The 112,415-nt window shown below is 71.4% G+C and carries 113 protein-coding genes and 1 tRNA gene (2 of these 114 cut by a window edge); 64 read left to right on the top strand and 50 right to left on the bottom strand.

What is annotated here, in order from left to right:
• A protein-coding gene (locus VFW71_14535) for a TIGR03557 family F420-dependent LLM class oxidoreductase (protein ID HEU5003976.1) crosses the window boundary here: on the bottom strand, nt 1-603 show its 5' portion. The gene continues 360 nt to the left of window position 1, outside the view; the window shows 603 of its 963 coding nt (coding positions 1-603); its start codon is at nt 601-603; its stop codon lies off the left edge, out of view.
• A gap of 320 nt (nt 604-923) precedes the next feature.
• On the opposite strand from VFW71_14535, the gene VFW71_14530 reads away from it, so the two are divergent.
• Genes VFW71_14530 through VFW71_14515 form a run of 4 tightly spaced genes read left to right on the top strand, consistent with a single transcriptional unit; the run spans nt 924 to nt 3,408 of the window.
• Nucleotides 924-1,259 carry an STAS domain-containing protein gene (locus VFW71_14530; GenBank protein ID HEU5003975.1) on the top strand — a complete coding sequence of 112 codons (336 nt, stop codon included), beginning with the start codon at nt 924-926 and terminating at the stop codon, nt 1,257-1,259.
• Nucleotides 1,256-1,717: a helix-turn-helix transcriptional regulator gene (locus tag VFW71_14525; GenBank protein HEU5003974.1), complete on the top strand. Its 462-nt coding sequence runs from the start codon at nt 1,256-1,258 to the stop codon at nt 1,715-1,717. Before VFW71_14530 ends, VFW71_14525 begins: the two co-directional genes overlap by 4 nt.
• Nucleotides 1,718-1,777: 60 nt before the next feature.
• On the top strand, nt 1,778-2,788 hold the full coding sequence (locus VFW71_14520; protein ID HEU5003973.1) for an inorganic phosphate transporter: 1,011 nt from the start codon (nt 1,778-1,780) through the stop codon (nt 2,786-2,788).
• Nucleotides 2,785-3,408: a DUF47 family protein gene (locus VFW71_14515; protein HEU5003972.1), complete on the top strand. Its 624-nt coding sequence runs from the start codon at nt 2,785-2,787 to the stop codon at nt 3,406-3,408. Before VFW71_14520 ends, VFW71_14515 begins: the two co-directional genes overlap by 4 nt.
• A gap of 99 nt (nt 3,409-3,507) precedes the next feature.
• On the opposite strand, the gene VFW71_14510 is transcribed toward VFW71_14515, so the two are convergent.
• Entirely contained in the window at nt 3,508-5,541 is a 2,034-nt protein-coding gene (locus VFW71_14510; GenBank protein ID HEU5003971.1) for an ATP-dependent helicase, read from the bottom strand.
• A 193-nt stretch (nt 5,542-5,734) separates the two neighbouring features.
• On the opposite strand from VFW71_14510, the gene VFW71_14505 reads away from it, so the two are divergent.
• The 4 genes from VFW71_14505 (at nt 5,735) to VFW71_14490 (ending at nt 11,921) form a co-directional block, all read left to right on the top strand.
• Nucleotides 5,735-6,319: a phosphatase PAP2 family protein gene (locus VFW71_14505; protein ID HEU5003970.1), complete on the top strand. Its 585-nt coding sequence runs from the start codon at nt 5,735-5,737 to the stop codon at nt 6,317-6,319.
• 2 nt (nt 6,320-6,321) lie between these two features.
• Nucleotides 6,322-6,855, top strand: a complete 534-nt coding sequence (locus VFW71_14500; protein HEU5003969.1) for a Chromate resistance protein ChrB — start codon at nt 6,322-6,324, stop codon at nt 6,853-6,855.
• Nucleotides 6,800-8,020 carry a VTT domain-containing protein gene (locus VFW71_14495; protein ID HEU5003968.1) on the top strand — a complete coding sequence of 407 codons (1,221 nt, stop codon included), beginning with the start codon at nt 6,800-6,802 and terminating at the stop codon, nt 8,018-8,020. Before VFW71_14500 ends, VFW71_14495 begins: the two co-directional genes overlap by 56 nt.
• A gap of 553 nt (nt 8,021-8,573) precedes the next feature.
• Nucleotides 8,574-11,921 carry a SpoIIE family protein phosphatase gene (locus VFW71_14490; GenBank protein HEU5003967.1) on the top strand — a complete coding sequence of 1,116 codons (3,348 nt, stop codon included), beginning with the start codon at nt 8,574-8,576 and terminating at the stop codon, nt 11,919-11,921.
• Between the two features lie 351 nt (nt 11,922-12,272).
• On the opposite strand, the gene VFW71_14485 is transcribed toward VFW71_14490, so the two are convergent.
• The 7 genes from VFW71_14485 to VFW71_14455 all read right to left on the bottom strand — a co-directional run bounded on the left by VFW71_14485 (nt 12,273) and on the right by VFW71_14455 (nt 20,734).
• Nucleotides 12,273-13,157: a methyltransferase domain-containing protein gene (locus VFW71_14485; protein ID HEU5003966.1), complete on the bottom strand. Its 885-nt coding sequence runs from the start codon at nt 13,155-13,157 to the stop codon at nt 12,273-12,275.
• 47 nt (nt 13,158-13,204) lie between these two features.
• Nucleotides 13,205-14,359, bottom strand: a complete 1,155-nt coding sequence (locus VFW71_14480; protein HEU5003965.1) for an alkaline phosphatase family protein — start codon at nt 14,357-14,359, stop codon at nt 13,205-13,207.
• Nucleotides 14,360-14,507: 148 nt separating this feature from the next.
• The gene (locus tag VFW71_14475) at nt 14,508-16,136 is read right to left on the bottom strand and encodes an ATP-binding protein (GenBank protein ID HEU5003964.1); all 1,629 of its coding nucleotides are present in this window, start codon (nt 16,134-16,136) and stop codon (nt 14,508-14,510) included.
• A gap of 13 nt (nt 16,137-16,149) precedes the next feature.
• Entirely contained in the window at nt 16,150-16,836 is a 687-nt protein-coding gene (locus VFW71_14470; protein HEU5003963.1) for a response regulator transcription factor, read from the bottom strand.
• A gap of 91 nt (nt 16,837-16,927) precedes the next feature.
• On the bottom strand, nt 16,928-18,082 hold the full coding sequence (locus VFW71_14465; protein ID HEU5003962.1) for a trypsin-like peptidase domain-containing protein: 1,155 nt from the start codon (nt 18,080-18,082) through the stop codon (nt 16,928-16,930).
• A gap of 240 nt (nt 18,083-18,322) precedes the next feature.
• Nucleotides 18,323-19,156: a zinc metalloprotease HtpX gene (locus tag VFW71_14460; GenBank protein ID HEU5003961.1), complete on the bottom strand. Its 834-nt coding sequence runs from the start codon at nt 19,154-19,156 to the stop codon at nt 18,323-18,325.
• Nucleotides 19,157-19,240: 84 nt separating this feature from the next.
• Nucleotides 19,241-20,734 (bottom strand): glycosyltransferase 87 family protein, encoded by a 1,494-nt coding sequence (locus tag VFW71_14455; GenBank protein HEU5003960.1) that lies wholly within the window; start codon nt 20,732-20,734, stop codon nt 19,241-19,243.
• 339 nt (nt 20,735-21,073) lie between these two features.
• On the opposite strand from VFW71_14455, the gene VFW71_14450 reads away from it, so the two are divergent.
• On the top strand, nt 21,074-23,020 hold the full coding sequence (locus tag VFW71_14450) for a hypothetical protein (GenBank protein ID HEU5003959.1): 1,947 nt from the start codon (nt 21,074-21,076) through the stop codon (nt 23,018-23,020).
• Here VFW71_14450 and VFW71_14445 read toward each other — a convergent pair.
• Genes VFW71_14445 through VFW71_14435 form a run of 3 tightly spaced genes read right to left on the bottom strand, consistent with a single transcriptional unit; the run spans nt 22,947 to nt 25,701 of the window.
• Nucleotides 22,947-23,777: an FAD:protein FMN transferase gene (locus VFW71_14445; GenBank protein ID HEU5003958.1), complete on the bottom strand. Its 831-nt coding sequence runs from the start codon at nt 23,775-23,777 to the stop codon at nt 22,947-22,949. The two genes, VFW71_14450 and VFW71_14445, sit on opposite strands and share 74 nt — an antisense overlap.
• Nucleotides 23,778-23,824: 47 nt before the next feature.
• The gene (locus tag VFW71_14440; GenBank protein ID HEU5003957.1) at nt 23,825-24,319 is read right to left on the bottom strand and encodes an FMN-binding protein; all 495 of its coding nucleotides are present in this window, start codon (nt 24,317-24,319) and stop codon (nt 23,825-23,827) included.
• Nucleotides 24,316-25,701, bottom strand: a complete 1,386-nt coding sequence (locus VFW71_14435; GenBank protein HEU5003956.1) for a ferredoxin reductase family protein — start codon at nt 25,699-25,701, stop codon at nt 24,316-24,318. Before VFW71_14435 ends, VFW71_14440 begins: the two co-directional genes overlap by 4 nt.
• A 99-nt stretch (nt 25,702-25,800) precedes the next feature.
• Between VFW71_14435 and VFW71_14430 the strand changes: the two genes are divergently transcribed.
• The 4 genes from VFW71_14430 (at nt 25,801) to VFW71_14415 (ending at nt 28,662) form a co-directional block, all read left to right on the top strand.
• Nucleotides 25,801-26,268 (top strand): hypothetical protein, encoded by a 468-nt coding sequence (locus VFW71_14430; GenBank protein ID HEU5003955.1) that lies wholly within the window; start codon nt 25,801-25,803, stop codon nt 26,266-26,268.
• Nucleotides 26,269-26,278: 10 nt separating this feature from the next.
• Entirely contained in the window at nt 26,279-27,829 is a 1,551-nt protein-coding gene (locus tag VFW71_14425; protein HEU5003954.1) for a hypothetical protein, read from the top strand.
• Nucleotides 27,826-28,500, top strand: a complete 675-nt coding sequence (locus VFW71_14420; GenBank protein HEU5003953.1) for an ABC transporter ATP-binding protein — start codon at nt 27,826-27,828, stop codon at nt 28,498-28,500. The genes VFW71_14425 and VFW71_14420 overlap by 4 nt, the downstream gene beginning before the upstream one ends.
• A gap of 88 nt (nt 28,501-28,588) precedes the next feature.
• Nucleotides 28,589-28,662: transfer RNA gene (locus tag VFW71_14415), tRNA-Ile, on the top strand.
• Between the two features lie 69 nt (nt 28,663-28,731).
• Here VFW71_14415 and VFW71_14410 read toward each other — a convergent pair.
• Complete coding sequence (locus VFW71_14410; GenBank protein ID HEU5003952.1) at nt 28,732-29,010, bottom strand: hypothetical protein; 279 nt, start codon at nt 29,008-29,010, stop codon at nt 28,732-28,734.
• A gap of 104 nt (nt 29,011-29,114) precedes the next feature.
• Between VFW71_14410 and VFW71_14405 the strand changes: the two genes are divergently transcribed.
• The 4 genes from VFW71_14405 (at nt 29,115) to VFW71_14390 (ending at nt 32,637) form a co-directional block, all read left to right on the top strand.
• Nucleotides 29,115-29,810: an ArsR family transcriptional regulator gene (locus tag VFW71_14405; GenBank protein ID HEU5003951.1), complete on the top strand. Its 696-nt coding sequence runs from the start codon at nt 29,115-29,117 to the stop codon at nt 29,808-29,810.
• Nucleotides 29,811-29,861: 51 nt separating this feature from the next.
• The gene (locus VFW71_14400; GenBank protein ID HEU5003950.1) at nt 29,862-30,161 is read left to right on the top strand and encodes a ferredoxin family protein; all 300 of its coding nucleotides are present in this window, start codon (nt 29,862-29,864) and stop codon (nt 30,159-30,161) included.
• Between the two features lie 114 nt (nt 30,162-30,275).
• A complete protein-coding gene (locus tag VFW71_14395; protein ID HEU5003949.1) occupies nt 30,276-30,743 on the top strand; it encodes a cupredoxin domain-containing protein in 468 nt (155 codons plus the stop codon).
• Nucleotides 30,744-30,855: 112 nt separating this feature from the next.
• Nucleotides 30,856-32,637, top strand: coding sequence for a molybdopterin-dependent oxidoreductase (locus tag VFW71_14390; GenBank protein ID HEU5003948.1), 1,782 nt, complete (start codon nt 30,856-30,858; stop codon nt 32,635-32,637).
• 112 nt (nt 32,638-32,749) lie between these two features.
• Here the strand turns inward: VFW71_14390 and VFW71_14385 are convergent, their stop codons facing one another.
• Complete coding sequence (locus tag VFW71_14385; protein HEU5003947.1) at nt 32,750-33,514, bottom strand: aldo/keto reductase; 765 nt, start codon at nt 33,512-33,514, stop codon at nt 32,750-32,752.
• A gap of 372 nt (nt 33,515-33,886) precedes the next feature.
• On the opposite strand from VFW71_14385, the gene VFW71_14380 reads away from it, so the two are divergent.
• Complete coding sequence (locus VFW71_14380) at nt 33,887-34,816, top strand: tyrosinase family protein (protein HEU5003946.1); 930 nt, start codon at nt 33,887-33,889, stop codon at nt 34,814-34,816.
• On the top strand, nt 34,813-35,265 hold the full coding sequence (locus tag VFW71_14375; GenBank protein ID HEU5003945.1) for a hypothetical protein: 453 nt from the start codon (nt 34,813-34,815) through the stop codon (nt 35,263-35,265). The genes VFW71_14380 and VFW71_14375 overlap by 4 nt, the downstream gene beginning before the upstream one ends.
• Before the next feature lie 34 nt (nt 35,266-35,299).
• On the opposite strand, the gene VFW71_14370 is transcribed toward VFW71_14375, so the two are convergent.
• From VFW71_14370 to galE, 5 genes are all read right to left on the bottom strand, one after another.
• Entirely contained in the window at nt 35,300-36,040 is a 741-nt protein-coding gene (locus tag VFW71_14370; protein HEU5003944.1) for an IPT/TIG domain-containing protein, read from the bottom strand.
• Nucleotides 36,037-37,107, bottom strand: coding sequence for a sigma factor-like helix-turn-helix DNA-binding protein (locus tag VFW71_14365; GenBank protein HEU5003943.1), 1,071 nt, complete (start codon nt 37,105-37,107; stop codon nt 36,037-36,039). The genes VFW71_14370 and VFW71_14365 overlap by 4 nt, the downstream gene beginning before the upstream one ends.
• Nucleotides 37,108-37,191: 84 nt before the next feature.
• Nucleotides 37,192-37,674 carry a DinB family protein gene (locus tag VFW71_14360; protein ID HEU5003942.1) on the bottom strand — a complete coding sequence of 161 codons (483 nt, stop codon included), beginning with the start codon at nt 37,672-37,674 and terminating at the stop codon, nt 37,192-37,194.
• Nucleotides 37,675-37,685: 11 nt separating this feature from the next.
• A complete protein-coding gene (locus tag VFW71_14355; protein HEU5003941.1) occupies nt 37,686-38,441 on the bottom strand; it encodes a MerR family transcriptional regulator in 756 nt (251 codons plus the stop codon).
• A gap of 125 nt (nt 38,442-38,566) precedes the next feature.
• Nucleotides 38,567-39,535, bottom strand: a complete 969-nt coding sequence (galE, locus tag VFW71_14350) for a UDP-glucose 4-epimerase GalE (GenBank protein HEU5003940.1) — start codon at nt 39,533-39,535, stop codon at nt 38,567-38,569.
• A gap of 619 nt (nt 39,536-40,154) precedes the next feature.
• On the opposite strand from galE, the gene VFW71_14345 reads away from it, so the two are divergent.
• From VFW71_14345 to VFW71_14335, 3 genes are all read left to right on the top strand, one after another.
• Complete coding sequence (locus VFW71_14345) at nt 40,155-41,690, top strand: choice-of-anchor D domain-containing protein (protein ID HEU5003939.1); 1,536 nt, start codon at nt 40,155-40,157, stop codon at nt 41,688-41,690.
• Nucleotides 41,691-41,745: 55 nt separating this feature from the next.
• Nucleotides 41,746-44,424, top strand: coding sequence for a glucosidase (locus tag VFW71_14340; protein ID HEU5003938.1), 2,679 nt, complete (start codon nt 41,746-41,748; stop codon nt 44,422-44,424).
• A gap of 74 nt (nt 44,425-44,498) precedes the next feature.
• On the top strand, nt 44,499-45,386 hold the full coding sequence (locus VFW71_14335; GenBank protein ID HEU5003937.1) for an ROK family protein: 888 nt from the start codon (nt 44,499-44,501) through the stop codon (nt 45,384-45,386).
• Between the two features lie 38 nt (nt 45,387-45,424).
• Here the strand turns inward: VFW71_14335 and VFW71_14330 are convergent, their stop codons facing one another.
• Nucleotides 45,425-46,339 carry a DUF6159 family protein gene (locus VFW71_14330; protein ID HEU5003936.1) on the bottom strand — a complete coding sequence of 305 codons (915 nt, stop codon included), beginning with the start codon at nt 46,337-46,339 and terminating at the stop codon, nt 45,425-45,427.
• 136 nt (nt 46,340-46,475) lie between these two features.
• Here VFW71_14330 and VFW71_14325 point away from each other — a divergent pair, with 136 nt between their 5' ends.
• On the top strand, nt 46,476-46,670 hold the full coding sequence (locus tag VFW71_14325) for a hypothetical protein (protein HEU5003935.1): 195 nt from the start codon (nt 46,476-46,478) through the stop codon (nt 46,668-46,670).
• Nucleotides 46,671-46,677: 7 nt separating this feature from the next.
• On the opposite strand, the gene VFW71_14320 is transcribed toward VFW71_14325, so the two are convergent.
• Nucleotides 46,678-47,871 (bottom strand): acyl-CoA dehydrogenase family protein, encoded by a 1,194-nt coding sequence (locus VFW71_14320; protein HEU5003934.1) that lies wholly within the window; start codon nt 47,869-47,871, stop codon nt 46,678-46,680.
• A 117-nt stretch (nt 47,872-47,988) separates the two neighbouring features.
• Here VFW71_14320 and VFW71_14315 point away from each other — a divergent pair, with 117 nt between their 5' ends.
• The gene (locus VFW71_14315; protein ID HEU5003933.1) at nt 47,989-48,687 is read left to right on the top strand and encodes a uracil-DNA glycosylase; all 699 of its coding nucleotides are present in this window, start codon (nt 47,989-47,991) and stop codon (nt 48,685-48,687) included.
• Here VFW71_14315 and VFW71_14310 read toward each other — a convergent pair.
• The 3 genes from VFW71_14310 to VFW71_14300 form a co-directional block, all read right to left on the bottom strand.
• Nucleotides 48,635-49,054 carry a hypothetical protein gene (locus VFW71_14310; GenBank protein HEU5003932.1) on the bottom strand — a complete coding sequence of 140 codons (420 nt, stop codon included), beginning with the start codon at nt 49,052-49,054 and terminating at the stop codon, nt 48,635-48,637. The genes VFW71_14315 and VFW71_14310 overlap by 53 nt on opposite strands.
• A gap of 94 nt (nt 49,055-49,148) precedes the next feature.
• Entirely contained in the window at nt 49,149-50,498 is a 1,350-nt protein-coding gene (locus VFW71_14305) for an FGGY family carbohydrate kinase (protein HEU5003931.1), read from the bottom strand.
• Nucleotides 50,495-51,313, bottom strand: a complete 819-nt coding sequence (locus tag VFW71_14300) for a GNAT family N-acetyltransferase (protein ID HEU5003930.1) — start codon at nt 51,311-51,313, stop codon at nt 50,495-50,497. Before VFW71_14300 ends, VFW71_14305 begins: the two co-directional genes overlap by 4 nt.
• Nucleotides 51,314-51,351: 38 nt before the next feature.
• Between VFW71_14300 and VFW71_14295 the strand changes: the two genes are divergently transcribed.
• Nucleotides 51,352-53,007 carry a bis-aminopropyl spermidine synthase family protein gene (locus tag VFW71_14295; protein HEU5003929.1) on the top strand — a complete coding sequence of 552 codons (1,656 nt, stop codon included), beginning with the start codon at nt 51,352-51,354 and terminating at the stop codon, nt 53,005-53,007.
• A gap of 62 nt (nt 53,008-53,069) precedes the next feature.
• On the opposite strand, the gene VFW71_14290 is transcribed toward VFW71_14295, so the two are convergent.
• Nucleotides 53,070-53,963: a S1C family serine protease gene (locus VFW71_14290; protein ID HEU5003928.1), complete on the bottom strand. Its 894-nt coding sequence runs from the start codon at nt 53,961-53,963 to the stop codon at nt 53,070-53,072.
• 104 nt (nt 53,964-54,067) lie between these two features.
• On the opposite strand from VFW71_14290, the gene VFW71_14285 reads away from it, so the two are divergent.
• The 4 genes from VFW71_14285 (at nt 54,068) to VFW71_14270 (ending at nt 55,831) form a co-directional block, all read left to right on the top strand.
• Nucleotides 54,068-54,352 carry a YciI family protein gene (locus tag VFW71_14285; protein HEU5003927.1) on the top strand — a complete coding sequence of 95 codons (285 nt, stop codon included), beginning with the start codon at nt 54,068-54,070 and terminating at the stop codon, nt 54,350-54,352.
• Entirely contained in the window at nt 54,349-54,753 is a 405-nt protein-coding gene (locus tag VFW71_14280) for a helix-turn-helix domain-containing protein (GenBank protein HEU5003926.1), read from the top strand. Before VFW71_14285 ends, VFW71_14280 begins: the two co-directional genes overlap by 4 nt.
• A gap of 188 nt (nt 54,754-54,941) precedes the next feature.
• Entirely contained in the window at nt 54,942-55,427 is a 486-nt protein-coding gene (locus VFW71_14275; GenBank protein ID HEU5003925.1) for a hypothetical protein, read from the top strand.
• Nucleotides 55,428-55,450: 23 nt separating this feature from the next.
• Nucleotides 55,451-55,831, top strand: a complete 381-nt coding sequence (locus tag VFW71_14270) for a rhodanese-like domain-containing protein (protein ID HEU5003924.1) — start codon at nt 55,451-55,453, stop codon at nt 55,829-55,831.
• Here VFW71_14270 and VFW71_14265 read toward each other — a convergent pair.
• Nucleotides 55,828-56,430 (bottom strand): histidine phosphatase family protein, encoded by a 603-nt coding sequence (locus VFW71_14265; protein ID HEU5003923.1) that lies wholly within the window; start codon nt 56,428-56,430, stop codon nt 55,828-55,830. The two genes, VFW71_14270 and VFW71_14265, sit on opposite strands and share 4 nt — an antisense overlap.
• Between VFW71_14265 and VFW71_14260 the strand changes: the two genes are divergently transcribed.
• The 9 genes from VFW71_14260 to VFW71_14220 all read left to right on the top strand — a co-directional run bounded on the left by VFW71_14260 (nt 56,429) and on the right by VFW71_14220 (nt 67,362).
• Entirely contained in the window at nt 56,429-57,154 is a 726-nt protein-coding gene (locus VFW71_14260; protein HEU5003922.1) for a Type 1 glutamine amidotransferase-like domain-containing protein, read from the top strand. The two genes, VFW71_14265 and VFW71_14260, sit on opposite strands and share 2 nt — an antisense overlap.
• Nucleotides 57,151-57,957 carry an SDR family oxidoreductase gene (locus VFW71_14255; protein HEU5003921.1) on the top strand — a complete coding sequence of 269 codons (807 nt, stop codon included), beginning with the start codon at nt 57,151-57,153 and terminating at the stop codon, nt 57,955-57,957. The genes VFW71_14260 and VFW71_14255 overlap by 4 nt, the downstream gene beginning before the upstream one ends.
• Before the next feature lie 52 nt (nt 57,958-58,009).
• Nucleotides 58,010-60,175 carry an intein-containing Rv2578c family radical SAM protein gene (locus tag VFW71_14250; GenBank protein ID HEU5003920.1) on the top strand — a complete coding sequence of 722 codons (2,166 nt, stop codon included), beginning with the start codon at nt 58,010-58,012 and terminating at the stop codon, nt 60,173-60,175.
• A gap of 32 nt (nt 60,176-60,207) precedes the next feature.
• Entirely contained in the window at nt 60,208-61,503 is a 1,296-nt protein-coding gene (locus VFW71_14245) for a metallophosphoesterase (protein ID HEU5003919.1), read from the top strand.
• Nucleotides 61,504-61,736: 233 nt separating this feature from the next.
• On the top strand, nt 61,737-62,453 hold the full coding sequence (locus VFW71_14240; GenBank protein ID HEU5003918.1) for a hypothetical protein: 717 nt from the start codon (nt 61,737-61,739) through the stop codon (nt 62,451-62,453).
• The gene (locus VFW71_14235; GenBank protein HEU5003917.1) at nt 62,444-63,070 is read left to right on the top strand and encodes a hypothetical protein; all 627 of its coding nucleotides are present in this window, start codon (nt 62,444-62,446) and stop codon (nt 63,068-63,070) included. The genes VFW71_14240 and VFW71_14235 overlap by 10 nt, the downstream gene beginning before the upstream one ends.
• A gap of 31 nt (nt 63,071-63,101) precedes the next feature.
• Nucleotides 63,102-64,271 carry an alpha-xenorhabdolysin family binary toxin subunit A gene (locus VFW71_14230; GenBank protein HEU5003916.1) on the top strand — a complete coding sequence of 390 codons (1,170 nt, stop codon included), beginning with the start codon at nt 63,102-63,104 and terminating at the stop codon, nt 64,269-64,271.
• 11 nt (nt 64,272-64,282) lie between these two features.
• The gene (locus tag VFW71_14225) at nt 64,283-66,742 is read left to right on the top strand and encodes a hypothetical protein (GenBank protein HEU5003915.1); all 2,460 of its coding nucleotides are present in this window, start codon (nt 64,283-64,285) and stop codon (nt 66,740-66,742) included.
• Nucleotides 66,739-67,362 carry a hypothetical protein gene (locus VFW71_14220; GenBank protein ID HEU5003914.1) on the top strand — a complete coding sequence of 208 codons (624 nt, stop codon included), beginning with the start codon at nt 66,739-66,741 and terminating at the stop codon, nt 67,360-67,362. Before VFW71_14225 ends, VFW71_14220 begins: the two co-directional genes overlap by 4 nt.
• Before the next feature lie 41 nt (nt 67,363-67,403).
• On the opposite strand, the gene VFW71_14215 is transcribed toward VFW71_14220, so the two are convergent.
• Both VFW71_14215 and VFW71_14210 read right to left on the bottom strand, forming a co-directional pair.
• Nucleotides 67,404-67,772 carry a nuclear transport factor 2 family protein gene (locus VFW71_14215; protein HEU5003913.1) on the bottom strand — a complete coding sequence of 123 codons (369 nt, stop codon included), beginning with the start codon at nt 67,770-67,772 and terminating at the stop codon, nt 67,404-67,406.
• Nucleotides 67,773-67,851: 79 nt separating this feature from the next.
• Nucleotides 67,852-68,508 (bottom strand): ScbR family autoregulator-binding transcription factor, encoded by a 657-nt coding sequence (locus VFW71_14210; GenBank protein HEU5003912.1) that lies wholly within the window; start codon nt 68,506-68,508, stop codon nt 67,852-67,854.
• A 79-nt stretch (nt 68,509-68,587) separates the two neighbouring features.
• Between VFW71_14210 and VFW71_14205 the strand changes: the two genes are divergently transcribed.
• Nucleotides 68,588-69,604: a ScbA/BarX family gamma-butyrolactone biosynthesis protein gene (locus tag VFW71_14205; protein HEU5003911.1), complete on the top strand. Its 1,017-nt coding sequence runs from the start codon at nt 68,588-68,590 to the stop codon at nt 69,602-69,604.
• Here VFW71_14205 and VFW71_14200 read toward each other — a convergent pair.
• Nucleotides 69,573-70,301: a ScbR family autoregulator-binding transcription factor gene (locus VFW71_14200; GenBank protein ID HEU5003910.1), complete on the bottom strand. Its 729-nt coding sequence runs from the start codon at nt 70,299-70,301 to the stop codon at nt 69,573-69,575. The genes VFW71_14205 and VFW71_14200 overlap by 32 nt on opposite strands.
• A gap of 227 nt (nt 70,302-70,528) precedes the next feature.
• On the opposite strand from VFW71_14200, the gene VFW71_14195 reads away from it, so the two are divergent.
• The 5 genes from VFW71_14195 (at nt 70,529) to VFW71_14175 (ending at nt 78,112) form a co-directional block, all read left to right on the top strand.
• Nucleotides 70,529-71,470: a 4-hydroxy-3-methylbut-2-enyl diphosphate reductase gene (locus VFW71_14195; protein HEU5003909.1), complete on the top strand. Its 942-nt coding sequence runs from the start codon at nt 70,529-70,531 to the stop codon at nt 71,468-71,470.
• A 6-nt stretch (nt 71,471-71,476) separates the two neighbouring features.
• The gene (locus tag VFW71_14190) at nt 71,477-73,744 is read left to right on the top strand and encodes a germacradienol/geosmin synthase (protein ID HEU5003908.1); all 2,268 of its coding nucleotides are present in this window, start codon (nt 71,477-71,479) and stop codon (nt 73,742-73,744) included.
• A gap of 31 nt (nt 73,745-73,775) precedes the next feature.
• Nucleotides 73,776-75,212, top strand: coding sequence for a family 2B encapsulin nanocompartment shell protein (locus VFW71_14185; GenBank protein HEU5003907.1), 1,437 nt, complete (start codon nt 73,776-73,778; stop codon nt 75,210-75,212).
• 3 nt (nt 75,213-75,215) lie between these two features.
• Nucleotides 75,216-76,289 carry a polyprenyl synthetase family protein gene (locus tag VFW71_14180; protein HEU5003906.1) on the top strand — a complete coding sequence of 358 codons (1,074 nt, stop codon included), beginning with the start codon at nt 75,216-75,218 and terminating at the stop codon, nt 76,287-76,289.
• A 62-nt stretch (nt 76,290-76,351) separates the two neighbouring features.
• Nucleotides 76,352-78,112 (top strand): 1-deoxy-D-xylulose-5-phosphate synthase, encoded by a 1,761-nt coding sequence (locus tag VFW71_14175; GenBank protein HEU5003905.1) that lies wholly within the window; start codon nt 76,352-76,354, stop codon nt 78,110-78,112.
• 302 nt (nt 78,113-78,414) lie between these two features.
• On the opposite strand, the gene VFW71_14170 is transcribed toward VFW71_14175, so the two are convergent.
• Entirely contained in the window at nt 78,415-78,933 is a 519-nt protein-coding gene (locus VFW71_14170; protein HEU5003904.1) for a phosphate-starvation-inducible PsiE family protein, read from the bottom strand.
• Nucleotides 78,926-80,986 (bottom strand): choice-of-anchor P family protein, encoded by a 2,061-nt coding sequence (locus VFW71_14165; GenBank protein HEU5003903.1) that lies wholly within the window; start codon nt 80,984-80,986, stop codon nt 78,926-78,928. Before VFW71_14165 ends, VFW71_14170 begins: the two co-directional genes overlap by 8 nt.
• A gap of 94 nt (nt 80,987-81,080) precedes the next feature.
• On the opposite strand from VFW71_14165, the gene VFW71_14160 reads away from it, so the two are divergent.
• From VFW71_14160 to VFW71_14140, 5 genes are read left to right on the top strand one after another with little or no spacing between them, the layout of a single operon-like run.
• On the top strand, nt 81,081-81,938 hold the full coding sequence (locus tag VFW71_14160; GenBank protein ID HEU5003902.1) for a geranyl diphosphate 2-C-methyltransferase: 858 nt from the start codon (nt 81,081-81,083) through the stop codon (nt 81,936-81,938).
• A 10-nt stretch (nt 81,939-81,948) separates the two neighbouring features.
• A complete protein-coding gene (locus tag VFW71_14155) occupies nt 81,949-83,226 on the top strand; it encodes a family 2 encapsulin nanocompartment cargo protein terpene cyclase (GenBank protein HEU5003901.1) in 1,278 nt (425 codons plus the stop codon).
• 25 nt (nt 83,227-83,251) lie between these two features.
• The gene (locus VFW71_14150; protein HEU5003900.1) at nt 83,252-84,253 is read left to right on the top strand and encodes a DUF4232 domain-containing protein; all 1,002 of its coding nucleotides are present in this window, start codon (nt 83,252-83,254) and stop codon (nt 84,251-84,253) included.
• Nucleotides 84,254-84,299: 46 nt separating this feature from the next.
• Nucleotides 84,300-85,439: a hypothetical protein gene (locus tag VFW71_14145; GenBank protein HEU5003899.1), complete on the top strand. Its 1,140-nt coding sequence runs from the start codon at nt 84,300-84,302 to the stop codon at nt 85,437-85,439.
• Between the two features lie 20 nt (nt 85,440-85,459).
• Entirely contained in the window at nt 85,460-86,464 is a 1,005-nt protein-coding gene (locus VFW71_14140) for a TIGR03617 family F420-dependent LLM class oxidoreductase (protein ID HEU5003898.1), read from the top strand.
• Here VFW71_14140 and VFW71_14135 read toward each other — a convergent pair.
• The 3 genes from VFW71_14135 to VFW71_14125 all read right to left on the bottom strand — a co-directional run bounded on the left by VFW71_14135 (nt 86,461) and on the right by VFW71_14125 (nt 88,877).
• Entirely contained in the window at nt 86,461-87,465 is a 1,005-nt protein-coding gene (locus VFW71_14135) for a hypothetical protein (protein ID HEU5003897.1), read from the bottom strand. The genes VFW71_14140 and VFW71_14135 overlap by 4 nt on opposite strands.
• Nucleotides 87,466-87,834: 369 nt before the next feature.
• Nucleotides 87,835-88,332, bottom strand: a complete 498-nt coding sequence (def, locus tag VFW71_14130; GenBank protein HEU5003896.1) for a peptide deformylase — start codon at nt 88,330-88,332, stop codon at nt 87,835-87,837.
• A gap of 20 nt (nt 88,333-88,352) precedes the next feature.
• Nucleotides 88,353-88,877 carry an ACT domain-containing protein gene (locus VFW71_14125; protein ID HEU5003895.1) on the bottom strand — a complete coding sequence of 175 codons (525 nt, stop codon included), beginning with the start codon at nt 88,875-88,877 and terminating at the stop codon, nt 88,353-88,355.
• Between the two features lie 85 nt (nt 88,878-88,962).
• On the opposite strand from VFW71_14125, the gene VFW71_14120 reads away from it, so the two are divergent.
• Complete coding sequence (locus tag VFW71_14120; GenBank protein ID HEU5003894.1) at nt 88,963-89,541, top strand: M48 family metallopeptidase; 579 nt, start codon at nt 88,963-88,965, stop codon at nt 89,539-89,541.
• 60 nt (nt 89,542-89,601) lie between these two features.
• On the opposite strand, the gene VFW71_14115 is transcribed toward VFW71_14120, so the two are convergent.
• The 5 genes from VFW71_14115 to VFW71_14095 all read right to left on the bottom strand — a co-directional run bounded on the left by VFW71_14115 (nt 89,602) and on the right by VFW71_14095 (nt 95,733).
• Nucleotides 89,602-91,077: a glycoside hydrolase family 130 protein gene (locus tag VFW71_14115; protein HEU5003893.1), complete on the bottom strand. Its 1,476-nt coding sequence runs from the start codon at nt 91,075-91,077 to the stop codon at nt 89,602-89,604.
• The gene (locus VFW71_14110; GenBank protein ID HEU5003892.1) at nt 91,074-92,099 is read right to left on the bottom strand and encodes a glycosyltransferase; all 1,026 of its coding nucleotides are present in this window, start codon (nt 92,097-92,099) and stop codon (nt 91,074-91,076) included. The genes VFW71_14115 and VFW71_14110 overlap by 4 nt, the downstream gene beginning before the upstream one ends.
• Nucleotides 92,100-92,109: 10 nt before the next feature.
• The gene (locus VFW71_14105) at nt 92,110-93,252 is read right to left on the bottom strand and encodes a glycosyltransferase (GenBank protein ID HEU5003891.1); all 1,143 of its coding nucleotides are present in this window, start codon (nt 93,250-93,252) and stop codon (nt 92,110-92,112) included.
• A gap of 254 nt (nt 93,253-93,506) precedes the next feature.
• Nucleotides 93,507-94,673, bottom strand: coding sequence for a hypothetical protein (locus VFW71_14100; GenBank protein ID HEU5003890.1), 1,167 nt, complete (start codon nt 94,671-94,673; stop codon nt 93,507-93,509).
• Between the two features lie 43 nt (nt 94,674-94,716).
• The gene (locus tag VFW71_14095) at nt 94,717-95,733 is read right to left on the bottom strand and encodes a glycosyltransferase family 4 protein (protein HEU5003889.1); all 1,017 of its coding nucleotides are present in this window, start codon (nt 95,731-95,733) and stop codon (nt 94,717-94,719) included.
• Nucleotides 95,734-96,124: 391 nt separating this feature from the next.
• Here VFW71_14095 and VFW71_14090 point away from each other — a divergent pair, with 391 nt between their 5' ends.
• Nucleotides 96,125-96,763, top strand: coding sequence for a TetR/AcrR family transcriptional regulator (locus tag VFW71_14090; GenBank protein HEU5003888.1), 639 nt, complete (start codon nt 96,125-96,127; stop codon nt 96,761-96,763).
• Between the two features lie 10 nt (nt 96,764-96,773).
• Here VFW71_14090 and VFW71_14085 read toward each other — a convergent pair whose 3' ends face one another.
• The gene (locus VFW71_14085; GenBank protein HEU5003887.1) at nt 96,774-97,412 is read right to left on the bottom strand and encodes a rhodanese-like domain-containing protein; all 639 of its coding nucleotides are present in this window, start codon (nt 97,410-97,412) and stop codon (nt 96,774-96,776) included.
• A gap of 22 nt (nt 97,413-97,434) precedes the next feature.
• Between VFW71_14085 and VFW71_14080 the strand changes: the two genes are divergently transcribed.
• Entirely contained in the window at nt 97,435-97,947 is a 513-nt protein-coding gene (locus VFW71_14080) for an FxsA family protein (protein ID HEU5003886.1), read from the top strand.
• Between the two features lie 115 nt (nt 97,948-98,062).
• Nucleotides 98,063-98,236 (top strand): hypothetical protein, encoded by a 174-nt coding sequence (locus VFW71_14075; protein HEU5003885.1) that lies wholly within the window; start codon nt 98,063-98,065, stop codon nt 98,234-98,236.
• Nucleotides 98,237-98,292: 56 nt separating this feature from the next.
• On the opposite strand, the gene VFW71_14070 is transcribed toward VFW71_14075, so the two are convergent.
• Together VFW71_14070 and VFW71_14065 are read right to left on the bottom strand one after the other, a co-directional pair.
• Nucleotides 98,293-98,526, bottom strand: coding sequence for a hypothetical protein (locus tag VFW71_14070; GenBank protein ID HEU5003884.1), 234 nt, complete (start codon nt 98,524-98,526; stop codon nt 98,293-98,295).
• A gap of 46 nt (nt 98,527-98,572) precedes the next feature.
• Nucleotides 98,573-99,307, bottom strand: coding sequence for a class I SAM-dependent methyltransferase (locus VFW71_14065; protein HEU5003883.1), 735 nt, complete (start codon nt 99,305-99,307; stop codon nt 98,573-98,575).
• Nucleotides 99,308-99,341: 34 nt separating this feature from the next.
• Between VFW71_14065 and VFW71_14060 the strand changes: the two genes are divergently transcribed.
• On the top strand, nt 99,342-100,142 hold the full coding sequence (locus tag VFW71_14060) for a dihydrofolate reductase family protein (GenBank protein ID HEU5003882.1): 801 nt from the start codon (nt 99,342-99,344) through the stop codon (nt 100,140-100,142).
• Nucleotides 100,143-100,151: 9 nt separating this feature from the next.
• On the opposite strand, the gene VFW71_14055 is transcribed toward VFW71_14060, so the two are convergent.
• The 7 genes from VFW71_14055 to VFW71_14025 all read right to left on the bottom strand — a co-directional run bounded on the left by VFW71_14055 (nt 100,152) and on the right by VFW71_14025 (nt 104,661).
• Nucleotides 100,152-100,505 carry a hypothetical protein gene (locus VFW71_14055; GenBank protein ID HEU5003881.1) on the bottom strand — a complete coding sequence of 118 codons (354 nt, stop codon included), beginning with the start codon at nt 100,503-100,505 and terminating at the stop codon, nt 100,152-100,154.
• Nucleotides 100,506-100,515: 10 nt separating this feature from the next.
• On the bottom strand, nt 100,516-100,728 hold the full coding sequence (locus VFW71_14050; protein HEU5003880.1) for a ferredoxin: 213 nt from the start codon (nt 100,726-100,728) through the stop codon (nt 100,516-100,518).
• A 5-nt stretch (nt 100,729-100,733) separates the two neighbouring features.
• Nucleotides 100,734-102,080, bottom strand: a complete 1,347-nt coding sequence (locus tag VFW71_14045) for an NADH-ubiquinone oxidoreductase-F iron-sulfur binding region domain-containing protein (GenBank protein ID HEU5003879.1) — start codon at nt 102,078-102,080, stop codon at nt 100,734-100,736.
• A gap of 3 nt (nt 102,081-102,083) precedes the next feature.
• Nucleotides 102,084-102,632: a ferric reductase-like transmembrane domain-containing protein gene (locus VFW71_14040; GenBank protein ID HEU5003878.1), complete on the bottom strand. Its 549-nt coding sequence runs from the start codon at nt 102,630-102,632 to the stop codon at nt 102,084-102,086.
• On the bottom strand, nt 102,629-103,594 hold the full coding sequence (locus VFW71_14035) for an FAD:protein FMN transferase (GenBank protein HEU5003877.1): 966 nt from the start codon (nt 103,592-103,594) through the stop codon (nt 102,629-102,631). The genes VFW71_14040 and VFW71_14035 overlap by 4 nt, the downstream gene beginning before the upstream one ends.
• Before the next feature lie 4 nt (nt 103,595-103,598).
• A complete protein-coding gene (locus tag VFW71_14030) occupies nt 103,599-104,144 on the bottom strand; it encodes a hypothetical protein (protein ID HEU5003876.1) in 546 nt (181 codons plus the stop codon).
• A 220-nt stretch (nt 104,145-104,364) separates the two neighbouring features.
• Entirely contained in the window at nt 104,365-104,661 is a 297-nt protein-coding gene (locus VFW71_14025; GenBank protein HEU5003875.1) for a hypothetical protein, read from the bottom strand.
• A gap of 245 nt (nt 104,662-104,906) precedes the next feature.
• Between VFW71_14025 and VFW71_14020 the strand changes: the two genes are divergently transcribed.
• The 9 genes from VFW71_14020 (at nt 104,907) to VFW71_13980 (ending at nt 110,564) form a co-directional block, all read left to right on the top strand.
• Complete coding sequence (locus tag VFW71_14020) at nt 104,907-105,047, top strand: ATP-binding protein (protein HEU5003874.1); 141 nt, start codon at nt 104,907-104,909, stop codon at nt 105,045-105,047.
• A gap of 45 nt (nt 105,048-105,092) precedes the next feature.
• Nucleotides 105,093-105,341 carry a hypothetical protein gene (locus VFW71_14015; GenBank protein HEU5003873.1) on the top strand — a complete coding sequence of 83 codons (249 nt, stop codon included), beginning with the start codon at nt 105,093-105,095 and terminating at the stop codon, nt 105,339-105,341.
• A complete protein-coding gene (locus VFW71_14010; GenBank protein HEU5003872.1) occupies nt 105,338-105,742 on the top strand; it encodes a twitching motility protein PilT in 405 nt (134 codons plus the stop codon). The genes VFW71_14015 and VFW71_14010 overlap by 4 nt, the downstream gene beginning before the upstream one ends.
• Nucleotides 105,743-105,864: 122 nt before the next feature.
• Nucleotides 105,865-106,296 carry a YceI family protein gene (locus tag VFW71_14005; protein ID HEU5003871.1) on the top strand — a complete coding sequence of 144 codons (432 nt, stop codon included), beginning with the start codon at nt 105,865-105,867 and terminating at the stop codon, nt 106,294-106,296.
• The gene (locus VFW71_14000) at nt 106,287-107,996 is read left to right on the top strand and encodes a YceI family protein (GenBank protein HEU5003870.1); all 1,710 of its coding nucleotides are present in this window, start codon (nt 106,287-106,289) and stop codon (nt 107,994-107,996) included. Before VFW71_14005 ends, VFW71_14000 begins: the two co-directional genes overlap by 10 nt.
• A gap of 304 nt (nt 107,997-108,300) precedes the next feature.
• Nucleotides 108,301-108,840, top strand: a complete 540-nt coding sequence (locus VFW71_13995) for a GtrA family protein (GenBank protein ID HEU5003869.1) — start codon at nt 108,301-108,303, stop codon at nt 108,838-108,840.
• 96 nt (nt 108,841-108,936) lie between these two features.
• Nucleotides 108,937-109,344: a type IV toxin-antitoxin system AbiEi family antitoxin domain-containing protein gene (locus VFW71_13990; GenBank protein ID HEU5003868.1), complete on the top strand. Its 408-nt coding sequence runs from the start codon at nt 108,937-108,939 to the stop codon at nt 109,342-109,344.
• Between the two features lie 8 nt (nt 109,345-109,352).
• Entirely contained in the window at nt 109,353-109,877 is a 525-nt protein-coding gene (locus VFW71_13985) for a hypothetical protein (GenBank protein ID HEU5003867.1), read from the top strand.
• Between the two features lie 39 nt (nt 109,878-109,916).
• Entirely contained in the window at nt 109,917-110,564 is a 648-nt protein-coding gene (locus VFW71_13980; protein ID HEU5003866.1) for an ACT domain-containing protein, read from the top strand.
• On the opposite strand, the gene VFW71_13975 is transcribed toward VFW71_13980, so the two are convergent.
• Entirely contained in the window at nt 110,539-111,096 is a 558-nt protein-coding gene (locus VFW71_13975; protein HEU5003865.1) for a hypothetical protein, read from the bottom strand. The genes VFW71_13980 and VFW71_13975 overlap by 26 nt on opposite strands.
• Nucleotides 111,097-111,230: 134 nt before the next feature.
• Here VFW71_13975 and VFW71_13970 point away from each other — a divergent pair, with 134 nt between their 5' ends.
• Nucleotides 111,231-112,415, top strand: the beginning of a protein-coding gene (locus VFW71_13970; GenBank protein HEU5003864.1) for a putative Ig domain-containing protein. 3,867 nt of this gene lie beyond the right edge of the window; 1,185 of the gene's 5,052 nt are visible here — the first part of the coding sequence; its start codon is at nt 111,231-111,233; the stop codon falls past the right edge of the window.

The raw sequence follows: 112,415 nt of genomic DNA, 5'->3' as shown, positions 1-112,415 counted from the left end.
GCGGTACTCACGGATGGAGTCGGCGTCCGGCTTGGTGGTGACGTAGCCATCGCCGATCCGCCCGGCGAGCGCAGTCGAGTGCGGCCCGAAGCCCGAGACGAAGACCGGGGGGGCCTCAGGCGGGCATGAGTACAGCCGGGCCTTCTCGACGGTGTAGTGCGGGCCGTGATGGGTCACCCACCGCCCGCTCCACAGCTCCCGCATCACCTCGACCGCCTCGGCCAGCATGTCCAGCCGGGTGTCCGTGGGCGGCCAGCGGTCCCCGAGGATGTGCTCATTCAGGGCTTCCCCGCTGCCGACGCCGAGCGCGAACCGGCCCCGGGCCAGGAGTGCGGAGGTGGCGGCCGCCTGTGCCACGATCGCCGGGTGCAGGCGTACGGTGGGGCAGGTGACCCCCGTGACGAGCCGCAGGTCGGTGCTGGCGGCCAGGGCGCCGATGACGCTCCACACGAAGGGACTCTCGCCCTGGCTGTCCAGCCATGGATGGTAATGGTCTGAGATCATCACCGACCGGAAGCCGACCGCCGCCGCGCGCTGGCCCGCCTCCACCTGGGCGGTGGGGCCGAGCTCCTCGCTGGAAAGCATGAATCCGATGTCAGGCATGGGTTCGCCACCTTTCGTCTCGCCACTCGTGTCGCCTCTTCCTGCCTATTGGTGGCTACCCAGTCCGAGCGGAAAGAAGCGCGGCTCGAGGGGTTTCGACGAGAACAGACCGCGATGTGGTGACGCTGGTCGCTTCGGCGCTCCGGCTGCCGATGGGCGCAGCCCAAAGCCTGCGCGGGCGGACCTGAAGTTCCTCAGAAACTCCCCTCAACCCCGATATTTGCGCTGCGAGCGAGCGTGCGCTATCGTACTCCGCAACATGTCAGACGTCAGACAGGTTTCAGGCGGTAGTTCCAAGCCCAGCGGCCGGCGTCCGTGACATGTTTGGCGTAGCGGGGAGCGAGCCCGGGTTCTTCACCCTCAGCGGGGAGCTGGACATGGCGGTCGAGGACCAGCTGCGCACCGCGCTGTCCGGGGCGGGCGACCACGATGCCCGGGGGATCATCCTCGACGTCAGTGACCTCACCTTCATGGACAGCCGCGGCCTGTCGGTCATCCTTGAGACCGCTGCGGCCCTGCAGGCGCCCGCGCAGCTCGTCCTGCGCAACCCCCGGGAGAGTGTTCGCCGGCTGTTCGAGATCTGCTTGCCCACCGGACATCCCCGTCTCCGCATCGAGCCGGCCGAAACCGCCGTACCGGCCCAGGCCGAGGCATGAGTGCTGGGGGAGGGACCCTGGCCGAACCCATCTCGCTCGCTGACCGGCTGAAGGCACGCCGGGACACCCTCGGGATCAGCCAGGCGCAGGCGGCCCGTGAGCTCGAAGTCGCCCGGACGGCCTACCGGCTCTGGGAGTTGGAGGCCGCCCGCCCGGCACCCGACCGGTGGCGTCTGCTAGCGCGCTGGCTGGGCGTGTCGATGAGCACGCTCATGCTGTCGGCCGGGCTGATCAGCGAGGAGGAGGCTCAGGTCCAGGCGGATGCGGCCGAGCGCTTCCGGGGCGAGACCGGTGCGGGCATGGACGACTTTGCCCAGCAGTCCGGTGGGGACTTCTTCCGGCAGGCCCAGTCCGTGCTCGACAGGAGCATCGAGCGGGGCGTGCTGACCGCGGCGGAGGCGGGCCAGTTCCGGGACATGTTCGAACGGGTCCGCCGGGGGCTGGCCTCCAGCCGCTGAGCCCAGCACTCCCGCAACCCTCCCCCCGGTGGGGGCACTGAGCCAGGGAACACTGCCGCTATGGTCGGGCGTGCCTGCACGATTGCCGCAGCGCTGGGGCTGGCCGCGCTCCTGGGGACTGCCGACGCCCCGAATGCCGCCGCCGCACTGATCTCGGCGGGCTCCCGGTCCTACTGGCGGGTGGTGGCCTGGGCCATCCTCTGGCATCTCGCCGGGGGACTGCTGGCCGGCTCCGCCGTCGCCGCTACGCTCCTCCATCTGGTCCACGTCCCGCCCCACCTGCTCCAGCCCACGCTGGCCACCGGGTGCGTCGCCGCCATCGGCTTCACGGAGCTCACCACCCGCCGGGGGATCCCCACCAGCGCGAGTGTCGGGCTGGTGGGCGGCCTGGCGGGGGCCGGCCTGGTTGCCGGCGGCTGGCACGCAGTCGAGTGGGGAGGGCTCCGCGGGTTGCGGCTGGTGGGGGTGAACGGCGTCCTGGCCGGCATCGTCCTGGCCCCCCTCCTCGGTGCCGGCGTAGCCGCTCTGCTCGCCGGGCCCGCCCGGGCGCTGGCGCAGCGGCTGCGGCGCCGGTTGGTCGGGGCAGTGCGGGGCGGGGTGTGGCTCGCCTGCGCGGCAGTCGCTCTGGCCGACGGGAGCAACGATGGGCAGAAGGCCATGGCCGTGCTCGCCGTAGGAGCGGGCGGCTCCGGGGTGGCGGGCGCGGCCCACGGACTGTCGCTCGCCGATCGGGTGCCGGTGGCCGTGGTGCTCGCCTTGGCCGCGGGCCTGACCGGCCGCCGGATCGTGCGCCGGGTGGCGCGCGGGCTGGCGCCCATCGATGCGATGAGCGGTCTCGCCGCCCAGACCGCATCGGCGGCGGTGATCCTGGGCTCGGGAGCGCTCGGGCTGCCGCTGTCCACCTCGACGGTGGTCGCCTCGGGCATGGTGGGCGTGGCGACCCCCCGCCGCCGGCGGCATGTGCGCTGGCGGGGCGTGGGGGCCATCGTGGCGGCCTGGATGGTCACGGTCCCGGCGTGCGCCTTGCTGGGTGCCGGGCTCCTGGCAGCGTGGCGGGCGGTGGCCGGATGAGCGGGTCCTGGTGGGAGCGGCTGCTGCGCGCGGCCACCCCCGACGTCCTCGGCCTCCTGGTGGTGCAGAGCCGGGTCAGCGTCGAGGCCGTCGATGCCCTCGCCGAGTGGTCCCAGGGCGGGGACGAAGAGGCAGCCCGCCGGGTGGGCGACCTCGAGCACCGCGCCGACGACGCCCGCCGAGCCCTGGTCGATGGGTTGCAGGGGGTACTCGCCAGCCCGGTCAACCAGGAGAACCTCTACGTGATCTCCGAGCGCTGCGACCGCGTGGTCAACGCCGCCAAGAACCTGGTCCACCAGGCCGAGGCCCTCACCTGGGCGCCGGACGGGTTCGCCGCCGAGATGGCCGACCCCATCCAGAAGGCCATGACCTCAGTCTGCTCGGGCATCGAGCACCTGGGTCATGCCCATGAACAGGCCGCCCGGGCCGCGAGTGAGGCCATCAAGACCTCGCGGGGCGTCGAGCACGCCTACCGCCGGGCCGTCGCCGACCTGGTGGAGGGGAGCGACCTGCGCCGGGCCCTCGCCTCCGGGGAGATCTACCGCCGGTACGCCGACACCGGCCTCCTGGTGGCGGCGACCGCCGACCGGTTGTGGTTCGCGGTGCTGGCCGAGGGGTAGGCCCCACATCGCCGGCGAGCTCGGCGCTGGCAGTCCGCAACGGCACCACGCACACCGCTGCCGCACAGCTGGCGCCCCTCCCGGCCCACGCGCCTCGCCCTACTGCCACAGCCTCGCCAGCTCCCGGTCCAGCCGTTCGATGGCCGGCCGGGACACCTCGTGGCCCAGCCCCGGCCCGTCGTCCGGGGCCGCCGCCGGGGAGAAGCCGTCCGCCAGGCACGCCAGCACCGCCGGCGTGAAGAACCGGGTGACCTGGCTGTAGCCGTGGCCGTCCTCCAGGCCGAAGCGCCGGTGGTGGTAGCGCAGCGGGACATAGCAGTACAGGTGGTTGCGCGCCCGGGTCATGGCGACGTACAGCAGGCGTCGCTCCTCCTCGATGGCCTCCGCATCGCCGGTGGCGAGGTCGGACGGCACATTGCCGTCGGCCAGGTGGATCACGTGCACCACGTCCCACTCGCAGCCCTTCGCCGAGTGGATGGTGCTGATGGTGATGTAGTCCTCGTCCAGGTGCGGCGGGCCGGCCAGGTCGCTGGTGGAGGCCGGTGGGTCCAGGGTCAGCTCGGCGAGGAACTGGCGCAGCGTCCCGCCCGAGGCCGACGCCGCCAGCGTGAGCTGCTCGAGGTCCGCCCGGCGGGCGTCCACATCGCTGTAGCGCCGTTCCAGCAGCGGATCGAGCCACAGGCGCACCCGCTCCACCGCCGCCCCTGCCCGCTCGGCCCCCACCGTCGACGCCTCAGAGACGGCGGTCCCCAGGGCAGCGGCCAGGTCCCGGCTGGCGTCGGGCAGCGGGGAGGTCGCCAGGGCCGCCAGCGGGTGCTGCGAGCCCACCAGGGCGTCGGTGATCCGCCGGGCTGAGACCGGCCCGACGTCGTCCAGGAACTGCAGGACCCGGAACCAGGCCAACTCGTCGTGCGGGTTCTCGGCCAGGCGCAGGAGGCACATCAGGTCCTTCACGTGCGCCGCCTCCAGGAACCGCAGGCCGCCGTACTTGACGAAGGGGATGTTGCGGGCGGTGAGCTCCAGCTCCAGGAGATCGCTGTGGTGGGCGGTGCGCACCAGGACGGCCTGCGCCCGCAGCGGGGTGCCCTGCTCGAAGTGGGCAAGGATGGCGGCGCACACCTGGCGGGACTGGTCGCCCTCGTCGCTGCAGCGGTGCAGGGCGGGCCGGGCGCGGTCGGCCCGGGCGGACCACAACTCCTTGGGGTGGCGCTGGGCGGCCGCGGCGATCACCGCGTTGGTGGCGGCCAGGATCGACGGCGTCGAGCGGTGGTTCTGCTCCAGGATGACCACCTCGGCGCCGAAGCGGGCGGGGAACTCCATGATGTTGCGGTGGGTGGCGGCCCGGAACGAGTAGATGGCCTGGGCGTCGTCCCCGACGGCGGTCAGCCGGGCACCTCCCCGGCACATCGCCTCCAGGAGGTCGGCCTGCAGCGGGTTGGTGTCCTGGTACTCGTCCACGAGGATGTGGTCGAACTGCGCCTGCAGCAGCGCGGCGACATCGGGTACCTCGAGCAGGGCGCCCCAGCACAGCAGCAGGTCGTCGTAGTCCAGCACGCCGCTCACCCGCTTGCGGGCGGTGTAGGCGGAGAAGGCCCCGGCCATCTCGTCCCGCTCCTCGGCGCACCACGGGTAGTGCGCCCGGAGGAGGTCGGTGAGCGGCATGCGGGCGTTCAGGCAGCGGCTCAGGATGTCGGCCAGTGTCTCCTTGCGTGCCCGGCGGCGCCCGGGACCGTCGCCTGCGGCCATCTCGTCGCGCACCAGGGCCAGGAGGTCGGCGGTGTCGGAGCGGTCCATCACCGTGAACTGCGGGGCGACGCCGATGGCCCGGCCGTGGCGGCGCAGCAGCCGGTTGGCGATGGCGTGGAACGTCCCTCCCCAGGCGGCGGCGGCCACGTCCTGGCCCGCCACCTGCCCGGCGCGCTGCAGCAGCTCGCTGGCCGCCCGCCGGCTGAAGGTGAGGAGCAGGATCCGTTCGGCCGGGACGCCGCTGCGCACGAGGTGGGAGAGCCGTGCGGTCAGCGTCGTGGTCTTGCCGGTCCCCGCGCCGGCGACGATCAGCAGGTGGCCCCCGGTGTAGGCCGCCGCCGCCCGCTGGGGCGGCGTGAGGTCGGGGACGGGACGGTCGAGGAACATGTGTTCGCAGGATAGCAAACGCGGCGGTGGCCGGGGAAGCGCTCAGCCACTTGGCTCGTGTCCGAGGGCGCGGGAGCTCGAGGGCTGTGCGGTAACGATTGCTACACTGCTCGTCGTAACATACCCCCCGGGGGGAGAGCGCCCGTGGCCGGGAGCAATGGGGCCCCGGGCCAATGGAGGAGGGGTCGGTCCCTTGGATACCTCGATGTACCGGTGGTTCAACGCCCTGGCCCTGAAGTCCGGGTGGGCGCACGCTCCGGCGGTCGCCTACGCCAAATACGGTGTCGCTGCCTTCGCGGTGCTCCTCGCCGTCGGTTGGCTGCGGGCCCGCCCGAGCCCCGACCCCGCCAGCCGGCTCAGTGGAGTTTGTTGGGCCGGGGCGGCGGCATTGGTGGCGTTGGCTCTCGGCCAGCTGATTGGCCATGCGATCAGGCGACCCCGCCCCTATGCGGTCATTGCCGGGGCGCACGTCCTGATCTCCCGCACCAGTGATTTTTCCTTCCCGAGCGATCACGCACTGGTGGTGGGCGCCGTTGCCGCGGGCCTGCTGCTGGTGGACCGCCGGCTTGGCATCCTGGCCGCGGTCCTGGCGGTGGCGATGGCGGTGACCCGGGTGTACGTGGGAGTCCACTACCCGGGCGACGTGCTCGCAGGCCTTGCGATCGGGGCTGGGGTGGCGGTTCTCGGGGCGCGGCCGGCGTCCTGGCTCCTGGTCCCGGTGCTGCGCCGGGCCATGGCTTCCCCCGCCCGGGCGCTGGTCACCTCGAGCCGCAGCTGAGCGTGGCTGAACCCGCGTGGCGGTTGGTGACCTACCGGCTGGCCGCTGAGCCGTCGCGCCACCGGGTCGCGGTGTGGCGGGAGCTGCGCCACGCCGGCGCGGTGGCCCTCCAACAGGCAACCTGGGCCGTGCCGGCGGGCGAAGGGTTCGACGAGGCCGTCGACCGTGCGGTGGCGTTGGTCGATCGGGGCGAAGGCACCGCATTCGTCTTCGACGTTGTCCCTTCGGCCGAGACCGGTCCGGCTCTCGTGGCGGTGTACTCCCAGGCTCGGGAGGAGGAGTGGATCGAGTTCCTCGCCGAGTGCGACAAGTTCGCCGGCGAGATCGCCGGCGAGATCGCCAAGGAGAAGTTCACCCTCGCTGAGCTTGACGAGGAGGAGCACAACCTGGAGCGGCTCCGGCGCTGGCACCGCCAGATCCGCGCCCGCGATCTTTTTGGCGCCCGCTCGGCGCAAGCAGCCGAACGCCGGCTGAAGGCCTGTGTGGAGGCGCTCGAGGACTACGCCCAACGAGTCTTCGACGCCCGGGGGCGCTGAGGATACGGCCGCCATCACCGATCACATCCTGGGCCTGCGGGGATGGGCAGCCCTGGCGGTGGTGTTCGCCGTCCCCGCCCTGGAGTCCTCCGCCTTCGTCGGGTTCCTGTTCCCCGGCGAGATCGCCGTCCTTCTGGGCGGGGTGCTCGCCTACGAGCACCGGATCAGCCTGATCGGGGCCATCGGGGCGGCAGTGGCCGGTGCGGTCATCGGTGACTCGATCGGTTACGAGATCGGCCATCGCTGGGGCCGGCGCGTCCTGGACGGGACCCTTGGCCGGCTGGTCAACGCGGAGCACCTGGACCGGGCGGAGCGCTACCTGGCCACCCGGGGGGGCAAGGCCGTCTTCCTCGGGCGCTTCACCGCGGCGCTGCGGGTGCTGGTCCCGGGCATGGCCGGCATGGCGGGGCTTGACTACCCCACCTTCCTGGCCTACAACGCCGCCGGCGGTGCCCTGTGGGCGACCGGCTTCAGCCTGCTCGGCTTCGCCGCCGGCAAGAGCTGGCGCACCGTGGAGCATGTGGCCAAGCGGGCCAGCTTGGTCCTCCTGCTGGCCGCGGTTCTGGTCGGTGCTGTGGTCCTGGCCGCGCGCTGGGCGATCTCCCACCAGATGGCCATCCGGGCCTTCGGGGCACGCCAACTGGAGCGCCCGTGGCTTGTCCGGGGACGGCAGCGCTACCGGCGCCCGCTCGACTTTCTGGCTGCCCGGCTGCAACGGGGGCCCGCACTGGGGCTTTCGCTGACCATTTCGCTCGCCGTGGTCGGGCTGGTGGGCTGGGGCTTTGGCGCTATTACCCAGGATGTCGTCGCCGGCGACGACGCCGCGCGCCTGGACCGGCCCATCCTTGCCTTCTTCGTCCGCCATCGGGAGCCCTGGCTCACCAGCGCCATGCGAGCCATCTCCTACCTCGGCTCGGGCTGGGTCCTGGCACCGGCGATCGCGGTCGTGGGCCTGGTGTGGTGGGCCCGCCGGCACCGGTGGCGTCCCGGCGCCCTCCTGGCGGGCGCCTACCTCGGCTCACTGGGACTCTTCGAGCTCGTCAAGCAGCTGGCGCGCCGGCCCCGCCCTCCGGCGCTGCTGAGCGTGGGTCATTTTGCCGGTTACTCGTTTCCCTCCGGGCACGCCACCCAGGCCGTGGCGGTGTGGGAACGGCGGCGGCCCTGATCGCCGGGGTTGCCCCCCATTGGGGCGCCAAGGTGTGGGTATGGGCGGCCGCCGGGCTGGTCGCGCTGCTGGTCGGGCTCTCCCGGGTGTACCTCGGGGCCCACTGGCCAACGGATGTGGTTGGCGCGTGGGCCCTAGGTGCGTTGTGGACCGCGGCACTGCTCTCCGCCGCCCAGGCTTCCCGGACCACAAGCGAAACCACCGGCCGGCAAGCCTCCCAATGGCCGGAGAAAAAAATCTGAATCGAATCGCTGGTCTACTCCTCGCACCGGGCGCCGGGCGACGTACAGGTAGGCCGTCACCCGTGCCCATGCCCGGCCGATGCTCAGGCCCTCGCCCGGCGTCTACCTCCAGGCCGCGAGCACGCCGCCGCTCCTCGGCGCCGCTCTGGCGGAGGGGATAGCTCGGGTTACGAGGATGTCGGTACCGTCAGCCTGATGGCGGTCAGGATGCTTGACCAATGTCCGCGGGGCCATCCCTCGGGGCACAGCGGGCGGCCATGGCGGCGGCTCTAGAATGCGACGCCCGAGCTTCCCTGTCCGGAGGGTGTGGCGTGTCGGTACCGAGTGGACTTCCCAGGCATCTCACGGTCCCGCACCTCGAGGCCGTCCTCGACGCAACCGGGGACGGGATCCTGGTCCGGGGGCCGGACGGCCGGCTCCTGTGGGGCAACGCCGAGGCGGCCCGCCAGCTCGGTATGACGATCGAGGAGCTCCAGGCTGCGCCGGTCGATGAACTGGCGGCCCGCTACGAGGTGTTCGACGCCGCGGGCAGCCCCTATCCGCGGCACCAGTTCCCCGGGCGGCGGGCTCTGAGCGGGGACCCCGGCCCGCTCGAGGTGCTCCTGCGCTTCCGCTTCCCGGGGGCGGGGGCCGACCGGTGGGCCCTCGTGCGGGGCCAGCGGCTCACCGGGCCCGCAGGCGAGGTCCTGGGATCGGTCACCGTCTTCCGCGACGTCACCGCCCGGCAGGAGGCGGTCACTGCCCAGCAGGCGATGGAGGATCGCCTGGAGTTCCTGGCGTCACTCGGCCCGCAGCTCCTGGCCACGTCCCTCGATGCCCGGGGCGTGCTGGAGCTGATCGCCGACTTCGTCGTCCCCCGGCTGGCGGACTACTGCTCGGTCCGGGAGATGCGCGACGACGGCACGGCGAGCCGGGTGGCGCTCCGCCACGCCGATCCGGCGAAAGCGGCGGTGCTCACCGCCCTCGAGCGCTACCCGCCCTGGACCGGGGCACTGATCGCCGACCAGATCCAGGCGGGCCTGCCCTACCTGGCCCCCGAGCTGCCCCGCGAACTCCTGGAGAAAGCAGCCGTGGACGAGGAGCACCTGCGCCTGCTCGAGGCGCTGGACCCGGGATCCCTGGTGGCGGTCCCGGTGCGCGCCCGCGACCGCACGGTCGGGATCATCGCCGCCCTGGCCAGCCGCACGAGCCGGCCCTTCGACCGGGCGGACGTCCTGCTGATCCAGGACCTGGCCCGGCGTGCCGGGTTGGCGATCGATAACGCCCGCCTGTACGCCCAGGAGCAGCGCGCCCGGGCGCAGGCGGAGCGCGCCCGGGCGGAGCAGGCCTTCCTGCTGGAGGTGAGCACGCTCCTGGCGGCGTCCCTCGACTTCGGGGTCGGCCTCGAGCGTCTCGCCGGCCTCGTGGCCGGGCACCTGTGCGACATCTGCGTCGTCGATCTGCAGGACCTGGCCGACGGCACCATCCGCCGGGTGGCCGCAGTGGCCGCAGCCCCCGAGGATCAGCCGATCGCCGATGTGCTCCGCGAGCGCTTCGCCCCGGATGCCGGCGGTAACCATCCAGCGGTGCAGGCCATGCGCACCGGCACGGCCCAGTTCTCCGGGGAGGTGACCGAGGTGTTCCTCGCCGGTGCCACCCGGGATGCCGACCACCTGCGCCTGGTCCAGGAGTGGGGCTTCTGCTCGTATCTGTCGGTGCCCCTGGCCGCCCGCGGGCGCATGTTGGGAGCCCTGACGCTGATGGCCGCCCGCCGATCCGGGCGGAGCTACGCAGCCGCCGATCTGGCCCTGGTCGAGGACCTCGCCCGGCGGGCCGCGCTGGCCCTGGACAACGCCCGGCTGTACCAGGAGACCGAGCTGCAGGCCATGCTGCTCGACTCGCAGAGCGACGCCGCCATCGAAGGCGTGCTGGTGGTGTCGCCGGGCGGCCGGGTGGTGTCCCACAACCGCCAGTTCGCCGAGATGTGGGCCGCCCCCCGCGCGATCCTGGAAGCTGGCGACGCCGATGCCCTGCTGCGCCTGGTCGCCAGCCAGGTCGCCAATCCCATCGCTTTCGAACGCCAGGTCCGCCAGCTCCGCACCGACCGGACCGTGCGCTCGCGCGACGAGCTCGACCTCCGGGATGGGCGGGTCTTCGACCGCTGGACCGTCCCCCTCTTCGGGGCGGACGGGGTGCACCGGGGCCGGGCCTGGTACTTCCGGGACGTGACGGCTTTCAAGCTGGTGCAGGAGGAGCGGGCGCGGCTGTGGAGGGCGGAGCGGGCGGCCCGCCTCGAGGGCGACGCCTCGCGGGCCGGGCTGCAGTTCCTCCTGGAGGCCAGCACGCTGCTGGCCGGGTCCCTCGACGTCCACTTGGCGCTGGCCGGCTTGGCCGACCTCGTGGTGACGGGCCACGGCCGGATGTGGGCCCACCGCTGCGACATCGACCTCGTCGGGGTGGGGGGCGTGCTGGAACGCGTCGCCTCGGCCGGCCCCAGCGCCACCTACGATGGCAGCCCTCTCCCGCCGGGGCATCCGCTGTGCCCAACCGACGGCCTCCCGGCGCATGTCATCCGCACGGCCGCAGCCGTCTCGCTGCCCGAGGCCGACGGCTCCCCGGCCCGGCTCCCGTACGGGGAGCGCGAGACGCTGGCGGGCTACGGCATCGGTGCCTACGTCGGGGTCCCGTTGGTCGCCCGGGGGCAGGTGATCGGTGCCATCGGGCTCGCCCGGGGGCTGGGGGAAGCCGGCGCCTACAGCGCGGTGGACATCGCCCTGGTCCAGGACCTGGCCCGCCGGGTGGCGCTGGCCCTGGACCATGCCCACCTGTTCGACGCCCAGCGCCACATCGCCGTCACTCTGCAGGCGAGCCTCCTGCCCCCGGCCCTCCCGGAGATCCCCGGGGTCGAGCTGGCGTCCCGCTACCGCTCGGCGATCGCCACCTCCGAGGTCGGGGGCGACTTCTACGACCTCTACCCGGCGGGCGCCGAGGCCTGGGCAGTCGTCATGGGCGACATCTCCGGGAAGGGCGTGGAGGCGGCGGCGCTGACCGCGATGGCCCGCTACACGGTGCGGGCGGCGTCCAGGGAGCACCGCCAGCCCCGGGAGGTCCTCTCGCTGCTGAACCAGGCGATGCTCGAGGAACAGTCGAGCGGGCGCTTCCTCACCATCGCCTTCGGGCGCCTGCGCCGCCGGGAGGGGACGTGGCGCCTCACGGTGGCGTGTGGCGGGCACCCCCCGCCCCTGCTGCTGCGGGCGAACGGGACGGTGGAGACCGCCGGGCGGCCGGGGACGCTGCTGGGCTTCGTCCCGAACCCCGACCTGCCGGAGAAGGTGAATGCCCTCGGCCCGGGCGACGCAGTGGTCTTCTATACCGACGGCCTCACGGATGTGCGGGGGCCAGGGGGGACCTTCGGGGAGGAGCGCCTCCGGGCGGCGCTGGCCGAATGCCGGGGCGAACGCGCCGAGGTCATCGCGGGCCGCCTGGAGACCGAGGTACTGGCCTTCCTGAGCGGCGAGGCCCGCGATGACCTCGCGTTACTGGTGCTTCGGGTATCGCCCGACGTGCGGGGCGCTCTCAGTGGTGCTGGGTCACCAGCGGTACCAGCGGCGCTCGGGGCCGTGGGCCACGAGGCCGATGAGCCAGATGGCGAGCGCGATGACGGCGACGATCCACAGTAGGTGCAGGGTGAACCCCAGCCCGAACAGCAGCAGGGTGATGATGGCGAATACTACGAGCAAACCCATCGGATCTCCTTCCGTCTTGTTCAAGGGCGGACGCATTGGTCCTGATTTGTCCCGCCTTACCGACCTTCAATCATGATGATTATGCTTCCCGGGCCAAACGAGTCATCCCGGTCCTGGTGCTCCTGGCTGCCGACGCTCATTGCGAGACATTGACCGCAAGCACACTCCTTTCGCTCTCAGCTACGGCAGGAGGTTTACCCGGGGAAATGCACGGTTAAACCCGCCGTAAGGGCGTGCTCGGGAGAGGCTAAGCTGCCGGTGGAGACGGTGCTGGGGGCTGGGGCTCTAGCCCTCGAGCGGGCGCCGGGCGGAGGTGTGCTTCGCCACCCAGAGGCCGGCCTTGTAGCCCCGCCAGGCGGCGATCGACCCGGTGACGTTGGTGTGCTGCACGTCGCTGCGGATGTGGAGCTTGTGGAGCACGGTGGCGCCCGGGAGGGCGGCCATGCACATCCAGTACAAGCGCCGCCCGGAGCGTACCCCAGCGGCGGTGACGTCCTCCATGTGCACTTCGGAGAAGCCGGCCTGGGAGACCCAGGTGAGGAAGCGCTCTGCGGTGGGGAGCCGGCGCATGGCCCAGGCGGCCTGCCATTCCTGGACAAGAGCCTCCTCCTCCGGGGTGGCCGGCGTCCGGGCCTCGTAGACGTCGCGCACGATCATCCGACCCCCGGGCTTCAGCACCCGGTAAGCCTCCCGGAGAAAGTCCCGCTGGTCGGGGCTGTGGGCCACGCTCTCGCACGCCCAGACGACGTCGAAGGTCCCGTCGGGGAACCCGGTGGCTTTGTAGTCCCGGTGAAGGATCTGCACCCGGTCGTCCAGGTTCCGGGCCTTGACGAAACCCCGGGCGAGACCGACCTGCTCGGGCGAGACATTCACCCCCACAACCCTCGCCCCCCGCTCCGCCGCCATCCAGATCGACGACCCGCCGACGCCGCAGCCGGCGTCGAGCACGTAGTCCCCCGCACGGATGTGCACGGCGTCGGCCATGACTTCGTTGGTCCGCAGGAGGGCCTGGGCGTGGGTGCGCACCCCCTCGTCCCAGGTGCCGAAGTGCAGGCCGAGCACCTTGCGCCCGCCCATCCACAGGAAGCGGTAGTCGGCCCAGCACTCCCGGTAGTAGCGGGCGATGTCCTGCTGGTGGGCGTCGAGTTCGATTTCGGTGACCGGCTTCATCGCCGGCCATTGTCGCGGGTGTGCGGGCTTTCTGTGTCGGTTCCCCGTCAGGATCCGGTGAACAGGTCCCGCATGGCCGGCGACAAGGCGGCTGAGCCCAGCGGGGCCAGGCCCCAGGCGTCCTCGATGGTGCGCAGCAGCGAGTAGTGGTCGTAGCGCACCGAGGTCCGGTAGCCCGCCTTCACCGGGGCCCCGGCGGCGATCGTCGTGACCTGGCCCCCGGCCGCCCCGGGCAGGCCGCCGCCGGCATTGGAACTCCCCTCGTCGAAGGTGACGAACACCACCCCGCCCGGGCCGAGGGCCGACAGGATCTGCGGGACCAGGTTGTGGAGGTAGGCGTCCCCGTGGGCGATGGCGCTGCCGCCACACGAGTCGTGCATGTCGTCGCACAGGTTCGGGGTGACCCAGGCAAATCGCGGGAGCTGCCCGCTGGCAAGATCGGCGGTGAGCTGGGATGCCGGCACGACGTTGCCGCACCCGCTCGACACGATGCTGGGGTAGTAGACGAACGGGTCGTGGCGCACGGCGTAGTTCCCGCTGTCCGAGCGGGCGCACGGACCGGGGAGATCCTCCATGTAGCCCTTCCAGGAAATCCCCGCCCCGGCGAGTTGGTCCGCCAGCCCCGGTCGCGTGGCCTGGCAGCCCGGGCCGGGGTTGCAGTCCGAGCTGATACCGAAGGTCGAGCCCCCGCTGAGGGCGAGGTAGTTGGGCAGGGAGGGGTGCGAGATGGCGTAGTACTGCGTCGCCAGCGCTCCCTGCCCCGCCAGGCTGTTGATGTACGGGGCGTTGGCGTTGCCGATGATCGATCCGTACTCCTCGTTCTCCATGAGGATCACCACAACGTGGCTGAAGTTGGGCAGCCCGACCGTCGGGACGGCGTAGGTGGCCGCCGGTGCCGGCGACGGGGCTCTGGCGGTGGTCTGCGCCGGGCTCGAGGGCTGGGCTGGCGACGTCCCCGGCTGCGAGGCGGAGCCGGTTTGCGGGGAGGGGATGGTGATCGACGTATCGGTGGCCGAGGGCGTCGCTGCGTCGGTGCCGGTCGGGGTGACCCTGCCCGTCGCCGGGGCGGTGCCGGAGGGCGTCGCCGTCGATCGGTGGCCAACGGGCTTCGACCCACCGCAGGCGGCGGCGACGAGTGCGACGAGGCTGAGGAGGGCGACAATGGCCACGCGGGCGGTGGCCGGGCGCCGGGGGAGCAGCATTGCGATCCATGATCCCGACGCAGCCTTGGCCTGGGCTGTGACGGCGGTCGGGGTGGCCTCGGGGGTCCCGCAGGGGACCTCGATCTTTCCTAAACGATCACATCGGCCCACGCCTACCCGGCTCCAGGCCCGCCCCGGCCGCAGCCGGTCAGGCCCGGGTCTTCGTGCCGGGCGCTCGGAGGCCCTCGGCGCCGTTGGCGGGCAGCCACTCGGACGGCGGCAGCCCGGGGGCGATCGGCGGCAGCCCGGGCGGCCCGGTCGCCGTCTCCGGCGGCTGGCTCCCGTTCCCCGGCGCCGGCCCGGGCCCGCCGGTGGCCGTCTCCGGTCCTGTCTCTTCGCCATCGTCGTCGGCCATCGGCTCCGGCCGGGCGGCCTCCACCAGGGCGGGAAGGTCGATCCGGAACAGCGCCCCGCCCTCGGGCCGGTTGGTGGCGGACGCCAGCCCGCCGTGGGCGGCGGTGATGGCCGCCACGATCGACAGCCCCAGGCCCGAGCCGCCCCGGTCCCGGGAGCGGGAGGTGTCCGCCCGGTAGAAGCGCTCGAAGATCCGGGCGCCGTCGTCGGGGTCGATGCCGGGACCGCCGTCGGCCACTTCGAGGATCGCCCGGGCCGCCGGACCGGTGCCCACCTCCGCCACCGAAACCCATCCCGGCGTCCCCGCAGGGGTGTGGCGCCGGATGTTGGTGAGCAGGTTGTCGATCACCTGGCGCAGCCGGTCCTTGTCGCCCAGCACCTCCACCGAGCCGCTGACCGTCAACGTGATCGGCCGGTCCGGCTCAATGACCCGGGCGGCCTCGACCGCCTCGGCAGCCAGGGCGCCCAGGTCCACCGGGGCCTGTTCCAGAGCCCGCCCCTGATCGAGGCGGGTGAGCAGCAGCAGGTCCTCCACCAGCACGCCCATGCGGGCGGCCTCGGATTCGATGCGGGCCATGAGGCGGGGGAGGTCCTCGGGGTGGTTCTCGCCGCCCCGGCGGAAGAGCTCGGCGTTGGCCCGCACCGCCGCCACCGGGGTGCGGAGCTCGTGCGAGGCGTCGGAGACGAACCGGCGCAGCCGCTCCTCCGACGCCCGGAGCGCCTCCTCGGACCGGCGCTGCTCCTCGAATGCGGCCTCGATGCGCGCCAGCATGGCGTTCAGCGTCCGGCCGAGCCGCCCCACCTCGGTCCGCTCATCATCGACCGCCACGCGCTCGGTGAGGTCACTGGCGGCTATCGACTCGGCGGTGGTCTCGATCTCCTGCAGCGGGCGCAGGCCGAGGCGCACGAGCCAGGACCCGACCATCGCCGCCGCCAGCAGCACGGCGACGCCCACGAGGAGCTCCACGGTCACCAACCGGGCGAGGTCGTTCGCTTCGTCGGTGAGTGGGATGCCAACCACCATGGTGATGGTGGGGTCGAGCGCGGAGGCAGGTGCGGCAAGGACCCGGTACCGGGGCCAGCCCCGGCCCTGGGAGCGGAGCGTATGGGGCGTGGCGGTGGTGAGGTCATTGGCCACCGGCAAATTTGCCGGCAGGCTGGGGGGCGGGGTCTTGGGCACCAGGTTGGGTGCCTGCACGGGAGTGCCGTCAGCGTTCAGGTACACGACGTACACCAGGCCGAGAGCCACCGATCGATTTCGGAAATTAGCCTTCTGGAGGCTTTGGGCATCCGCGATGAGCTGAGCATCGACCTGGTGGAGCAGGAAGGAGCGAAACGCGATGTAGGTCGCCGTCCCCACCACGAACAGGCCGAGCGCGACGAGTACCAGCGAGGCTGCCAGCAGCCGGCCCCGCAGCGACATGGGTTCCCTTCCCTTAGTCTCCGGTGCGCAGGCTGTAGCCCACGAGGCGGATGGTGTGGATCAGCGGCGGGCCGAGGCGGTCCAGCTTCTTGCGCAGGTATGACACGAAGGTCTCCACGACGTTGTAGTCCCCGTTGAAATCGTAGTCCCAGACATGATCCAGGATCTGCGCCTTGGACAGGACCCGGCGCGGGTTCAGCATGAAGTAGCGCAGCAGGTTGAACTCGGTGGCGGTCAGGTGCACGGGCTGGCCGTTGCGGCGCACCTCGTGGGTCTCCTCATCGAGGACCAGGTCGGAGAACGTCAGCACCGACTCCGCCTTGGGGCCGCCCCGGGTACGGCGCAGGATCGCCCTCACCCGGGCCACCACCTCGGCCAGCGAGAACGGCTTGGTCATGTAGTCGTCGCCGCCCACCGTGAGCCCGGTCACCTTGTCCTCGGTGGCGTCCTTGGCGGTCAGGAACAGGATCGGGGTCCGTACCCCATCGTTGCGCAGCCGCCGGGTGAGGGCGAGCCCGTCGAGGTCGGGCAGCATGACGTCCAGGACGATGAGATCCGGCTTGAACGTGCCCGCCAGCTTCAGGGCCTCCCGGCCCCCCGCAGCTTCGGTCACCTCGAACCCCTCGTAGCGCAGTGCGGTGGAGACGGCGTCCGTAATCGACGGCTCGTCGTCGACAACGAGGACCCGGGCCTCGGTCATGTGTGCTCCCTCCCTGTGCTGTCAGCCTGCTGTGCAGTGTCGCGCCACTCCCTGTGATATCCCTGTGAACGGACTGTTGTCATGGTTAAGATCAGCTGCTGGCCGGGCGGGAGCCCAGGGTGGCGGTCAGGGTCTGCGACGCGCCGTTGCGCATGACGGTCAGCGTCAACTGGGTCCCCGAGTTGAACTGCTGGATGTCGCCCTGGGCATCGGTGGCGCCGGCCACCTTGGTGCCGTTGATGGCGGTGATGACGTCGCCCGCGTGCAGCCCGGCCGCCGCGCCCGGCGAGTTGGCGTTGACCGTCTGCACCACTGCGCCGCCGTTGTTGGGGGCGTCCTGCAAGTTGACCCCCAGGAACCCCTGGATGCTGGCGGGCACGGTGCCCTTCTCGAGGGACGGCAGCAGCGGCGTGATGCGGTCGATCGGGATGACGAAGGCCACGTTCTGGCCGTCGGTCGACACGGCGGTGTTCATGCCGATCACCTGGCCGTCGGCATCCACCAACGGGCCGCCCGAGTTCCCCGGGTTGATGGCGGCGTCGGTCTGGATGAGGTTGGTCAGCGTCTCCCGGCCCCCGGTGCCGTTATCGGTGGTGAGGGTGCGGTGGAGGGCCGAGATGATGCCCGTGGTGACGCTCGGGCCACCGGGGCTGAGGCCGAGGGCGTTGCCGATGGCCACCACGGGGTCGCCCACGAGGACGTCGGCGGACTTCCCGAGCGGGACGGGGGTGAGGGTGCCGGGGTTCTGGATCTGGACGACGGCGACGTCATCGATGGGGTCCGAGGCCACCACCTTGGCGGGGTAGACGTCGGTCTGGCCCACGGGCTGGACCGTGATGCTGCTGGCTGCCGCCACCACGTGGGCGTTGGTGAGCACGAGCCCCGAGGCGGTGAGCACCATGCCGGTGCCCTGCCCGACCGCGGTCGTCCCGCCCCCGCCCGGGGCCGGGGCGAAGTCGGTGATGAACACGACGCCGGGCTCGACGGCCCGGAGCACCGAGCGGATGTCCAGCTTGGGGGCGGTGCCCGAGGGGGGATTGATGGCGCCCGCCGGGCCCGGGGTGGCCGTCGGGGTGGCGTTCTGCACGGGGAGGGCACCGGCGCCCGCGGGCTGCGCACCTGTGGTGACGACGGTGGCGTGGGTGAGGGCGCCGCTCCACAGCACGGTCGCGGCGATCACCAGCCCGGCGAGACCGCCGCCGAGGTAGGGCAGCCAGCGGTGCTGCCGCATCCACGCTCCGGTCACGGCCTGGATCCCTCCTGGGTGGGGTGGTGTTCTGCTGGCACCTCTTCTAATGCCACCGCGACATCGTCGCAGGGCGGCCTGAGGTCACCGTCAGCATTCCCTGTGACCTCCCTGTGGAACCGCCCGGGTGTAATGGCCCCCGGCCGAGTTGCGGCGCGCGCGTGAGCCAGCACCACTTCCGGAGTTTTCTGTGACGCTGAACCACCTATATGGTGGTTCATGCTCACAAGAATGGGGGGGCTACCTCGCCCACTGCCCGGAGCGCAGCCGGGCGATGCGGTCGGCGGTGGCCGGGTGGGTGCGGAACAGGTTGCCGAAGGCCATCTTGCGCCCGGTCAGCGGGTTGACGATGAAGGCCTGGGCGGCGGCCGGCGGCACGTTCATCGGCACCGCCCGCACGCCGTGCTCGATCTTGGCCAGGGCCGAGGCGAGGGCCTCGCCGTCGCCGATGAGCCGTGCCCCGGAGCGGTCGGCCTCGTACTCCCGGCTGCGGGTGAGCGCCAGCTGGAGCAGGAAGGCGGCGACCGGGGCCAGCAGGAACATCGCCAGCATGCTCAGGGCGTTGTTGCGCCGCCCGCCGCCGAAGAGAAAGCCGATGCGGGTGACCCACAGGATGCCCATGGCGGCGGCGGCCGCCACCGAGCCGATGAGGATGTCGCGGTTGCCGACGTGGCTGATCTCGTGCGCCAGCACACCCCGCAGCTCGTCCCAGGTGAGTGCCTGGAGGATGCCCTGGGTGACGGCGACCGCGGCGTGGCTCGGGTTGCGCCCGGTGGCGAAGGCGTTGGGCTGCGGGGAGGGCGAGACGTAGAGGCGGGGCATCGGCAGGCCGGCCCGCTGGGTCAGTTCCCGGACCACCCGGTAGTATTCGGGCATCTGCTCCTCGGTGACCGGGATGGCGTGGGCCGCCCGGATGGCGATCCGGTCGGAGAACCAGTAGGAGCCGCCGGTGAAGGCGATGGCGAGCAGGAGGCCGACGCTCGCCCCGGCGCTGCCGCCGATCAGCGACGCGATCAGCACGATCAGCCCGCCCATCGCGGCGAGCAGGACGTAGGTCTTCACGGTGTTCTTCATGGCTCTCGATCCATTGCTCTCGACCTCCGAGGCTCTCGATCTCCGAAACGATGGTGCCCTGCTTGGGTTCCGTTGTGCGTGCCCTCAGTGTGCGGCGGGCAACTGTGAATCCTCTGTGGGGATCAGCCGAGACGGGACCAGGCACACGATGATCAGCAAGGCGAGGACCGCCGGGCTGGCGGCGCTGCGTAGGGCGGTGGTGATCCCGGCCAGACCGGCGGGCAGCGGGACCACCCGCCCGGGCAGATAGGCGAGCGCCAGGATGCCACTGTGGGCCAGCAGGATGCGGTGGTAGCGGGACACCGGCAGGAGGGCGAGGAGGGCCCAGGGCACGGCGTCGTACCAGCCGAGGACGTAGGCGGCGCCCAGGGTCCAGGCCAGGGTGAGCACGAGGGCTGCCCGGGCGGCCTCCGTGGTCTGCGTGGTCTGCGTGGTCTCGGAGGCGGCGGGCGGCAGGTCCCGGGCGAGCCGCACGGCCAGCCACACCATCAGGGCGGCGGACCCCACGGCCACGGTGGCGGTAGCCGCCGGGTGGCCCACGGTGTGCTGCAGGAGTGAACGCAGCGGCCGCCAGGGCGTGCCGACCGAGACCAGGCTGGACGCCCGGCGGGCCTGGTTGAAGGCGTGGAGGCCGACGATGGCGTACCCGGCGGCCACCAGGATGGCGGCAGCGGCCACCAGGCCACCCCGGCGCCGACCCCGGGCCGCCCAGGCCCATCCCACCAGTGGGAGGGCGCCGGTCAGCTTGACCAGGGTCCCCGCCCCCCCGATGACCCCTGCCCACAGCGGCGACCGCCGGAAGAGGGCGAGGCCGCCGGCCACAGCCAGCACCACCAGGGCGTCGACGTGGCCCCCGGCCACCACGAGGAGCAGGACGACGGGGTTCAGCAGGAGGGCGAGGAGGGCCTTGCGGCGGCGGTCCTCGTCGGCCCCCGCCACCCCGAGGAGCAGTGCGCCGGCCAGGGCGAAGGCGGATCCGTTGGCGAGGTCGAGCAGGCCGACCGCCCGGCGCCGGTGGCCGCCGGCGAGGGACACCATCGCCTGCTCCTCCCAGGTGGCGAGCGGCCCGTAGATGCTCGGGGTGGCCTGCCAGGGGGCCTCCACTGCCCGGGCGTAGGGGTCGTGGGGCAGCGACGCCGGGACGGTGGTGTAGGGGTCGAGGCCCCGGGCGGCGATGTGGCCGTAGGCGGCGTAGCTGAGGACGTCGGCCGAGGCCACCGGCGGGACCACGACCAGCAGCCCGGTGGCCACCAGGCCCCCCGCCAGGAGCTTCCTCGGGGAAGGGGCCCAGCCGCCTCCGACCGCCGCCCACGCCAGTGCGGTCCCGGCGACGCCGGCGACGACCGCCAGCGCCAGGAGGGCGGTAACCAGCCAGGCCGAGGGGTGCAGGTTCCCGCCGATGGGGAAAGCCCCGGGCGGGAGCGGGATGACGGCTGCACTCGGCCCCAGGAGTGCGGTGGCCACCACGAGCGCCACGGCCGCGGCGATGAGGGTCAGGGCGACCCGGCCCCTGACCTGGGCGAGGCGGGCGGGCGGCCCGGCGGGCTGAGACGTGTGTGCGCCGATGAGCGAGGACAATATCGGCGGCCCGGGCCCGGGGCACCTGCGAGCCCGGTTGGCCCCCTGCCGCCGTGGGAGAGGTTCACCGGGGACGTGGGGGACTTCTGTCCCGGCTAGCGGAACATTTGTCCCCCACCTCGAGGCGGGACCACGGCGGCCGCCGGGCGGGGTTGGGTACTTTTGCTGGAGGAATACGGCAGGTGACCACGCGGGCTAGGTCGTCCTAATCCCCCGAGGTGACTATAAATATCTCCCATTCGGGTGCCGACACTAGCTGTGGGCAGTTTGTCTGGACCTTTACGGGAGCGTGCCACCATGCCGGTTGAACGAGACGAAGAGCGGTTTGCTCGCGCGCTGATGGCGGTGCGTGGCTGTCCCCGGTGCGGGCGCAAACTCCGCAACGGGCGGTGCCCGGACGACGACTGCGCCGCCCGGGGCGACGCGGTGGGTGCCCAGGCGCCCTCGCTCTCGTTCCGGGATGCCCCTCCCGCCACCGGCGGGCCGCTCAGCTGGCGGGCCGAGCACGCCGCCCCCGGCGGGCCGGTGCCGGCCGAGCTCAACGGCTTCAAGACCGCCCAGCTCTTCCAGTCGCCACCGATGGAACCCGCTGGGCCACCGGGTACTGGCCCCCAGTCGCCCGACCCGGCCGCACCCGGGATCCCGCCCTACCTCAGCCCGGCGTACGCCGGCTCGGTGTACGAGGCGTCGCCCTACCGCCCGGCCGGGAACTTCCCTGCCCCGCCGGCCCCTCCGTATCAGCCCCCGTACCACCCGCAGGGACCGGGCTGGCCCCCTGCTGGTGGCGGCGGCCCCCAGATGCCGGGCTGGCCCCCGAACCTGCCCCGCCGGTCGCCCGAGCAGCAGCGCCGGGACAAGCGCATCGGCTTCATTCTGGGGACCGTGGCCCTGGTGCTCATCATCGGCCTGGTGTCCGTGCTGACCTTCAACCACGGCAGCCTGAGCTTCAAGGCGGCGCCCAAAGCGTCCCCCCAGCCCACCTTCCCGGCCAGCTGGGACGCCCGGGTGCTTCCCGAGGTCGGCTTCGTGCAGCAGGACCGCGGCCTGACCTTCAAGCACCCGGTGGCGGTGAGCTTCCTGTCCGATGCCGACTACGTCAAGCAGATGCAGAGCAGCGGGGACAACTCGGGACCGAACCTGGATGCCCAGGAGACCGGGCTGTTCCGGGCGGTGGGCCTGATCCAGGGCAGCGCCGACCTGAACGATGCCAGCAACAAGCTGGCGGACGACGGCACCGCCGCCTTCTACGACAGCACCACCAAGCAGGTGTACGTGCGGGGCACCGACCTGACGTTGGACGTCAAGGTCACCCTGGTGCACGAGCTGACCCACGCCGTGCAGGACCAGTACTTCGATCTGAGCCGGGGCGACTCGATGATCAACTCGGGGGCGCAGGAAGGCTTCCAGGCCCTGGTCGAGGGCGACGCTGTACGGGTCCAGAACGACTACGTCGACACCCTGCCCTCCACCGACCAGGCCCTCTACGAGCAGCAGGACCAGGCCGCCTCCGACGCCGCGCAGCAGAGCCTGACGTCGGTGCCGCCGGCGATGCTGGAGCTGTTCGGCGCCCCGTACGAGCTCGGCCCCGAGCTGCTGAAGGTGCTGGTCAACGAGAACGGCAACGCCTCCGTCGACAGCGCCTTCCGCAACCCGCCCTCCACCGAGCTGCAGTACTTCGACCCCTGGGTCTTCGTCGCCCAGACGCCGGCTGCGCACGTGGATCAGCCCGCCGCCCCCAAGGGGACGAAGAAGTTCGACAACGGTGACTTCGGTGCCATGAGCTGGTACGTGGTGCTGACCCAGCGGATCGCCCCGGCGGTGGCCCTGCCGGCCGCCGACGCCTGGGCGGGAGACGCCTATGTCGGCTACACCGAGAACGGCAAGTCGTGCATGGCAGCGACGGTGGCGGCCACGCCCACCGGCCTTCCGGCGATGACCACCGCCTTCACCCAGTGGGCGCAGGCGATGCCGGCGGGCTCGGTGACGGTGACCCCCGACCCGGCCGGTATCAAGGTCACGGCGTGCGATCCGGGCACCGCGGCCGGCGTCGCCCCGGTGGCCACCGCCCAGGATGCGCTCGTCGTGCCCGTCACCCGCACCGAGTTCACCATCGGTGTCCTCGCCGGCGGTGCCCCGCAGGCGTTCGCCCGGTGCAGCGGCACGAAGGTGGCGGAGGGCTTCAGCGAGCAGCAGCTCGAGGACCCGTCGTACTTCACCTCCCGGGCGGGGCTGACCAAGGTCGCTCAGGTGGTGGCTCCCTGCCGGTCGGCGGCGGGCCTGTCGTAGCGGCACCGGCCGCAGGGGGGAGCCCGGGGGCGATACCGGCGAACCCGGGCGTCCACCAGGCGAAGCCCCCGGCGTCGATCACGTAGCTCTCGTAGCCCTCGGTGGCCGCCAGCTCGGCGAGCCACCCGGGGGCGGCGAGACCCATCGCCAGGGCAGCCGTGGCGTAGGCGTCGGCCAGGGCCAGATCAGCCCCGACGATGGTGACCGAGGCCAGCGCGGTGGCGGGGCGGTTGGTGTGCGGGTCGTAGATGTGGTGGCCGCGCTCGTAGGTGCCGCTTGTGGCCACCGCCCCGTCGGTGATCTCCACCACAGTCGTCAGGGCGTCGGGGTGCAGCGGGTGGACGATGCCCACCCGCCACGGGTGCTGCCGGGTCCCACCACACACGGCAACATCGCCGCCCGCGTTCAGGCAGTGCCGGTCGACACCGTTGGCACGCAGCATCGCCGAGGCCTGCTGGGCTGCCCAGCCCTTCACCAGCCCCGACGGGTCGAGGGCGCCGGCGACCGCCCGGACGTCGAAGTAGCCGCCGGTCCGGGCCTTGAGATCCTCGCACCGGGCGAGGATCGACCGGACGTCGGCGCTGGCGCCGGCGAGGTCGAGGTCGCCCCGTTCCAACCGGCTGATCTCGCTGTCCCAGCGGTAGGTGCTGAAGATGGCGTCCACCCGGTGGAGCCAGTCGAAGGCCCGGCGCACGGCGGGGGAGGGGTCGGTCCGGGGACCGAAGGGGCGGACGTCGAGGGTGACGACGGTGCCCATGACCTCTTCGCCCCAATGGGTTGCTGATGAGGGGGCTCGGTTGGCGGTCAGACCCCCGCCTTCGTGAGTGCCGCCTGCAGGGACTGGGCGAAGGAGTAGCTGGTGTAGGTGGCCCCCGAGATGGTGTCGATCTGGGCGCTCTGGGCGGCCAGCGCCTCCCGGCGCAGCAGCGGGCCGGCCACCGAGGATATGTAGGCCGACCGGGCCCGGTCGGTGGGCAGCTCCGGGGTCTGGACGTCGGTGATCTTCGATCCCTGGAGGGTGAGCACCACCTGCACCGGGCCGAACTGGTTGGTCTCGACCGGGCCGGAGACGGTATGGGCTGCCGTTGCCGGCGGGGCGGCGGCGGTGGGGGCCGGCGGTGCGACCGTGGTCGGCGGGGGGGCCTCGGTGTCGGGGCCGGGGGTGGGCGAGGCGCTCGCCGCCGGAGGCGAGGCCCCGACTGCGATGCGGAGACTCTGCGGGGCGGAGGAGGTCTTGTAGCGCAGCAGCCCCACCACCAGGACGGCGGTGACCAGGCTGACCAAGAGAGCACGTCTCATAGCTCGAAATCCTCCACGTGGATATGGCGCCGGGGGATCCCGGCGTGACGGAGGCCGGCGATCGCCTGTTGGCGCATGCCCGCAGGCCCGCAGACGTAGGCGTCGTGGCGGTCGATCCCCGGCACCAGCCTCTTCAGGGTGGCCGGGTCGAAGCTGTTGGCCCGCTTGCGCCGGGGACCCACCAGGTAGTGCACCTGGGCGCCGGTGATCGCCGCCAGCTGGTCGATCTCGTGCCGGAAGGCCAGGTCCGCGTCGGAGCGGGCCCGGTAGAGCAGGGTCAGGTCCCCGGGGCGGGCCGGCAGGATCTCCAGCATCGCCCGCAGGGGCGCGATGCCCACGCCGGCGCCCACCAGCAGCACTTTCCGGCGGGTGCGGCGGGCCTCGGTGAAGGCCCCGTAGGGACCCTCGGCAAAGACACGGGTGCCCACGGGTACCCGTTGCAGATCCTCGGTGAAGTCGCCGGCCGCCTTCACCATGATCCGGAGCCAGTTCCCGTTCGGTGCCGCCGACAGGGAGAACGGGTGGGCCTGCCACCACCCTTGCCGGGTGAGGAAGCGCCACAGGAAGAACTGGCCGGCATCCACCTCGAGGTCGTCCAGATGGCGCCCGCCGATGTAGATCGAGACGACGCCGGGGGCCTCGCGCACGACGTTCACCACCCGTAGCCGGTGGCGAAGGGCGTTACGCAGCGGGAGGGCCACCCGGTAGGCGAGCAGGTTGCCGAAGGCGATGACGTACAGCGCGATCCACAGGGCCCGGTTGGCCGGGTAGGTGACGAAGTCGTTGCCGGTGGCGAAGACGTGGGCGAAGGAGAGGGCGATCGCCAGGTAGATGTACAGGTGGATGAAGTACCAGGTCTCGAAGCGCAAACGCCGGCGGGCCGCCCGGGCCGAGGCGATGCCGACGGCCACGAAGATGCCGAGGGCGGCGGTGGCCATGAGGACGTCGGGATAGCTGAGGACCACGACGCCGGTCTCATGCGGGATCGAGGCGTGGTCGGTCAAGGCGTAGCCCCAGATGGTGAGCACCGTGTGCGCCACCAGCAACGAGATGGCGTACTGCCCGTTGCGCTTGTGCCACACCGCCAGGCGATCCATCCCGATGAGGCGGTCCAGCCACCGCACCCGCCCCATGAGCACCACCTCCACCAGGACGAGGTAGGTGCCGAGCAGGCCCGTGATCCGCCCCGCGGCGGTGAGCTGGGCGCCGAGGCCGGTCAGGGAGGCGGCCAGGGTGTCGTGCCACCACAGCAGCAGCACCACGGCACCACCCACGCCGACCAGGGCGAACACCAACCCTTCCCGCACGGGCTGGGGCAGGCTGGCGAGCGACCGGATGCCGGTCGGCGGGCGGTGAAAGGGGGGCGACGCTGCCTGTGCCATCCCGGCCAGGATCACAGGGCAAGGTGAACCGTTGCTGGGACTTGGCTTAGGGAAGGTTGTGAGCCGCGTCGTGCCCCGCCCGGCCGGTACCCTGCAGGCGTGGCGACTGAAGAAGGGGGTGGGACGCCGGCTGCGGAGCCGGCAGCTCCTGCTCCGACACCGGCTCCGGCGAAGAAGCGCCGCCACGGCCTGATCACGCTCGAGGTACTGACCGTGCTGATCGTGGTGGGGCCGATCGTGGCCGTCATCATCGCCCACAGCGGGCGCACCACCCCGCCGCCAGGGACCTTCTCCATCCAGGTGCGCAATGACGAGGTCAACACCCTCACCGTCCGGACCTGCGCCCGCGGATGCGCGTCGGGGAGCCCGTCGCTGGTACTGACCCCGGGGGCGTCTGCCCAGCTCTCGGTGTCGTCCAAGGGCGTTGTCAGCCGGTTCTACGTCATCGATTCCACCGGTTCGGTGTCCGGCTGCCTGCCGCTGCTGTTCACCCGCAAGGTGTCCAACGTGACCGTCCTCACCAGCCAGGCCGAGGCCTGCCCCGGGTCGCCCTTGGCGGAGCCCTAGACTGCCGCAGGTGTATGCGGACGCCATCGTCGACCTGCGCCGGGCTCGCCGGCGCCGTCGGCTCCAGAAGATCAATGTCTCGGAGGCCCTGTACCGCGGCTACCTGACGGTCATCTGCGTCGCCGCCGGGGTCTGGGTACTGGCCAACCTGCCCAAGGACACTCACGTCAACCCGCACCACGTGGCGGTCGCCGCCGCCCACGGGCCGGCGGCCGTCGGCCTGGTGGTCGCCTTCGCCGTCGTGCTGGCCATCCGCTCCGGTTCCCGGGGCGGCCCGCTGGTGCTCGAGGCGCCTGACATCCAGCACCTCCTGCTGGCCCCCCTGCCCCGGGTCGAGGTCCTGCGGACCCCCGCCCTGCAGCGGATCCGGACGATGGTCCTGGGCGGGGCGGTCATCGGCGCCGTGGTGGGACTCCTGGCGTCGAAACGGTTCCCCAAGCTGCCGGTGGCCTGGGTGGCTTCGGGAACTGCCGCCGGGGCGATCGCCGGGGGCCTGATGGTGGGCGCCGGACTGTTGGCGTCGGGGCGCCGGCTGCGCCCGTGGCTGGCGTCGCTGATCTCCCTGGCGGTGCTCGGGTGGTCCGTGCTGGATCTGCACTTCCACGTCGAGACCTCCCCGATGACGTTGGTGGGGCGGGTGGCCCTGGCCCCGATCGTTGGCGGGGTGTGGTCATGGGCCATCGTCCTGCTGCCGGTGGCGGTCATCGCCCTGGCGCTGGTGGCGCTGGGCGGGATCTCGCTGGAGGCCGCCATGCGCCGGGCGTCCCTGGTGGGCCAGCTCCGGTTCGCCCTGGCGGTGCGCGACCTGCGGACCGTGGTGGTCCTCGCCCGCCTGCTGGCCGAGGAGCGCCCCCGCCGCCGGCCGCTCATCCGGCTCCGGCCCTCGTCGGGCACGTTCTGGGCGGTGTGGAAGCGGGACTGGCAGGGGCTGCTGCGCTGGCCGGGCGCCCGCCTCATCCGGGTCGTCGTGCTGTCGGCGATCGCCGGGGCGGCGCTGCGGGGCGTGTGGGAGGGCACCACCCCTCTCCTGCTGGCCGCCGGGGTGTGCCTGTGGCTGGTCGGGATGGATGCCGACGTGGGCCTGGCCGGCGAGGTGGACCGATCCGACACCGCCAAGAGCCTGCCGGTCGAGCAGGGCGAGCTGCTCCTGCGCCACGTCCCGGCCAGCGTCGTGGCGGTGATGCTGGTCGCCGGGGCCGGGGGGCTGGCGGGAGCGCAGATCACCGGGTTCAGCGCCAAATCGCTGCAGTTGGCCATCGTGATCCTCCCCGTGGCCGCAGTCGCCGCCGTGGCGGCGGCGGCGGTGAGCACGGTGCGCTCGGTGTACGGGTCGGGGAGTGGCCTGTTCGCCTTCTCCCCCGAGGCAACCGGCATCACGGTGGTGATCCGGGAGATCCTGCCCCCGGCGATCGCCACGACCGGAGTCCTGCCGGTGTGGGCCGCCCACCACCTGGCGAAGCGCCCGGCAGTGGAGCTGTCGGTGGCGACCTCGTGGGGCTGGCTGCCGCTGTTCGTCTCCGGGCTGGTGGCGGTGTGGCTGTCCTACCGGGGGCTGAAATGAGCAAGCTGGTGGTCGTCGATGCCCTGACCAAGTCCTACGGGGACCTGGTGGCGCTGGACAAGGTGTCGCTGTCGGTGGCCGAGGGCCAGCAGGTCGCCCTGCTGGGGCTGAACGGGTCGGGGAAGACCACCCTGCTGCGCATCGCCGCCGGCCTGCTGGAGGCGACGTCGGGCAAGCTGCTGATCGACGGCTTCCAGGCCGGCACGCACGAGGCCCGCCAGGCGGTGTCCTACATCCCCGATGCGCCCGTGCTGTACGACGACCTGAGCGTCAACGAGCACCTGGAGTACATCGCCCGGCTGCACGAGACCGAGGGCTGGCAGGCGCACGCCGACGACCTGCTTTCCCGGCTCAACCTCGCCCACCGGGCCGAGGACCTGCCGTCCACCTTCAGCCGGGGTCTGCGCCAGAAGGTGTCCATAGCCCTGGCATTCGTGCGCCCCTTCGACGTGATGCTGGTGGACGAGCCCTTCGTCGGCCTGGATGTGCCCGGCCGGGCGGCCCTCCTGGAGCTGCTGCGCACCTCAGCCGAGGACGGGGCGGCGATCATCGTGTCCACCCACCAGAGCGAGTACCTGACCCAGGCCACCCGCTGCGTCGGCCTGCGGGACGGGAAGCTGATCTACGACGGGAAGCCCACCCAGAAGGCCGAGGCCGAGATCCTGGCGTGAGGGGTTGCTTGGGCCGGGCGGGGGGGCCCGTCCGCGTAACGTTTTTATCGAGGGGTGATAAAAACGTTCACGAGCGGCCGGAATGCGGGGGCCCGTAGCTCAGTCGGTCAGAGCGGTGGACTCATAATCCATTGGTCCCAGGTTCGATCCCTGGCGGGCCCACAACTAACACTAAATGTCCTGGGCAGAGGCCCAGTTTCGAGTGTCCGTTCATCTCGGATGCTACCAATGTCACAGACCAGTGTCACCCGGCCGCTTCTCGATGGTGAGGGGACGCACCGGCATCGGTTCCCCGGTACGCGCGAGGGCGGCTCGATCCATTCCCCTGCGCACGGCCTGGGCGAAGACCTGGGGATCCACCGCCGGCGGTGCCTCAACCAGCGTGGCGCGGCCCTCGTTCGCGGCGCGGTAGGTCACCTGCTCTCCGAGATAGCCCGCAAGCTCGGCCCGGACCTGATCAATGGCCACGTCGCAGACCAAGACTGCCCGTTCACCCTCAAATGTGCACATAGCATCTCCTCCTAAGACCGCTCATCCGGGCGCTCCCCAGCCATCCCGCGGGCTAGTGTTGACGAACATAATTTTAATGGGAAGCGTCCTATATACTAGCCGTCGTGGCGATCTCCGGCCCAGGTCCAGGCACTGACCCCAGCATCCGGCGCCATCACGCGCTCGGGACGGCGAGCCGGGCCGGGCTCCTCGACGTCCTCGGGCGGACACCGGGCGGGGTCGATGCGAAGCGGGCCGCAGCCGCAGTCGGCCTGCATCACACCACCGCCCGCTGGCACCTTGAGCTGCTCGTTCACGAGGGCTTGGCCAGGCGGCGGACGGAGGAGCGGTCGGCGCCCGGCCGGCCCAGGGTGCTCTATGAAGCGATCGCAGATGAGCAGGTGGCGCAGCCCTCGGGCTACCAGCTGCTGGCACGGATCCTCTCCAGCTACGTTGCCACCGCTCAGGATCCCGCCGCCACCGGGAAGGAACTGGGGGAGACCTGGGGCCGCTTCCTGACCGACCGGCCCTCGCCGCTCGAGCGAATCTCCGCTGACGATGCCCTCGGCCGCCTGCTCGCCCAGTTCGCCACCTTGGGCTTTCAGCCCGAGCTGACGAGCGACGGGACCGGCGACCACATGCTGCTCCATCGGTGCCCCTTCCGGGAGGTCGCCGCCGAGCGTCCCGACCTGGTGTGCTCGATCCACCTCGGCTTGATGCGGGGAGCGCTGGCCGAGCTGGGCGCTCCCGTCACCGTCACCAAGCTTCTTCCCTTCGTTGAGCCCTCCCTGTGTGTGAGTCATCTGCAGCGGACGGCGTAATGGCCCCGTACCCACGGCAATGTCAGCCCCGAAGGAAAGGATGCGAGCCGGATGGCCTATGTGATCTGTGAGCCGTGTATCGGCGTCAAGGACCGCGCCTGTGTCGACGAGTGCCCGGTCGACTGCATCTACGAAGGGCCGGATCAACTCTTCATCAACCCCGAGGAGTGCGTGGACTGCGATGCCTGCCTACCGGCCTGCCCGGTGGACGCCATCTACCCGGCAGACACCGTTCCCGCCGTCTGGAAACGCTACATCACCCTGAATGCGCAGTTCTTTTCCGACAACCCGGAGGCCAGCGGTGGTGCTTCGGAAAGTCCGTTCGCGCCGAGCGAGGAGCGCGGCGGCTAGACCTACGGCCGGTGGGGACAGGTCGAAGGCCAACAGAAGGGGGTGGATGGAGGCAGTTCGAGCACGTCACGGGAGAGCCAGCCCTGGCGGGTCGCCGGGAAAGGAGGAACAGGTATGAGAACAGTTGTTGTTGCCCTGAGCCTGCTCGCATTGTTCGGTGCGGGCTGCACCAAGACCAATACAGGGCTGGCCACCCCGCGTGAGAGCTCCCGGACAACCGTCGGCGCCACACCCGCCAGCACTGCGGTGCCACTCCCGACCCCCAGTGGCCCGGTCACTGACAAGGGCCATGTTGACGACACCAATCAGGGAGCCAACGTCTCGCTGGAGATCAATGCCGCCGACAACTACTTCACCCCGACATTTGTTGAGGTAGCACCCGGTGCGACCGTCCATGTGACCGTCAAAGACACGGGAATAGGCGTTCACACCTTCACGATCCCCGGCACCAACACCAACATTATTCTCAATCCTGGCCAGTCCGGGGCCGCCACCTTCACGCTCCCCCAGACGGGATTCCTGACCTTCATCTGCTCCTATCACCAGGCACTCGGGATGCAGGGGGCGTTCTATGTCCCATAGCCTCCCAGCGGCCTCGGAAATCGACATGGCCCGTGGGCTCCCGCCAGGGCTGGCCGGTTGGCGATCCCGCCGATGCTCACCGCTGCTGTTATAAACATGCGGGTGGACGGCAATGACCACCCAGTCCGGTAGCCCGGAGGCCGCACTGCCGGCCGCCGACCAGACTCCGGGCGACGTCGCCGGGTACCGGGCCCGTCTGTCGCAGGGCGGGAACGCCATCGACCCCGAGACCTGGGCGGGCTCGTTGCCGACTGCCCAGGGGATCGGCCCTCGGGTGCGCCTCGGGCGGGACCGGTGGTTCAACCTGCTGTGGCTGTTACCCATCGGCTTCGTGGGCCTGATCGTTGCCGTTGCGGTCGCCCAAGGCTTACGGCACGTGCCCGCGGTGCAGCGGTTCATTGGCCGCTACCCGGGGATGGTGGCCTCGCCGGACACCCGCCCCGGCCTGCCCTGGTGGGTGGATGCCCAGCACTTCCTCAACGTCTTCTTCATGATTTTCATTATCCGGGCGGGCATCCAAATCCTGGCCGATCACCCCCGGCTGTACTGGACCCGGCACAGCACCCCGGGCCGGGACTGGTTCCGCTTCCAGAGGCCGGTCCCGACCGACCCGCTCTGGACGGCAAAGCAGGACTCGGTCGGCCTGCCCCGCCATCTCGGCCTGCCCGGGCTCCGTCATTCGATCGGCCTTGCCCGCTGGTGGCATCTTGGGGTCGATGTGCTGTGGCTGGTCAACGGAGCTGTGTTCTACTTGCTGCTGTTTGCGACGGGCCAGTGGCGCCGGATCGTCCCGACCACATGGAAGGTGTTCCCAAGCGCTGCGTCCGTCCTGATCCAGTACCTCTCGCTGCACTGGCCGATCGAGAACGGCTGGGCGGCCTATAACGGCTTACAGCTCCTGGCTTACTTCATCACCGTGTTCGTGGCGGCTCCGGCCGCTCTCATCACCGGCCTGGGCATGGCCCCGGCGTTGTCTACCCGGTTGAAGTCCGTCAGCCGCCGGCTGTCGATCCAGGTCGCCCGCTCGCTGCATTTCCTCGTCCTGTGCTGGTTCCTGTTCTTCATCGTCGTCCACGTCACCCTGGTGTTCAGCACCGGCCTGCTGCACAACCTCAACCACATCTACGCCGTGCGCAACGATGCCAGCTGGGTCGGCTTCGGCGTCTTCTGTTGCTCCATGGTCCTCCTGGTGGTCGCCTGGGTCGCGGCCACCCCCTTCACCCTGCGCCATCCCCGGGTCGTGCAGCGAGTCGGCTTTGCCCTCGTGGGCCCGTTCCAGCGACTCTTCGAGCACGTCGACGCTAGTCCCGGCCAATACACCGAGAGGGACCTCTCCCCCTACTTCTGGCACAACGGCGCCTTCCCCACCACCGCGGAGTACCAGCGCCTGTTCGACGGGGGCTTTGCAGACTGGCGGCTCAAGATCCACGGCCTGGTCGGCAACCCGGTCGAGTTGACCCTCGATGAGCTCCGGGCGCTGGAGCCTCACGACCAGATCAGCCAGCACTTCTGCATCCAAGGCTGGTCGGGGATTGCGAAGTGGAGCGGCGTCTCCATGCAGACCATCCTCGAGCTGGTCCGTCCCGCTCCGGAGGCCCGCTGGGTAGTGTTCTACTCCCTGGGCGACGGTCCGGACGGAGGCTTGTACTACGACGCCCACCCGATCGAGCAGATGCGCTACCGCCTGACCATGCTTGCTTACGAGATGAACGGCCAGCCGCTGTCCTATGGCCACGGTGCTCCGCTGCGGCTGCGCAATGAGATCCAGCTCGGGTTCAAGCAGGTCAAGTGGCTAGCCGGGATCGAGTTCGTCGCCAACTTCTCGGAGGTCGGGGGTGGCTACGGCGGCTACAACCCGGACCACGAGTTCTTCGGCTACCGGCAGTCGATCTAGTCCTTCTCAGCGGCGGTGGCGAGGCGTGTCTGCCGTAACAAACCCGTTGCGCTAAAGACGCCAAGGTGCGCTTCTGGGGGAGCGTCTGAGGCTGACGAGAGTGTTCGCCGACTCAGGCCAGGGCCTGGTACTCCTCGTCGCTCAAGGCGATCTCCAGGGCAGCCAGGTTCTCCCGGACGTGCGCAACCGAGAGCGTGCCGGGGATCGGCAAGGTGGTGGGGGAGCGGTGGAGCAGCCACGCCAGGGCGATCTGGGTCTCGGTCGCCCCATGGGCCTCGGCGATGCGGGCGAGGGCCGGGTGGCGCCCGTGCAGCGGGAAGTAGGGCACGAACACGAGTCCCTGGCCGGCGCAGTAGTCCACGACTGCATCCCACTTGCGCTCCGACAGGTTGTAGTGGTTCTGCACCGCGGCGATCGGGGCCACGGCCTGTGCCCGCTCGATCTGCTCGACGCTGACCTCGGAGATCCCGATGTGGCGGACCTTGCCGGCGTCCTGGCACTCCTTGATCGCTCCGAGGCTCTCCTCGAGGGCGACCTGCGGGTCGACCCGGTGCAGGTAGTACAGGGCGATCGCGTCGGTGCCGAGCCGCTGGAGGCTCTCCTCGATCTGGGCCCGCAACACCTCCGGCCGGCCCTCGCCGGGGCGGAAGCCGCCCTTGGTGGCCACCACAACGCCGTCCGGGTCCGGGCCGAAGGCTGCCCCGATGGCCGACTCGCTGTCCCCGCCCTGGTAGAGGTGGGCGGTGTCGATGTGCCTCAGGCCTTCGCCTGCCGCCGCCCGGATAAAGGCCTGGTTGGCCCCGGTGGAGGTGAGCCGGTTGGTGCCCAAGCCGATCCGGGGAACGTCGCTGTCGCCGAGTTGCACGGTCCGGTTCATGTCGCATTCTTACCCGGCTGGTGCCCAGGTCCCCCGGCCGCCCGCTGGGCCCTCGGCCCTCACGCCAAAGGTCTGGTTTGGGCTGCACGTTCTGGGGAGGTTCTGGTCCCATCTCGGGCCAAAAACCTCCCCAGTCCCCCCATGCCATCGCCAGGCACCGCGCCCCAAGCATGACGACGAGACGGCCGGTCAATGGGCTGCCTGGACGGGGCTGTCCCCAGCAGATTCGCACCCGGCTTTTCGTGTCAGTCCGGGTCGCGACCAGGCCCGGCCCGCCGTGCGGACGGCTAACCTTAAGAATTGCTGGACAGCCTGTGGCGCAATCCCCTATCCTGGACTCTCCTGTTACTTCGGGCGAGACGAGGTTGACCCATGAGCGCCACCGCCGCACGCCTGCTGACCACCGCCGTTCCCCCGTCCCTCGTCCGGGTCGCACCGCGGGTGCGCCCGAATGTCGACGCCATGAGCTCCACGCAGCTCGCCAGCTTCCGCCAGGCGTTCTCGGGTGCCATGGGCGTGAACGACGACCGTGGCTTCCAGCACCAGGCCGGCATCCACGGCCTGCCGCTGCCGATGTACTGCACCCACGGCAGCCCCCTGTTCCTGCCCTGGCACCGTGCCTACCTCTACTTCTTCGAGCTGGCCCTCCAGGACCAGGTGGCGGGTGTCAGCCTGCCCTGGTGGGACTGGACCAGTGCGGCCTCGCACCAGCACGGCCTCCCGGCGGCGTATACCGACACGTCAGGCAACAACCCGCTGACCGGGTCGGCGATCAACGCCCAGGCGGTGCAGCAGGGCCCCAGTGTCGGTATCCAGCACCCCCCGACCCACACGAACCGCTCGCCCAGCCCGGTATCCGAGCTGCCCACGCCCGCGGACGTCACCTCGGTGCTGGCCCTCGGCGACTTCCTCGACTTCTCCACGCAGGTGGAGCAGATCCACAACAACGTCCACGTCTGGGTGGGCGGAACGATGAGCGAGATCCCCCTGGCGGCCTACGACCCCGTCTTCTGGGCACATCACACCATGATCGACCGCCTCTGGCGGCTCTGGCAGCTGAAGCACCCCACGGCCGGGGTTCCGTCGGGCCTGATGAACGAGGCGCTGCCTCCGTTCCCGATGACCGTCAGCCAGACGCTATCGGTCACCACGCTGGGCTACGACTACGCCACGGCCGTCGCCCGGCTCCCGATCCCGATCGCCAAGCTGGCCCAGGCCACCTTCGTCCCGGTCCCCGGTCCCGACCCGGGCCCCGAGGTGCCCGGCGTGACCCAGGTTGTTGAAGGGGGTGCTGCGCAGTGAGCGACGCCACGGTCGCCGAGACGATGGACCTGCCCATCGGCCATACCGAGTTCCGCCGGGCCGACCTGGTGTTCGTCGGGGTGGACCACTCCGGGCCCAGCTACAAGATGGTGATCCGCATGCTGGGCCACGACGCCAGCGGTGCCCAGGTGGCCGACGTCGAGGCCGGCTCGTACACCATCTTCGGCCACGGGGGCTGCTTCGGCGACGAGGGCCACTGCGACGTGCGGGCGCCGGTGAGCAGCTTCGACTACCGCCGGCCGCACCAGCTCTCGCCCATCGCCGTGGTGGTAGTGATCACCGAGGCGCTGAAGTCGCTGGTGCGGGCGGGGGCGACGCAGTTCCGCATCGCCGCCACGCCGGTGGTGAAGGAGAGCCCCTTCGCCAAGGCCGAGGATGCCGAGGGCATCACCCTGCCCGAGGAGATCGAGCTCAGGATCTACGACTGACCGCTCCCGGCCTGCGGGCCGGGCACGGATCCGCCTACGGGCCGGGCACGAAGGTGAAGAGGGCGGACCCGCTCTCGTTGGACGGCACGCCGGCCACCTGCACGGTGACCGGGACCTGTCCGGCCGCGTGCGGCGGGGCGATGGCGATGATCTCGCCGTCGGAGTCCACCGCCACCTCGGGGCTGGCCGACTGCCCGAACATCACGGTGGCGGGCCCGTGGCTGAAGCCGGCCCCGGCGATCCCGACCGTCGTACCGCCGCCGACCCGCCCGGTGGCGGGGGAGATCGCGGTCACGACCGGACCCTGGTGCGCCGCAGGGGACGGAGATGCCGCCGGGGACGGGCGCGGGGACGTCTTCGGGCCGGGCGACGGTGAGCGGGCCGGGCTCGGCGACGGAGCAGGCGAGGGCGCCGGACTGGCAGCCGGGCTCGGTGAGGGGACCGGGGGTGGGCTCGCCGCCGGCGAGGGGGTGGGGGGGACGAGGATCGGGTAGGGCGACGGCGAGACCGAGTCGACAACCAGCGGTGAGGGCGAATGCTGGGCGGCGGTCGGTAAGCCATGCCCCCGGGCCAGGGCGGCGACCGCCACCACGGCGATCATCGCTGCGGCCCCCGCCAGCACCACCGTGCGCCGGGGCTGCTTGGCGAGGTGGCGCGGCCCCAGGGCAGCGGTCATCCGCCTCTGGGTCTGCGCCCACAGGCCCTCGGGGGGCTCCACCCCGGCGACGTTGGCATGCAGTGCCGCCCGCAGGCGCTCCTCGAAGTTGTCGCTCATGGCTCGGGCTCGGAAGCTTCGACGTGCGCCGGTGCCTCGTCGCCCACTGCATCCGGGGCCGCGTCGAGTTCCGCCACCGCCGACGATCCGGCGGCCTCGGGCCCCGGCTGGAAATCGGTCTCCGGCTCGGATGCGGTCCCCGGCAGCAAGCCCGCCGCGGGCTTGTCGGCTGCGACCTTGTCGGCTGCAGACTCCTCAGCCGCACGGGCGTCGGCCGCAGGCAGGTCCGGTGCCGGCTCCGGGTCGGGCTCGGGCGCGCTCGCCTCGGGCTCGGGCGCGCTCGCCTCGGGCTCGGGCGGCGCGGGCGACGGATCCGCCTCAGCTGCGGGGAGGCCGGGCTCCGCACGCGCCTCCACCGGCGGCTCCGGGACGATCACGGCTGCCGGCTCCGGCGCAGGGACGTCGCTCCCAAGCTCCGGCGTGGCCGGCTCCTCGGCCATCGCCGCCGCCGGTGGGCCCGGCTGGCCCTCCACCACCGGGGGTGCGTCATCGATCTCGACCCACGACTCGGCGTCCCCGACCGCCTCGGGCTGGGTGATCCACGACACGTCGTGCCCCGCCTCGGGCGGGGGCGACGGGGGCGCAGCCCGGGGCCTGCTCTCGTCGGGCAGGGCCAGGGCACGGCGGAGCTGGCGCACGCCCTTCTTGCTCTCCGCCTTCACCGTCGACAGGGACAGCCCGGTCGCCTCGGCGGCGTCCACGGGGGAAAGGTCGGCCTGGTAACGCAGCACCACGAGGGTGCGCCGGCGGAGCGGGAGGGCCTGCAATGCCCGGCGGATCGGGTCGTCCCCGGGCGAGCCCGGGGCGGGCGGCGCCTGGCCTCGGGTCCGGCGGAGGCGGGTGTTGATCTCCCGCACGATCGTCCTGCGCACCGCCGCGAGGTCGGCCGCACCGCCGGCCTTCGCCCGCGGCCAGACCCGGGCGAACCCTTCCGCCACCACCTCGGCGGCCAGGCGGGGATCGCCGCAAATCTGGAGTGCCAGGCCGTACATCGAGGCCTCGTGTGCCCGGAAAAAGGCCTCGAAGGCGGCCTCGGTCTGGCCCTGGGCGGGGTCCGTCTGGCTCATTGTGGGTTCCGGCGCAGCCATCTGGTCAAATCGACCAAAGCTTAGCCCAGCCGCGGGCAGAAGTACGGGAAATCGTGCAGCAGGCTATGCGTGACCCTGGGCTGCGGCGTAGGCCGCCTGGGCTTGGGCGAGGTGGTCGGGCAGGTGCCCGGTGAGCACCCGCTGAACGACCTCCGGCAGTGAGATGGTCCCCCACACCTGGTGCACGCCGGTGGCCGACCACCCGGTATCGGGGATCGCCGCCAGCTGTGAGCTTGCCTGGGCGCCCGCTTCGGTCATGGCCCGCACCATGTCGACCACCGAGTCGTCCTTGTGCTCGGCGACGTACCCGGTGCGGACGCTGTCGTCCAGGCCCCGCCCGAAGGACCGGCCAGGCTCGGCGGCGAGGGCAACCATCACGTCGGGCCAATAGCGCAGCACCTCGGTGACGTGGGCCATGAGCTGCATGACGGTCCATTCGGTGTCGGCGGGGGCCACATAGAGCAGCGCCGGGTCGGCGGTGCCCAGCCACGCAGTGATGGCGCCCACCTGCTGGTCGAGCGCCGCCGCCACCGAGGGACCGTCCATTGCCGCGCAGGCTATACCGACTGCCGGTCGGCGTTGGCGGCGATGGCGGTGCGCAGCCATTCCGCCAGCCCCGGGGCCAGCTTCTCGTAGTTGGCGGTGAAACGGGGATCATTGACGTACATGTCGCCCAGGCCCCGGTGCATCGCCGGGGGGCAGTCATAGAACCAGCGGGAGATGTGCTGGCGGTGCTCCTCGGCGAGGTCCATCGCCCGCCCACTGGCCGGCTCCGCCCCCGCCCGGAAGGCCTCGACGATGCGGCCCTCGTTCGCCGAGCTCTCCGCCTTGATCGCCAGCCAGTCCGCTTTGGTGTGGGTCGAGACCCGGCGCATCGACTGCTGGTAGGCCTCGGTCTCGCCCCACCGCTCCTCGGCTTCGTCGGCGTACTCCTCGGGGACCCGGTCGCCGAAGATCTCGAGGCGCTCCTCGGGTGTCAGTTGAATGCCCATGTTGTATGCCTCCATTTCCTTCTCGACGGCCGCCACCAGGTCCTGTAGGTGGGCGATCCGCCGCCTGAGCAGCCGGTGCTGGCGGCGCAGGTGCGACCCAGCGTCGGCGAGGTTGTCATCCAGGATCCGCCCCACATCGGACAGGGCGAAGCCGAGTTCCCGGTAGAACAGGATGCGCTGCAGCCGCTCGATGTCCTGGCCTCCGTACCGCCGGTAGCCGGCGGGACTCCGCACGCTCGGCGAGAGCAGCCCGATCTCATCGTAATGATGTAACGTCCGGATCGTCACACCCGCGAGCCTGGCCACCTGGCCGACCGTCAAGCTGCTGGCTACCACGAGGTCATCGTAGAGCCTGACGTAACGTGAGGGTCAAGCGATTGTCGCTGAGAACTCTGGTGGCTACCCGGCGGGGACGGCGACGCCTTGCCCTGCGCCTGCTGATCTAGTCAGGCCCCCCAGGCGGCCGAGTGGAACGCCCAGGCGTCGCCGATGATCGCCTCCAGGCCCGGTTTGCGGGCCTCCCAGCCCAGCTCGGCCCGGATGCGCTCGCTGGAGGCCACCAGCACCGGGGGGTCGCCGGCCCGGCGCGGCGCCTCGACCGCCGGGATCTCCCGGCCCGTCACCCGGCGGGCGGCCTCGATCACCTCCCGCACCGAGTAGCCCTCCCCGTTGCCCAGGTTGTAGATCGCATGCCGCCCGGCCACGCAGGCGTCCAGGGCCAGGAGGTGGGCTTCGGCGAGGTCCTCGATGTGGATGTAGTCCCGCACCGCAGTGCCGTCGGGGGTGGGGTAGTCGGTGCCGAAGATCGAGACGCTCGGCCGGCGGCCGGCGGCGGCGGACAGCACCAGGGGGATGAGGTGGGTCTCGGGGTCGTGGCGCTCGCCCCGCCCGCCCGAGGCGCCGGCGACGTTGAAGTAGCGCAGGCTGACCGCCCCCAGCCCGGCGGCCGCCGCCTCGAAGCCGATCGCCATGTCCATGGCTAGCTTCGAGGCCCCGTAGGGGTTGGTGGGGACGGTGGGGTCGCCTTCCCGGATGGGGGTGGTGGCCGGTGCTCCGTAGGTGGCCGCCGTGGACGAGAACACGAGCCGGCCGACCCCCGCCTTCCGCATCGCGTCCAGCAGGTTCAGGGTCCCGACGATGTTGTTGCGGAAGTAGAGCGTCGGCTGCTCCACCGACTCGCCTACCAGCGAGAGGGCCGCGAAGTGCAGCACGGCGTCGAAGCCGGTCCCGGCCACGGCGACCATCCCCCGGGCGTCCAGGAGGTCGATGTCGAGGAAGGCCGCCCCGTCGGGCACGGCATCGCGGTGGCCCCGGCAGAGGTTGTCGGCGACCACCACCTCGTGGCCCCGCTCCACCAGTAGAGCGCTCACGATGCTGCCGATGTAGCCGGCACCGCCGGTGACGAGGATCCGCATACGGCGCCCGATCTTACCGGCGAGTTTCTGGCGACGGCCGCCCTGGCCGTGGTGCCGGGATGCTCCTATCGATAGTCAAGCGGCGGCGGCGACCGGTTGGGGGGACTTGGCGAGCAGCGCTGCGTTGGACTGCCGGTCCCCCCCGGTTCAGGCGGTGGCGGACCACCCTGCCGCCGGAGGCCTCGGGGGGCGCCGCCGCCCACAGCTTTGGCGACATCATTCGGGGGACATTCGTCACACTACCCGGGACAAATGTCCCAGACATCCGCGAATCGGAGCAACACACCCAGGCCTACACACCCAGGCCCACCGCTAGAACTGTGGCCAGCCGGGCGGTGCCTCGGGGGCTGTGGCGGGCACGGCCCTCGGAGGCGAGCAGGATCCGAATCCGCGTGGGACCGCGGTACCGCCGCACCGCGGCCAAGAGAATGCCGTCCGGCCTGACAGGAGTGGGATTAGTTCTCTCTCAGAGAAGGGGAAATGCCGGGAAACCGGTGGATTGCCGCAACTCCTCCCCCGCCCGGGTGATACCTTGAGCCCTGGACCGAACACGGGGGCGAGGTCTGCTCACCCGAATGCGACCGGCTTCCGGGACTCCACCGTCGGAGAGGAGAACGCCGTGCCGCAACGCCCACACCGCTTCACGAGGTTCAAAAGTATCGCCGTGCTCGTCAGCGTGTCACTCGTGGCAGCCCAGGGGCTCCTGCTGGCGGCGGCCGAGACCGCACACGGCGCCACCGCCAACACCACCGCCGGGACCATCACCGAGTTCCGCCCGGCGGGGATCTCCCAGACCGCCACGAGCGACCCGCTCGGCATCACCACCGGCCCGGACGGCAACCTCTGGTTCGTCGACGCCGGCGCCAGCACGATCGGCTTCATGACGCCCGACGGCACCAGCGTGCACGAGCACGCCACCAACACGCCGAACGCCACACCCGTGGCCATCACTTCCGGCCCCGACTCGCGGCTGTGGTTCACCGAGCTGTCGGGCAGCGTCAACCAGGTGGGCCGCCAGACTGCGGCGATCCCCGGCATCCAGAACGAGTTCGGCATCAACAAGGCCAACGCCCTGCCGACCGGCATCGTGACCGGCCCGGACGGCAACATGTGGTTCACCGACTTCGGCAACGCCACCATCGGCCGGATCAACCCCAACGCCGCGGTGGGCAGCCAGGCCACCACCTTCCCGATCACCAACCCCGGGCTCGCCCCGATGGCCATCACGTCGGGCCCCAACGGCCACCTCTGGTTCACCGAGCAGGGCGGCACCGCCCCGGGCGGCAAGATCGGCGAGATGACCACCGCCGGAACCATGGTGAGTGACACCCAGGCCACCAGCGGGGCGAGCGCCGGCATCGCCGGCATCACCGTCGGCCCGGACGGCAACCTGTGGTTCACCGAGCAGAGCGCCGGGATCATCGGGATGATGACCCCGCAGCACGTGGTCCACGAGTTCCCGAGGATCGCCGGCACCCCCGCCCCCTCGGCGATCACCGCCGGGTCCGACGGTGCGCTGTGGTTCATCGACCAGGGCAACAACGCCATCGGCCGGATCACCACCGGTGGCACGGTCAGCGAGTTCCCGGTGCCCACCCACAACGCCTTCTCGCCCCGGGTGCAGCCCACCGGCATTACGTCCGGGCCGAACGGCAACATCTACTTCACCGAGAACGACCAAGCGGCCGCCATTGGCGAGGTCAGCGTGGGCGTCGGGGGCGCCGGCCAGGTCCAGGCATCGCCGACCAGCATCAACTTCGGCAGCCAGACCGTGGGCTCGAGCAGCTCGCCCCAGACCATCACGCTGTCCAACGGGACGACGTCGACCGTGACCCTCAACCCGGTGACCCTGGGCGGGACCAACCCGGGTGAGTTCGCCCTGGCCACCGACGGATGCAGCGGGGCGACGCTTCCCGGGGGCCAGAGTTGCTCGGTCAGCGTGTCCTTCGCCCCCAACACCACGGGCACGTTCTCGGGCAGCGTCGGGTTCTCCGAGGCCGGCGGGGGGTCCCAGTCCGTGGCCCTCTCCGGGACCGGCGCCTCGCCCAGCGGCGGTGGCGGTGGCGGCGGCGGTTGCTCCGGCGGCCTTCTCGGCGGCCTTCTCTCCCTGATCCAGAACCTGCTGCACGCGCTCGGTCTCGGCTCCGGCTGTTAATAGCGAGCCCTTAGGCGGAGCCGAGGCACACCGGCTGGCGGAAGCTGACGCCGGTGTGCCTTGGCGCCGCTGGGGGCCGTACCTGGCTGAGCGCGCCTGGGGGACCGTCCGGGAGGACTACAGCGCCGACGGCGACGCCTGGGCCTACTTCCCGCACGATCACGCCCGTTCCCGGGTCTACCGCTGGAACGAGGACGGGATGGCGGGTTTCTGCGACGACCGCCAGTTCCTGTGCCTGGCCCTCGCCCTCTGGAACGGCGCCGATCCCATCCTGAAGGAGCGCATGTTCGGCCTCGCCGGGCCCGAGGGCAACCACGCCGAGGACGCCAAGGACTACTGGTTCTTCCTCGACGGCACGCCGACGCACTCCTGGATGCGGTGGCGCTACCTGTACCCCCAGGCACTCTTCCCCTTCGGCGACCTGCTGGCCGAGAACCGGCGCCGGGCCCGCTCGGATGCCGAGCACGAACTGCTCGACACCGGGGCCTTCGACGGCGGGTACTGGGAGGTGACCGCCGACTTCGCCAAGGCCGATCCGGAGGATGTCTGCCTCCGCATCCGGGCGACCAACGTGGGCGACGCCCCCGCCACGCTCCACATCATCCCGACCCTCTGGCTGCGCAACACGTGGGCCTGGGGCCGGGACCGGCGGCGGGCGACCCTGCGGGCCGGCCAGGCCCACCAGAGCCGACAGTCCCACCAGGGCCGAGGGTCCCACCAGGGCCGAGAGCCCCGCCAGGCCCACCAGGGCCGCAGTGGCACCATCGTCTGCGAGGGCCACTCCTGGCTCGGCCCCCGGATGTGCGCAGCCGCGTCGCCGGATGCCGGCGAGGGGCGGCTCCTGTTCTGCGAGAACGAGACCAACGCCGCCCGGCTCTGGGGGGCGGCCGCCTCGCCCCGGTACCCGAAGGACGGGATCCACGACCACATCGTCCGGGGGGCAGCCACGGTCAACCCCGACAAAGTGGGGACCAAGGCAGCGGCGTGGTTCACGGCGACCGCCGCCGCCGGGGCGACCGTCGAGGTCCGGGTCCGCCTCACGCCCGCCCCCGACGGGCCGGATGCCGGGGAGGCCCCGCCCGACCTCGGCCCGGGGTTCGAGGAGGTCATGCGCGTGCGGGAGGCCGAGGCCAACGAGTGGCACGCCGGGCTGGCCGCCCGGGTCGGCCGCCTGCCCGACGGCGCGGCCCCCGTCCTGCGCCAGGCGGCGGCGGGGATGCTGTGGTCCAAGCAGTACTTCCACTACGACGTCGCCCACTGGCTGGAGGGTGACCCGGGCTGCCCACCACCACCGCCCGGGCGGGGCGAGATCCGCAACGGGTCATGGCGCCACCTGTCCAACTCCGACGTGATCTCGATGCCCGACACCTGGGAGTACCCCTGGTACGCCTCCTGGGACCTCGCCCTGCAGTGCATCGCCCTGGCGCACCTGGATCCCGGCTTCGCCAAAGACCAGCTGGTGCTGCTGTGCCGGGAGTGGTTCATGCACCCCAACGGCCAGGTCCCGGCCTACGAGTGGAACTTCTCCGACGTCAACCCCCCGGTGCTGGCTTACGCCGCCCTCCGGGTGTGGGACCTGGACGGCAGGCGGGACTTCGACTTCCTGGAGCGCATGCTGCACAAGCTGGCCATCAACTTCACGTGGTGGGTGAACCGGGAGGACCCCACCGGGACCAACGTGTTCGCCGGCGGCTTCCTCGGGCTGGACAACATCGCCCCGTTCGACCGGTCGAAGCTCCCGCCGGGCATGACCCTGGAGCAGGCCGACGGCACCGGCTGGATGGCGTTCTCGGCGCTGACCCTGATGGCCCTCGCCCTGACCCTGGCGGCCAACGACCCGACCTACGAGGACCTGGCCACCAAGTTCTTCGAGCACTTCACCTACATCGCCGTCGCCCTCGACGCCCAGGGCCTGTGGGACGAGGAGGACGGGTTCTTCTACGACCTCCTCCGGCGCCCCGAGGGGCCGCCCGAGCGGGTACGGGTGCGGTCGATGGTGGGTCTGATCCCGCTGCTGGCGGTGGGGGTGCTGGAGCCCGAGACGCTCGAGGCCCTGCCCGGCTTCCGGGCCCGCATGGAGTGGTTCGAGTGGCACCGCCCCGCCTACCGGTCGGCCGTCGGCCACAGCCGGATCCCGGGCCACCAGGACCGGCGGCTGCTGTCGATCGTGTCCCCCGAGCGCCTCGTGCGCATCCTCGGGCGGCTGCTCGACGAGGAGGAGTTCCTGTCGCCGCACGGCATCCGGGCGCTCTCCCGGTGGCACGCCGAGCACCCCTTCCGGCTGCGCATCGACGGCATGGAGGCTGCCGTCGACTACGAGCCCGGGGAGTCGCAGAGCGGCCTGTTCGGGGGCAACTCCAACTGGCGGGGGCCGGTGTGGTTTCCGCTCAACCACCTGATCATCGCCGCCCTGCGCCACTTCGACGCCTTCTGCGGGCCGGGTTTTACCGTCGAGTACCCGACCGGCTCGGGGGTCCAGGCCACCCTCCGCCAGGTGGCCAACGACCTCTCCCGCCGGCTGCTCGGGCTGTTCACCGAGAGCCCTGACGGCCGGCGCCCGGTCCACGGCGGCGTCAGCCGCTTCGACGAGGATCCCCGCTGGCACGACCTCATCCCCTTCCACGAGTACTTCCACGGGGACACCGGCGCCGGGCTGGGGGCGTCGCACCAGACCGGTTGGACCGGGCTGATCATCGACCTGCTGCTCCACAAGCCAGCGGCCGGTCTCCCCTGACCGGAACCTGCTGCGGGATCGAGATCGGGACGAATCGGTCAGGCAGCGGCGGGACCACCTGGTAGGGTCAGGGCATGAGCACCCCTGCCGAGCCTCCGCCCACAACCCCCGCCAAGCCCCCGGCCAAGGCTTCCGCACGGCGCACAGCGGCACCCCCGAAGGTGGCGGGGCCGGCGGCGCCCGCCGCAGTCCCCGTCGAGGTGGCCAGCGCCGTCCCGGTGCCCGTCACCGGGGCCACGACGCTCGCCATCGATATCGGTGGGACGGGGATCAAGGCCTCGGTGCTCGACGCCGGGGGAGTCATGCTCGTCGACCGGGTGCGGGTGCCCACGCCCTACCCGCTGCCGCCCGACCGGCTGGTCGCCACCCTCGTGAAGCTCGTGGGTGCGCTGCCGGCATTCGACCGGGTCTCGGCCGGCTTCCCGGGCATGGTGCGGGGCGGCGTGGTGCTGTCCAGCCCGCACTTCGTGACCGCCAGCGGCCCGGGGACCAAGGTGGTGCCCGACCTGGTGAAGGCCTGGCAGCGGTTCGACCTCGCCGCCGCACTCACCCTCGCCCTGGGCAAGCCCGCCCGGGTGGCCAACGACGCCGACCTGCAGGGGGCCGAGGTGGTGTCCGGCAAAGGGTTGGAGGTGGTGATCACCCTCGGGACGGGCCTCGGCACCGCCCTCTTCGACAACGGCCACCTGCTGCCCCACATGGAGCTGGCCCACCACCCCTTCCGGAAGGGCGAGGACTACGACGAGCAGGTGGGCGAGGAGGCCCGCAAGCGCATCGGGGACAAGAAGTGGAGCAAGCGGGTGGCGCGGGCGGTGCAGACCATCGACGCCCTGCTCTTCTTCGACCACCTCTACGTCGGCGGCGGCAACAGCCACCGGCTGACGGTGGAGCTGGGCGACCGGGTCACCATCGTCGACAACGTCGCCGGCATCACCGGTGGCATCAAGCTGTGGGACGTCTAGCGCTGCTCTCGAACCTCCTCCTCTAGAACCCTCCTCCTCTAGAACCCACCCCCGCTGAAGCCGCCCGGGCCCTTGAGCCCGCCGAAGCCCCCACCCAGCCCGCGGCCACCGGAGCGCGGCATCCGGCGGGGGCGGAAGGCCCCGCTGAGGTCGCTCTCGCGGAACGGGCCGGACAGCGCCCCGGTGGTGGCGTAGCGGTACAAGGCGGCGTTGAAGATGCCCGACATCACCGACCCGAGGCTGAAGACCGCCAGCAGGCCGACGGCGCCCACCGCGATCCCGATGGCGGTCGCCCCGGTGGCGGCGATGGCGACGGCGGCCATGATCGGGAGCAGCATCAACAGGAACAGGGCGAGGCCGATGGAGCCGTTGCCCACAAACTGCTCGCCCCAGCGCTGCTTGAACAGGGAGCCCGAGCGCTTCACCGATCCGAAGACACCGAAGTCCTCGTAGAGCAGCACGGGCACCACGAAGAACGTGACGACCCCCCAGGCCACGCCCACCAGGAAGATGGCGATGCGCCCGAAGATGCCCGCCTTCTGCTCCAGCGCCCGCAGCACGAGCCCGACAGTGGCGGAGACGACTGCCCAGCCCAGGATCTTGTGGATCTTGCTGAAGGCGATCCCGAAGGCCTCGGAGAGGGTCGGGTCGCCGCCCTGGAGGCGGATGGTGGCGGCGGCGACCACCGCCGAGCTGAAGAAGATCCCGATGGCATACACCGCCACGTAGTAGATCGCCAGGAGCAGCCACTGCACGGCGTTGAGACCGTGGCTGGCCGAGGTGGAGTTGAGCGTCACGTGGCCGATGCTCGCCACGCCGCCCAGCAGCGGGATGGCGGCCAGGACCATGCACAGCATGGCGAGCAGTGGCAGCACCAGCAGCTCCTTGTCCTGCCTCAACACGTCCCAGCTGGCCCGGAGGATCCGGAAGCTCCGCTCCCATACCCCGCCCATCGCACGCCTCCTTCTAGGGGTGACTACTCCTCCTCACGATATCGGCGGAATCTGTGACTGCGTTGAGGAGGCCGGGTCCCTCGGGTCCCCCATATGGTCGATGTGCCGGGCTAGCCCGGGCGCCGATACCTACGGTATGGGCGAGGGACGCCGGCGGATGCGCAGGGTTCTCTCCGGAGACCGGGGGGCCATGCGCCACATCGCCCTTCTTGCGCTGGTCAGCGCATCGCTGGTGTTGATCGTGAACTGGAACGGCACAGTCGGGTGCGGGTTCCGGGACACGGCGGCCAAGATCCCCTACCTCGCCGACGGGTCGAACCTGGCCTGCTAGAAGCGGGTTAGTCGCCCGCCAACGCCCGGGCGATCACCAGCCGCTGGATCTCTGAGGTGCCTTCGAAGATCGTGTAGATCTTGGCGTCCCGGTACCACTTCTCGACCGGGAAGTCGCGGATGTAGCCGTAGCCGCCCAGGACCTGGACTGCCCGCTCGGTCACCCGGACGGCCACCTCGGCCGCCTTCAGCTTGCTCATCGATCCCTCGGCGTGGACATAGGGCGCCCCCGAGGCCCCCATCCAGGCGGCCCGGTAGGCCAGGAGGCGGGCGGCGTCGATCTCGGTGGCCATGTCGGCGAGGATGTTGCCCACCGACTCGTGCTCGATGATGCGCTTGCCGAACTGGGTGCGCTGCTTGGCGTAGTCGAGGGCGAACTCGAAGGCGGCCCGGGCGATGCCCACCGCCGAGATGCCCACCAGGGGCCGGGTGACCTCGAAGGTGCGCAGAGCCGAGGACGCCCGGCCGCTGGACTGCCCGGACCGTGCCCGGGCCAGCCTGGCCTCGAACTTGTCGATGCCCCCCAGGATGTTGTCGACCGGGATCCGGACGTCGTCGAGGAGCAGCTCGGCGGTGTGCGAGGCCCGGATGCCCAGCTTCTTCTCCTTCTTGCCTTGGGCGAAGCCGGGCGTGTCCCGGGGGACGATGAACGAGGCCTGGCCCCGGTGGCCGAGCTCGGGATCGACGGTGGCCACCACGATGTGGATGTCGGCCAGGCCCCCGTTGGTGATGAACACTTTGCGGCCGCTGATGACCCATTCGTCGCCTTCCCGGCGGGCCCGGGTGCGGAGGCTGGAGACGTCCGAGCCGGACTGCGGCTCGGTGACGGCGAAGGCGGCGATCTGCGGGTCGTCGGGCGTGCCGATCATGCGGGGCGCCCAGGTTTGCAGCTGGTCCGGCGTGCCGCCGCTCCACAGGGCCATGAGCGGGAGACCGGTGCCGCTGATGGCGAGGGCGATGCCGGCGCAGCCCCAGTACAGCTCCTCCATGATGAGCGGCAGGGTGAGCCCGCTGGTGTCGCCGGCGGCCTGGTAGTAGACGTCGAGGGAGTAGAGGCCCACCTGGGCAGCCTTCTTCAGCACCTCCCAGGGGAACTCCTCGGTCTCGTCGTAGTAGGGCGCGACCGGCCGGATCTCCTTCTCGGCGAACTCGTGGGCCCACTTCTGCAGGTCGCGCTGCTCCTCCGTGAGGCCGAATTCCATGCCGCTCCCCTCTCTGTCCGTCTCTGCCCGGCTCTGCCTGACTCTTCTGGGCTCTGCCCAGGGTTCGTTGCGCCAGTCCAGGATCGCGCTTTGCTGCTGTGGGAGTCTGCGGCGGTCATGGACGAGGGGCTCCCGGCGATCTCGGCGGCGGTGGTGTCCTGCCGGCGCTGCCCCCGGCTGGTGGCCTGGCGGGAGGCGGCCGCCGCTGCGCCGCCCGCCCGGTTCCGGGGCCAGACCTACTGGGCGCGCCCGGTGCCCGGCTTCGGCGATCCCGCCGCCCGCCTGCTGATCGTGGGGCTCGCCCCGGCGGCCAACGGCGGCAACCGGACCGGGCGGATCTTCACCGGCGATCCCTCGGGCGACTGGCTGTACCGGGCGCTGCACCGGGCGGGCTTCGCCAACCAGCCCACATCCCGGTCCACCGACGACGGCCTGGTGCTGACCGACTGCTACGTCACCGCGGTGGTCCGCTGCGCCCCGCCGGACAACAAGCCGCTGCCCGAGGAGCGGGACCGCTGCCTGGGCTACCTGTCCGCCGAGCTGGCGGCCCTGCCGTCGGTCGAGGTCATCCTCGCCCTGGGCGGTTTCGGGTGGGACGGGGTGCTGCGTGCCCTGGGCGAGCGGGGCCGGGGGCGCCCGCTGTTCGGGCACGGGGCGGTCGCCCCGGTGGGGGCGGGACGCTACCAGCTGCTGGGCTCGTACCACCCCTCACAGCGCAACACGGCCACCGGGCTGCTGAGCGAGGCCGCCTTCGACATGATCTTCACGACGGCCCGGCGGATGCTGGGCCTCCCGGGCCAACCCATGAGGGGTTGACATCTTCGGCCTCGGCCTGCTCGGCCGCGGCGGCCGGCGGGAGCAGGGGAGGCCGGGGCCGGGCGGGGACCCGGGAACCGCCCGGGGGGTCATCGCCCTTCGGAGGCTCCTCGTACAACCGGTCGCCGCACGGCGGGTCGTAGAAGCGCTGGAGCTCGGCGGTGATCTGTTCCCGCATCGAGCGGGTCGGGCAGCGCAGGAAGGCGGCGACGGCAAGTGCCTCCCGGGAGCCGGCGAACTGCACCCAACAGCCGGCGAACTTGCTCTCCCAGGGGAAGCCGTCACCGGCCAGGTTGTCGCTGTGATCGATGTGCAGCACCGTCCCCGGCTCCGGCTCGGTGGCGAACTGGGCGCCCGCCCCGGCCAATACAACGGCGTAAATGGCGCCCTGATCCGGGACCCTCCAGGTGGTCAGCGGGAACGGCCCTTCGAAGGCGTACCCGACGACCCCCCGAGACGGATCACACCCCAGGATCGCGTGCCTCGGCGGCGGGCGCCATCTCGGGCTCGGGCGCGTCCGATGCTTCCGTCCACCACCCCGCCGCCACGCCCGCCAGCACGGCTGCGCCCCGGGCGGCGGCGTAGTCGCCCGACCGGGCGTCGGCGAGGCGGGCCAGCGGGAGCCCGACCGCCGCGGTCTTCGCCTGCAGCCACGGGATGCTGCGTGAGCCGCCGCCGATCACCACGACCCGGTCCGCCTGCGCCAAGGCCCGCACCCGGTGGACGGTCTCGGCCGTCCGGGCCGCCAGCGCTTCGAGGAGGCCCCGCCACACGGCCCCCGGGCTCGCCTCCGGGAGGGCCACCTCGGCACCTGACTGCAGCACGGGCAGCAAGGGAGCGGCCTCGATGGGCTGCGCCCCCAGGGCGAGGGCGTCCAGTTCTGCGAATGAGCACCCCAGGAGCCCGGCGGCCCGGGTGAGGATCACCCCGGCCCGGGCGGCGCCCCCCATCACCGTCCACCCGGCGCCCCCGAGCGACACCGACACTGGCGTCCGGCGGTGCAGGGCCACCCGCAGGTCGGGCCGCCCGGCGGCGGTGCCCACGACGGTCTCGGCGGTGCCGACCGAGTTCACCAGGTCGCCCGGCCCCGCTCCGGCCCCGAGAGCCCCGGCGAGGTGGTCATGGCCGGCCAGCGTGACCGGGACGCCCCCGGGGACGCCGAACGCCGCCGCCGCCTCCGCCGTCACCCGCCCCATCGTGCTCCCGGCCGGGCGGACCGGCGGGAAGACCGTCGTCGAGAACCCCGCCGCCCCGGCGATGTCCTCCAGCCACTCCTGCTCCAGGACGTCCCAGCAGCCGGTCCGGGAGGCCAGGGAATGTTCGGTCGTCTCGGCCCCGCTCAGCCGCCACAGGCAGAGTTCCGGCACACCGAGCCACCGGGCAGGTTCGGGGCAGCCGTGCTCCCTCAGCCAGCCGAGCTTGGCCACCGTCGACACCGGTCGGGGGCGCTGGCCGGTGCGCAGGCCGATGGCGTCGCCGAAGGCAGCCTCCAGGTGCTCGCTCACCTCCGCACCTCGGGGGTCGTGCCAGGCAATCACCGGTGCCAGCGCCAGGCCGCGGGCGTCGAGCGGGGCGCCGCACTCGGCCATGCCGCAGATGCCGATGGCGGACACATCGGCGACCGCCAGGCCGAGTTCCTCGATGACGCCGGCGAGCCCCGACCACAGTGCGTCGAGGCCCATCTCGGTGCCGGCCGGGGTGTCGGCGAACGGCGTCGGAACCGCTGCCCCGGCCTGCGCCGCTCCGCTGCGGTCGATCAGCAGTGCTTTGCACCGGGAGGTCCCGATGTCGATGCCCAGCAGGAGGCTCACAGGGCCCTCTGGGCGGCGCACGCCGTGCCCAACCGGCGGAAGCCCACGCTGGCGTACAGCCGGGCGACCCGGGGGCCCTGGGCGGTGAGCAGGAGGGTCGTGACGCCGTGCCCGCCGGCGTGGCGGGCGAGGAGGGCGGTGAGCGCCCCGGCCAGGCCCCGCCGCCGGGCGGAGGGCAGCGTGGCCACCGCCAGCACCTCGGCGGTGTCGCCCACGGGGTGGTAGGTGGCGGTGGCCACCACCCCCTCGCCCGGGAGCTCGGCCACCGCGGTGACGCTCGCCCCGCTGAGCAACCGGTAGCGGAGGTGGGCGGCCAGCCCGGGTGCCAGGGCCGCGGCGGCCCGGTCCCGGTGCGCCGGACCCTCCCCGCCCGGGTCGGTGCCACCGGCCTCGAAGGACACCTCGGCGACGGCCCGGGCGGCCACCACCGCATCCTCCAGAGGGTCGAGCACCCGCAGCGTCGCCGGGGCGGGGTCCGGGGACTCGACCCGGGCGGGATCGGCGACCATCAGGGGGTGGGTGGTCACCGACCAGCCGCTGACCGCTGCCATCCGGGCCAGCTCGGGGCGCACCTCGGCGATCCATTCGAGGGCCGGGTCGACGCCCGCGTCCCCGAAGCGCGCCAGCACCTCGGCAATGTCTTCGGTCCACAAGCTGCGCTTCAGGTCCGACCGGGGCCGGGCGTAGTAGGGCCAGGGCGCCCGGCTGAGGAAGAGCCGGAAGGCGTCGGTCTCGACCAGATCGGAGTCGATCCGGGGGGCCAGGTCGAGGTAGGCGTCGGCGGCGACCAGCTCGCCGGTGGGCAGGGGGGCCATGCGGGGGAGCGTAGCCCCCGTCCCGCTACCCTGGCGCCGTGGATGCAGACAGCGGAGCCCGCGGAGCCAGCGGCGAAGGGAGCGCAGCCTGCGGCGAAGCGACGGTCCAGGGGGTCGATCGGCTCCGGTCAGAGCTCGGGGTGCAGTTCGCCCCGGTCCGGCGGCTGCTGCGGATCCTCGGCGATGCCTCCGGTGCGGTGACCCTCGGCGAGCTGGTGGAGGGCAGCGGCGTGCCCCACCGCCGGGTGGTCGAGGTGCTCGAGGGCCTGGGCGTCGCCCCGGCGTCGGGCGCGGTGGGACCGCTGGAGCCGGACGCCCGGGCGGCGCTGCGCTCCGCCATCGCGGTGGGCACGGCACCGCGGGCCCAGGAAGTCCACATGATCCTGGAGGAGATGGCCGCCACCCGGCCGCCGTCGGTGTGGAACCTGGATCACGTCCCGGCGACCACTGCCACCATCCTCGCCCGGGCCGAGTACCTGCTGGAGCACTACGAGCTGGCGGGGGCACGCCTCGTGATGCTCGGCGACCACGACCTCACCGGCGTTGCCACCGCGCTCCTGGCGCCGCGCGCTCAGGTCACCGTGGTGGACATCGACCAGCGCCTGCTGGAGCACCTCGACGGCGTCAGCGACCGGCTGGGTCTCGGACTCCGGTTGGTGGCGGCCGATCTCCGCCTGGGTCTTCCGGCATCGGTGGCCGGCAGCGCCGACCTGGTCTTCACCGATCCTCCCTACAGCCAGGAGGGCATCGAGCTGTTCGTGCGCCGGGGGGTCGAGACCCTGGGCGAGCGCCCGGGGGCATCGCTGCTGTTCTGCTACGGCGTGAACGACCGGTCGCCCGACCGCCTCATATCCGTCCAGGAATTCCTGACCCGCCAGCACCTGGTGCTGGAGGCCCTCCTGCCCGGCTTCAACCGGTACGAGGGCGCCCACGCCATCGGGTCCAGCAGCGCCCTGTGGGTGTGCCGTCCGACGCGTCGTACACGACCCGCCCTGCAGGCGCTGGCCCGCAAGGCGGCGGACCCCCGCATCTACTCCCGGGGGGCGGCCAGCACGCAGAGCGCCGCCCAGTCGTTGCCGCCGCCCGTAGCGGAGGCCCTTGCCGCCCGGGAAGGCGCGGGGGAGTGGGTGCGGGCGCAGGATCTCCTCGAAGCTGCAGGGGAGTCGCCGGCGAAGCGGTGGCCGGCTGAACTGATCGTCGATCTCGGCCACCACTTCGGTGCCTCGGCGGGCCGGGTGCTGATGGCGGCGCCCGGGCGCTCCCAGGTGGCGCTGGTGGGCGATGCCCGGGCCCTCGCCGTGATCCAGGGCGAGCCGTTCCGCCGCCTCGTCACCGCCCGCTTCGCCCTGGAGGTCGCCTGCCCGGCCGCCCGGGACGGGATCGGACTCCTCATCGCCCTCCCGGTGCGTCCCGATGCCTCCCGGGATGCCGCCGGCTGGGTGCTGGCCTGGCTGCAGGACCACCTTTCAGCCCGGCTGCGCAACGCGTGGCGCGAAGGCCTCTGCGCCCTCGGCGAGCGCCAGGGCACCCGGTGCACGAAGAACGAGGCCAGGGCGCTCATCGAGGCGGTCGGGATGCGCCCCGGCGAGCTGGACGGTTCCCTCCTGGAGCTGCCCGCCCACCGCCTGCGGGCACTCATCGAGGGGGTCGAGCAGACGGTGGGCCAGCTCCGGTCTGGGAAACCAGCTCGATAGCGATGGCGCGATGTATCAACTATGGAGACATCGCGCCACCGGTCAGCCCGTGCGTCGGCCGGCTACCCCGCGTCGGGCAGCGTCAGGGTGACCGCCCGCTCCTCGGCCCCCCGCACCACGGTGAGCTGCAGGGTTGCGCCCGGCGCGAGGGCCTCCATGGCGTTCTGCAGGTCTTCCACGGTGGCAAGGCCCTTGCCGGCCGCAGCGACGATGTAGTCGCCCTGCTGCAGGCCGGCGGCCGCACCGGCGCCGCCCTCCTCGACCTCCCGCACCAGGAGGCCGTCCCGCTCCGGCAGGCCGACCGCCTGGCGCAGCCTGCGCGCCATCCGGCCGGGGATGATGCCCAGGCCGAGGCGGGGCCGGTAGGGGGCCTCGCCCCGCCCGAGGGCGGCGACCCGGCGGGCCAGGTCCTCGTCGGCGGGCAGCGCCTGGTAGAAGCCCTCGCCCGCCCGGTTGGTGTTGATGCCCAGCAGCTTGCCGGTGGCATCCACGATCGGCCCGCCCGAGGATCCGTGCGCCATCGGGGCGGTGTGCTCGACGGTCCCGGCGATGGTCCGGCCCCGGGGACCCCGGAATGCCCGCCCGACTGACGAGACGAACCCCTGGGTCACCCGGAGTCCCCGGCCGCTGCGGTTGGCGAGGGCGAAGACCGGCGTGCCCAGCCCCACTGCCGCCTCCGACCACGCCAGGGCCGGTGCATCGCCGGTGCCCACCGCAATGACGGCCAGGTCGCCCTCGATGTCGACGCCTTTGACGGTGCCCACCTCACTGTGCCCCTCGGGGAACACCACAGTGACCTCCCCGCCCCGCAGGTTGTGGGCATTGGTGAGCACCGTGCCCTCCCCGAGGACAATCCCGGATCCCCGGCCGCCGCCACTGCCGATCCCGACGACCGACGGCCCGGCCGACGCCGCCACGGCCGCCACTGCTTCCTGTACCTCGTCCAGCACACCCATCGCCCGCCTCCTCACTAGTAACTTGCAAGTTAAAAGCTACCACGCCGCAAGGCGCGGGTCGGAGGGCAAGCAGGTATGCCCCAGGCCCGGGCGATACTGGGCGCATGAAGTACGTCCTGCTCTACGAGTCATCGCCCGAGGCCCGGGCGCGGGCGGCGGAGCACTTCCCGGCCCATCGGGCCCGCTGGTCCACCGCCCACGAGGCGGGCGATCTCCTCATGATCGGGCCCTTCGCCGATTCCGCGGGCGGTGCCATGGCGGTGTTCACCAGCCGGGAGGCAGCGGAGGCCTTCGCCGCAGACGACCCCTTCGTCATTCACGGGGTCGTCGCCACCTGGGAGATCCGGGAATGGCGCGAGGCACTGGTGCCCGAGGGAGACCAACGATGAGCACCCCGCTCGAGTCGGCGGTGGCCCGGGTGGGGGACCGCTGGACGATGCTCATCGTCGAGGCTCTGCTCGCCGGCCCCCGCCGGTTCAACGATCTCCAGGAGGCATTGCCGGGCATCGCCCCCAACATCCTGTCCCAGCGCCTGAAGGCCCTGGAGCGGGACTTTCTCGTGCTGGCCGAGCCCTATTCCGACCGCCCCGCCCGGGTGGCCTACCGGCTGAGCGAGCAGGGCCAGGACCTGGCCGGGGCGCTCCGCCTCCTGGGTGACTGGGGCGCCCGCCACGCCGGCGGCGAGGGGCCGCGCCACGAGACGTGCGGGACGGCGATGGAGTCCCGCTGGTACTGCCCCACTTGCGGGGTGCTTGTCGAGGAGGCCGAGCCCGACGTGCGCTTCGTCTGACCGGAAGCCCGCCGCAGTGGCCATCGACGGCTTCTACCGGGGGAGGCCATGCCGCCTGACGTCGAGTTCGACCTCGATGGAGGAGCCGGACGGCGTCGCCTGGCTCCGTGCCCGGTTGGCCGAGCGGGGGCCACGATCCGGTAGGGTTCCCCGCAAAACAGCGGAGCCGGAAGGCGGAGCGCCAGTCCATGGACATCGAGGAGTTCTACGCGGCCGACAAGGCCCGGCGGGAGGGAGACGACAACTCCTTCGGCATGGACTGGACCGACGCCACCCGGCCCCACAACACGTTCGACCTCTACTGGAACGACCGCTCGCACGAGCTGTACCTGATGGCGAAACCGGTGAACAGCCCGTGGCTGGGCTACGTGAAGGAGGCCCTCCTCACCGACATCCGGGAGCTGGAGTGGGTCGAGCACCACATCGTCGGTGCCGCCGAGCACCTCATCCATCCCCGCCACATCCAGGCCAAGACCGGTTCCGAGAAGCCCGAGGCGCCCGACCACTGGAAGGACGCTCTGGCCGAGGAGCTGGCGGTCGAGGTGCTCGGGGTGATCCCGACCCTCGACCAGGCAGATGCCGTCCTGCAGGGCTGGAAGGTGGCCATGCCCCAGCCCGACAGCATCGCCTGGCTGCGGGCCCGGCTGGAAGAACAGGGTATCGCTCCTCAGTAAACTCAATGGAGGAGGTGGTCGCCGTGCCCAGCTTGGACGACATGGTGCATGAAGCCCGCTCCCGCGTGCGGGAGGTCTCGGCCGATGAGGCGAAGGCGATGGTGGATTCCGAGCCCGGGGCGCTCATTGTCGACGTCCGTGAGCCCCACGAGTTCGACATGGGCCATATCCCGGGCGCCATCCTGGCCCCCCTCGGCCGGGTCCGTGACCTGGGCGACGCCCGTAGCCCGATGGCCCTCGCCGAGCTGACCGCCGCCACCGGGAACCTCGTGGTCACGCAGTGTGCCACCGGCAAGCGGTCGATCGTCGCCGCCGACATCCTCCAGAAGCTGGGCTACGCCAACGTGGTGTCGATGCGGGGCGGCTTCTTCGGGTGGGCCCGGCTGGGCCTGCCGATCGACTAAGACCCCGGCCCGCCGACCTCCTGATATTCGGTCCGCACCCAGCGGTCGTCCTCGAAGACCAACGTCGTGACCGACCCCCGGGCACACGGGACCTTGGCCAGCCAGGGACGCAGCCGCCTCCCCTCGATGGCCAGCCGGCCCACCTGGATCGGGGTCATGTGAGAGACGACCACCGACTCCTCACCCGGATGGGCAAGCCGGACCGCGGTGATCCCACGAACCATCCGTGCAGCGACCTCGCGGTAGGGCTCGCCCCAGGTGGGGTGGAAGGGGTTGACGAAATAGCGCACGTTGGTGACCACCAGCATCACCCGGCTCTGCACGGGCCGGCCCTCCAGGTGGGTGTAGGCCTCGATGATCTCCGGGCTGGTCTGCACGTCGATTTCGTGGGGGCTGGCGATGGCCGCCGCGGTCTCCTGCGCCCGCTCCAGCCGGCTGGCGTACACCGCGGCCAGGCGGTGGCCGGCGAAGAACTCGCCCAGCTTGGCCGCCCGCGCCCGACCGGCGGCCGACAGCGGGTAGCCGTCCAGCAGGCCGTACCAGATGTTGGCGGGGTTCTCGACCTCGGCATGGCGCACGAGGTGGACGACGGTGGGCATGGCCGATCAGGGTAGCGGCAACCCAGCCCAACCCGGGCCGATCGCCCTGGTGGGCGGGGCGGAGTGGACGCCGCCCGCCCGGGGGCTCGACGCCTGGCTCCTGGAGCGGTCGGGCGGCGGCCAGGTGACCGTGGTCCCCACCGCGGCCAAGGACCACCCCGATATGGCGGTGGCGACGGCCCGGCGTCACTTCGCAGCCCTCGGCGGTGCTGTGCAGGCAGCGATGGTGGTCACCAGGAGCGACGCCGAGGACCCGGCCGCCGCCGGTCTGTTCACCGCCGCCCGGTTCATCTACCTGTCGGGCGGCGACCCCGGGTACCTCGCCGAGACGCTGCGGGGCACGGCTGCATGGGAGGCCATCGTCGGCGCCTGGCGGGGTGGCGCCCTGCTGGCCGGCTCCAGCGCCGGGGCGATGGTGCTCTGCGCCCGGATGCTCCGGCCGGGCTCGACCGCCACCGAGGCGGGCCTGGGCCTTTTCGCAGGCCTCATGGTGCTGCCCCACTTCGAGCACTGGCCGCCCCGGCTGGGCAAGGTGGGTCGCGTGCTCGCTGGCCAGGAGGTCCGGGTCCTGGGTATCGATGAGTGCACCGGCCTGGTGCTCGACGGTGACACCCGGCGGGTGCTCGGGGCCGGCGGGGTGCACGGTTTCGGTGTGGAGGCGGGCGGGTTGGCGCCACGGTGGGCCGCCCAGGCGCCCGCCGAGCTTGCGGGGGGCGGGCTGTGAAGGGATTCGACTGGGCGGGTGCCACGGTCCTGGTGACCGGGGCCTCCAGTGGCATCGGCCGGGAGACCGCCCTGGCCGCCGCCGCCCGGGGTGCCCGGGTGATCGTCCTGGCCCGCCGGGCAGACGCCCTCAAGCTGCTCATCGAGGAGATGGGCGGCGACCCTCACCTGGCGTTCGTGTGCGACGTCGGCGACCTCCAGCAGGTGCGCGACGTCGCCGAACTGGTGGCCGAGCACATCGACCACCTCGACGTCCTGGTCAACAACGCCGGCATCCGCTCGGCCGGGCCGCTCAGCCAGACGGACTCCGAGGACATGGAGCGGGTGGTGCGCACCAACCTCCTCGGCCCGATGTTCTGCACCCGGGAGTTCCTCGACCTGTTGCTGGCCGCCCCCCGGTCCGCCGCCACCCCGGTGGTGGTGAACCTGGCGTCGGTGGCGGGGCGGATCGCCATCCCGCGCTCGGCGGACTACACGGCATCGAAGTTCGGGCTCGTCGGGCTCACCGAGGCCCTCTGGCACGACCTGCCCCGTCTCGGCGTGCGGGTGATGATGGTGAACCCGGGACCGGTGGACACCGAGGGCTTCCCGATGACCCGGGTGAAGGCGCTGCCCGGCCTGGCGTGGGCGATCATGGAGCCCGAGCGGGTGGCCCGGGCGCTGCTGCGGGGCGTCGAGCGGCGGGCGTACGAGGTGTGGGTGCAGTGGTGGTTCCACCCGGTGGCGTCGGCGTCGTTCGTGGCGGGTTCGGCCCGCCGCCGGGTGGCGGCCCGCCTGGCACGGGAGATCCCGCTCGACTTCTGATCGCCGAAGACGCGCCTCGCGGGTGGGCGAACGAATGTTCTAGACTGTCACCATGCGCTGGGACAACTTGCTGGCGGCAGAGTCCGCCGGCGCCACGGGGGACGCCGGCGAGGAGGCTGGGACGGCCGTCCTGCCCCTGTTCCCGGGCGAGGCCATCGTCCGGCGCTTCGAGACGCCCCAGTTCCGGGGGCTGACCTTCTACGAGGTCGCCGCCAAGAGCATCATCAACCACGTCCCCGGCGACCGGTTCGGCTTCAACTGGACGATCAATCCGTATAGGGGGTGCTCCCATGCCTGTGCCTACTGCCTGGCGGGTGACACGCCCATTCTTCTTGCAGACGGTCGCACAAAGGCCATCAAAGATATAGCGGTGGGGGATCTCGTTTATGGCACCATCACAAACGGCCATTACCAACGATACGTGCCTACGCCCGTGCTCGCCCACTGGGCCAGCGAGAAACCGGCCTTTCGGATCCGCCTTGAAGACGGGACTCAGATCATCGCTAGCGGTGAACACCGCTTCCTAACGGAGCGGGGGTGGAAGTACGTCACGGGAGCCGAATGCGGCCCAGGTCGCCGCCCATTCCTAACGGCGAGCAATAGGTTGATTGGAATCGGCCAGTTCGGACAGGCTCCCAAGGAAAGCATGGATTATCAAGTGGGCTATCTCTGCGGAATGATCCGCGGCGACGGTACCCTCGGCAGCTACCGATACGAGCGTCCAGATCACGCTGCCGGTAATGTTCATTGCTTTCGGCTTGCTTTGGGTGATGTCGAAGCTCTGGAGCGAACCCAACGATATTTGGCCAACCTCGGTGTCCCAACCACAAAATTCCTGTTCCAGATGGAGACCGAGAGGCGAAAACCCGTTCACGCTATCCGGGCCCAGTCCCGTTCCGCAATCGAGCGAATCAGATCGGCGATCGCTTGGCCTGAAGAGCCTGCCCTCGAATGGACCTGCGGATTTTTGGCCGGCATCTTCGACGCGGAGGGCAGCTTCAGTGGATCACTGCGCATTGCCAATGCCGACGATGCAACCATCAATGCCGTCGGTCAAGGCCTTCGGAGGCTCGGACTCCCCTTCATTGTCGAGGACGGGGGCCGGCCCAATCGTGTTCGATCCGTCCGTCTCCTTGGAGGGCTCCCTTCGTGCCTCAAGTTCTTTATCCGCACCGACTCGGCGATTACTCGGAAGCGCACCTTCCACGGTCAGGCCGTGAAGAGCAAAGCCCGCTTGGGCGTCCTGGCGGTCGAGCCCTTGGGCCTCGTGCTGCCCATGTACGACATCACAACAGGCACCGGCAACTTTATCGCCAACGGGGTGATTAGCCACAATTGTTTCGCCCGGCCCACGCACACCTACCTCGACTTCGACGCCGGCCGGGATTTCGAGACGAAGATCGTCGTCAAGATCAACGCCGCCGAGCTCCTGCGCCGCACCCTCCGCAAGCCGACCTGGCAGGGGGATCTCATCGCCATGGGGACCAACACCGACCCGTACCAGCGGGCCGAGGGTCACTACAAGCTCATGCGGGGGATCCTGCGAGAGCTCAACGGCGCCCGCAACCCCTACTCCATCCTCACCAAGGGCACCCTGATCCAGCGGGACCTGGACCTGCTGGTCGAGGGGGCGGCGGTGACCCAGATGGCGGCCAACTTCTCGGTCGGGACCGTCGACGAGGAGGTCTGGAAACGGGCCGAGCCGGGCACCCCGCACCCGCGCAAGCGCCTCGAGGTCGTGGCGAAGCTCAACGAGGCGGGCATCCCGTGCGGCGTGCTGATGGCCCCGATCCTGCCGGGCATCTCGGACCGTCCGGAGCAGCTCGAGGCCACGGTCCGGGCGGCCGCCGAGGCGGGCGCCACCCACATCACGCCCATCACGCTGCACCTGCGCCCGGGGGTGAAGGAGGAGTTCCTGCCGTGGCTGGCGGAGCACTACCCGGACCTGGTCGGGACCTACGCCCAGCTGTACCCGAAAGCCAACGCCCCCAAGGCCACCGGGGAGGCGATCGGCATCGCGGTCGCCGGGCTGCGGCGCCGGTACGGGGCCAGCGGCAGCGGGCCGAGCGGTGGCCGGGGACCCCGGAGTCCGGCGCCAGTCCCCGATCCCGCTCCCCCCGAACCCGCAAGTGAGCAACTGGCGATGGACCTGGGGACAGCCGGGCCGAGGAAGGCACCCGGCAGGATCCTGGCCCGCCCGAGGGGCGGTGCGGGGTAGCGACAATCCGGCCCGTGGTAGCGTCCTTCGCCGTGACGTTCGACGAGGAGCTCACCCTCTCGCTGTGGGTGGGCGAGGCCGCTCGGTCCACCGTTCTCGGCATGCGGGGCCACACCGCGGCCTCGGTGCGCGCGTCGGGCCGGGCCCGCATCCTGGCCACCCGGTGCTCGGAGCTGGGCCTCGCCCTGCCCGCGGGCTACGTCGGCGAGCACGCCCGCTGGATGGGCGACGTCGCCGGGACCGTCGAGGAGACCGGGGCCCTCGGCGGCTTTTTCCTCCAGCGCATGGGGGCGTACGTGGACCTGCACAGCGAGGCGGTCCTCCCCAAGGGGTACTGGTCCCGACTGGTGGAGCTGGGTGTGCCCGACTCCCAGGAGGTCGAGGAGGCGCTCAACCGGGACGGCATCCCGCTCTCGCCTCCGCCCGAATGGCCGCAGGCACCGCGGGCTGAGGCGCCCGGGACGGTGCACACCCGGATCGGCATCATCGGCGACCCGCACGTGGGATCGGTCCGGGGCGACGCCTTCTTCCCCCCGCTCATCGAGGCGCTGAACAAGCAGGCGGTGGACGCGTCGGTGTCGGTGGGCGACCTGACCCAGAACGGTGAGGCCGATCTCTTCCTCCGGGTGCGGGAGGGTCTGGAGGCGCTGGACGCCCCTTGGTGCGTGACCCTCGGCAATCACGACATGTGGGGTGGCAACACCCCGAACGCCGTCGGACTGGAACGCTACCGGGCGGCGTTCGGCCGGGAGCCCTACGGCGAGTTCCGCACCGAGCGGGTCCGGCTCCTGCTGGTGAACTCGGCCGACCCCAAGCCGTCGCCCTTCCCCCCCTTCGACCTGCTCACCGGCAAGTTCGCCGAGGCCCCGCACGAGTCGGTCCCGGGCGGCACGATCTCCGCCGAGGTGGCCGAATGGGCGGCCGCCCAGACGGCGGAGGGGCCGACATTCATCGTCCTACACCACCCCCCGCACCCCTACCTGGGCTTCCCGGCGCTGGTGTTCGGCCTGGACCAGCCCTCCACCGAGGTGCTCGCCGACCTCGCCATCCGCACCAAGGCCTGGGGGATCATCTGCGGCCACACCCACCGCTGCGCCCGCTCCGAACTGGCCGGCGTGCCGGTGCTCGAGGTGCCGTCGCCCAAGGAATGGCCGTTCGGGTACGGGATGCTGGAGGTGTCGGACGAGGGCTGGGCCTACAACCTGCTGCCCGCTGGCACCGAGGAGCTCATCACCCAAGCCAGCTTCGGCGCCAACGCCGTCATCCGGCGCTACGCCCGCGGACCGGACGACGCCCGGGCATTCGCCACCACCGTTCCACAGGGCTGAGCCCGGGGCGACTTCCCCGGCGGCTTCCCGTCCGACCCACCGAAAAATCACGCCGCAGCCTAGAAACCTTCTGCAAGGTATGTTACCGTTGCCGCGTCGTTAGGCGGGGACGCCTGAGTGGCGTCGGTAGCGCGCTGAACCCGGAAGGAATCGTTCATGCCTATTCAGGCGTGCCTGAAAAACAATGCTTTCGGCACCGGGGACGGCAGACGTCCAGGCAGGCACGACCCCCGGTGACCGTCCTGGCGGATGAGGCCGTCGCTGCGGTGCTCGTGGTCCCGGAGAACGACTGGACGGCGATCAGCAAGCGGGTGGGCCTGGCGGCGCTGGCGAGCGACATCGCATCGTCCATCCAGGTGTACCTGCCGCACTTCGGCGACCTGGTCGCCGCGTCGGCGATCTGGGCCAGCACCACGTTTCCGGGCATCGTCGATGAGTCCCGGTTGCTGGCGAAGTACTGCAGCCAGGCCCAATCCGCCTTCGGCGAGCTGAGCAGATCGCTGCAGGGCCTGGGGCCCAACGACCCCCTGCCACCCGCGGTGCGCACCGAGGCGCAGGGGGTGATCGAGAACCTGGCGGCCTCGACCGCGGTGCAGGACGGGACGTGCAAGGCCCTGTTCGCGGCTGTGCTTACGTTCACGACGGTGAACCAGACCGTCGATGGCGCGATCGCCGAGTACGCCCGGCGCCTGGGACCGGACTGGGCCGCCATCACCGCATCGACCGCGGCGGTGAACCAGGCCACCGGGCGGGTGCTGGGCGGCTGGCAGGCGATCACCGATGACATCGGTGCCATCGCCCGGGGTCAGGTGCCGGTGACCACTGCCTTGCTGCTGGGGCTGGGCATCGACGAGGCCATCCGGGAGTGGGCGGCGCTGGAGCGCGCATGCGCCGACTTTGCCCGCCTGGCCGACGGGCAGGCGGGCTACCTCAACGGGTCATGGCTGTGATCCTGGCCGACGCCCTCGGGGCGGCGGAGGCCGGTCCGCTGCTGACCGCCGAGCTGCTCCCGCTCAACAACAAGGGGAAGCTCCGGGTCACCTACAACTGGCTCTACTCCGCACTCAACTGCGACCCAGGCGATGCCACGAGGTTCTCCTGGACGCTCACCAAACTGGACCAGACCCAGGTGTCGCTGTCCCCGACCGATCAGTACCGCGGCATGACGCTGTTCGCCAGCGTGCGGGATGACTGGGACTGGTTCGTGCAGGTGCAGGCCCCACGCTCGGCCGACTGGATCAAGGCGGTGGGCGGGGACGAGCGCATCACTCTGGTGGGCGACGACCTGCTCATCGTGGGACTCCAGGGATTCAACAACCAGGCCATCGCGGTGGACGCCGCCCTCTCGGTGCACGACAACCACAGCGGCTACCGGCTGCGCAGCGTGGGGTCGGCCGATCCGAAATCGAGGCTGTTCTTCGTCGGGGTCACCCAGGTGCTGCAGGTCGGCCTGCGGATCCCGACGCTCGCCCAACTGACCCCCGAAAACCTCCGGGAAATCCTCGGACCACATGGTCTGGGCGACGACCCGGACGTGCTGAAGGGCATCGCCGCATTGCAGGGATAGCAGGAAGCGTTCATCGAGAAAGGGGTCCGCCGTGACGTCGCAACTCAGCATCGCACCCGGGGCCATTGCCGTTCCCGGGACCGAGGGGGGTCCGGGATTCGCCTTGTCCAAGCCAGAGTGGATCGCGGTCCAGACCTTCGTCACCAACGGTCTTGCTCTTCCTACCAACGACACCGAATTCCGCAACTCGCTGGGAGCAGGTGCCCCCTCGAGCCTCGCCGACTTCCAGCGCCTGATCACCTGCTACCAGTCGATCTACGGGCACTGCACCACGTGGCAGGGTGACACCTTCCCCAAGTCCGTCACCCTGGCCAGTGAGGTGTACGAATACGGCACCAGCAAGGCACCTGTCTTCTACCCACCCATCCTCAAGGAAGCCGACATCCTGAGCAAGAACCCCGGTGACGACGGCGCCAAGGAGGCCCTGAAGGCGATCCTGGACAACCTGAGCCAGACCGCGGGCGGCTATGCCACCCGGGCGGCGGACGTGCAGAAGGACATCCAGGCGTTCGCTGACGGGACGGCAGCGGATCAGACCACGCTGATCGGCCCGGACGGCCAGGGCGGGCTGCTCAAGTATTACAACGACAAGTACGGCTCCGCGAGCGCCGAGGTGGAGGCGCTCACGAAGGACATCGCCGCTCAGCGCATCGTCCTCCAGTCCGCCAACGACGAGTACGACCACGACGTCATCGTGGCTGCCACGACGCCCACGTACGCCTGGGTCTGGCCCATCGGCACGATCGCGGCGGCCGTGGTGGCCGGCATCTACGGCGACAAGGCGGTGAAGGCCCGGGAGCGGGCGCAGGCGGCGCAGGGCAAGATCGACACCCTGACCGACCAGCTGACGGCCGATGCCAACCTGATGACCGCCATCCATTCCGCCACCTTCGGGCTGACCTCGATCTCCGGCAATATCGCCGCCGCACTGCCGGTCATCCAGAAGATCCAGGGCGTCTGGGGCGGGATCGCCGACGACCTGAAGGCCATCGTGCGCCTCATCGACGTGGACATCCGCCAGGTCCCCCCGATCATCATGGGCCTCGGCGTCGACGAGGCGATGAAGGCGTGGTTCAACGTCGCCCAGGCCGCCAACGCCTACCGCCTCAACGCCTACGTCACCGAGCAGCCGGGGGCCGAGAGCATGGCCTTGTGGAAGGTGCGGACCCAGCTGAGCTCGGCCCGGCTGCGCGCCGCCTAGGAGGGGGACCCATGACACCGTCAACCAGCATCGACTGGGGGCCGTTCTACGAGGAGCTGGCCCTCCAGGGCAACGTGCCTGATCCCTCCAGCACCCTCATCGAGCGAAGCCGCGCCACGCTGCGGGCCATGTACCTGGATCTGGCGGTGGTGCAACGCCAGATCCAGGACTCCGGCTTCGACCCGCCGCTGGTGGTGCTCTACGCCGACGTCGTGGACATCTCGGCGGGCACCAGCTGGCTCCTGGCCAACTCCGTCCTGTTCATCGCCGCCCGCCGGATCCAGACCGACGGCCCGGCGAGGATCACCATCGACTACCGCACCGGCTCGAGCGCCTCGCTGGTGGTATACGCCGCCGAGGTGGCCGGCAGCATCGATGTGACTGCTGTCACCGGGGGCGACCCGGGCTACCAGACCTTCGTAATCGACGCCGCCCCACCCGGCGGCGGCGTCCAGATCGCCAAAGAAGGCGACCAGGTGGTGGAGCTTCCGCGCACCTGGGCGCAGGGGATGGCGATGTCGCCCGAGGACACGTTCGTGCAGGCCCTCGTCACCGAGTTCATCTTCGCCTCCCTGCTCTACGACAGCCAGCCCTCCCTGGCGCTGGCGCAGTTCCTCTGGCTGAAGAACTGGTCGGCGGAGTCCCCCGACCTGTGGAGCGTGTTCTTCCGCAGCTCGTCGTTGCTGAGCCTGCTCAGCAGCCAGATCAACGCCGCCGCCAACGGGGCGGCGTTCGTCCCCTACCTGACCAGGTCGGTCTACACCGACCTGGCCTCCAGCTTCGTGGCGGAGGCGAGCAAGTACGAGTCCGACTACCGCACCCTCAGCGTGGAGAAGGTGGTCACCGACAATTTCATCGAGCTGGCGAAGACCCTGCTGGCCAACCAGACCTACCAGACCGAGTTCGAGACCAAGCTCCTGGCCCAGGCGAAGGCCAACTACGACAACGCGGTGGCCGCGGTCACCCGGGCGGATAAGACGCTGAAGGATGCCCAGCTGGCGGCCAACCTCGTGGCCATCGACTTCCAGGAGATCGGCATCCCGGACTGGGAGCGCAAGAAGATCCTCGAGGCGGTGATCGACCTGGCGTCCGCGGTCATCACCTTCGGGGTGGGCATCGGCCTGATGCTGGTCGGCGACGAGGCGGGAGGCGCGGCCAGTGCCGGCGCCGCCGTCGAGGGGGCCAAGGCGGCTGCGTCGATCGCCGAAGCCGGGAGCGAGATCGCCCGGGTGGCCAAGGAGCTGGCCGAGGTCATGGAGAAGCTGAAGAAGGTGATCGAGGCCCTCAACAAGGTTTACGAGTTCGCCGAGAAGGTGGTCGAGGCCGCGGGCAAGCTCTCCGAGGCGAAGTCCTTCGTGGACGCCATGAAGGATATGGACGTCGCCACCGGGGGCATCGACCTCTCGGGCACGTATGAGTGGCAGGTCTACCAGCTCAACGCCGATGCCGCATTGCAGGGTCCCCTGGACGAGGGCGTGGGCTATGCCAAGGAGCTGAAGGTCGCGGTGGATACGGTGGCGATCTACGGCCAGGCCCTGGCCGCCGCCCAGCTGGCCGCGGTCACCGCCGGGCAGCAGTACGCCACGGTCGCCCTGCAGAAGGAGCTCGCCGAGGCCCAGCAGGCCGAGCTGCAGGCCTACGTGGACCGGCTCCAGGTGGGGGAGGCGCCGATCGTGGCGCTGATGCAGGCCTTCTACCAGCGCTACCTGGACGCCAAGAGCTCGCTGTACGCCGCGATCCAGGGATACCGCGCCTCGTACTACTACTGGGCGCTGCAGCAGTCCTCCATCCAGCCGAAGATCATCGACACGGTGGATGGCCTGGACACCGGCCTCAAGACCCTGACCGCCATCGCGCTCGACCAGGCGAACGCCCTCCAGCATTTTGACCCGCCACCGCAGGCGATGGTCGACAAGCAGGTGGTGATCGACGACCCGGTGGTGCTGGCCGCCCTGCGGGAAACCGGGGCCTGCCAGTGGAACGTGCCGCTGGAGGAGCCGGTCTTCGACGGGTTCGACCGGGTCCGGCTCTCGGTGGTGCGGATGTGGCTGGAGGGCGCCGTCCCGGGATCCTCCGGGTCGGTGGACGTGGCGATGGGGACCTACGGCAACGGGCTCGACCGCTACCAGGGGCTGGCCTACCAGTTCACCTCGCAGCCGCTGCGCCGGGCCTTCCAGTACCGGGTGTCTGCCACCCGGAACGGCACCCCGGCGTGGCGGTTCGACAACGGCACCTACGGCTACATCGAAGTCGACGGCAGGGTGGACGACGAGGTGAAGTACGCCTACTTCGAGCCCACCGCCTTCGGGCAGTGGCAGATCAACCTGACCAAGAACAACCCCGGCCTTAACCTGAGCGGCGTCACCAAGATCACCATGCAGCTCCAGGGATCGGTGATCCCGGACCTGGCCGCACAGGCCCGGCGGCAGCCGGCGCACCGGACCTCCGAGTCCGCTGGCCGGAGGCGGTGACCACCCAGCCGCCCGCCGCCGGCTCCGTCCGGGCGTTCGACCTGGGGCCGCCCCCCGGTGTGGACGGGGACTTTGCCCTGGCCGGGGCGGACTGGGCCGGCGCCCTGCGGCTGGCCGGCACCGAGCCGGCGGACGGGACCTGGGCGGAGATCTACGCCGAGCGCGTGGTGCCCCTGGCCAGCGGGGTCGTGCACGCCGCGACCCAGATGGAGGTGTACCTGCCCCGGCTCGACCAGATCCTCCGGCGCCTGGGTGCCCAGCCCTCCGATGGGGAGCTGGGCACCCAGGCCGAGGGAGTCATCGGGGTGCTCCGGTCCACGGCGGTCACCCAGCACGAGGCGTGCGCCCGGGCGGCCGCGACGGTGGGCGAGTTGGCCGGCTGCCTGCAGGAGGCTGCCGGCTCAGCGGTGCCCGGCGATCTCGTCGAGGCGGTGTCCCGCCTGGGCGGGGGATGGGCGCGCCTGGAGGCGGTGCTGGGGGCCCTCAGGGTCTTCGTGGACGAGCATGCCCGCCAGCACCGCAGCTTCCGGGTCAAGCTCGACGTCGACGAGACCCTGGAGCGCTGGGACGAGGCCCGGGCGGCCGCCGAGCGCTGGCGGGTGGAGGCCTTCGTGCGTTGAGCTGAGGGAGCCGCCGGCGCAGCCCCGGTCGGTGCGGGGAGTCAGGCGAAGAATTCGTCGAAGGCGTGCTGGTCGCCGGGGATCGCCCAGGCTTCGGTCACCCGGCCGCCCTCGATGTGGGCCACCAGGACCTCGTCGATGTCCAGCACTGCCCCGTCCCGCTCGGCGTGCTCATGGATGAGGGCCACCGTGTGGGCGTCCCCCCCGACGACGTCGTGCACCTCTTGGCGGAGGCTGAAGCCGGAGGCCTGGTAGAGACTCATGAAATGCGCCAGGATTGCCTCAACGCCCGTCACGGTGCCAGACACGGCGCTCCGCCCGGCGACATGCCACACCGCCCCGGGTGAAAGTACCGCCTGAATCTCCTCGAGGTCTCCGCGCCCGAATGCTGCAAAGCCCCGCCGGATCACATCCTCGTTCGGATGACCCACGACTGGCCCCCGATCATCTAGTGGGACCGCATCTTCCCGGTCCACGCCGGGGCGTACTCTACGGTATGGACCGCAGGTAGGGGCCGATCACAGCCCAGAATTGATCGAGTCGCTCAATGAGATCGGCCCGCTCCGTAAAATGTTCAGAAACCGCCTGAGCACCATAAAAGAACGCAACAATCAACTGGGCTATTGCTGCCGGATTGACGTCGGAGCGGATCTGCCGGGTCCCCTGACCCTTCTCGATGAGGTTGGCAAGCCGCTCTACCCAGCCCACGAATGGTTCGGGGAGCTCGGCATCGATCAGCATCCGTTCGGTGGATAGCCGGGTGCCGGCCCTCGCTATGTTGTCAGTCTGGTAGATCCTCGCGACCCGGTAGGTCACTTCGATGATGCCGTCCAGGACATGGTCATGCGCTGCGATGACCCCAGTTGCGAGCGGTTCCCACCTGCCAAAGTGCCGACCCACAATCTCGACGGCCAGGGCAGGCTTCGTTGGAAAGAAGTAGTACAGGGCTCCTTTGGTGAGCCCCAACTGGGTCACAACCTCGTTCAGGTTCACCCCGAGGTATCCCCGCTCAGCGAAGGCCTTCGCCGCAGCCTGAACGATCCGTTCCTTTGTAATTTCTGCGCGCTTGGAGCGAGGACGAGGTTCGCGCGCCGCCTTCTGTGCGGGTGCGTCCCCCCCAGCTGCGGAATTATTGGGCGAAATCACGCGCCTTGCTCCATACCTTCGAGTAAGTACTATCAACGTGGATCATCGTTCTCCTCACTGGATCGGACGGAGGGTACGAATGATAGACACGAGACAGGACACGGGGACTGCAAGCACACCTCAAAAATACCTCACCGAAGAGCTGGACTGGGCGACCCCCCTCCCCCTCGAGTTGGTCCACCGGTCGGCCGACACCGAGGTCTTCCTGACGAGCGTGTCCCAGATCGGGCAGGACGTTTTCAGCCTGGGCGCGCGGTGGCCATCTCGGCACAGGTTCTTTCACCTCGACGAGTGGGGCCTGCATGACCCAATGGCTGTGGCAGAAATCCTCCGGCAGTCGGGGATCGCCGTGGCCCATGCCGGCTATGCCGTGGACTTCGGGACGCAGTTCATCATGGTCGACTTCAGTTTCATCGTGCGTGACCGAGAACGCTTGAACGCAGCCGCGGCTGGCCGGGATCTGGTTGTCCGTCTCACCGCCAGCGACGTGGAGCACAAGCACGGATCCTTCCGCCGGGCCAACTTGCACATGGAGGTGTCCGCGCGAGGCCGGGCGGTGTTCGCCGAAGGGCAGGCTCGGTTGCTGTGCCTGCCGCCCGCCCTGTACCGGCACCTCCGGGGCCGGCACCCAATGTCCTCCCCTGCCTGCCCCGCTCCGCACGCGGGCGCAGGCCGGCTCCCGGCGGCATTGGTGGGCCGGACGGGGCAGGCCGACGTCCTTCTCCGGGACGCCGGTGGCGCGACTGCGGGGTCCCCGGCCGGGGTCTGGACGGTCGAGGCCGATCCGATGCACGGCGGGCAATTCGACCACCCGCTCGATCACCTCCCCGGCATGGTGCAGTTGGAGGCCTTCCGGCAGGCCGCGTTGGCCTTGACCGCCGAGGCCGGTCGCGCCGACCCGGGACGGTTCCTGGGGTGCGCCGCGTGCTTCCGGCACATCGTCGACTTGGGAGCAGAGATCCGGTGCACCGCTACGGCATCGGAGCGCGCCAGCATCCAGGTCGCCTTGTTCAATGGGAAGGATCCGGAACCAGCAACGACCGGAGTGGTGCGGTTGAGCAGCCTCAGCGGGGGCGTAACCATGGCTCGGCCATGACCCAGAAGTTCTCCACGCGACTCCGCAGGTCTTGGTGATTGGTGAACTGTGCCGAGAGCGTCTGGGCACCATAGAAGTAGGAAACCAACATCTGGGCTGTCGCTGCCGCATCAACGTCCGCCCGCACCTGTCCCCGCTCCTGCCCGGCCTGCAGGAGCGCCGTGATGCGAGCGATCCATTCGATGAATGGCTCGGGCAGCTCGGCTTTTATGAGCATCCGTTCGGTGAGGAGCCGGGTGCCTGCCCGGGTGACGTCGTCGTTCGCAAATTTATCGGCCATGCCTCGCCCGAGGTCTATCAGTGCATCCAGCAGATCATCGTGTTCAGCCAGGGCCGCTCGCGCCACAGGCTCGAAGGCCTCTGTGTGGCGGCGGACGATTTCGGAGGCGAGGGATTCCTTCGTGGGGAAGAAGTAGTAGAGGGCGCCCTTCGTCAGTCCAAGTTCCCCGACGACGTTGTTGAGGTTGACGCCCATGTAGCCGGACCGGTCGAACGCTCGGGCCGCGGCCTGCAGGATGCGCTCACGCGTGGCAGCCCCCCGCTCACTCCGGGGTGTCGGCCCAATGCCTTGCGGCGCGTAGGTATTACTCGCTGAAGTCGCTGGCGCATCCAGCGATCGGCTAGCTCTTTGCAGTTGTACAACCCCCGGCGAGACGTTGCCTGATGCTATTCCCTGCGCCGCAAGCTTGCCAAACATTGCTGAGTCTACTTATGGGTCACTGTGACAGAGATGCGATGTTTAGGCATGAAACAATTTTCTACCTACGATGTCGCCTCCGCCGGGCCCCCGCGGTGCCCTCCCCGCCGGTGGCCATGACCTGCCCGGGCAAGATCGGGCCTTGATCTCATACCGGGTAGAAGGTATTCTGCCCGTCCGAGGTGCACCCGGGCACATCGTTCGCCCCCAGCGAATCGAGAGCGGCCGTGCAACAGCTCCAGCCGGCTACCGGCATCGTGCTCCTGGCGTCCCCCCGGGGCTGGTGCGCCGGGGTCGACCGGGCGGTCGAGATCGTCGAGCGGGCGCTGGAGCGCCACGGCCCGCCGGTCTACGTCCGCAAGCAGATCGTCCACAACCTCCACGTCGTACGCGGCCTCGAGCGCCGGGGGGCGATCTTCGTCGACAGCGAGGACGAGGTCCCCGAGGGGGCGGTGTGCGTCCTGTCCGCCCACGGGGTGTCGCCCGCCGTCCGGGCCAACGCCGCCGCCCGGCGGCTCGATGTCATCGACGCCACCTGCCCCCTGGTGGCGAAGGTGCACGTCGAGGCCCGGCGCTTCGCCATTGCCGGGCGGCGCATCTTCCTCATCGGCCACGCCAGCCACGAGGAGGTCCAGGGCACATCCGGGGAGGCGCCGGCGCAGACCCTGGTGATCGAACGCCCCGAGGACCTCGACGCCGCAGGGGTCCGGGAGACCGAGCCGGTGGCCTACCTGACGCAGACCACGCTGGCGGTCGACGACACCGCCGAGGTGGTGGCCGCGCTCCGCCGGCGTTTCCCGGACCTGGCCGGGCCGCACCGCGACGACATCTGCTACGCCAGCCAGAACCGCCAGCAGGCGGTCAAGGCGATCGCCGGGCGGAGCGACGTCGTGCTCATCGTGGGCTCGGCGAACTCGTCCAACGCCAACCGCCTAGTCGAGGTGGCGGAGCACTCCGGGGCCCGGGCGCGGCTGGTCGAGAACGCCGCTGCCGCCGACGACGCCTGGCTGGGCGGCGCCCGCACCGTCGGGGTCTCCTCCGGGGCATCGACGCCCGAGATCCTGGTGGACGAACTGCTGGCCTGGCTCGGGGACCGGGGCTTCCCCGAGGTGCAGGAGGTCCGTGTGGCCACCGAGGACGTCCGCTTCCCCCTGCCGGAGCGGGGCTGAGCGGCGGTGGCGAAGCGCTCCCAACCCTACGAGCTCCCGGACTTCTACGTGCCGTGGCCGGCACGGCTCAATCCCCACCGGGACCGCGCCCAGCAGCACTCGAAGGCGTGGGCCCGGGCGACGGGGATCCTGCCCCCGGCGGGCGGGAAAGGCGCCACAGGCGACGACGTCGTGTGGGACGAGGCCGACTACGACGCCCACGACTACCCCCTGCTGTGCGCCTACACGCACCCGGACTGCCCCGCCGCCGAGCTGGACCTCATCACCGACTGGTACGTGTGGGTCTTCTACTTCGACGACCATTTCCTGCACCGCTACAAGCAGACCGGCGACCTCGCCGGGGCGAAGGCCTACCTCGACGCCCTGGACGCCTACATGCCGGTGGACGGGGCGGCGATCCCGGAGCCCGGTAATGCCGCCGAGCGGGGGCTGGCCGAACTCTGGGTGCGCACCACGCCGGCGATGTCGGCCGCCTGGCGCATGCGCTTCGCCCGGACCACCCGGGACCTGCTGCAGGAGTCGCTCTGGGAGTTGCTGAACATCGCCGGGGCACGGGTGGCGAACCCCATCGAGTACATCGAGCAGCGCCGCAAGGTGGGGGGCGCCCCGTGGTCCGCCTGCCTGGTGGAGCACGCCGCCCGGGCCGAGATCCCGCCCGCCCTCGCCGGTACCCGGCCGCTCCGGGTCCTGACCGATTCGTTCGCGGACGCGGTGCACATGCGCAACGACATCTTCTCCTACCAGCGCGAGACCGAGGCCGAAGGCGAGGTCAGCAATGCCGTCCTGGTGGCCGAGCGGTTCTTCTCCGTAGACCCGCAGGCGGCCGCGGGCATGGTGAACGACCTGCTCACCTCCCGGCTCCACCAGTTCGAGAACACCACCCTCACCGAGCTTGGCCCCCTGTTCGCCAACCACGGCGTTGACCTGCCCAGCCGGCTCCGGGTGCTGGCCTACGTCAAGGGCCTGCAGGACTGGCAGTCCGGGGGCCACGAGTGGCATCTGCGGTCCAGCCGCTACATGAACCGCTCCACCCCGAGGGCGCAGTTGTGGAAGCCCGTGGGCGTGGGCACGTCGGCGGCGTGCTGGAGCCCGGTGACCCTCGGCCTGCAGGGGGTGCGCCAGTTTGCCCACGTGCCCTACCGGGCGGTCGGGCGGCTCACGCTCCCCGACATCGAGATGCCCTACCCGGTGCACCTCAGCCCGCACCTCGATAGCGCCCGCGAAGCCACCGGCGCCTGGGCCGAGGGCGTCGGGCTGATCGAGCGGGCCCCCGGCGCCCCGGGATCGGGGCTGTGGGACCAGCGATCGCTGGTGGCGGCGGACTTGCCCCTGTGCGCCGCCGGGATCCACCCGGACGCCTCGGCCCCGGAGCTGGCCCTGTCGTCGCAGTGGCTCACGTGGGGGACCTACGCCGACGACTACTTCCCGGCGGTGTACGGGACCACCCGGGACATGGCCGGCGCCCAGGCGTGGGTGGCACGGATGCTGGCCTTCCTGCCGCTCGACCTCGGCGCCGTGCCGCCACCGCTCACTGGGTTGGAGCGCGGCCTCGCCGATCTGTGGCCTCGCACCGCGGCGCCGATGTGCCCGGTCACCCGGGGCCGCACCCGGGCGGGCGTCGAGACGATGCTCGTGAGCTGGCTGTGGGAGCTGGCCAACCACATCCAGGGCCGGATCCCGGACCCGGTGGACTACCTCGAGATGCGCCGGGTCACCTTCGGCGCCGACCTCACGATGATGCTGCGCATGCTGACCCCGGGCCGGGAGATCCCCGAGGAGCTGGCCGCCACCCGCCCGGTGCGGGCGCTGGCCACCGCGGCGGCAACCTACGCCGCGCTGACCAACGACCTCTTCTCCTACCGCAAGGAGATCGAGTTCGAGGGTGAGCTGCACAACGCAGCCCTGGTCCTGCAGGCGTTCCTCGGCTGCGATCTGGCGTGCGCCATGCAGGTGGTCGCCGACCTCATGGCGTCGCAGCTCCAGCAGATGGAACACACCGCCGCCGTCCTGCTGCCGCCGGTGCTCGACGAGCTCGAGGTGGACGCCGCCGGGCGGGAGGTGGTGGCCGGGTTCGTGGCGGGGCTCCGGGACCTCGTCTCCGGCGTCCTGCACTGGCACCGGGAGTCGGGGCGCTACACCGACGCCGGCTTGGAGAGGCGGGGGCCGCCCCTCGAGCGGCTCTGGGTGATCCCGCAGGGGCCGGGCACCTCGGCAGCCCGGGTGGGAGCAGCGACGAGCACAGGACCGGCACTCCGATGGAGCAGGACTGGTTGAGCCAACAGCACGAGAGAGAGGTGATGCGGACATGGCAAACGGCACGGAGGAAGACGAGGGTGCGGTCGGCGTCCTGAACGGGCAGTCCACCAACGGCAACGGCCGGGCCCAGCTCAGCCTGGGGACCAAGGCGGCACGCAACCTGACGACGACCACCAAATCAGAGCCCCAGATGCAGGGCATCACCTCGCGGTGGCTGCTGCGCATGCTGCCCTGGGTGCAGGTCTCTGGCGGCGTCTACCGGGTCAACCGCCGGCTCAACTACACGGTGGGCGATGGCCGGGTGTCCTTCGCCAGCACGGCCGACAGCGTCCAGGTCATCCCCGCCACCCTGACCGAACTGCCCTTGTTACGGGGGTTCGACGACATGTCGTTGCTCGAGACCCTCGCCGGGCGGTTCACCCAGCACAGCTACCAGGCGGGGGACATCATCGTGGGGCTCGGCGGGGGAGCGGACACCTTCTTCCTCATCGCCCACGGCAAGGTCAACAAGGTGGGCGAAGGCAAGTACGGCGACGAGACCGTGCTGTCCACCCTGGCCGACGGCGACCACTTCGGCGGTCACACGCTCGCGCAGTCGGGCACGCTGTGGGAGTTCACCGCCAAGGCGGTCACGCCGGTGATCACCCTGGAGATCCCCAGCTCCGCGTTCGCCCAGCTCGCCAGCCAGCACGCCCTGCTGCAGGCGCAGGTGGCGCAGTACCTCTCCAGCCCGCTCCTCCCGCAGAACCGTCACGGTGAAGCTGACATTGAGGTTGCCTCAGGTCACGAGGGCGAGCCCGATCTGCCCGGCACTTTCGCCGACTACGAGATGTCCCCCCGGGAGTTCGAATTGAGCGTCGCCCAGACGGTGCTCCGGGTCCACACCCGGGTGGCCGACCTGTTCAACGAACCGATGAACCAGGTGCAGCAGCAGCTCCGGCTGACCGTCGAGGCACTCCGGGAGCGCCAGGAGTACGAGATGGTCAACAACCCGGAGTTCGGCCTGCTGCACAACGCCGACCTGAAGCAGCGCATCCACAGCCGCACCGGCCCCCCGACCCCGGACGACATGGACGAGCTGCTGTCCCGACGGAGGGACACCCGCTTCTTCCTGGCCCACCCGCGGACCATCGCCGCCTTCGGCCGGGAGTGCAACGCCCGGGGCCTCTACCCGGTCGGGGCCGACATCAACGGGCGCCAGATACCTGCCTGGCGGGGCGTCCCGGTCTTCCCGTGCAACAAGATCCCGATCACCGAGAAGGGCACCAGCTCCATCCTGGCGATGCGGGTCGGCGAGGAGAACCAGGGGGTCATCGGCCTGCACCAGACCGGCATCCCCGACGAGTTCGAGCCGAGCCTGTCGGTGCGCTTCATGAACATCAGCGAGAAGGCGATCATCTCCTACCTGGTGAGCGCCTACTACTCGGTGGCCGTGCTGGTCCCCGACGCCCTCGGCATCCTCGAGAACGTCGAGATCAACCGGTAGCCGATGCCCGAGCCGCTGATGGCCGAGCGGGGCCGGGTCGGGCTCCGCCGGACAGGCCACGACGTGCTGGCCGGCGCCCGGGCGCAGATCGACCCTGCCCTGCGTGCCGTTGTGCAGGGCCTGCCCGCGGGCAGCCGGCACGTCGTGGGTTACCACTTCGGCTGGTGGGACGAGCTGGGTATCACCGCCGCCGGGGGTCCCGACGGCCGTGCCGGTGGTGGCAAGGTCATCCGGCCCGCCCTCGCCCTGCTGGCCGCCGAGGCGGCGGGGGGCCACCCGGGCGGAGCCGTCCCGGCGGCGGTGGCCCTGGAGCTGGTGCACAACTTCTCGCTCGTGCACGACGACCTCATCGATGGCGACGCGACCCGGCGCCACCGCCCCACAGTCTGGGCCGTCTTCGGCCCGGCCCCCGCCCTCCTCGCTGGGGACGCCCTGCTCTCCCTGGCCTTCGAGGTGCTCGCTGCCTGCGGCCACCCGGCGGCGCCCGAGGGCGCCGGCATGCTGGGTGCCGCCGTGCAGGCGCTGATCGACGGCCAGACCCGGGACATGAGCTTCGAGGCCCGCACCGACGTGGACGTGGCCGAGTGCCGGGGGATGGCCGAGCGCAAGACTGGTGCCCTCTTCGGGGCGGCGTGCGGGCTGGGGGCGCTCTTCGGCGGCGGGAGCCCGCAGCTCGTCAGCTACCTGCGGGGGGTGGGGGAGCGGCTCGGGCTCGCCTTCCAGTTCGTCGATGACCTGCTCGGGATCTGGGGCGACCCGGCTGTCACCGGCAAGCCGGTGTACTCGGACCTGAGCAGGCGCAAGAAGTCCCTGCCGGTGGTCTGGGCACTGCGCTCGGGTACCGATGCGGGGGCCGAACTCGCCGCCCTGTTCGCCGGGCGGGAATCGCTGGCGGGCGACGAGCTCGCCCGGTCCGCCCAGCTGGTGGAGCTGGCCGGGGGCCGCGAGTGGAGTGTGGCGCAGGTGGACGAGCTGCTGGTCGAGGTGCTGGTGCTCCTGGACTCCGTGGCCCTGGCCGAGCGGCCGGCGGCGGAGTTGGGGGAGCTGGCCCGCCTCATGACGCGGCGCGACCGCTGAGGCACCTGCTCGTGGTCCCCCCAGTGTTGGCCGCGCCGTCCGGGACGCTGCCGGCGGCCGACCTGGCGATCGATCCCGCCTGGGTGCGCGGCCTGCCGCCCGGGGCACTGCCCAAGCTGGCGGCCGAGATCCGCCGGTTCCTCGTGGCCGGTGTGGCGGCAACCGGGGGCCACCTCGGGTCGAACCTGGGTGTGGTCGAGCTGACCATCGCACTGCACCGGGTCTTCGAGTCGCCCCGGGACGTGCTGCTGTTCGACACCGGGCACCAGGCCTACGTCCACAAGATCCTCACCGGCCGGGCGCCGTCGTTCGGCTCGCTGCGCCAGGCGGGCGGCCTGTCGGGCTACCCGCTGCGGGCCGAGTCGGCGCACGACGTCATCGAGAACTCGCACGCCTCGACCGGGCTCTCGTACGCGGACGGGCTGGCGAAGGCTTTCGCCCTCCGGGGGGAGCGGGACCGGCGGGTGGTCGTGGTGGTGGGCGACGGGGCGCTGACCGGCGGGCTGGCCTGGGAGGCGCTGAACAATCTGGGCGCCGCCCCGCACCGCCCGGTCATGGTGGTCCTGAACGACAACGGCCGCTCGTACGCCCCGACCGCCGGGGCCCTGCCCCGCCACCTCGCCAAGCTGCGGGCGATGGCGGGTGCCTGCGACGGTCCGGCACTGCCGCCCCGGAGCCTGTTCGAGGCCCTCGGGTTCGCCTACGTCGGGCCCTTCGACGGCCACGACGTCAGCACCCTCGAGGCGGGCTTCCGCCGGGCGGCGGCGCTGGACCGTCCCGTGGTGGTGCATTGCATCACGCAGAAGGGCCGGGGCTACCCGCCCGCCGAGGAGGACGAGGCCGACCACCTGCACACCGTCGGCGCCTTCGACCCGGCGTCCGGGCCTCTCACCGATCCCGGGCTGACCTGGACCGACGTCTTCGGCGCCGAGCTGGCGGCGATCGGCCTGGAGCGGCCCGACGTGGTGGCGGTGACCGCCGCCATGGCCGGGCCCGCCGGCCTCGGGCGCTTTGCCGCCCGGTTCCCGGACCGGGTGTTCGACGTGGGCATCGCCGAGGCCCACGCGGTCACCTCGGCGGCCGGGTTGGCGCTCGGCGGCCTGCACCCGGTGGTGGCGATCTACGCCCCGTTCCTCGGCCGGGCCTTCGACCAGCTCCTCATGGACGTCGCCTTGCACCGGCTCCCGGTGACCATCGTCTGCGACCGGGCGGGCGTCACCGGCCCCGACGGCCCCAGCCACCACGGCATGTGGGACGCCTCGGTGCTGCCGGTGGTGCCCGGCCTGCGCGTCGCCGCCCCCCGGGACCCGGGGGCCCTACGGGGTCTGCTCCGGGAAGCCGTGGCGGACGGCGACCACCCGACGCTCCTTCGCTACCCGAAGGCCCGGGCGGGTCCCTCGACCGCCGCACTGGCCCGGGTAGGGAGGGGCGACCTGTTGGTGCGCGCTCCCGGGGCCGGCGTCCTGCTGGTGGGCGTCGGGCCGATGGCGGGGGTGTCCGTGGGCGCGGCCGGGATCCTTGCAGGGGCGGGCGTGGCCTGCGACGTGGTCGATCCCCGCTGGATCGCCCCGGTGGAGCCCGATCTGGTCGGGCTGGCGGGCACCTACCCGCTGGTGGTGGCGGTGGAGGACACGACCTGCGTCGGGGCCCTCGGTGGGCGCCTGGGGCAGGCCCTGGCGGATACCGGGAGCAGCGCACGGGTGGTCACGCTCGCCCTGCCCCCCTCCTTCCTGCCGCACGCCAGCCGGGCGGAGCTGCTGCATGGGTATGGCCTGGATGCCGGCGGGATTGCCGCCGCAGTGCTGGATCGGCTTGCGCGGTAACGTCTTAGCCAAGGGCCGATAGAAGCTCACTGGACCTCATCTTTCCGCTGGTGATAACTCCCGATAAAGCACCACCATGGCTTCTCGCCGGCCCCCTGCGTAGGGCAGGCCCAACTGACCCGGTCGGGCTGGACCGGGCCTCGAGCGGGTGGCGATGGCGGGGGCACTCCGGTCTGGGCTGGGCGAAGAGCTCGTCGATCGAGTCCTGGATCGCCCAGGCGATGAACTAGGGCAGGTGCCTGCCCTAATCAAGCACGAGCCGTGTCTGAACCGCACGCCGAAAATCCCGCCCGCCCGCTTCCCTAGGGCGCGCCCTCGCCGGCGGCTTGGCCCGCCTTTTCGGCCGGCGCCTCGCCGAAGCGGGGGCTGCGGGAGAGCAGGAACAGGGCCGCCACCAGGCCCACCACGACGGCGGCCGAGGACAGCAGGCCCAGCAGGGAGAGGCGCACCGCCGCCGGGCTGTCGTGGGACACGGTCAGCTCCACCGCAATGCTCAGGATGTGGCGGGTCGCCGAGATCACGCCGATGACCAGGAACTCGCGCAGCGGGAAGCCGCCCTCCTCGAAGTGCGCCAGGACGGTGCGCAGGATCTCCAGGACGATGATCACCAGCAGCACCCCGTTCACCGTGCCCAGCAGGGCCGGCAGGAATCCTGACCCCCGGAAGGTGAGGTGGGCGGCGGTATTGACCAGCGCGGCGAAGGCCAGGACCACGAGGACCGCGGCGACGCCGGCGTGCAGGGCGGTCTCCAGCCTGGTGAAGATGCCGAGGGTCCCCGGCACCAGGCGCTTCGCCCGGTCAGCGCCGGAGCGCTCAGGCACGGACGGCCTCCCCCCGGGGTGCCCGGAACCGGAAGTAGGCCCAGAACGCCACTGAGAACAGACCGAAGCCCACGAACAGGGCGACAGCGGTCCACTTGGCGGCACCGGCGTCGGGGTTCCGGTAGCCGGAGGTCGGCTGCAGCAGGATGTTGATGAAGGCCACGGTGGCGACCCCGAAAATCGCCGCCCACGCCAGGCGCCGCCAGTCGGTCAGCTTCTTGCCTTCCAGGAAGCGCAACGGCAGCAACGTGAACACGGTGGACTCCAGGGCGGCGATGAAGAAGGCCGACAGCCCATTGGAGAGCGTGATCACTCCGAAGCTGGCGTGGGGGAGGCTGGCGGCGTGGCTGACCGGCGTGTGGGCGAACCAGGCAACCACGCCCAAGCCGAGCGTCAGCCCGGCGGCGAGCAGCGTCAGGCGGCCGGTGGTATCAGCGGCCAGTTCCCGGCCGAACTCGAGCCCGGCGACCAGGCCGAGCAGGTACCCGGGCTCGAAGTGCACTGCCCGGGAAAGGATCACGCAGGCGGCGGCCACGATGGCGGTGCCGGGCAGCACCTTCAACACGCCCCATTCACCATGGCGGCTTCGGATGTGGATGAGCAGCGGCAGGCTGTACACCAGCATCAGGACCACCAGGGCGGCGGCGAAGCCGGTCGCCAGGGAGAGGGTGGAGAGGTTCCAGCCGAAGTCGGCGCTGAGGGCCGAGTCCAACACCCCACCGACGAGGATGAAGCCGATGAAGATCGCCAGCTCCCGCCACCGGTTGGGTTCCCGCTCCTTGACCGGGCTCAGCCCGAACCAGCCCCGGACCTCGTCGTAGTTCTCGGCGAGCGCGCCGTTGAACAGCTCGCCCGGGAAGGCGCCGACCAGTAGGAAACCGCCCCCCACCGCCGCGCTCTGCCCCACGGTCTTGGGGGCGAGCGATACCTGTTGCGGCGTCGGCACCGACGTGTCGAACGCGCTGCGGTGCAGGGAGGCGCTGGCCACGGTGAAGCTGGCCAGGCGCTCCCGGACCGACGCGCTGGAGCACCGGGCGTACACCGTGTAGCGCCCGGGCGCGAGTGCCCCCGGGATGGTGAGGCCGGCGATGCTCAGGCGCCCCGACGCGCTGGGCGACCCGTAGCCGAGCTGGGCTTGGCCGAGCAGGATGTAGACGCGGGGGCAGCCGGAGTACCGGGTGGCCAGCACGCTGAACGTGCTCCCCGACGGACCGTTCAGGGGCGAGAGGACCAGCGTCGGAACCGCGGCGGGCGGCGCCCGGGGCGGGGGCGGGGCGGCCGTCGCGGTCGGGGAGGGCAACGGGCTGGGCGATGGTGACGGCGATGGCGACGCGGACGGCGACGGTGCGGCGAGTGCCAGCGGGGGAAGACGGAAGCCGGGGCTCGGCGACGGGGTAAGGGCGCCCCCGGCACCGCAATCGGCCTGCCCGATGACGACGGAGAGCAGGGCGCCGCCCGGGGCGCTGGGCAGCACCTCGAGGTCCACCGCGCGCACCTGGATGCCGGGGCCGTGGGGGGTGGCGATCGGGGTCTGCTCGTTGAGCACCGCGCTGAGGACCCCAGCCACGCCGATGACCGTGTTCGGTGGCGGCGTCCCGACCTGCGCCGTACCGCCCAGCGTGAGCTGGACGAGGCTCGACGACCCGCCCGGTCTCCCGGAGGCCCCGCCCGAGGTGCAGGTGGCGGTGACCGCCGCCCCGGTGACGAGCCCGTTGAGGACGGAGATGTCAGCCACGGTCACCGTGCTCGTCGCCGCCCGTTCCCCGGTCCGGGGGTCGATGGTGCCGGCCGTCGTGGCGGACAGCGCGCCGATGGCGAGCACGTTGGCCAGGCTGATCGGGCCGACCTCGGCGGAGTGGTGGAACCCGGCGTTGGGCGCAGTGGCGCTCCCCGCCACGCCGGCGGGCGTCGGGCCCAGCAACGACCCCAGCAGGCTGGACGTGACGCTCACGCCGTAGGCACTCCCGGACACCTCGGGCGGTGCGGCCCCCACGGGGAGCGCGGCGGCGAGGGTCACCACGACGGGCACCCACCCGAGTACGCCTCGTCCCATGCGACCGGCCGCCCCCGAATTCGGCCGGGCATAGAGTACCTTTCAGACGGTATGCTGAGCAACCGTCGACCGTCACGGAATGGGAGGACCCGCCATGGCAAGTCCCGGCACCCCGTCCATCGCCCTGACCGACTACCAGCGCAGTGTCGCCAACTACTGGGACACCCATACCAACGACCCTGTGAACCTCGAGCTGGGCCGGGTGGACGACCTCTACCACCACCATTACGGCATCGGGGCACCCGACTTCGGGGTGCTCGACGCCCCCGGGGAGGTGCGGGAGGAACGCCTGGTCCGGGAGCTGCACCGCCTGGAGACCGCCCAGGCGGAGACGCTCCTCGACCGGCTGGGGCGGGTGGTCCCGGGCGACCGCCTCCTCGACGCCGGCTCCGGGCGGGGCGGCACCAGCATGATGGCCGGCGCCCGATTCGCCTGCCGGGTGGACGGGGTCAGCATCTCGGGCTACCAGGTGGACTTCGCCAACCAGCAGGCCGCCCGCCGGGGCTTGGGGGACCGCGTCGCCTTCCACCTGCGCAACATGCTCGACACCGGGTTCCCCGCCGGTGACTTCCGGGCGGTGTGGACCAACGAGACCACGATGTACGTCGACCTCTTCGACCTCTACCGGGAATTCGCCCGCCTGCTGCGCCCGGGTGGCCGGTACGTGTGCATCACCGGTTGCTACAACGACGTCCTGGGACCCAAGTCGGCGGCGGTGCGCCAGATCGACGAGCACTACCTGTGCAACGTCCACCCCCGGAGCACGTACTTCCGGGCGCTGGCGGCGGCCAACCTGGTGCCCATCGACGTCACCGACCTCACCGCCGAGACCATCCCCTACTGGGAGTTGCGGGAGCGGTCCTCGGTGGCGACGGGCATCGAGGGACCCTTCCTGGCCGCCTACCGGGAAGGGAGCTTCCACTACCTCATGATCGTGGCCGACCGGGCGTAGGGGCAGCCCCATGGTCCTGATCGCCCCGGCCCCAGTCCCGCCAGCCCCGCCGATCCCACAGGATCCGGCTGATCCGGCTGATCCGGCTGATCTGGCGAGGCTGGCGGCCGCACTCCTGGCCAGCGCCCGGCGCCCGGCACCGCGGGACCTGCTCTTACCCCCCGGGGAGCAGGCCTCGGCGGGGGGCGCCGGGGCGGCCGCCTCCGCCTCCGCGCCCTCGCTGGCGGACCTGCTCGTGAGCGGGCCGGTGGGGCTCGGGACGGCGGCCTCGCGGGTGGTGGCGCCGGTGGCCCCCGCCCCGCCGGACGCCCTCGGGGAGCCACAACGGGACGAGGGCGGCACCGAGCTGTACTGCCCCCCGGCGGTGCGGGACGACGTCGCCCTCGGCGAGCTGACCAACGAGGCCCTGGTCGCCTGGGCCGGGGAGGTGGGCATCTACCCGGACCAGCTCGACAAGGTACGGGCCGCCAACTTCGGGCGCCTCATGATGCTGACCCACCCGGCCTGTACCGACCCCGACCGCCTCCTCGCCGCCGCCAAGTGCGTCCTGGCCGAGTGGGCCACCGACGACCACTTCCTGGACGACGAGTCCCTGGGGGCCGACGCCGCGGCGATCAGCTCCCGGCTGGGGATCACCTACGCCGCGATCGACCCGGTCGACCTGCCGGCGGCGTACGCCCCGCAGCTCCAGGCGGCCCTGGACGCCGAGCCCGTGGCCCGGGCCTACCAGTCGGCCTTCGAGCACCTGGGCCGCTTCGCCACCCCGACGCAGGTCGCCCGCCTGCACCACGAGCTGGGGATCATGTTCATGGCCTACAGCCATGAGGCGGACTGGCGCCGGTCGGGGCGCACGCCCCCGGTGTGGGAGTACCTGACCCACCGCCACGAGAACAGCTTCCTGCCCCCGATGGTGCTGGTGGATCCGCTGGCGGGCTACGAGGTCCCGGCCCACGAGTTCGCCGACCGCCGGGTGCGCCGGTGCTTCTGCCTGGCGGGGAGCGCCAGCGTCATCCTCAACGACCTCTACTCGATGGCCAAGGAGTCCGACGCCGACTTCGACCTCCCGAAGGTGATCGCCGCCGAGGAGCACTGCTCGATCCCGGAGGCGATCGAGCGGGCCGTGGTGGTGCACAACGAGCTCATGCACACCTACGAGCGGGAGGCGGCCGCGCTGAGTGCGGTCGGCTCGCCCGCCCTGACACGCTTCCTGACCGACGTCTGGGCGTGGCTGGGCGGCAACCGGGAGTGGCACGCCACGACCCTGCGCTACCAGGTCCCGGCGACCTGACTTAGCGGGGGAGCATGATGTCCCCGTGAACCGGGGACGGACGGCCATGCTCATGGTCTTCTGCCTTGCCCTGGGGGCATGCTCGGCGAGGTCCACCTTGGGCGGGGCCACCGACACCTCCGCACCCCCGGGGCGGGCGCCGACCCTCTCGCCGACACCCTCGGCGGCAGCTGCGAGCCCGGCACCCACCGCTCCGGCGAGCCCGAGCCGATGCCACACGGGCCAGCTATCGCTGACGCTTGACGCCCCGACGGTGACCCCGACCACGCAGTACCAGTCCCGTCTGGTCCTCACGAACATCTCCGCCGGCCCGTGCACCCTGGCCGGGTTCCCGGGCGTGGAGCTGACCGGGGACGTGTCCAACGGGTCGAAGACCTACAACCCCATCCGGCAGTCCGAGAGCCCAACGAAGGTGGTGGTCGATCCCGGATTGAACGCGGTGGCGACGCTCACCGCTCTGCCGGGCCCGGACGTATGCGACAACGGCACGCCCTGGGTGCCCTTCCTGATCGACGTCACGCCCCCAGACGAGACCACCCACCTCGAGGCTCCCTGGCCGGAGCTCTCCGTTGACAACTGCCAGGGCGGGGCCACACACCCCGGCACCTACCTCGGGGCGTTCCATCCCGGGAATCTGGCCCCACCCACTCCCGCCGGGCTCAGCGGTGCCGGGCCCTTCGCGGGCAGTTGGAGCCACCACGGCATCGGCCTGCGCATCGACAGCACCGGCTCGGGCACGGCGGACTGGCGCACGTACGCCACCTGCGGTCAGGACCCCCCGCCGTGCGACACGTTCTCGGGCAACCTCATCACCGATGGCGGCCATGCCACGCTCACCGTGACCGCCGCCGGCCCGACAGTGGCGAACGTCCAGATCCTGGACTCGACGGACACCAAGAACGTCCCGCTCGGCTCGACGACCATGACGTTCGACTTTGCGCACCGCCTGGTCTACTGGGCGGATTGGCCCGGGACCGCGTTCTGCGGCGCCGACTCGGTGATCGGCCCGATCACCTGCGGCGCCTGAGGGCCGCCCGATCACCGGGGCTGCTCCACGTGGTCATGATGGTGGCGTGCGCGTGGCGGCCGGGGTGACGCTCTGCATCGTGCTCGGCGCAGCGCTGGTCGTCGGCCTGGCCGCCAGGGTCCGCCCGGACCCGACCCCGGCCGGGCACGCCGCCCCGTCGCCGACCCCGCCCACCCCGCCGCCTTCGCCGGCCAAGACCCAGGCCCGCGGCCCGAGCCCGAGCCCGCCGGCCGTGCAGCTCAGCCCGGCGGCGGTGCTGGCGTTCCCCAGCGCCACCCAGGGGTGGGTGGTCTCCGGCGGGCAGATCCTTGCCACGGTCAACGGCGGCCGGAGCTTCACCGTGCAGGTCGCCGCCGGTACGAAGGTCCGGACCCTCGACTTCGTGTCCCCCGCCGTGGGTTGGGCCGTGTCGGCCGGCGGCCTTCTGGCGACCACCGATTCGGGCCAGAGGTGGGCCACCGTCGGAGCGCCGCCGCAGCCCCTCGGCCAGGTCTCGTTCTGGGACTCCAAGGACGGGCTCGGTCTGGCCACCGACAACTCGCTATGGCGCAGCGCCGACGGCGGCCAGACCTGGACGCCCGTGACCCCCGGGGTGCCCGCCGAGGCGGTGTGCGGGGCCTCGCCCACTGCGGCCTTGGTGGTCGCCGCCGCCTCCGTCTACCACAGCGACGACGGGGGTGCCACGTGGAGCCCGGTCTACCACCTGCCCGGCGGGCCGCCGGCCGGTGCCGGCAGCAGCGTGTCCTGCACCGGATCTGCGGCCTGGGTGGACCTCCGGGTGGTCGTGGCGAGCGGTGGGGTGGGCCAGGTGGTGGTTCGCTCGCTGGATGGCGGCGCCACCTGGGTGCCGGTGGCGGGCGCCGGGGCCGCGCTCCCGGGCGTCACGCCGCTGCATCCCTCGCTCTTCATCGTCCCGGGCCCGCTGGGGCTCGCCGCCCCGGGTGCCGCCTTCTTTTCCGGGACCGCCGCCTCGGGCCTCGCCATTGCGGCGACCACCGACGGCGGCACGACTCTGGCGGCGGCCCCCATCGCCAGCCGGACCCTCCAGATCTCGGCGGTGGCCGACCTGATGTTCGCCGACCCCAGGCACGGCTGGGCGCTGGCGACCAGCGGCCGCTCGGCCTCGCTCCTGCAGACCACCAACGGCGGGGCCCACTGGGGCCAGGTCGCCATCCTTCCCGGCTGACGGCAGGCAGAATGGCGGCCATGCGCTACGGGATGGTGGTCGGGGGGCCGCTGGCGGCCATCGGGCCGCTCGCCCAGGGCATCGAAGAGCGGGGCTTCGACTCGGTGTGGAGCACCGAGACCTCGTCCAACCCGTTCATCCAGGCGGCGCTGGCCGCCCAGGCGACCACCCGGGTGCGCATCGGCACCGCCATCGCCCTGGCCTTCCCGAGGGCGCCGGGCATCGCTGCCATGGAGGCCCTCGACCTGGACGAGCTTTCCGGCGGCCGCTTCGTCCTCGGCATCGGCACCCAGGTGAAGCGGGTCAACGAGCAGCGTTTCTCGACTCCCTTCGAGCACCCGGCGCCCCGCATGAAGGACTACGCCGCCGCGGTCCGGGCGTTCTGGGGCGGCTACGCCGGGCAGGAGCCGGCCCACCGGGGGCGCTTCTACACCGTGACGATGGCGCCGTGGCCCCGCATCGTCCCGCCCGCGCGCCCCTCGGTGCCGATCTACTTCGCCGCCGTCGGTGCCGGGATGCTGCGGGCGGCCGGTGCCGTGGCCGACGGCGTCATCGGCCACCCGATGACCTCCCCGCGCTATGTCTCCGAGGTGGTGCTCCCAGCCATCGCCACCGGGGCCGGCCGCGCCGGCCGGGACCCGGGCGAGGTGGAGCTGGTACAGAACGTGATGGTGTCGGTCGCCAGCGACCCCGCCGTCGCCCGGGCGGAGGTGGCCCAGCAGATCGGCTTCTACGCCACGACGCCCGACTACCGCCCGGTCCTGGACCTGCACGGCTTCGGCGAGGTCCAGCCGCTGCTGCGCCGGGCCTACGCCGAGCGGGACTGGCCCCGCCTGGCGTCGCTGGTCACCGACGAGATGGCCTCCACCTACGCCCTGTACGGCACCGCCGACGAGGTGCGGGACCAGGCCCGGCGCTTCGACGGGCTGGCCGGCGAGCTTCTGCTGGGCGGGCCGTGGTACCGGGTCCCGGCCGGACGGCTCCTCGAGAACCACCTGGCCATCCTGGAGGCCTTCGCCCGCTAGTCCGGCAGCTGGGGGTCGGCCGCCATCCAGGCGTCGATCACCTCGGGCATGCCTCGTTGGAGCGCCCGGCCCCTCCCCAGGGTCACCACTTGGGTGCGCACGACCTGGGGCCGCTCGGTCAGATCCTTATGGGTGTAGCGCAGTACCGCCCGGTCCTGCAGGATGAGGGCGTTCTGGCGGTCGATGTCGTCCTGGAAACGGGCCCGGCCACTGTGGTTGTCCCAGCCGTCGAGTTCGCAGAACATGCTGACGTCCTCCCAGTCGGCGTCCAGCCGCCGGTCCTTCCCGGCCACCACCCGGTGGTTGAACGTGGGCTGCGGGATGTCCCGGACGATGGGGCGGAACATGCTCTCGAGCACGCTCGCCGGCACGCCGCCCTCGTCGCTGCGGGCTTCCATGAGTGCCCGCAATGTCTGCAGGCCCCGCAGGCCCTTGCGCCCCAGTACCTCGAGGCGCCAGGCGATCCGGGAGTGCCTGGCCAGGTCCCTGGAGAGGATGGCGTCCGCCAGCACATCCAGAGCGTCCTCCGCCAGGACGCCGGACATGTCGACCAGGATCCGGGCGGGGTTGGTGGCCGGGAGGACCGCGTCGATCAGCACGCGGTCGGCCGCCTCGAGTTTGGTGGTCGTATGGACGACGACGCCGGCGGGGGTGTAGCGGGGGCCGGCGCGGGGGACCGTGACCTCGGGGACCGTCCTGCCTCCGGGGAGGCCGAAGAGCCACATTGCGGCATAGTGCGACACCACTGCATCCTTGCCGCAGGCCAGGCAGGCGGCCATCAGCTTCTGCCGGGTAGTCACCTGAGCGCTGACCATGCGGTAGACCCCCTCCTGGGCGGGGACCCACAGGCCCCGGTCGAGGCGGCATTGAATGAACCCCCGTTGGGCGCCGAGCTCTTTCACCTGCGTCCGGCTCACGACGCCGTACTGCACCTCCGCCAGCCGAACGATGGCGCGGTCCAGCGATGCTGGGGGACGGCGATCATCTGCGGGCTGGGTCACGCCACAAAGCATGCCGGCGCGGTAGGACAAAAAAGGCCCTATCGCTCGCGCCTCGCGAAAATTTCTGTGATCCGGCGGCCGGTAGGGCCGTCCGGACGGCCCGGAGATACCTGGTGGAGTGATACATCCCCTGGCTGTACCACGCCGCCAACAATGCCCGGGGGTGCCACCGCCGGCCCCTTCCGCCCCCACCCCGGGACGGCCCGGAGATACCTGGTGGAGTGATACATCTCCTGGCTGAACCACGCCGCCAACTATGCCCGGCGGCCACACCCCTCCCGGCCCTCCGCCGGCCCATCACGGCCCCTGGCGGCCGCACCCCCCGCACCCCCCACGGCCCCCACCCGGGACGGCCCGGCAGGCTCGGGCCTAGCGCACCCGCCGCGGGAAAATTTCGGCCGGGGATACCACCCGATCCAGGATCAGGATGCCGTCCAGGTGGTCCACCTCGTGCAGGATCGCCCGGGCCTCGAAGCCGGTCGTCTCGGCCCCCACCGCCTCACCCATGACGGTCAGGCCCTTCACGAAAATGCGGGCCGCCCGGCGGACGTCGGCGGTGATGCTCGGCAGCGACAGGCACCCCTCCCGGCCCAGTTCGGAGCCCTCCTCGGCCACGACCTCCGGGTTCACGATCACCAGGGTGCCGTGGCAGGCGGTCGCCTTGGGGTGGCCGGTGACATCGACGCAGATCACCCGGGCGGAGACGCCGATCTGGGGGGCCGAGAGCCCCACGCAGCGCGGGTGGAAGCGCATGGTCTCCAGCAGGTCGACCGCCACCGCCCGGACGGCGTCGTCCACGGCATCACACGCCGGGGCGATGGCCTTCAGGATGGGGTCGGGGTAGGTCCGGACCGGACGGACGGCCACAGAGCGGCGAAGGGAGTGCGCTACAACTCGGCGGCTTCGGCCGAGCGCAGGGTCAGGGAGACCCCCAGCCCGGCGGCGACTTCGCCCAGCCCGGCCTCCAGCCGGGCGACGTCCGTCGCCGGCGGCACGGCGATGTCGAGGATCAGGGCATAGAGGTCCTCACCCGCCAGGTGGCTGCGCAGGTCGACGATGTTGACGCCCCGCTCCGCCAGGGCGGCGGCCAGCGCATGCACGATGCCCGGCCGGTCCTTGCCGTAGGCGGAGACGACGTAGGGCTCCGCCGGCTCCGGCCCGGTGCCCCCGGACAGCTCCTTCATGGTGGCCACCAGCCCGAAGCGGCTCATCGGCTCCGCCAGGGCCGACTCCAGCCGGGCGGGAGCCAGGCGATCGGGGGCCTCGATGAGCAGGATCATGGCGAACTGGTCGGCGAGGCGGCTCATCGTGCAGTCGGCGAGGTTGCACCCGAGATCCAGGAGCACCCGGGTGAAGCCGGCCACGATGCCGGGGCGGTCGCCGCCGACGGCGGTGATGGTGAAAGCTTTCAACTGGATCGAAACTCCTCGAAGACTCCTCGAAAACTCCTCCGGATTGCGCCGGGATTGTCGTACCCCCGGCCTATACTCCGCCGCGATGACCCCTCAGACGGCAACCCAGACCGACGTCCCACGCCAGCTCGCCCTGGCCGACGCCGCTGAGACCTCCATCGTCCACTCGGTCGAGGTCCGCCGCTCCAGCCGCCGCAAAGCCACGGTCGCCGCCCGGTTGGAGCGAGGCAACCTTATCGTGTATCTCCCGGCCCGCATGTCTGCCGCCGAGGAGGCGGTGTGGGTGGGCCGGATGCGCGAGCGCCTCGAGGCCAAGGAGCGCCGCAAGCGGCTCAACAGAGACGGCGACCTCGAGCGCCGGGCCCGGGAGCTGAACGACCGGTACTTCGGCGGCAAGCTGGCCTGGTCGTCGCTCAGCTACGTCGGGAACCAGAACCACCGCTACGGGTCGTGCACCGTGGGCACCGGCGCCATCCGGCTGTCGGACTCGCTGGCGGGCATGCCGGCCTGGGTGCGGGACTACGTCCTGGTCCACGAGCTGGCCCACCTGGCGGTGCCCAACCACTCGGCCGACTTCTGGGCCCTGGTCAACCGCTACCCGCTCACCGAGCGGGCCCGGGGCTTCCTCATCGCCAAGGGCATCGAGGCCCACGACGAGGCGTAGGGCCCAGAAGTCGGCGGGCCAGGCCCACGCCCGGGCCCGTAGACCCGCACGCCGGGCGTCCTACAGGAGCAGGTCGAACAGCCGGGGAAGGTCCACGACGGCGACACCCACGGCGACGTCACCGTAGCCGTAGGGAAGCACCAGGGCATCGCCGTGCACCAGCCCGCCGCAGGAGTACACCACGTTGGGGACGTAGCCGTTGCGCTCCGCAGCGATGGGCATAAGAAGCGGCTCCCGCAGCCTCCCCAACAGCTTGGTCGGGTCGTGGAGGTCGAGCAGCACCGCCCCGATGGAGTAGGTCCGCATCGGCCCCACGCCGTGGGTGAGGACGAGCCAACCCGCCGGCGTCTCGAGGGGTGACCCACAGTTGCCGATCTGGATCAGTTCCCACGTCCTGGTGGGGCTCTGGATGGGCACCGGGGTACCCCAGTCCAGGCCGTCATCGGACGCGGTCAGGGAGTTCGATTCCCGGTCCCAGCGCGACAGGCTCAGGAACCTGCCGCCGACGCGGCGGGGGAACAGGGCCATGCCCTTGTTCTTGGCGGCGGGCCCGCTGAGTTGATGGGTGCGGAAGACGCGGAAGTCCTTGGTGACCAGTAGCTGGGGTACCACGTGGCTGCCGTCGTACGCCGTGTAGGTGGCGTAGTAGACGACGCCGCCCTCGTCGTCGACGAAGCGCACGAAGCGGGCGTCCTCGATCCCGTGACTCTCCGTCGGCCCCACCGGCACCAGGATCCGCTCGTCCACGGCGGTGTCCTCGGCAAAGGCCACCTCGTAGTTGTTGGCCAGGACGCCCCGCAGCGCAGTGAGGGTGTCCCGGGCAACCTTGCGCCCGGTGAAGAGCGGATTGAGGCTGGCGATCGCCTCCTCCATCGCCGCCTTGGTGAAGCGGGCCGGGAGGGAGTCCAGCACCAGGCGCTCCGTCTCCTCGCCCACGCCCCGACCGCGCCGGCGCTCGAACTCCCCCCGCTCGTACAGAGCCGCTTGCAGCGTCCCCTTCGCCAACAGGCCGGCAGGCTCGTCGATCCGCACCTCGAGGTCGTCCCCGATGACCCCGGTGCGGAACTCGAGGCTGGAGACATGGCCCTCGCCCACCGCCCGCAGGCTGAGCACAAAGCGCACCTCGCCGGGCGCCAACCCGCTCTGGTCCGGGTGGGCCACCATGCAGGGGTTGGTCAGTGCCGCCCCCTCGGGGGATTCCTCATGGGTGAAGTAGGCGCCGATGAGCCGGCGGTGATTCTCGGGCGGCTCATTGCCGGACCCGATGCGGGGGGCCACCGCCTGGTAATGGCGCAGGAAGGTGGCGCCCAGATCCCGGTGGCGGCCGGCAAAGCGTGCCCTGAGGTCGGCCAGGGTGGCCGACACCTCCTCGGCGCTCAGCATCAGCACCCGCTCGATGACCGCGGTTGCCCGGGAGCGATCCTCGGGCATCTCCTCGCCGGGTAGGAACATCGTCGCCAGGACCCGCGAGGAATCCGGCGTCAGCCGGATGGATGACCGGGTGACCAGGGCCGAGGCCTGCTGGGCGACGCTCACACGGTGCTGGGCACGAAGCGGCGGCTCTGCTGCAGCGTCGAGATGAGGGCAAGGGTGGATTCGGCCCCCTGATTGGCGTTGCGGCCGGCGGCGCTGAGGCCGTCGAAGCCGCCTCCGGTGGCCGGGTCCATCATGGCCACGCCGGCGTCGTTGTTGCCCAGGAACCATCCCACCGCCCGCGCGATGCCCTCGGACCAGCGGGTATCCGGCGATACGGTGAAGGCGCGGGCGCAGGCGTCGGCCAGGGCGGCTACCTCAATTGCCTGCTGGTCGAAGGCGGGACGCGGATCTCCCGGCGCCCATCCGCCCACCGGGGTCACAGACAGATGGTCGCAGTGCGTTTCGATATCGAGAAGCCAATCCAGGAGGTCCAGGCCGCGCGCCACCAGCCTATCGTCACCCAGCGACACCCCTGCGGCGATGAGCGCCTCCGGGAAGACCGCGTTGGCATAGGCCAACCGGGGCTCGGGCCACGGCCACGCCGGCAGTCGGGACGACGGCCGGGCGGGTCCGATGGCCTTGACCGCGGCCGCGATCAGGGCAACGGCAGCGGGATCCCCGGGGTGCGCCCGCAGGATCTCGGCGGCCCCGAGGGCGGCGAAGGCCATCGCCCGGGGGGCGTCGGAACGGCACTGGGCGCTCTGGTGGAAGCCCTCCAGGGCGCCGTCGCGGATCCAGGGGTCGGCATGGCTGCCGGCGGCGGTACCCAGGCCCCACAGCGCCCGACCCCACCAGTCTCCCAGGCCGGCTTCATCCTCCCAGCGACGATCGTAGCCCAAGCGGTTGTGGCACCGGCCATCGGGCACCTGGGCGAAGCTCAGCAGGGACAGGTAGCACTCGCCGAGGCGGGCCAGGGAGGGCGGCAACGGGTCCTCACGGCTGATTACCAGCAGGCCGCGGGCAGCATCGTCCACGCAGTAGCCCGTGCCCCGGCGGGGGACCGCCAACCGCGCATGCTCCAACAGCCCCGTATCGTCGGTGAGGCGGATCAGGTGGGCGAAGTTGAGGCTGGCCAGGGTCAAGGGCTGCGGCTCAGGCGACGTTGGTGACGCGCGACTCGATCATGCGGGCGCCCAGTTCCCGGTACTGGCCGGCAACCGCCGGCCAGCCCAGCTGGGGCGCAAGACGGGCGGCTCCCGCGGCCATCCGGGCCTTCAAGGCGGGATCGGTGAGCACCTGCTCCAGTGCGCCCGCGATCGCCTCCGGGTTGCGGTGCGGCACCAGGAGACCCACGCCATCGCTCAGCAGTTCCACCGCATGGGGGAATCGGGACGAGATGACCGGCTTACCCGCGGCGACCGCCTCGATGAGCACCCCGGAGGTCACCTGGTCCGGCGAGTCGTAGGGCAGCAGGATGAGGTCGGCATCGCGGATCACCGCTTCCAGCTCCGCCACGGTGCGGTAGGCCGAGTCGAATTCCACCAGCTCCGAGACGCCGAGTTCGCCCGCCTGTGCGGCCAGCTCCTCGCGGTAGGTCTCGCCTTGGTGCTCCAAGACCTTGGGATGGGTCTTGCCAAGAACCAGGTACCGGGGGGCCGGTCGCACGTGACCCAGGAGTGCGAGGGCGGCAATGGCCCACTCGATGCCCTTGCCCGGGCCCAGGAGGCCCCAGGTGAGAATGGTCGGGCGCTGGGCGTCATAGCGCGGGGCCACCAGGCGCTCGGGCACATGGGCGCCGTGGGGGATGACGGAGGCCTTGGTCATGTCGACCTCGTAGCTGCGCAGCCGCCGGTGGGCCGTCCGGGTCATGGTGACCACGGCGTCGGCCTGGCCGACGACGCGTTCTAGGATCTGGCGCTGGTGCGGGCTGGGGTTCACCAGGACCGTGTGGAGCACGACGATGGTGGGCACCGTCACCTTGTCCAGCAGTTCGAGCACCTCGGCGCCATCGGGGCCGCCGAAGATGCCGTACTCGTGCTGCACGATGGCGACATCGAAGCCGTTCAGGGCTGCCGCGGCGGCGCGACGGCTGGAGGAAGATCCCTTGACCAGGTCCTGGACGACCTCCGGCCGGGAAGGGCCGGAACCGAGCCGGTCGACCACGCGGACCACGCCGACCGCCTGGGGATCAGCGGCGGGTCCGGCGAGATGGGTGCGCAGGGCCGCCGTGAAGGTGGCCAGGCCGCATTCCGTGGGGGGGTAGGTGCTCAAGAGCCCGTAGGTCGCTGCCCTCATAGATGTCCTCCGGTTCGTGGGTCGGGAAACCGGGCCGCGTGACGGCTCCCAGGCTGGGATCCCGATAGGTGGACGAACGAGGCCGCTGCCCCGACACGCTTGTGACGCCGAAGCCGGCGGCCACCGTCGACGGGAATTGCAGCCCTGCGGGCGCAGGCACACCTGCCCGGCGCATTGAAACGTGACCCAGTCGGAAAAATCGATGTCTGGCCCGACTTTTCTTACCGTAGCATACCTTCGAGCGCACTCCGGACTCACCCGACTGCCTCGGGGTTTTCTTCAAGCTTGAGCCCCGCCCGGTAGCGGCCGTAGAGACGGATCAGCTCCTGCCTGCGATCTGCTTGATACTGCGCCACATCGACATCCAACCAGTCTCTCCCGGCAGCGCCTGCCGGTGCAAGCACGGCCAGATTCACCCGGGCGGTCACCTCGGCCAGTGCCGGCTTGGGGGAGCCATCGGCCCGCCACAGCCCGAAGGTGCGCTCATGGGGGGCCAGGTCGAAGGGAGGTTGGTGGTGCAGGGATGGGGCGTAGTCGCCGAAGCACCACAGCAGGGCCCCCATGGCGCCGGCGCGGCGTAGCCCGTCCAGGACCTGCCCCGTGAAGGCAGCGGCCTCCCGCTCCGCCACCAGCGGGAGAAGCCCGTCGCGGCCCGGCGGGATGGTCGGCAGCCCGAACTCTTCGAACAAGACGTCAGCGTCGCCCGCCAGCCAGCGGGTGATCTCAGCCAGGAAGATCACCAGATGATGATCGGTGGGGCCGGCCGCCCACGGCGCGTAGATGGGATAGCCGTGCATCGAGACGAAGTCGCACCACTGGGCGGCTTCCGCCGGGCCGATGGCCCGATCCTCCTCCAGATCCTCCATGTGGGTCCCGATGGTCACCGGGCGCCCCGGGTCGCGACTGCGCAGCGCCCCGGACATCCGTTCCAGCCAGGCCAGGCCGGCGGCACGGTCAGGCGGGACCGTGCAGTTGGAATTCTCATTGCCCAGGTCCCACGCCCACAGCCCGGGATGGCCGGCCAGTGCCCCGGCACACGCCTCCGCCAGCCGCTCCTGGGCAGCTCCAACCTCGGGGTCGGTGTACCAGTTGCGCAGGCCCCGGTCACGGTCCTGGACCTGGCCACCGGCCACGACCCGGAAGCGGAGATCCCGGGCACCCGGCCCGGTTGCCCAGGGCGGGATCCAGTTCACCCCGCTCATGTGACCGGTGAAGAGGGTGACGATGAGTTCAAGGCCAGAGCCCACCGCGGCATCGGCCACGTCGACCAGGTGGCTCAGCGCCGCGGCTCCGACCGTCTCCGGCGAGGGCTGGCAGTCCTCCCAGGGCGGGAAGACCCGCACCGAATCGAAGCCGGCGGCGGCGATCAGCGAGAAGTGCCGGCGGGTGAGGGCGGCATCGTAGTGCCGCAACCAGGCCATGCCCGCACCGGGCGGCAGGTAGTTGATGCCCAGACGGAAGACGTCAGGACGCAGCGTGGACCACCTGGGCGTAGGCGTCGAGGTATTCCGAGACCATCCGCTCCCGGCCGAAACGGGCAACGGCCTGTGCCCGGATGCCCGGACGATCGAGGGTGCCGGCAGCCTCGACGGCCGCCACCGCCTCGTCCCGCGTGGCGACCAGAAAACCGGTGACTCCCGGGTCGATCAGCTCAGGCATCGATCCCCGGGAGAAGGCGATGACCGGGGTGCCGCACGCCATCGCCTCCACCACGCTCAACCCGAACGGCTCGTCGAAGCCGATGAGGTGCAGGAGAGCCGCAGCGGCGCCGAGCACCTCCGAGCGCCGCTCGGCGCCGACCGGTCCCAGGTAGCGCACCCGGATCCCGTCGACGTGCGGGGCCACCTCGCGGTCGAAGTACGCCTGGTCCTGGACGATGCCGGCGATCACGAGGGGCATGCCTGCCCGCCGGGCCACGGCAATGGCCTCGGCAGCTCCCTTGTCGGGATGGATGCGGCCGAAGAAGAGCAGGTAACCGCCCGGTGCCGGGTGTAGCCCGAACTGGTCGGTGTCGATGCCGTGATAGATGGTCGTCAGGTAGTCGAGGCTCGGGTGGCGGTCGGCGTCGCTGATCGCCACGTAGCTGGTGGTCCGGTTGTAGCGCTGGTACACCGGGACGATCCTGGGCGAGGAGAAGCCGTGGATCGTGGTGAGCACCGGCGTGGAGACCAGGTCGCTGTAGGTGAGGGGCAGGAAGTCGAAGCTGTTGTGGATCAGGTCAAATTCCCCCGCCCGCTCGAAGGCGTGGGCGATGTGCAGGCATTCCGCCACCTTGGGGTCCACGGAGGGATCCTCGGACCAGGGATGCGCCACGACGGAATCCAGTGTGGCCGAGGTGACCGAGTCTCCGGTGGCAAAGAGGGTGACATCCACGCCCCGCGCCACCAGACCCTCGACCAGGAGGGAGGCAAAGAGTTCCCAGGGGCCGTAATGCCGGGGAGGCACCCGCCAGGAGATCGGGGCCAGGAGGGCGACCCGCAGCGGGGGCGGGCGCCGGCTCATGTGGTCGAGCATTCAAAGCCCCCGGGTCCGCCCGGGGGCTCTGCAGGCCGGCAGGCATCCGGCCGGGGTGATTCAGTGATCCTTGTTGCCCACGAGCGGGTAGGAGTGACGGCCCGCGGCTTCGCCATCTGCGGCGGTCTCCACTGCCCCGTGATGGGGGATGGTGTTGGTGCCGACGACACGCATCACCGTGGGGTACTGCGTTTGTTTCCGGCCAGCCGCAACGTCTGCGTCCGAGTTCGTGGGAGTCATGTCTGTGCTCCTCCAGGAAGGAAACGAGACCGTCCCGTTTCGTAATTGCAGCGTACCACGTTTGTATAGATACGTATCGTTTCCGTATCGTATAGGCTCCTGTCGGGAGCCCAAGGTCATGACCGAGTCACTGCAGTCGCCCGCGGTTCGGCCCCCCGGCCGTCCCCGCAATCCGCAAGCAGAACAGGCGATCCTCGATGCGACGCTGGAACTGCTCGCTCGGGATGGTTTTGGCCGGCTGAGCGTCGAGGCGGTCGCCGCTGAGGCGGGGGTGGGCAAAGCCACCATCTACCGGCGCTGGGCATCCAAGCTGGAACTGGTCCTGGCCGCCGTCCGCCAACTCTCCGACCACCCCCTCCCCACCCTCACCACCGGCACCACCCGGGACGACCTGGTGACGCTCCTGCGCCACGTCATCGACGCCCTGAGCACCAGCATCGCCGGCCGCATCCTGCCCGGGCTGGTCGCGGAGACCGCCCGCAGCCCGGAGCTGCTCGGTGTGCTGCAGGCCTTCTGGATCACCCGCCGCCAGTTGATGCTCCAGGTGCTCCGCCGGGGCTGGGCGCAGGGCGATCTGCCGGACAATATGGATCACGAACTGCTCGCCGACATGCTGTACGGGCCGGTGCACTACCGCTTCCTGATCAGCGCTGCCCCACTGGGGCCCCAACTCGCCGACGACCTGGTGGATGCGGTGATGCCCCGACTGAAGCCTCCCCGACCGCCCTGGGCGCCACCGGGTCCCACCGAGCCGTAGCCGGTGGTGCCTAGGCCGGCCCCCCGGCCCGGAATACCGACGCCGGGGCCACCGGCGGCCTCTCCCCGGCGTCCCGGGTGCGCACGAAGGTGAGCTTGCTGAACCCCAGGTGCTCCAGGATGCCGATGGCGGCCGAGGCCCAGACCCCCCAGCCGGCCAGCACCCCCAGTGGCTCGCCCGGATCGAGCTCGCCCGAGCGGGTCCACAGCTCCTCGGCCGGGATGCGGGCGGGGGGCTGCCAGGTGGCCTCGACCACGGTGCCGGGGTCGGCGACGTGGACCAGGGCGAGGTCCCGGGGGGCGTTGGCGAGCGCCATCACCGGGGTGCCGCCCGGTGCACCGGGCCAGGCCTCGACGCCGCCGGCGAGGTAGCCGACCACCTCGAACCCCTTGCCCCGGAAGGCATCGGCCGCCTTGTCGAGCGGCGACGACCCGTCCTCGAGCAGGATCACCCGGCTGTCAAGCGGCAGCAGGTCCCGGGCGCGCCCGCCCAGGCCCGGGCCGGCCTCGTACAGCAACGGGACGCTGCCGACGATGTGGCGGGACAGGTAGGCAGGCGGCGGCCGGAGGTCGACGATGATCCCCTCGGTGCGCAGAAGGTGTGCCACCCGGTCGGCAGAAATCGCCCGAAGCCCCGTCGCGGTGGTCATGGAGCGGTACGCTAGCAGTGTCATGGCTCTCCTCGCGTTCATCCTTGTGGTCATCGCCGAGGTGTCGTCGATTGTGTGGGTGGCGCACCACATCGGCGTGCTGATGACCCTCGCCCTGCTGGTGGGCGTCAGCGTGGTGGGAGCCGGCTTGGCCAAGCGGGTGGGGCTGGAGGTCTGGCGCCGGTTCCGGGCCACGCTGGCGGCGGGCGACGTCCCCACCGGCGAGGTCTTCGACGGGGTGCTGGTCCTGCTGGCCGCCGCCCTTCTGGTGATCCCGGGCTTCATCACCGACATCCTGGGCCTCGCCCTGCTCCTCCCGCCGGTGCGCTCGATGGTGAAATGGCTGTTCTGGCGGCGCATGCGGCGGCGGCTGATCGAGGTCACCGAACGCTCGTGGGGCAGGGTCGGCGGCCGCATGGGCGGGGGCCTGGGGGCCTCCCGGGGAGGCCCGGTGCGGGTGGAGGCGATCCGGGTGGTGGACCGCCCCAGCGGCGGATCCAGCGAGCCCGGCACGAAATCCGGCGAGGGGAACTAGTACGATTGGCGTCTAGACCGCTCTGGAAGAAAGTGCTAGATTTCTTAGCTGACATCGCGAGTTCACTCCCCCGTTCGGACGCCCGAGCGCAGCGGGGCAGAAAGGGGTTTCATCGATGAGGCAGCTCTACATTCAGGAGCCGTGGGCGAACCTGGGGTACGAGTCACAGCAGCAGATCCTGAATGACCTGATGATCCGGATGCAGGTCCTGGAGGCCCGCATCCGCCAGCTCGAGGAGTCGGTCCCCACCACGGTCCGCCTCGAGGATCCCGTTCCTGTAGGGAACTAGCTCCACCGGCCGCCAGGCCGACCACTCCCCAAGTCTCGCCACACCTGCGTGGTCCCCTATGACCGGGACTGCGCGCGCCGTTCCGGGTACGGGGCGTGCGCCCAGGCTGCCGGAGCGCGCCGGTAGGAGGCCGCCCGGCGCCGGACATCGTCCGGCCAGCCGGGGTGGCACGGGATGCCGAGCTCCGCGCAGACCGCCGAGGCCGCCTCCACGGATGCGACCACCGAGCGCACCCACTCACCTGAGGGCGCCACCACGATGAGCTGGGCGGTGTGGGCGCCGATTGGCATCGCCACCCCCTCGGAGCCCGGGTGGGCGGTGGCGAAACGCCGAGCTTCAGCCCCGCTTGCGGGCGATGCCATAGAAGCCGAACCCGGCCCGCCGCCCCCGGGTGTGCGAGGCACCACTGGACTCCAGGCGCCCGGCAACGGCCCTCCAGGCCAGCTCCACCCATGGCCCGCCGAACGAATAGGCGATGAGCGCCGTGCCCCGGGGGCGCAGCACCCGAAGGGCCTCGTCGCAGAACGGCGGGGCGTTGTGGCAGATCACCAGGTCGAAGGCATCGTCGTCCAGGTCCAGCTGGGCGGCGTCCCCCACGGCAAAGGTGATGTCGAGACCCTCCTTGGCGGCGTCGGCCCGGGCGATCTTGACCATCTGGCGGGAGAGGTCAATGCCGAGGACGTCGGCGTGCGGGTACTGCTTCTTCAGCCGGCGGGCAGCGAACCCGGTGCCGGTGGCCACGTCGAGGATCCGCTGCGGCGAGCCCCGCAGGTCCAGCAGGGCGATCTCCAGCGCCTCGCCGTAGCCCTCCAGGGCAGCGAACTCGTCGTACAGGGGCGAGGCGAGGGAGAAAAAGTTGGCCGATAGCTTCGAGGTCCAGGCCAGGCGGTCGGGAGCGGCGGCGAAAGCCAGCAGTGCCGGGGCGATGCCGACGGGGGCCCAGGACAGGAAGGTGCCCCGCCACGAGGAGGGGTTGAGGATCTCCGGCAGGCCCCCGGGTGACCCGTTGGCGGACTCCTCCTCGTCGTCGCCCAGGCCGTAGGCGGCAGGGTCCAGAGGGCGCTTGCTCATGGCCTGATGCTACCCGTCAAGATGGCGGCCCACGATGGAGCCCCTGGAAGTCCTGTTCGACGCCGATGTGGGTGGTCCCCTGCCGCCCGCTCTGGCCGCGCTGTACGGCGGCGGGCTGGCGATCGCCGGGCGCACCCTGTACGCCAACTTCGTGCAGTCGATCGACGGCGTGGTGGCCATCCGCTCGGTGCGTTCGCCCGGGGCGCTGATCAGCTGCCATAGCGAGTCTGACCGCTTCGTCATGGGGGTGCTGCGGGCCGCCGCCGACGCCGTGCTGGTCGGAGCCGGCACCCTGCGCGATGCTCCCGGGCACCGGTGGGTGGCGCCGGTGATCTACCCCGAGCTGGCCGCTGCCTTTGCCGGCTGGCGCTCCAGCCAGGGCCTGGCGCCTGAGCCCCGCCTCGCCGTGCTGACCGCCAGCGGGGCACTGCCGGCGGCACACGTCGCCCTGAACGGGGCCCTCATCCTCACCACCGAGGGCGGGGCGGCCGTCGTGCCGGGTGAGCTGGCCGACCGCAACGAGGTCGTGGTCCTGGCCGGCGGGGAGGCCGTCGGCGTGGCCCCGGCCCTGGGCGAGCTCCGCGCCCGCGGCTTTGGCCGCATCCTGACCGAGGCGGGGCCGGCGGTGACCGCCCAGCTGCTGGGCGCCGGCCTGCTGGACGAGGTGTTCGTCACCCAGTCGCCGGTGCTCGTCGGCGGCGGCGGGGGCGAGGCCCGCAGCCTGGCCGGGGACCCCCTGGTCCCGGGCGGTCTCAAGAACCCCTGGGAGCTGCGCAGCGTGCGCCGCCACGCCTCACACCTGTTTCTGCGCTACCGCCTGCCGGGGCCGCGCTGAGGCCGGACGTCAGCCGCGGGGCAGGGTCGGGTAGTCCCCGCCGTCGTTGCCCCACATCGGGTGCTTGCGGAACAGCCCACCCCACTCGACCTTGAAGGTGGGCTCCACCGAGTAGTCGGGCAGCTCGGCGATCTCGTCGGGGCGCAGGTCGGTGAACACCCGCTCGGTGGTGATGCGGGTGACCCGGCTGGCGTGTACCTCCAGCATGCGGCCCCCGTGGCCCACCACGATGCCGTGGAAGATGTCGGTCGCCTCGTCGCCCAGCAGGGACTCGGCCGGGCCGATCTCCTCCCCGCCGGCGTCCAACACCGGTGCCCGGTAGGGGGTGGCGGGCCAGGCTACCGGGGTCTCGTCATCGCTCATGCCCTCTGTTCTACCCGCTCTTGCGCAGGTGCAGCGCCAGGGCGGGGCAATTGGTGATCGCCCACTTTGCTTGCGGCAGCAGGGTCGCGGGCACGGCGCCGGGCCGGATGATCGGGTAACCCCAGTCGTCGAGGCGGACCCATTCGGGCAGCAGCTGGGCGCAGATGCCATGGCCGGTGCAGGCGATGCTGTCCACGGTCAACACTTCTGATTCGCAGGCCATCTCGTTTACCTCCTCGGTCCGGGTACGGGGATCACGCGGCCGCCGAGGCTGCCCCGGCACGGACGGCGGTGCAGGTGAGCGTCGGCATCGGCGGCGAAGATGCGCAGCGCGCTGCGCAGCAGGCGCACCGCCCCGTCCGGGTGCTTGCAGGCGCCCCGGCCCTCGATCTCGCCGCCCCAGCGCTGCAGCCGGCCCAGGCCCTGGGCCGGGACCGGCCCGTGGGCCAGCGCCGCCGCCTCGGCCGCGAGGGCGGGGAGGCCGAAGGCGCACGGGCCGCACTGGCCGGCCCCCTCGGCGGCATACCACCGAAGGACGGCGGCGGTCTCGGCCAGCCCGCACGCCCCCTCGGGCAGGACGATCAGCACACCGGCGCCGGGCGCGGCCCCCAGGGGGGTGAGGCCGGCCCGGCTGAGGGGGGCGCTGAAGCCTGAGGCGGGGACCCAGGTGCCGAAGAAGCCGCCCACCAAGGCGGCGGCGGCCGGGGTGGTGGGGCACGCCTGCTCGATGATGCGCGCCAAGGGCGTGCCGAGCGCCACTTCGGCCACCCCGGCACGGGCCACGGCGCCGCTGACCGAGACCAGCATCGTCCCGGGCTCGTCCGGGCTCCCGGCCGAGCGGAACCAGGTGGCACCCCGGGTGGCGATCTGGGCGACGTGGGCCAGGGTCTCGACGTTGTTGACCAGGGTCGGTCGCTTGGCCACCCCCCGCTCGAAGGGCCGGGGCGGGGAGGCGGTGGGGAGGGCCGCTCCGCCGTTCAGGAAGTGGACCAGGGCGGACTCCTCTCCGGACACGTAGCCGGGGGGCGTCTCAACTACCTGGACCGTCACACCGGAGCGCTCCACCCGGGCCCGTTCATCGAGCGCCCGGCGCAGCGCAGCCACGGCGGCCGGGGCGGTGCGGTCCACCCCGATGAGGACCTGGTCGGCGCCCACCGCGGCGGCGGCATACAGGGCACCGTCGATGATCAGGTGGGGCTGCACGGTCGCCAGCAGCTTGTCCTTGTAGCTGGCCGGCTCGCCCTCGGTCGCATTGGCCACGACGATCGGTCGTGCACGACCCGATGCCACGCTGCGCATCTTCGTGGCCGTGGGGAAGCCGGCCCCGCCCCGCCCCCGCAGTCCCGCCCGCTCGATCTCGTCGATCAGGGCGGTCAGCGGCCGGCTGGTGGCCGCGGGCGGTGCCGGGTAGCGGGTGCGGTGTTCGGCGAGGCTTGTCCAGCCGCCGCCCGGCGGGAGGTGGGCCAGCAGCCGGAATCCGTTCTCCGCTGGGGCCGGGGGGCGGGTTCCACCATTGGTTCCAAAATTGGCGGGCGGGGCGCCCGGGCGGGTGCGGAAGTCGAGGGCGGTGGGCATGGCTCAGGCACTCCTCAGGGCCCGCCGCCCGGACAGTGCTGCCAGGCGGAGGGCGGTCAGGGCTGTCACCCCGGCGCAGACCGCCACCACGCCCCACACCAGGATGGGGGAGTGGCGGTCGGTGCCCGCAGTGAGGGCGTGGATGGTGGTGAAGACGAACAGCGGGAAGCTGAGGAAGTGGGTCGCCCGCCACACTTGGGGCGAGATCCTCGTGCGCAGCAGCGAGGTGATCTCCAGCGCCGCGAGCAGGTAGAGGCCGACGATGCCCCAAGCGACCGCACCGGGATGCCACGTGCCGGTCATGGGGATCAGGACCTCGGCCAGGCCGAAATGGACGTAGGTGTCCAGCAGGATCGTGACCACGTGGACGCCGGTGAAGATCAGGGCGCCGGCCCCAAGGAAACGGTGCAGGTCGAGGAACCACGCCGGCTTGCCCAGCCGGGCAGCGAACCGGGTGGTGATCGCCAGGCCCCACAGCACCGAGGCGGCGAGGAGGGCCCAGGCCACCAGCCCGCCCGAGCGGGCTGCGTACCACCACAGCTGGGAGTTCATAGCCGCACCTCCACACAGTTGGGATCGGGATGGGGGTCGAATAGGGGAGCGGGTCCAGGGTCGGGCAGGAGGAACTGGTCGAGGGCGAAGGTGGTGAGCACGGCGTCCTCGTCGGTGACCAGCAGCCCGGCGGCACCCATGCGGTCGAGGACCACGGCCCCGGCCTCGGGGCCAGCCAGGAACACCGACTTGGCGAGCATCTCGGCTTGCCAGGCCTCGGCGGCGACGACGGTCACCGTGGCCAGGCCGGTGTCGGCGGGGGTGCCGGTGCGGGGGTCGATGAGGTGGTGGGCGCTCGTGCCGCCGGGGTTGGTCCAACGCCGCTTGCGGCGGCTCGAGGTGGCCACCCCGCCCCGGGCGAGGCCCAGGAGCGGCCCGGGCTGATCGGGGATCGCATCGACGCCGATCACCCAGCCCTCGTCCTCGTCGCCCGGCCCGTGCCCGGCCACCTTGAGGTCGCCGCCCACGTTCACGCACGCCCCCTCGGCGCCGGCGGCGAGCAGCTCCCCGACGACCATGTCGGCCGCCAGGCCCTTGCCGATGCCGCCCGGGTCGAATCCGACGCCGGCGGGGAGACGCACTGTGCCGGCCGCGACCCGGATGCCCCCGGCGCCGAGGCGCAGCTCGGAGCCGGGGAGCGTCACTTGCACGGCAAGGCGCTCGAAGCTGGTGGTGTAGCCCGACCGGAGGACGTCGCCCAGCACGGTGGGATCGCAGGCGCCGTCGCTCAGGTGCCAGGCCCGGACCGCGGTCTCCACCAACTGCACGGTTTCGGGCGACACCGCCAGAGGTGCGCCGCCGGCGGCGTTGAGCCGGCTGATCTCGCTGTCCGGGCGGAAGCGGCTCCAGAGGGCCTCGAGGTCGTCCAGCCGGTCGCGGGCGGCCTCGGCGAGGCCTGCCGGCCCGCCGACGACCACCACGGTGGCGTCGGAGCCCATCACCCGGAAGTCGAGGCGTTCCATGGCGTCAGCTGGCGAAGGTCCGGGTGGTGGGCCGGGTCACGGTGGTGACGGTGGGCGCGGTGACCGCTGGTGCGTTGGAGACCACGGGTGCCGTGGTGGCCGGAGCAGCCGCTACCGGGGCGGGAGCGGCGGCCGTTGTGGGGGTCGTGACGACCGGAGCCTTGGTGGCTGGGGCGCTGACCACCGGTGCCCGGGTGATGGGGGCGCCGACCACGGCCGGCCGGGGGGCAGTCACCGCTGCCCGGGTGGCCGCCGGCGACGGGATCGCCGCCGCCGGGATGTGGACCGTCACGGGGGCAACTGTCGGGCTCGGGGCGGGACGTGGGGAGGGCGCCACCGCAGCGGAGGCGCTGGCGGGTTGCGCAGGGGTGGCGGGCTGCGTCGAGGCCGCGGGGGTGCCCGATCCCGGGTGGGCGGCAGCCAACCCGGTGACCATCCCGGCGAAACCGCCCAGCGACAACATCGCCGTGACCAGGCGGGCCTGTTGGGCGGCGTGGCGCCGGAGCAGGGCGGGGCGGGTCGTCAGAGGGGCGGGACGCTGCCCGGTCACCGGCTGCCTCGGCTGCAGTGGCTGACGCGGCTGCAGGGGCTGGGCTCCCCGGCCGGGGCCGGGCCTCGGCGTTCCGGGGGTAGCGGGTGGCACCCAGGCCGGGCGGTCGGTGGGGCGGACGGGGCGTGGCACGGGACCTCCTCTCGGACGGCGCGGGACCTGCCGTATTGCCCGGGTTACCGCCCCGCACCGGGGTTCGGGTACGGCCGCCGGCCGGTTCTCAGCTGGCATGAGAAGTCGTCACTCCGGACCTGCTGCCCGACGACGCCCGGGTGGGGGTGGCGGCGTACGGGGACGAGGTGGATTGGTCGCTTGTGGCGCCGGAGCTGGCCGTGGAGCCGTTGCTCGCCGTGTTGCCGGCCGTCGCGTTACCGGTGGTGGTGCCCATGCTGCCGGTGGTGCCGGTCTCCTGCCGGGCGGAGGAGGTCGTAGCGAGCCCGCACACCGTGGCGACGAATCCGGAGGCCGCCAGGATGACGGCGGCGAAGCGAGCCTGTTTGGCGGGGTGGCGGCGCATCGGTACCTTCTCACGTCGCTTGGTCAGGGGATCTGCGATGACCCCACGATGGGCCGGTTGGTTCAGAGGACGCTCAGATGAAGCTCGGGGGATGGGCCCAGCTGCCACAGCGAAGGCTGAGGGGCGCCCGAGGTGGCTCTGAGAGAATCCTGAGCAAGGCCGCCGACGCTGAGGGACATGCACGCCGACCCGGCCGCGCACGTCTTCGACCGCTTCTACCGGGTGGGCAAGGGCCGACCCGGGCGATGGGCGGGGCCGGCCTCGGGCTCTCGATCGTGGCATCGATCGCCGAGGCGCACGGGGGCGGGGCGAGCGTCAGCGCCGAGCACGGGGTGGGAACGACGTTCTCGGTGTCGATCCCGCTCGCCTCAGGGTCGAGCGTCTAGGCGATACTTAGGCGATATCACCGGGCCAGGCGCTACCATGGCGGGATGGCGACTCGGAAAGTGTCGGTAACGCTGCAGGCCGGGGCACTCGAACGGGCCAAGCGGGCCGCCGGACCGCGGGGCCTCTCCTCGTACATGGACGCTGCCCTAGAGGAGAAACTCGAGCGCGATGACCGCCGCGCTGCGCTGCTCGCCCTCCTCGAGGAGCTTGAACTCACCGACCCGACGCCGATCGACGTGAAGGCCCGCGCAGCCAAGCGGGCCAACCGGCTCCGGGCGGCCGTCGAGGGATGACCAGGCCCGCCGTCGTGCTCGACTCAGGCGTCATCGATCAGGCGGTCTCGAACAAGGAGTTCCGCGCCCTCCTCGATAATCTGATGCGAGGGGGATGGACTCCCATCATCCCGGCCGTGGTCCTGGCCGAGGCGATCACCGGCCGACCTTCCGACGCGCCCACCAATCAGGTGATCGGCCGGCTCGGCACAACGTCGACCGACGAGCCCTTGGCCCGGCATGCAGGTGCCCTGCGGTACGCGGCCGCCCGGGACTCCGGGCGCCGCCCACCGAGCGGAATCGACGCGATCGTTGCCGCGCATGCGGCGGACGCCGGCGCCGGTGTGGTGTTCACGACGGACCCAGGCGATCTGCGCCGGTTGCTGGCCGACCAACCGCATCTCCGGGTGGAGAAGCCCTGAAGCGCATCGCAAGGCCCAGCGGGGCGCCGCACAACCCTGCCCCGCTCCCCAGCCGCCTCTGAGCAACCTCTGAGCTGCGGTGGCGAGCATGGGGCTCACCTGATCAAGGAGGCTCCTGAGCCATGAAGCGCGAACGTGCTGTCTACCTGGCCGTGGGGGCGATCGTCGTGCTGGCCCTCGGCTTTGTCGGCATCCCGTACATCTACATCCACTTCTTCGACAAGACGCAGGCCCCGCTGACCGTCAACAGCTTTCCCACCACCTCCGCACCGTCCAGCCCGACCGCGGACGCCAGCCCGACCGGGGACCCGAGCCCAGCGACCACCAGCGCCACCGGGCGGACCAGCTCGATCACCGGGTCCCTTACCGTCGCCGGGGGAAGTGTCACCCAGGCCAGCTTCTCGACCGACCTCGCCACCGTCACCAGCGACCAGGCCCAGCGGGACAACCAGTTCCGGGGCCGGATCATGGATGTCGCCCAGTACCCGACGCCGGCTTCACGATCACGTCGCCGATCGTCCTGGGCAGCACGCCGGCCGACGGGGTGGTCGTGACCCGGCAGGTCACCGGGTCGCTGACCCTGCACGGCACCACCAAGACCGTGACCTTCACCGCCAGCATCAAGAAGAGCGGTTCCACCATCGCCGTGAGTGGCGACATCCCCATCGCCTTTTCGGACTACACCATCTCCAATCCCAGCTTCCCGCCCTTCGTCACCACTGCCGACAACGGCCTCCTGGAGTTCACCATCGGCTTCATGCCCGCCAGCCGGGAACGGATTCCCAGGTACCCCAGGTACGCTGAACGCGTGGGGAGACGGATCGGACCAGCGCGCGCGCCGGCACTGCTCCTGGCCCTCGCCCTCGCCTCGGCGGCGTGTGCCCGCACGACCACGTCGTCCACCCGGATCAAGGACCCCTCGGCCTCGGTGTCACCCGCGCCCGACTACACCCACGCCTGCGCCCCCTCCGGCCCGGACGACTCCGTGGAGTGCTTCCAGGTGGCCCTGCAGGCGATCGACAACGCCCGGCACAAGGAGCACGTCCCGCCGATGGCCCTGCCGGCCGACTATGCAGGGCTCAGCCCGCCCCAGCAGCTCCTGATTGCCGTGAACGACGAGCGGGTGGACCGGGGCCTGGCGCCCTTCGCCGGGCTCAGCGCAGCCCTGAACGACTCGGCCGCCACGGCCGCCTCCGCTGGCCGGCTGCCCAAAGGCCCGGGATCCGCCTACGCCGATGCCGACACCGAGTGGATCGGCGACATCGCCAACGCCCTCGACGCCGACTTCGAATGGATGTACGACGACGGGCCGGGGAGCATCGACGGCTGCGACCGGGCGGGCCAGTCCTCGTGCTGGGCGGACCGCCACATCCTGCTGGACAGCTTCGGCGGGGACGGCTCCGGCCACAGCGTGCGGGTGCTGGGGGCTGCCCTCAGCCCGGCGGCCGACACCACCGCCGGTGACGTCGGCGGGACGTCGTTGGCCGCCATCCTTGCCACCACGGGCACCGGGACCGCCGGCCAGCTCGCTTACACCTGGGAGGAGGCCAAGGCCGACATCGCCGCCGGCACACTCGCCCCGCGCACCGCCCTGCCCGCCAACGAGTCGGCCACCCACATCGAGGACCCGCCCGCCACGGTGCCGGCATCGCCCGACTTCACCCAGACCTGCGCCGCCGGCATCGACAACTCGCCGGCCTGCCTCACCAACGTGTTGTCGGCGCTCAACAACGCCCGGAGGGCCGAGGGGGTCAAGCCCATGGTGCTCCCGGCGGACTACGCCGGGCTCACGGTGCCCCAGCAGCTCTTCGTGGCGGTCAACCTCGAGCGGGTGGACCGCGGGCTGCGGCCGTTCGCCGAGCTGACCGCCCCCCTGAACGCCAACGCCCAGAAGGGGGCCGATGACGCCAACGACCCGCCGGACCCCGGCAAGGCCTACGACGTCATCGACACCGAGTGGGCGGGCGGCTCCTCGAACGGGCTCGACGCCGTGTACGGGTGGATGTACGACGACGGCATCGGCAGCGGCAACCTCGACTGCCCGAAGGGGGGCGGGTCCGGATGCTGGGGGCACCGCCACGGCATCCTGGACAACTTCGGCACCGTGGGCACCCTGGTGATGGGGGCGGCGGTCAACCCGACCGGGGACACCGGCGAGGACGCCGGGGGCACCTCGATGGCCGCCACCCTGGCGGTGACCAGCCAGCCGGCGGGGGTCGTGACGTTCACCTGGGCGGAGGTCGAGGGGGAGTAGGAAAGTCAGGGAAAAGAAACACGCGTGGGGGGCGGGCCCGAGAGTCCGCCTCCCACGCGTGGGGGGGTATCTTGTGCTCTACCCCCCGCCCTTAGGGGTAAACATCTCCCAGAAAAATTTTTTCCGGGCCGGCGTCCTGCCCTCCCTCCCCGGCGATGATCAAGGTGCGGGTGGGGCGGGCTCGGGCTCGGCGGCCGCCGGCGCACCCTCACAGCGGGGGCCCATCGTCCCCGTCGACGCACTGGGCGTGCTCCCAGGAGAGCTTCAGCCTCGATTGAAGCGGTCCGGGGTAGCATGCCCCCGCATGGACCTGCTCACTTCCCTCTGGACCCGGTACAGGGAAAAGCTCCATAAGCTTTTCCGCTACTCGGCGGTCTCCGTGGTTTCCACCGTCACGAGCCTCACGGTCCTCGGGATCATGGTGGGCCTCATGAACCTCCCGCCCGGCCGGTCCAACATCGTCGCCACCTGCCTCGCCACCATCCCGTCGTTCGAGCTCAACCGCCGGTGGGTCTGGAGCCGCCAGGGCCAGCGCTCTCTCTTCAAGGAGATGCTGCCGTTCTGGGGCCTCTCTCTCCTGGGCCTGGCCTGGTCCACGATCAATGTCGCCCTCGTCGGGGTGTGGACCCAGCACTGGAGCCACCTGGGCCGGGCGGCGGCGGCCGGGGCCACCAACGTGGGCACGTTCGGGCTGCTGTGGATCTTCCAGTTCGTGCTCTGCGACCGGTGGCTGTTCAAGGACCGCTCGGCGGCCCGGGCCGGTGCTTTAGGCGACGAGCTCCTCGAGCCAGAAGACCTGACTGCCGAACTGACGGAGGAACTGCCCGCTGGCCCCGCCCACTAGGGGCACCCGTGGCGCGATGTCTCCACTATGGAGATATCGCGCCAGAGCAGCGCAGTAAGGCTGAGGAATGTCATACCTGCTTGCTTTACTGTGCGGGTGGACAAAAAGATCCAGACCGCGATCCTCAGCCGGGCTGAGCTTCAGCACGGCTTGATCACCCGTGGCCAGGCCTTAGAGCGGGGGCTGAAGTCCGCCGACATCCACCGCCAGGTGGCGAAGGGGCGATGGGAGACCCTCGGTCGAGGGGTGTACCGGATCGGAGGGACCCCGAAGACCTACGAGCAGTCCGTCAAGGCCGTCACGTTTGCTCGCTCCGGGGCCGTAGCCCACCTGCGCACCGCCGCCCGCCTGTATGGGCTCCCGATCGGGGAGTTCGAGGAGGTGGAGATCGCCATCGTCCGGCGCACCCGGGCCCGGACGGTCGAGGGAGTGACGGTCCGGCTCCTGCCCAGGTTGGACGCAGTCGATCGCTCCCGCCCCTCGGGGTCCCGGCGACCTCCCTGACCCGGACCGTGCTGGACCTGCCCGCCGTCCTGGTCCCCCAGCTGGCGGGCAAGGTGACCGATCACGTCCCTGCCCTGCGCCGGACGACGCTCAAGTACCTCGCCGAGCGCCTCGAAGCGATCGGCCCGAACGAGGCCGGCCGGGAGATCGCCGCTCAGCTCATTGCCGAGCGCCAGGGCCGCAAGAACCATCCCGACAGCTGGTATCAGGCCCGCCTGGTCGACATCGTCAGGCAGCTTGCCCTCGAGGGTTGGGTGCAGGAGTACGAGATCCTGCTCCCGGACGGCACCCGGCGTCGGATCGACCTCGCCTTCGTCCTCATCCGGCTCGCCATCGAGGTCGTCAGCTACCTCCACCACTCCCAGCTGGTGGACTGGTCGGCGGACCAGGTCCGCAACAACCAGCTCATGCGCCAGCACTGGTGGCTGCTCTACATCACCACCTACGACATCGAGCACAACCCGGAGGCGGTCTGGCGGGAGATCCTGCAGACCATCGAGGATCTGTGCGCACGGGCCGTTGCCGGGGCGTAACGTACGGGGCCTACCATTCCGATCAAGGAGGTGGGCGCCGTGATCTTCGTCCTGCGGATCTCGCTCCCCGACGTGCCGGGGTCGCTGGGCCGGGTCGCCTCGGCGTTCGGCAAGGGCGGGGTGAACATCTTGACCCTCGACGTCATCGACAGCGAGGACGGGGTGGCGGTGGACGATCTGCGGGTCGAGGCCCCCGACGGCATGCAGGAGGCCCTCCGGCGGGCGGGGGAGGAGGTGCCCGGCTTCGCGGTCGAGTACGTGCGCCCGCTCGAGGCCTTCCGCCACGTCCTCGAGCCGCTGGAGCTGGCCGCCCGCCTGGCCGATGCCGGGGCCGAGGCGGTCGCCCACCTGGTCGAGGACCTGCCCGACGCCCTCGGTGCCTCCTGGGCCATCGCCTTCGACCGGACCGAAGACCCACCCCGCACGCTGGCGGCCAGCATCGGGGCTCCTACGCTCGCCCGGCTGCCCGCCGCCTGGGTGAACCCGGACCGGGGGCCGTGGCGCAGCGACACCGGCCTGGAGGTGGCCTCCGCCCCGCTCGGGGCGTCCGCCGGCCTGCTGCTCGGCCGGGAGCGGGGGCCCCGCTTCCGGCTGTCCGAACTCCGTCACATCCGCCTCCTCGCCCAGATCGCGGCCGGAGCGGCACTCCTCCTGCCCGCCGCTATGCGGGGGACACCTGGATCGTGACCCGGAACTCGATGACGTACATCGGGCACGCCATGCCCGGGGAGCAGTTCGGGGAGCCGGCCGAGGTGATCCTCGCCTGCCCGGCCGCCACCGCCCGCACGGTCCAGGCCAGGTAGCCCGGGTCCCGGAGGAAGGTCACCGGCGTCACGGAGACCGCCGGGGTGTCCACCTGGGGCGGGCTCCAGTGCATGGTCTCGGGCAGCTGGAGCTGGGCCGAGGTCCCGACCTTCACGGTGAAGGTCTTCCCGCTGTCGGACTGCTGGATGACCGAAACGGGCGAGGCCACCGGGGTTGGGGACGGGCTGCGGGTGGCCGCCGGGGAGGAATGCACGCCGACCGACGGCGATGGGGGCGGCAGGGCAGGGCTGGGGATCGTCACCGCCGGGGCACTCGGCGACGGGGCCGGGCTGGACGGAGCCGGGGCCGTGGGCGGCCCAACGGCGGGCCCGCCCGGCCGCACCGCGGCATGCCCGCAGCCGGCCGCAAGGATTGCCGCCGATACGAGGCCGCATGCTGCCTTCCACCGCGTCATCGATGGCCTCCCCGGACCCTCGGGCCACCCGCAACCAGGTGAATCCCGGCGTTCCGCTCCGGTCAATGGTACCTTCGATGGAGCTTCCCTAACGCCTGTCCTGAAGGCGTAGTTGGGCTACAGTCGGGATTTTGATGCACAGCACTTCCTTGAGAGCTCGCCTCGGGGCGGCCGGCGTCGCAGCGCTCCTGGCGGCGACACTGGTTGTATCCGCCGGACCACCGGCCCAGGCCCAGACCCCGTTCGGTACCCCGCCGGCCCTGCCCGCCGGGGCCAGCCTGGGCGCGGCCCTCCCCGGATCGACGCCGGTGCACCTCACCTTTGTCCTGCAGCCGAGCAACCCGGGGGCGCTGGCCGCCGAGGTCCAGGCGGTCTCCACGCCCGGCAGTCCGCGGTATGGCCACTACCTGACGCCCGTCCAGTTCGCCCAGCAGTTCGGCGCCTCCCCAGCGACGATCGCCCAGGTCACCGACGCCCTCCAGGCCCAGGGCCTGACTGGGGCCCGGGTGGCCGCCAACCACCTGTCGCTCGCCATCGACGCCCCGGCCTCCACGGTCGAGGCGGCCCTCGCCCCGCACGAGCGGGCCGCCCGGCTGCGCACCGGGCGGTCCGCCTACGTGAACACCGCCCCGCCCCAAATCCCGGTGTCGGTCGCCCCGGCCATCAGCGCCGTCCTGGGCCTCGACACCCTGGCGCAGGCCACCCCGCAGTGGGCCCCGGCCCAGAAGGCGAGGGCCCCGGCCAGCCCCGCGGCCATCCTCACCCCGGCCGCCGCCGGCCCCCAGGCGTGCAGCGCGGCCACGACGGCCGCCGGGCAGGCCGGCGCCTTCGTCCCCGCCCAGCTGGCCAGCGCCTACGGGCTGGGCAGCCTGTACGCCAGCAACGACCTGGGCGCCGGCCAGAGCATCGCCCTGTTCGAGCTGGCCGGTTTCTCGAACACCGACATCAGCACCTTCCAGACCTGCTTCGGCACCGCCACCTCGATCTCGGTCACCCAGGTGGACGGGGGGTCGGGCAGCTCGCCGGGCACCGTCGAGTCCACGCTCGACATCGAGGACGTCATCGGCCTGGCCCCCCAGGCGGCGATCAAGGTCTACGAAGGGGTGAACACCGGGCAGGGGATCTACAACGTGTATTCGAAGATCGTCAGCGACGACACCTCCAAGGTGGTCTCCACCAGCTGGGGCCTGTGCGAGTCCCTGGCGGGGCAGGGCGGCTCCATGAGCCTGACCAGCGCCGAGGCCACGCTCTTCAGCGAGGCGGCTTTGCAGGGCCAGACCGTGCTGTCCGCCACCGGCGATCAGGGGGCCGAGGCCTGC

The sequence above is a fragment of the Actinomycetota bacterium genome, from assembly GCA_035765775.1.
Taxonomy (GTDB): domain Bacteria; phylum Actinomycetota; class CADDZG01; order JAHWKV01; family JAOPZY01; genus DASTWV01.
Note: the sequence above shows the minus strand (reverse complement) of the source record. Positions and strands in the feature narration are given on the sequence as shown.

Bases quoted from the DNA above. Each gene is read 5' to 3' on its own strand.
- VFW71_14055 (HEU5003881.1), bottom strand. From the start codon at position 100,505: ATGAGCGATGACGAGACCCCGGTAGCCTGGCCCGCCACCCCCTACCGG.
- VFW71_14015 (HEU5003873.1), top strand. From the start codon at position 105,093: ATGGCGACTCGGAAAGTGTCGGTAACGCTGCAGGCCGGGGCACTCGAA.
- VFW71_14065 (HEU5003883.1), bottom strand. From the start codon at position 99,307: ATGAGCAAGCGCCCTCTGGACCCTGCCGCCTACGGCCTGGGCGACGAC.
- VFW71_14160 (HEU5003902.1), top strand. From the start codon at position 81,081: ATGGCAAGTCCCGGCACCCCGTCCATCGCCCTGACCGACTACCAGCGC.
- VFW71_14235 (HEU5003917.1), top strand. From the start codon at position 62,444: ATGGCTGTGATCCTGGCCGACGCCCTCGGGGCGGCGGAGGCCGGTCCG.
- VFW71_14290 (HEU5003928.1), bottom strand. From the start codon at position 53,963: ATGGGTGTGCTGGACGAGGTACAGGAAGCAGTGGCGGCCGTGGCGGCG.
- VFW71_14200 (HEU5003910.1), bottom strand. From the start codon at position 70,301: ATGTTTGGCAAGCTTGCGGCGCAGGGAATAGCATCAGGCAACGTCTCG.
- VFW71_14300 (HEU5003930.1), bottom strand. From the start codon at position 51,313: ATGGCCCCCCTGCCCACCGGCGAGCTGGTCGCCGCCGACGCCTACCTC.
- VFW71_14025 (HEU5003875.1), bottom strand. From the start codon at position 104,661: ATGCGCCGCCACCCCGCCAAACAGGCTCGCTTCGCCGCCGTCATCCTG.
- VFW71_14040 (HEU5003878.1), bottom strand. From the start codon at position 102,632: ATGAACTCCCAGCTGTGGTGGTACGCAGCCCGCTCGGGCGGGCTGGTG.
- VFW71_14010 (HEU5003872.1), top strand. From the start codon at position 105,338: ATGACCAGGCCCGCCGTCGTGCTCGACTCAGGCGTCATCGATCAGGCG.
- VFW71_14525 (HEU5003974.1), top strand. From the start codon at position 1,256: ATGAGTGCTGGGGGAGGGACCCTGGCCGAACCCATCTCGCTCGCTGAC.
- VFW71_14435 (HEU5003956.1), bottom strand. From the start codon at position 25,701: ATGGCACAGGCAGCGTCGCCCCCCTTTCACCGCCCGCCGACCGGCATC.
- VFW71_14100 (HEU5003890.1), bottom strand. From the start codon at position 94,673: ATGGCCTGGTTGCGGCACTACGATGCCGCCCTCACCCGCCGGCACTTC.
- VFW71_14155 (HEU5003901.1), top strand. From the start codon at position 81,949: ATGGTCCTGATCGCCCCGGCCCCAGTCCCGCCAGCCCCGCCGATCCCA.
- VFW71_14335 (HEU5003937.1), top strand. From the start codon at position 44,499: ATGAGCACCCCTGCCGAGCCTCCGCCCACAACCCCCGCCAAGCCCCCG.
- VFW71_14070 (HEU5003884.1), bottom strand. From the start codon at position 98,526: ATGCCAATCGGCGCCCACACCGCCCAGCTCATCGTGGTGGCGCCCTCA.
- VFW71_14325 (HEU5003935.1), top strand. From the start codon at position 46,476: ATGGGCGAGGGACGCCGGCGGATGCGCAGGGTTCTCTCCGGAGACCGG.
- VFW71_14385 (HEU5003947.1), bottom strand. From the start codon at position 33,514: ATGAACCGGACCGTGCAACTCGGCGACAGCGACGTTCCCCGGATCGGC.
- VFW71_14035 (HEU5003877.1), bottom strand. From the start codon at position 103,594: ATGGAACGCCTCGACTTCCGGGTGATGGGCTCCGACGCCACCGTGGTG.
- VFW71_14330 (HEU5003936.1), bottom strand. From the start codon at position 46,339: ATGGGCGGGGTATGGGAGCGGAGCTTCCGGATCCTCCGGGCCAGCTGG.
- VFW71_14045 (HEU5003879.1), bottom strand. From the start codon at position 102,080: ATGCCCACCGCCCTCGACTTCCGCACCCGCCCGGGCGCCCCGCCCGCC.
- VFW71_14205 (HEU5003911.1), top strand. From the start codon at position 68,588: ATGATAGACACGAGACAGGACACGGGGACTGCAAGCACACCTCAAAAA.
- VFW71_14445 (HEU5003958.1), bottom strand. From the start codon at position 23,777: ATGGGCACCGTCGTCACCCTCGACGTCCGCCCCTTCGGTCCCCGGACC.
- VFW71_14485 (HEU5003966.1), bottom strand. From the start codon at position 13,157: ATGAAGCCGGTCACCGAAATCGAACTCGACGCCCACCAGCAGGACATC.
- VFW71_14080 (HEU5003886.1), top strand. From the start codon at position 97,435: ATGGCTCTCCTCGCGTTCATCCTTGTGGTCATCGCCGAGGTGTCGTCG.
- galE (HEU5003940.1), bottom strand. From the start codon at position 39,535: ATGCGGATCCTCGTCACCGGCGGTGCCGGCTACATCGGCAGCATCGTG.
- VFW71_14520 (HEU5003973.1), top strand. From the start codon at position 1,778: ATGGTCGGGCGTGCCTGCACGATTGCCGCAGCGCTGGGGCTGGCCGCG.
- VFW71_14470 (HEU5003963.1), bottom strand. From the start codon at position 16,836: ATGACCGAGGCCCGGGTCCTCGTTGTCGACGACGAGCCGTCGATTACG.
- VFW71_13995 (HEU5003869.1), top strand. From the start codon at position 108,301: ATGGACCTGCTCACTTCCCTCTGGACCCGGTACAGGGAAAAGCTCCAT.
- VFW71_14285 (HEU5003927.1), top strand. From the start codon at position 54,068: ATGAAGTACGTCCTGCTCTACGAGTCATCGCCCGAGGCCCGGGCGCGG.
- VFW71_14395 (HEU5003949.1), top strand. From the start codon at position 30,276: ATGAGAACAGTTGTTGTTGCCCTGAGCCTGCTCGCATTGTTCGGTGCG.
- VFW71_14075 (HEU5003885.1), top strand. From the start codon at position 98,063: ATGAGGCAGCTCTACATTCAGGAGCCGTGGGCGAACCTGGGGTACGAG.
- VFW71_14460 (HEU5003961.1), bottom strand. From the start codon at position 19,156: ATGAAGAACACCGTGAAGACCTACGTCCTGCTCGCCGCGATGGGCGGG.
- VFW71_14390 (HEU5003948.1), top strand. From the start codon at position 30,856: ATGACCACCCAGTCCGGTAGCCCGGAGGCCGCACTGCCGGCCGCCGAC.
- VFW71_14185 (HEU5003907.1), top strand. From the start codon at position 73,776: ATGGCAAACGGCACGGAGGAAGACGAGGGTGCGGTCGGCGTCCTGAAC.
- VFW71_14090 (HEU5003888.1), top strand. From the start codon at position 96,125: ATGACCGAGTCACTGCAGTCGCCCGCGGTTCGGCCCCCCGGCCGTCCC.
- VFW71_13975 (HEU5003865.1), bottom strand. From the start codon at position 111,096: ATGACGCGGTGGAAGGCAGCATGCGGCCTCGTATCGGCGGCAATCCTT.
- VFW71_14515 (HEU5003972.1), top strand. From the start codon at position 2,785: ATGAGCGGGTCCTGGTGGGAGCGGCTGCTGCGCGCGGCCACCCCCGAC.
- VFW71_14480 (HEU5003965.1), bottom strand. From the start codon at position 14,359: ATGCTGCTCCCCCGGCGCCCGGCCACCGCCCGCGTGGCCATTGTCGCC.
- VFW71_14275 (HEU5003925.1), top strand. From the start codon at position 54,942: ATGGACATCGAGGAGTTCTACGCGGCCGACAAGGCCCGGCGGGAGGGA.
- VFW71_14530 (HEU5003975.1), top strand. From the start codon at position 924: ATGTTTGGCGTAGCGGGGAGCGAGCCCGGGTTCTTCACCCTCAGCGGG.
- VFW71_14380 (HEU5003946.1), top strand. From the start codon at position 33,887: ATGAGCGCCACCGCCGCACGCCTGCTGACCACCGCCGTTCCCCCGTCC.
- VFW71_14060 (HEU5003882.1), top strand. From the start codon at position 99,342: ATGGAGCCCCTGGAAGTCCTGTTCGACGCCGATGTGGGTGGTCCCCTG.
- VFW71_14450 (HEU5003959.1), top strand. From the start codon at position 21,074: ATGGCGGTGCGTGGCTGTCCCCGGTGCGGGCGCAAACTCCGCAACGGG.
- VFW71_14020 (HEU5003874.1), top strand. From the start codon at position 104,907: ATGGGCGGGGCCGGCCTCGGGCTCTCGATCGTGGCATCGATCGCCGAG.
- VFW71_14280 (HEU5003926.1), top strand. From the start codon at position 54,349: ATGAGCACCCCGCTCGAGTCGGCGGTGGCCCGGGTGGGGGACCGCTGG.
- VFW71_14005 (HEU5003871.1), top strand. From the start codon at position 105,865: ATGAAGCGCGAACGTGCTGTCTACCTGGCCGTGGGGGCGATCGTCGTG.
- VFW71_14365 (HEU5003943.1), bottom strand. From the start codon at position 37,107: ATGAGCCAGACGGACCCCGCCCAGGGCCAGACCGAGGCCGCCTTCGAG.
- VFW71_14370 (HEU5003944.1), bottom strand. From the start codon at position 36,040: ATGAGCGACAACTTCGAGGAGCGCCTGCGGGCGGCACTGCATGCCAAC.
- VFW71_14420 (HEU5003953.1), top strand. From the start codon at position 27,826: ATGAGCAAGCTGGTGGTCGTCGATGCCCTGACCAAGTCCTACGGGGAC.
- VFW71_14250 (HEU5003920.1), top strand. From the start codon at position 58,010: ATGCGCTGGGACAACTTGCTGGCGGCAGAGTCCGCCGGCGCCACGGGG.
- VFW71_14120 (HEU5003894.1), top strand. From the start codon at position 88,963: ATGACCCCTCAGACGGCAACCCAGACCGACGTCCCACGCCAGCTCGCC.
- VFW71_14140 (HEU5003898.1), top strand. From the start codon at position 85,460: ATGCGCTACGGGATGGTGGTCGGGGGGCCGCTGGCGGCCATCGGGCCG.
- VFW71_14050 (HEU5003880.1), bottom strand. From the start codon at position 100,728: ATGGCCTGCGAATCAGAAGTGTTGACCGTGGACAGCATCGCCTGCACC.
- VFW71_14225 (HEU5003915.1), top strand. From the start codon at position 64,283: ATGACACCGTCAACCAGCATCGACTGGGGGCCGTTCTACGAGGAGCTG.
- VFW71_14360 (HEU5003942.1), bottom strand. From the start codon at position 37,674: ATGGACGGTCCCTCGGTGGCGGCGGCGCTCGACCAGCAGGTGGGCGCC.
- VFW71_14085 (HEU5003887.1), bottom strand. From the start codon at position 97,412: ATGACCACCGCGACGGGGCTTCGGGCGATTTCTGCCGACCGGGTGGCA.
- VFW71_14440 (HEU5003957.1), bottom strand. From the start codon at position 24,319: ATGAGACGTGCTCTCTTGGTCAGCCTGGTCACCGCCGTCCTGGTGGTG.
- VFW71_14180 (HEU5003906.1), top strand. From the start codon at position 75,216: ATGCCCGAGCCGCTGATGGCCGAGCGGGGCCGGGTCGGGCTCCGCCGG.
- VFW71_14320 (HEU5003934.1), bottom strand. From the start codon at position 47,871: ATGGAATTCGGCCTCACGGAGGAGCAGCGCGACCTGCAGAAGTGGGCC.
- VFW71_14510 (HEU5003971.1), bottom strand. From the start codon at position 5,541: ATGTTCCTCGACCGTCCCGTCCCCGACCTCACGCCGCCCCAGCGGGCG.
- VFW71_14265 (HEU5003923.1), bottom strand. From the start codon at position 56,430: ATGCCCACCGTCGTCCACCTCGTGCGCCATGCCGAGGTCGAGAACCCC.
- VFW71_14315 (HEU5003933.1), top strand. From the start codon at position 47,989: ATGGACGAGGGGCTCCCGGCGATCTCGGCGGCGGTGGTGTCCTGCCGG.
- VFW71_14410 (HEU5003952.1), bottom strand. From the start codon at position 29,010: ATGTGCACATTTGAGGGTGAACGGGCAGTCTTGGTCTGCGACGTGGCC.
- VFW71_14475 (HEU5003964.1), bottom strand. From the start codon at position 16,136: ATGTCGCTGCGGGGCCGGCTGCTGGCAGCCTCGCTGGTACTCGTCGCG.
- VFW71_14165 (HEU5003903.1), bottom strand. From the start codon at position 80,986: ATGGGACGAGGCGTACTCGGGTGGGTGCCCGTCGTGGTGACCCTCGCC.
- VFW71_14400 (HEU5003950.1), top strand. From the start codon at position 29,862: ATGGCCTATGTGATCTGTGAGCCGTGTATCGGCGTCAAGGACCGCGCC.
- VFW71_14105 (HEU5003891.1), bottom strand. From the start codon at position 93,252: ATGAGGGCAGCGACCTACGGGCTCTTGAGCACCTACCCCCCCACGGAA.
- VFW71_14260 (HEU5003922.1), top strand. From the start codon at position 56,429: ATGGCCGATCAGGGTAGCGGCAACCCAGCCCAACCCGGGCCGATCGCC.